Annotated in this window: 104 protein-coding genes and 1 tRNA gene (1 of these 105 cut by a window edge); 59 read left to right on the forward strand and 46 right to left on the reverse strand. The window is 48.5% G+C overall.

The genetic code is table 11. From position 1 onward, the window contains the following. The 5 genes from hda to panB all read left to right on the forward strand — a co-directional run. On the forward strand, positions 1-48 hold the 3' end of the coding sequence (gene hda, locus GEV47_RS15920; protein ID WP_153235773.1) for a DnaA regulatory inactivator Hda. The gene continues 735 nt to the left of window position 1, outside the view; the window shows 48 of its 783 coding nt (coding positions 736-783); the start codon falls outside the window, past its left edge; the stop codon is at positions 46-48. Positions 49-72: 24 nt separating this feature from the next. Beyond that, complete coding sequence (locus GEV47_RS15925) at positions 73-744, forward strand: histidinol-phosphatase (protein ID WP_153235774.1); 672 nt, start codon at positions 73-75, stop codon at positions 742-744. A gap of 23 nt (positions 745-767) precedes the next feature. Then, positions 768-2,162, forward strand: a complete 1,395-nt coding sequence (gene pcnB, locus GEV47_RS15930; protein WP_153235775.1) for a polynucleotide adenylyltransferase PcnB — start codon at positions 768-770, stop codon at positions 2,160-2,162. 5 nt (positions 2,163-2,167) lie between these two features. Beyond that, on the forward strand, positions 2,168-2,662 hold the full coding sequence (gene folK, locus GEV47_RS15935; protein ID WP_322741671.1) for a 2-amino-4-hydroxy-6-hydroxymethyldihydropteridine diphosphokinase: 495 nt from the start codon (positions 2,168-2,170) through the stop codon (positions 2,660-2,662). A gap of 80 nt (positions 2,663-2,742) precedes the next feature. Next, positions 2,743-3,582: a 3-methyl-2-oxobutanoate hydroxymethyltransferase gene (gene panB / locus GEV47_RS15940; protein WP_153235776.1), complete on the forward strand. Its 840-nt coding sequence runs from the start codon at positions 2,743-2,745 to the stop codon at positions 3,580-3,582. A gap of 97 nt (positions 3,583-3,679) precedes the next feature. On the opposite strand, the gene can is transcribed toward panB, so the two are convergent. From can to GEV47_RS15985, 9 genes are all read right to left on the reverse strand, one after another. Then, on the reverse strand, positions 3,680-4,369 hold the full coding sequence (gene can, locus GEV47_RS15945) for a carbonate dehydratase (RefSeq protein ID WP_153235777.1): 690 nt from the start codon (positions 4,367-4,369) through the stop codon (positions 3,680-3,682). 146 nt (positions 4,370-4,515) lie between these two features. Then, a complete protein-coding gene (locus tag GEV47_RS15950) occupies positions 4,516-5,124 on the reverse strand; it encodes a chalcone isomerase family protein (RefSeq protein WP_228124754.1) in 609 nt (202 codons plus the stop codon). Positions 5,125-5,330: 206 nt separating this feature from the next. Continuing rightward, complete coding sequence (gene dnaJ, locus GEV47_RS15955; protein WP_153235778.1) at positions 5,331-6,455, reverse strand: molecular chaperone DnaJ; 1,125 nt, start codon at positions 6,453-6,455, stop codon at positions 5,331-5,333. Positions 6,456-6,684: 229 nt separating this feature from the next. Further along, the gene (dnaK, locus tag GEV47_RS15960) at positions 6,685-8,625 is read right to left on the reverse strand and encodes a molecular chaperone DnaK (RefSeq protein WP_153235779.1); all 1,941 of its coding nucleotides are present in this window, start codon (positions 8,623-8,625) and stop codon (positions 6,685-6,687) included. A 125-nt stretch (positions 8,626-8,750) separates the two neighbouring features. After that, positions 8,751-9,248 carry a nucleotide exchange factor GrpE gene (gene grpE / locus GEV47_RS15965; protein WP_153235926.1) on the reverse strand — a complete coding sequence of 166 codons (498 nt, stop codon included), beginning with the start codon at positions 9,246-9,248 and terminating at the stop codon, positions 8,751-8,753. Between the two features lie 258 nt (positions 9,249-9,506). After that, positions 9,507-11,252, reverse strand: coding sequence for a 30S ribosomal protein S12 methylthiotransferase accessory factor YcaO (gene ycaO / locus GEV47_RS15970; RefSeq protein WP_153235780.1), 1,746 nt, complete (start codon positions 11,250-11,252; stop codon positions 9,507-9,509). A gap of 328 nt (positions 11,253-11,580) precedes the next feature. Further along, on the reverse strand, positions 11,581-12,681 hold the full coding sequence (gene hemH, locus GEV47_RS15975; RefSeq protein WP_153235781.1) for a ferrochelatase: 1,101 nt from the start codon (positions 12,679-12,681) through the stop codon (positions 11,581-11,583). A 60-nt stretch (positions 12,682-12,741) separates the two neighbouring features. Further along, the gene (recN, locus tag GEV47_RS15980) at positions 12,742-14,421 is read right to left on the reverse strand and encodes a DNA repair protein RecN (RefSeq protein ID WP_153235782.1); all 1,680 of its coding nucleotides are present in this window, start codon (positions 14,419-14,421) and stop codon (positions 12,742-12,744) included. A gap of 33 nt (positions 14,422-14,454) precedes the next feature. Further along, positions 14,455-15,390 carry an NAD kinase gene (locus tag GEV47_RS15985; RefSeq protein WP_153235783.1) on the reverse strand — a complete coding sequence of 312 codons (936 nt, stop codon included), beginning with the start codon at positions 15,388-15,390 and terminating at the stop codon, positions 14,455-14,457. 277 nt (positions 15,391-15,667) lie between these two features. Here GEV47_RS15985 and hrcA point away from each other — a divergent pair, with 277 nt between their 5' ends. Then, complete coding sequence (gene hrcA / locus GEV47_RS15990) at positions 15,668-16,720, forward strand: heat-inducible transcriptional repressor HrcA (RefSeq protein WP_153235784.1); 1,053 nt, start codon at positions 15,668-15,670, stop codon at positions 16,718-16,720. Positions 16,721-16,782: 62 nt separating this feature from the next. On the opposite strand, the gene fur is transcribed toward hrcA, so the two are convergent. Next, positions 16,783-17,202 carry a ferric iron uptake transcriptional regulator gene (fur, locus tag GEV47_RS15995; RefSeq protein WP_153235785.1) on the reverse strand — a complete coding sequence of 140 codons (420 nt, stop codon included), beginning with the start codon at positions 17,200-17,202 and terminating at the stop codon, positions 16,783-16,785. Between the two features lie 74 nt (positions 17,203-17,276). Here fur and GEV47_RS16000 point away from each other — a divergent pair, with 74 nt between their 5' ends. From GEV47_RS16000 to bfr, 18 genes are all read left to right on the forward strand, one after another. Then, entirely contained in the window at positions 17,277-17,804 is a 528-nt protein-coding gene (locus GEV47_RS16000; RefSeq protein WP_153235786.1) for an outer membrane protein assembly factor BamE, read from the forward strand. Positions 17,805-17,902: 98 nt separating this feature from the next. Further along, positions 17,903-18,712, forward strand: coding sequence for a 4-hydroxy-tetrahydrodipicolinate reductase (dapB, locus tag GEV47_RS16005; RefSeq protein WP_153235787.1), 810 nt, complete (start codon positions 17,903-17,905; stop codon positions 18,710-18,712). A 17-nt stretch (positions 18,713-18,729) separates the two neighbouring features. Beyond that, positions 18,730-19,437, forward strand: a complete 708-nt coding sequence (locus tag GEV47_RS16010; protein WP_153235788.1) for a MotA/TolQ/ExbB proton channel family protein — start codon at positions 18,730-18,732, stop codon at positions 19,435-19,437. An 18-nt stretch (positions 19,438-19,455) separates the two neighbouring features. Then, positions 19,456-19,896: an ExbD/TolR family protein gene (locus GEV47_RS16015; RefSeq protein WP_153235789.1), complete on the forward strand. Its 441-nt coding sequence runs from the start codon at positions 19,456-19,458 to the stop codon at positions 19,894-19,896. A 224-nt stretch (positions 19,897-20,120) separates the two neighbouring features. Next, positions 20,121-21,131, forward strand: a complete 1,011-nt coding sequence (locus GEV47_RS16020) for a VirK/YbjX family protein (RefSeq protein ID WP_194270687.1) — start codon at positions 20,121-20,123, stop codon at positions 21,129-21,131. 147 nt (positions 21,132-21,278) lie between these two features. Then, positions 21,279-23,924, forward strand: coding sequence for a leucine--tRNA ligase (leuS, locus tag GEV47_RS16025; RefSeq protein WP_153235791.1), 2,646 nt, complete (start codon positions 21,279-21,281; stop codon positions 23,922-23,924). A 93-nt stretch (positions 23,925-24,017) separates the two neighbouring features. Next, on the forward strand, positions 24,018-24,662 hold the full coding sequence (locus GEV47_RS16030; RefSeq protein WP_228124755.1) for an LPS-assembly lipoprotein LptE: 645 nt from the start codon (positions 24,018-24,020) through the stop codon (positions 24,660-24,662). Positions 24,663-24,672: 10 nt separating this feature from the next. Beyond that, complete coding sequence (holA, locus tag GEV47_RS16035; RefSeq protein WP_153235792.1) at positions 24,673-25,692, forward strand: DNA polymerase III subunit delta; 1,020 nt, start codon at positions 24,673-24,675, stop codon at positions 25,690-25,692. Between the two features lie 80 nt (positions 25,693-25,772). Beyond that, entirely contained in the window at positions 25,773-27,044 is a 1,272-nt protein-coding gene (locus tag GEV47_RS16040; RefSeq protein ID WP_153235793.1) for a glutamate-5-semialdehyde dehydrogenase, read from the forward strand. Between the two features lie 61 nt (positions 27,045-27,105). Beyond that, on the forward strand, positions 27,106-27,528 hold the full coding sequence (locus GEV47_RS16045) for a CopD family protein (RefSeq protein WP_153235794.1): 423 nt from the start codon (positions 27,106-27,108) through the stop codon (positions 27,526-27,528). Between the two features lie 14 nt (positions 27,529-27,542). After that, on the forward strand, positions 27,543-28,145 hold the full coding sequence (locus GEV47_RS16050; RefSeq protein WP_153235795.1) for a 2-hydroxychromene-2-carboxylate isomerase: 603 nt from the start codon (positions 27,543-27,545) through the stop codon (positions 28,143-28,145). Between the two features lie 75 nt (positions 28,146-28,220). Beyond that, positions 28,221-29,453 carry a THUMP domain-containing class I SAM-dependent RNA methyltransferase gene (locus tag GEV47_RS16055; RefSeq protein ID WP_228124756.1) on the forward strand — a complete coding sequence of 411 codons (1,233 nt, stop codon included), beginning with the start codon at positions 28,221-28,223 and terminating at the stop codon, positions 29,451-29,453. Positions 29,454-29,455: 2 nt separating this feature from the next. After that, the gene (locus GEV47_RS16060; RefSeq protein WP_153235796.1) at positions 29,456-29,803 is read left to right on the forward strand and encodes a nuclear transport factor 2 family protein; all 348 of its coding nucleotides are present in this window, start codon (positions 29,456-29,458) and stop codon (positions 29,801-29,803) included. 348 nt (positions 29,804-30,151) lie between these two features. Next, entirely contained in the window at positions 30,152-30,358 is a 207-nt protein-coding gene (gene hemP, locus GEV47_RS16065; protein ID WP_228124757.1) for a hemin uptake protein HemP, read from the forward strand. A gap of 39 nt (positions 30,359-30,397) precedes the next feature. Further along, the gene (locus GEV47_RS16070) at positions 30,398-30,742 is read left to right on the forward strand and encodes a hypothetical protein (RefSeq protein WP_153235797.1); all 345 of its coding nucleotides are present in this window, start codon (positions 30,398-30,400) and stop codon (positions 30,740-30,742) included. Between the two features lie 50 nt (positions 30,743-30,792). Next, positions 30,793-31,035 carry a (2Fe-2S)-binding protein gene (locus tag GEV47_RS16075; RefSeq protein ID WP_153235798.1) on the forward strand — a complete coding sequence of 81 codons (243 nt, stop codon included), beginning with the start codon at positions 30,793-30,795 and terminating at the stop codon, positions 31,033-31,035. Positions 31,036-31,055: 20 nt separating this feature from the next. Continuing rightward, positions 31,056-31,799 (forward strand): energy transducer TonB, encoded by a 744-nt coding sequence (locus GEV47_RS16080; protein ID WP_153235799.1) that lies wholly within the window; start codon positions 31,056-31,058, stop codon positions 31,797-31,799. Between the two features lie 204 nt (positions 31,800-32,003). Beyond that, positions 32,004-32,474, forward strand: coding sequence for a bacterioferritin (gene bfr, locus GEV47_RS16085; protein WP_153235800.1), 471 nt, complete (start codon positions 32,004-32,006; stop codon positions 32,472-32,474). Positions 32,475-32,616: 142 nt separating this feature from the next. Here bfr and GEV47_RS16090 read toward each other — a convergent pair whose 3' ends face one another. From GEV47_RS16090 to GEV47_RS16130, 10 genes are all read right to left on the reverse strand, one after another. Beyond that, positions 32,617-33,159 (reverse strand): YggT family protein, encoded by a 543-nt coding sequence (locus tag GEV47_RS16090; RefSeq protein WP_322741672.1) that lies wholly within the window; start codon positions 33,157-33,159, stop codon positions 32,617-32,619. Positions 33,160-33,403: 244 nt separating this feature from the next. Beyond that, on the reverse strand, positions 33,404-34,207 hold the full coding sequence (locus GEV47_RS16095) for a histone H1-like repetitive region-containing protein (RefSeq protein ID WP_153235801.1): 804 nt from the start codon (positions 34,205-34,207) through the stop codon (positions 33,404-33,406). A gap of 164 nt (positions 34,208-34,371) precedes the next feature. Further along, positions 34,372-34,494, reverse strand: coding sequence for a hypothetical protein (locus GEV47_RS19745; protein ID WP_265588516.1), 123 nt, complete (start codon positions 34,492-34,494; stop codon positions 34,372-34,374). 358 nt (positions 34,495-34,852) lie between these two features. Further along, on the reverse strand, positions 34,853-35,998 hold the full coding sequence (locus GEV47_RS16100) for a ribonucleotide-diphosphate reductase subunit beta (RefSeq protein WP_153235802.1): 1,146 nt from the start codon (positions 35,996-35,998) through the stop codon (positions 34,853-34,855). 191 nt (positions 35,999-36,189) lie between these two features. Next, positions 36,190-39,171, reverse strand: coding sequence for a ribonucleoside-diphosphate reductase subunit alpha (locus GEV47_RS16105; RefSeq protein WP_322741673.1), 2,982 nt, complete (start codon positions 39,169-39,171; stop codon positions 36,190-36,192). 453 nt (positions 39,172-39,624) lie between these two features. Then, a complete protein-coding gene (gene ampD, locus GEV47_RS16110) occupies positions 39,625-40,245 on the reverse strand; it encodes a 1,6-anhydro-N-acetylmuramyl-L-alanine amidase AmpD (RefSeq protein WP_153235803.1) in 621 nt (206 codons plus the stop codon). Positions 40,246-40,274: 29 nt separating this feature from the next. After that, entirely contained in the window at positions 40,275-41,894 is a 1,620-nt protein-coding gene (locus GEV47_RS16115) for a sigma-54-dependent transcriptional regulator (protein ID WP_153235804.1), read from the reverse strand. A gap of 77 nt (positions 41,895-41,971) precedes the next feature. Continuing rightward, positions 41,972-43,828 carry a sensor histidine kinase gene (locus tag GEV47_RS16120; protein ID WP_153235805.1) on the reverse strand — a complete coding sequence of 619 codons (1,857 nt, stop codon included), beginning with the start codon at positions 43,826-43,828 and terminating at the stop codon, positions 41,972-41,974. Positions 43,829-43,927: 99 nt separating this feature from the next. Beyond that, positions 43,928-44,260, reverse strand: a complete 333-nt coding sequence (locus tag GEV47_RS16125) for a PP0621 family protein (RefSeq protein WP_153235806.1) — start codon at positions 44,258-44,260, stop codon at positions 43,928-43,930. Next, positions 44,257-45,084, reverse strand: a complete 828-nt coding sequence (locus tag GEV47_RS16130; RefSeq protein ID WP_153235807.1) for a cytochrome C assembly family protein — start codon at positions 45,082-45,084, stop codon at positions 44,257-44,259. The genes GEV47_RS16125 and GEV47_RS16130 overlap by 4 nt, the downstream gene beginning before the upstream one ends. A 317-nt stretch (positions 45,085-45,401) precedes the next feature. Here GEV47_RS16130 and ffh point away from each other — a divergent pair, with 317 nt between their 5' ends. Further along, positions 45,402-46,766, forward strand: a complete 1,365-nt coding sequence (gene ffh, locus GEV47_RS16135) for a signal recognition particle protein (protein ID WP_153235808.1) — start codon at positions 45,402-45,404, stop codon at positions 46,764-46,766. A gap of 350 nt (positions 46,767-47,116) precedes the next feature. After that, on the forward strand, positions 47,117-47,491 hold the full coding sequence (locus tag GEV47_RS16140) for an SWIB/MDM2 domain-containing protein (protein WP_153235931.1): 375 nt from the start codon (positions 47,117-47,119) through the stop codon (positions 47,489-47,491). A gap of 211 nt (positions 47,492-47,702) precedes the next feature. Here GEV47_RS16140 and GEV47_RS16145 read toward each other — a convergent pair whose 3' ends face one another. After that, on the reverse strand, positions 47,703-48,251 hold the full coding sequence (locus GEV47_RS16145; protein ID WP_153235932.1) for a lytic transglycosylase domain-containing protein: 549 nt from the start codon (positions 48,249-48,251) through the stop codon (positions 47,703-47,705). Positions 48,252-48,472: 221 nt separating this feature from the next. Beyond that, the gene (locus GEV47_RS16150; protein WP_153235809.1) at positions 48,473-50,215 is read right to left on the reverse strand and encodes a proline--tRNA ligase; all 1,743 of its coding nucleotides are present in this window, start codon (positions 50,213-50,215) and stop codon (positions 48,473-48,475) included. A gap of 228 nt (positions 50,216-50,443) precedes the next feature. On the opposite strand from GEV47_RS16150, the gene GEV47_RS16155 reads away from it, so the two are divergent. After that, entirely contained in the window at positions 50,444-51,058 is a 615-nt protein-coding gene (locus tag GEV47_RS16155) for an RNA pyrophosphohydrolase (protein ID WP_228124758.1), read from the forward strand. Positions 51,059-51,061: 3 nt separating this feature from the next. Next, positions 51,062-51,613 carry a CNP1-like family protein gene (locus tag GEV47_RS16160; protein WP_153235810.1) on the forward strand — a complete coding sequence of 184 codons (552 nt, stop codon included), beginning with the start codon at positions 51,062-51,064 and terminating at the stop codon, positions 51,611-51,613. Positions 51,614-51,761: 148 nt separating this feature from the next. Here the strand turns inward: GEV47_RS16160 and GEV47_RS16165 are convergent, their stop codons facing one another. Continuing rightward, positions 51,762-52,991 carry an ammonium transporter gene (locus tag GEV47_RS16165; RefSeq protein ID WP_153235811.1) on the reverse strand — a complete coding sequence of 410 codons (1,230 nt, stop codon included), beginning with the start codon at positions 52,989-52,991 and terminating at the stop codon, positions 51,762-51,764. Between GEV47_RS16165 and GEV47_RS16170 the strand changes: the two genes are divergently transcribed. Next, on the forward strand, positions 52,960-53,262 hold the full coding sequence (locus GEV47_RS16170; protein ID WP_153235812.1) for a hypothetical protein: 303 nt from the start codon (positions 52,960-52,962) through the stop codon (positions 53,260-53,262). The two genes, GEV47_RS16165 and GEV47_RS16170, sit on opposite strands and share 32 nt — an antisense overlap. A 117-nt stretch (positions 53,263-53,379) precedes the next feature. Here the strand turns inward: GEV47_RS16170 and proB are convergent, their stop codons facing one another. The 4 genes from proB to rplU form a co-directional block, all read right to left on the reverse strand. Continuing rightward, positions 53,380-54,498: a glutamate 5-kinase gene (gene proB / locus GEV47_RS16175; protein WP_153235813.1), complete on the reverse strand. Its 1,119-nt coding sequence runs from the start codon at positions 54,496-54,498 to the stop codon at positions 53,380-53,382. Positions 54,499-54,670: 172 nt separating this feature from the next. Then, positions 54,671-55,780 (reverse strand): GTPase ObgE, encoded by a 1,110-nt coding sequence (obgE, locus tag GEV47_RS16180; protein ID WP_153235814.1) that lies wholly within the window; start codon positions 55,778-55,780, stop codon positions 54,671-54,673. Between the two features lie 289 nt (positions 55,781-56,069). Continuing rightward, positions 56,070-56,327, reverse strand: coding sequence for a 50S ribosomal protein L27 (gene rpmA / locus GEV47_RS16185; RefSeq protein ID WP_153235815.1), 258 nt, complete (start codon positions 56,325-56,327; stop codon positions 56,070-56,072). A 31-nt stretch (positions 56,328-56,358) separates the two neighbouring features. Further along, positions 56,359-56,670: a 50S ribosomal protein L21 gene (gene rplU, locus GEV47_RS16190; RefSeq protein WP_153235816.1), complete on the reverse strand. Its 312-nt coding sequence runs from the start codon at positions 56,668-56,670 to the stop codon at positions 56,359-56,361. 299 nt (positions 56,671-56,969) lie between these two features. Between rplU and grxD the strand changes: the two genes are divergently transcribed. Then, on the forward strand, positions 56,970-57,287 hold the full coding sequence (grxD, locus tag GEV47_RS16195; RefSeq protein ID WP_153235817.1) for a Grx4 family monothiol glutaredoxin: 318 nt from the start codon (positions 56,970-56,972) through the stop codon (positions 57,285-57,287). Further along, entirely contained in the window at positions 57,287-57,883 is a 597-nt protein-coding gene (locus GEV47_RS16200) for a UbiX family flavin prenyltransferase (RefSeq protein WP_153235818.1), read from the forward strand. Before grxD ends, GEV47_RS16200 begins: the two co-directional genes overlap by 1 nt. A 61-nt stretch (positions 57,884-57,944) precedes the next feature. Here GEV47_RS16200 and GEV47_RS16205 read toward each other — a convergent pair whose 3' ends face one another. The 5 genes from GEV47_RS16205 to GEV47_RS16225 all read right to left on the reverse strand — a co-directional run bounded on the left by GEV47_RS16205 (position 57,945) and on the right by GEV47_RS16225 (position 63,071). Then, positions 57,945-59,768 (reverse strand): M61 family metallopeptidase, encoded by a 1,824-nt coding sequence (locus GEV47_RS16205; RefSeq protein WP_228124767.1) that lies wholly within the window; start codon positions 59,766-59,768, stop codon positions 57,945-57,947. A gap of 61 nt (positions 59,769-59,829) precedes the next feature. Next, on the reverse strand, positions 59,830-60,300 hold the full coding sequence (locus GEV47_RS16210; protein WP_153235820.1) for a DUF3429 domain-containing protein: 471 nt from the start codon (positions 60,298-60,300) through the stop codon (positions 59,830-59,832). Between the two features lie 107 nt (positions 60,301-60,407). Beyond that, a complete protein-coding gene (locus tag GEV47_RS16215) occupies positions 60,408-60,998 on the reverse strand; it encodes a nucleotidyltransferase family protein (RefSeq protein ID WP_322741674.1) in 591 nt (196 codons plus the stop codon). A 13-nt stretch (positions 60,999-61,011) separates the two neighbouring features. Continuing rightward, positions 61,012-61,734, reverse strand: coding sequence for a DsbC family protein (locus tag GEV47_RS16220; protein ID WP_153235821.1), 723 nt, complete (start codon positions 61,732-61,734; stop codon positions 61,012-61,014). A gap of 11 nt (positions 61,735-61,745) precedes the next feature. After that, a complete protein-coding gene (locus GEV47_RS16225) occupies positions 61,746-63,071 on the reverse strand; it encodes an FAD-dependent monooxygenase (protein ID WP_153235822.1) in 1,326 nt (441 codons plus the stop codon). A 160-nt stretch (positions 63,072-63,231) separates the two neighbouring features. On the opposite strand from GEV47_RS16225, the gene GEV47_RS16230 reads away from it, so the two are divergent. Then, a tRNA-Phe gene (locus GEV47_RS16230) sits at positions 63,232-63,307 on the forward strand. A 180-nt stretch (positions 63,308-63,487) separates the two neighbouring features. Here the strand turns inward: GEV47_RS16230 and GEV47_RS16235 are convergent. From GEV47_RS16235 to GEV47_RS16250, 4 genes are all read right to left on the reverse strand, one after another. Further along, entirely contained in the window at positions 63,488-63,820 is a 333-nt protein-coding gene (locus GEV47_RS16235; RefSeq protein WP_153235823.1) for a type II toxin-antitoxin system RelE/ParE family toxin, read from the reverse strand. Beyond that, on the reverse strand, positions 63,817-64,086 hold the full coding sequence (locus GEV47_RS16240; RefSeq protein WP_322741681.1) for a type II toxin-antitoxin system Phd/YefM family antitoxin: 270 nt from the start codon (positions 64,084-64,086) through the stop codon (positions 63,817-63,819). Before GEV47_RS16240 ends, GEV47_RS16235 begins: the two co-directional genes overlap by 4 nt. 351 nt (positions 64,087-64,437) lie before the next feature. Then, positions 64,438-65,598 carry a M20 aminoacylase family protein gene (locus GEV47_RS16245; protein WP_153235825.1) on the reverse strand — a complete coding sequence of 387 codons (1,161 nt, stop codon included), beginning with the start codon at positions 65,596-65,598 and terminating at the stop codon, positions 64,438-64,440. A gap of 63 nt (positions 65,599-65,661) precedes the next feature. Further along, positions 65,662-67,002, reverse strand: a complete 1,341-nt coding sequence (locus tag GEV47_RS16250) for a DUF3100 domain-containing protein (protein WP_153235826.1) — start codon at positions 67,000-67,002, stop codon at positions 65,662-65,664. 135 nt (positions 67,003-67,137) lie between these two features. Here GEV47_RS16250 and GEV47_RS16255 point away from each other — a divergent pair, with 135 nt between their 5' ends. The 3 genes from GEV47_RS16255 (at position 67,138) to GEV47_RS16265 (ending at position 69,030) form a co-directional block, all read left to right on the forward strand. Beyond that, complete coding sequence (locus tag GEV47_RS16255; protein WP_153235827.1) at positions 67,138-68,049, forward strand: LysR family transcriptional regulator; 912 nt, start codon at positions 67,138-67,140, stop codon at positions 68,047-68,049. Between the two features lie 33 nt (positions 68,050-68,082). Further along, positions 68,083-68,505: a hypothetical protein gene (locus GEV47_RS16260; protein WP_153235828.1), complete on the forward strand. Its 423-nt coding sequence runs from the start codon at positions 68,083-68,085 to the stop codon at positions 68,503-68,505. A 72-nt stretch (positions 68,506-68,577) separates the two neighbouring features. Continuing rightward, entirely contained in the window at positions 68,578-69,030 is a 453-nt protein-coding gene (locus GEV47_RS16265) for a cupredoxin domain-containing protein (protein ID WP_153235829.1), read from the forward strand. A 101-nt stretch (positions 69,031-69,131) separates the two neighbouring features. Here the strand turns inward: GEV47_RS16265 and amaB are convergent, their stop codons facing one another. Together amaB and GEV47_RS16275 are read right to left on the reverse strand one after the other, a co-directional pair. Beyond that, a complete protein-coding gene (gene amaB / locus GEV47_RS16270) occupies positions 69,132-70,637 on the reverse strand; it encodes an L-piperidine-6-carboxylate dehydrogenase (RefSeq protein WP_153235830.1) in 1,506 nt (501 codons plus the stop codon). Positions 70,638-70,750: 113 nt separating this feature from the next. Next, positions 70,751-71,842 carry a saccharopine dehydrogenase family protein gene (locus tag GEV47_RS16275; protein WP_153235831.1) on the reverse strand — a complete coding sequence of 364 codons (1,092 nt, stop codon included), beginning with the start codon at positions 71,840-71,842 and terminating at the stop codon, positions 70,751-70,753. Positions 71,843-72,014: 172 nt separating this feature from the next. Between GEV47_RS16275 and GEV47_RS16280 the strand changes: the two genes are divergently transcribed. The 12 genes from GEV47_RS16280 to prmC all read left to right on the forward strand — a co-directional run bounded on the left by GEV47_RS16280 (position 72,015) and on the right by prmC (position 85,540). Then, positions 72,015-72,461 (forward strand): Lrp/AsnC family transcriptional regulator, encoded by a 447-nt coding sequence (locus tag GEV47_RS16280; protein ID WP_153235832.1) that lies wholly within the window; start codon positions 72,015-72,017, stop codon positions 72,459-72,461. Positions 72,462-72,741: 280 nt separating this feature from the next. Further along, positions 72,742-73,800 carry a DUF1338 domain-containing protein gene (locus tag GEV47_RS16285; RefSeq protein WP_153235833.1) on the forward strand — a complete coding sequence of 353 codons (1,059 nt, stop codon included), beginning with the start codon at positions 72,742-72,744 and terminating at the stop codon, positions 73,798-73,800. A gap of 301 nt (positions 73,801-74,101) precedes the next feature. Next, positions 74,102-74,863 carry a septum site-determining protein MinC gene (gene minC, locus GEV47_RS16290; RefSeq protein WP_153235834.1) on the forward strand — a complete coding sequence of 254 codons (762 nt, stop codon included), beginning with the start codon at positions 74,102-74,104 and terminating at the stop codon, positions 74,861-74,863. Positions 74,864-74,960: 97 nt separating this feature from the next. Beyond that, complete coding sequence (gene minD, locus GEV47_RS16295; RefSeq protein ID WP_322741675.1) at positions 74,961-75,776, forward strand: septum site-determining protein MinD; 816 nt, start codon at positions 74,961-74,963, stop codon at positions 75,774-75,776. 1 nt (position 75,777) lies between these two features. Continuing rightward, positions 75,778-76,029, forward strand: a complete 252-nt coding sequence (gene minE / locus GEV47_RS16300; RefSeq protein ID WP_153235835.1) for a cell division topological specificity factor MinE — start codon at positions 75,778-75,780, stop codon at positions 76,027-76,029. 276 nt (positions 76,030-76,305) lie between these two features. Beyond that, positions 76,306-76,995 carry a response regulator transcription factor gene (locus GEV47_RS16305; protein ID WP_153235836.1) on the forward strand — a complete coding sequence of 230 codons (690 nt, stop codon included), beginning with the start codon at positions 76,306-76,308 and terminating at the stop codon, positions 76,993-76,995. 27 nt (positions 76,996-77,022) lie between these two features. After that, positions 77,023-78,744, forward strand: coding sequence for a FecR domain-containing protein (locus GEV47_RS16310; protein WP_153235837.1), 1,722 nt, complete (start codon positions 77,023-77,025; stop codon positions 78,742-78,744). A gap of 25 nt (positions 78,745-78,769) precedes the next feature. Further along, positions 78,770-81,286 carry a CHASE2 domain-containing protein gene (locus GEV47_RS16315; protein ID WP_153235838.1) on the forward strand — a complete coding sequence of 839 codons (2,517 nt, stop codon included), beginning with the start codon at positions 78,770-78,772 and terminating at the stop codon, positions 81,284-81,286. Positions 81,287-81,394: 108 nt separating this feature from the next. Next, positions 81,395-82,699 carry a glutamyl-tRNA reductase gene (gene hemA, locus GEV47_RS16320; protein WP_153235839.1) on the forward strand — a complete coding sequence of 435 codons (1,305 nt, stop codon included), beginning with the start codon at positions 81,395-81,397 and terminating at the stop codon, positions 82,697-82,699. Positions 82,700-82,811: 112 nt separating this feature from the next. Beyond that, positions 82,812-83,894 carry a peptide chain release factor 1 gene (prfA, locus tag GEV47_RS16325; RefSeq protein ID WP_153235840.1) on the forward strand — a complete coding sequence of 361 codons (1,083 nt, stop codon included), beginning with the start codon at positions 82,812-82,814 and terminating at the stop codon, positions 83,892-83,894. A 288-nt stretch (positions 83,895-84,182) separates the two neighbouring features. Further along, positions 84,183-84,680, forward strand: a complete 498-nt coding sequence (locus tag GEV47_RS16330; RefSeq protein WP_153235841.1) for a disulfide bond formation protein B — start codon at positions 84,183-84,185, stop codon at positions 84,678-84,680. Continuing rightward, complete coding sequence (prmC, locus tag GEV47_RS16335; RefSeq protein ID WP_153235842.1) at positions 84,680-85,540, forward strand: peptide chain release factor N(5)-glutamine methyltransferase; 861 nt, start codon at positions 84,680-84,682, stop codon at positions 85,538-85,540. Before GEV47_RS16330 ends, prmC begins: the two co-directional genes overlap by 1 nt. A gap of 17 nt (positions 85,541-85,557) precedes the next feature. On the opposite strand, the gene GEV47_RS16340 is transcribed toward prmC, so the two are convergent. Further along, positions 85,558-86,232, reverse strand: coding sequence for a response regulator (locus GEV47_RS16340; protein WP_153235843.1), 675 nt, complete (start codon positions 86,230-86,232; stop codon positions 85,558-85,560). 373 nt (positions 86,233-86,605) lie between these two features. Then, positions 86,606-91,162 (reverse strand): beta strand repeat-containing protein, encoded by a 4,557-nt coding sequence (locus tag GEV47_RS16345; protein WP_194270688.1) that lies wholly within the window; start codon positions 91,160-91,162, stop codon positions 86,606-86,608. Positions 91,163-91,594: 432 nt separating this feature from the next. Here GEV47_RS16345 and GEV47_RS16350 point away from each other — a divergent pair, with 432 nt between their 5' ends. Beyond that, a complete protein-coding gene (locus GEV47_RS16350) occupies positions 91,595-94,675 on the forward strand; it encodes a hybrid sensor histidine kinase/response regulator (protein WP_153235845.1) in 3,081 nt (1,026 codons plus the stop codon). Positions 94,676-94,743: 68 nt separating this feature from the next. Here the strand turns inward: GEV47_RS16350 and aqpZ are convergent, their stop codons facing one another. Beyond that, positions 94,744-95,439, reverse strand: a complete 696-nt coding sequence (aqpZ, locus tag GEV47_RS16355) for an aquaporin Z (RefSeq protein ID WP_153235846.1) — start codon at positions 95,437-95,439, stop codon at positions 94,744-94,746. 293 nt (positions 95,440-95,732) lie between these two features. Between aqpZ and GEV47_RS16360 the strand changes: the two genes are divergently transcribed. The 10 genes from GEV47_RS16360 to yacG all read left to right on the forward strand — a co-directional run bounded on the left by GEV47_RS16360 (position 95,733) and on the right by yacG (position 107,401). Then, on the forward strand, positions 95,733-98,087 hold the full coding sequence (locus GEV47_RS16360) for a Tex family protein (protein ID WP_153235847.1): 2,355 nt from the start codon (positions 95,733-95,735) through the stop codon (positions 98,085-98,087). A gap of 161 nt (positions 98,088-98,248) precedes the next feature. Beyond that, positions 98,249-99,199, forward strand: coding sequence for an octaprenyl diphosphate synthase (gene ispB / locus GEV47_RS16365; RefSeq protein ID WP_153235848.1), 951 nt, complete (start codon positions 98,249-98,251; stop codon positions 99,197-99,199). A gap of 158 nt (positions 99,200-99,357) precedes the next feature. Continuing rightward, positions 99,358-100,656: an HlyC/CorC family transporter gene (locus GEV47_RS16370; RefSeq protein ID WP_153235849.1), complete on the forward strand. Its 1,299-nt coding sequence runs from the start codon at positions 99,358-99,360 to the stop codon at positions 100,654-100,656. Positions 100,657-100,670: 14 nt separating this feature from the next. Continuing rightward, the gene (locus GEV47_RS16375; protein ID WP_153235850.1) at positions 100,671-101,180 is read left to right on the forward strand and encodes a DUF2127 domain-containing protein; all 510 of its coding nucleotides are present in this window, start codon (positions 100,671-100,673) and stop codon (positions 101,178-101,180) included. A gap of 225 nt (positions 101,181-101,405) precedes the next feature. After that, complete coding sequence (gene pilB, locus GEV47_RS16380; RefSeq protein ID WP_407646267.1) at positions 101,406-103,106, forward strand: type IV-A pilus assembly ATPase PilB; 1,701 nt, start codon at positions 101,406-101,408, stop codon at positions 103,104-103,106. A gap of 100 nt (positions 103,107-103,206) precedes the next feature. Then, positions 103,207-104,439, forward strand: a complete 1,233-nt coding sequence (locus GEV47_RS16385) for a type II secretion system F family protein (RefSeq protein WP_153235852.1) — start codon at positions 103,207-103,209, stop codon at positions 104,437-104,439. Positions 104,440-104,547: 108 nt separating this feature from the next. Continuing rightward, positions 104,548-105,438 carry a prepilin peptidase gene (locus GEV47_RS16390; protein WP_153235853.1) on the forward strand — a complete coding sequence of 297 codons (891 nt, stop codon included), beginning with the start codon at positions 104,548-104,550 and terminating at the stop codon, positions 105,436-105,438. A 100-nt stretch (positions 105,439-105,538) separates the two neighbouring features. Continuing rightward, positions 105,539-106,198, forward strand: coding sequence for a dephospho-CoA kinase (gene coaE / locus GEV47_RS16395; RefSeq protein ID WP_153235854.1), 660 nt, complete (start codon positions 105,539-105,541; stop codon positions 106,196-106,198). A 240-nt stretch (positions 106,199-106,438) separates the two neighbouring features. Next, complete coding sequence (gene zapD, locus GEV47_RS16400; protein WP_153235855.1) at positions 106,439-107,194, forward strand: cell division protein ZapD; 756 nt, start codon at positions 106,439-106,441, stop codon at positions 107,192-107,194. 21 nt (positions 107,195-107,215) lie between these two features. Further along, on the forward strand, positions 107,216-107,401 hold the full coding sequence (gene yacG, locus GEV47_RS16405; RefSeq protein WP_153235856.1) for a DNA gyrase inhibitor YacG: 186 nt from the start codon (positions 107,216-107,218) through the stop codon (positions 107,399-107,401). On the opposite strand, the gene GEV47_RS16410 is transcribed toward yacG, so the two are convergent. From GEV47_RS16410 to GEV47_RS16430, 5 genes are all read right to left on the reverse strand, one after another. Continuing rightward, complete coding sequence (locus GEV47_RS16410) at positions 107,402-107,833, reverse strand: NUDIX domain-containing protein (RefSeq protein WP_153235857.1); 432 nt, start codon at positions 107,831-107,833, stop codon at positions 107,402-107,404. Beyond that, positions 107,833-108,711 (reverse strand): ATP-binding protein, encoded by an 879-nt coding sequence (locus GEV47_RS16415; protein WP_153235934.1) that lies wholly within the window; start codon positions 108,709-108,711, stop codon positions 107,833-107,835. The genes GEV47_RS16410 and GEV47_RS16415 overlap by 1 nt, the downstream gene beginning before the upstream one ends. A gap of 63 nt (positions 108,712-108,774) precedes the next feature. Continuing rightward, entirely contained in the window at positions 108,775-110,022 is a 1,248-nt protein-coding gene (argJ, locus tag GEV47_RS16420) for a bifunctional glutamate N-acetyltransferase/amino-acid acetyltransferase ArgJ (RefSeq protein ID WP_153235858.1), read from the reverse strand. A 442-nt stretch (positions 110,023-110,464) separates the two neighbouring features. Continuing rightward, positions 110,465-113,227, reverse strand: coding sequence for a preprotein translocase subunit SecA (secA, locus tag GEV47_RS16425; RefSeq protein WP_153235859.1), 2,763 nt, complete (start codon positions 113,225-113,227; stop codon positions 110,465-110,467). A gap of 307 nt (positions 113,228-113,534) precedes the next feature. Next, positions 113,535-114,497: a M23 family metallopeptidase gene (locus tag GEV47_RS16430; protein WP_153235860.1), complete on the reverse strand. Its 963-nt coding sequence runs from the start codon at positions 114,495-114,497 to the stop codon at positions 113,535-113,537. Positions 114,498-114,659: 162 nt separating this feature from the next. Here GEV47_RS16430 and GEV47_RS16435 point away from each other — a divergent pair, with 162 nt between their 5' ends. Then, positions 114,660-115,190, forward strand: coding sequence for a DUF721 domain-containing protein (locus GEV47_RS16435; protein ID WP_153235861.1), 531 nt, complete (start codon positions 114,660-114,662; stop codon positions 115,188-115,190). Positions 115,191-115,343 lie beyond the last annotated feature (153 nt).

Here is a 115,343-nt window from a genome sequence, read left to right on the forward strand (position 1 = left end):
CAACAAGAGCAATCTGAACAACCTGAGTCGGCGGATAAACCGCTTTAAAAATATCGCATTAAAAATACCATTATGAATTTAGCCTTATTTGATCTTGACCACACGTTGCTGCCTATCGATTCCGATTATGAGTGGGGCCAATTTTTAGTCCGCATCAAAGCTGTCGATCCGGATGCTTTCGAGAAAAGCAATGCCGAATGGTTTGCCCAATATCAGGCTGGCACGCTGGACCCAGTGAAATACCTGGAATTTACGTTCGGCACATTATCGAAATTCCCACGCAAGCAACTCGACGCCTGGCATGAACAATTCATGAAAGAAGTGATACTGCCGAAAATCACACCGCAAGCACTCGATCTGTTACAACAACATCATGATGCCGGCGATTTGGTTGCCATCGTCACTGCCACCAATAGTTTTGTGACAGAGCCAATTGCCAAAGCACTCGGCGTCGATTTCTTGCTCGCCACCGATCCGGAAACCACCGATGCTGGCGAAATCACTGGTAAGCTAGGCAATGAGCCGACGTATGGTCCGGGCAAAGTCTTCCATACCAAAGCATGGTTAGAAACGATGGACATGACACTGGACAGTTTCGACAAAACTTTTTTTTACAGCGACTCGCACAATGACTTACCGTTAATGATGTTAGTCACTGACCCGATCGCCACCAATCCGAATGCCAAGCTGGAAGCACATGCCGAACAACATGGCTGGGTGATTCTTAATCTGTTCGATAAATAAAACCATAAGAAAAATATCAAGCAATGATCAAAAAGTTCATCCGCTCCATCCTCGGCACAAAAAAGAAAGCGGCCAGTAACGATGCCACTAAGCCGACGGTGCTCAGCGCCAAGCAACACGGAATAGATCCGAAGCTGGTGTCGCCAAACGCGATTCGTGTGACCAGCACCTTACAAGAAGCTGGCTTCAAAGCGTTCATCGTCGGTGGCGCAGTACGCGATTTGCTGTTGGGAGTTAAACCCAAAGATTTCGACGTTGCTACGAATGCCACGCCGGAGCAGGTTCGACGCTTGTTCCGGCGCGCTTTCATCATTGGCAAACGATTTCAAATCGTGCATGTGATGTTCGGGCAAGAACTGATAGAGGTAACCACGTTCCGTGGCGCTTCGTCTGCTGGCGCCGTGAAAGATGAGCATGGCCGCGTGTTGCGCGATAACACTTTCGGCGAACAGCATGAAGACGCGGTACGGCGCGACTTCACCATCAACGCCATGTATTACGATCCTAGCAGCGAAACTGTTTTGGACTATCACGGCGGGATCGCGGATATTCGTGCCAAAACTTTGCGCATCATCGGTGTGCCAGAAGAACGCTATCGCGAAGATCCCGTGCGGATGTTGCGTATTGTGCGTTTTGCTGCCAAGTTGAAATTCGAGATTGAACCGCATACCCGCGAACCGATCCCGGTGATGGCGGCCTTGATTAATAACGTCCCCAGTGCACGTCTGTTCGATGAAATGATCAAGCTGCTCATGAGTGGTCATGCGTTAGCCTGCCTACAGCAGTTACGCAAAGAAGGTTTGCATCACGGTTTGCTACCACTGTTAGATGTGGTGCTGGAACAGCCATTGGGCGAAAAATTCGTCACGCTGGCGCTGTCCAATACCGATCTGCGTGTGCAACAAGGCAAGCCAGTCTCACCCGGATTTTTATTTGCATCACTGTTGTGGCATCAGGTTTTGGAAAAATGGAATGCCTACAAAAAGGCTGGAGAATTTCCTATTCCCGCATTGCATCTGGCTGCTGATGATGTGCTGGACGCACAAACCGATAAGCTGGCATTGCAACGTAAAATCGCTTCCGATATGCGCGATATCTGGGCCATGCAACCGCGCTTTGAGCGCCGTGTCGGAAAATCGCCTTACAAATTATTAGAGCATCTACGCCTGCGTGCCGGTTATGATTTTCTGCTGTTGCGTTGCGCTTCAGGTGAAATCGATAGTGAAATTGGCGAATGGTGGACCGCCTTCATGGAAGGCGATGGCACGCAACGTGAAATCTTGATCGCACAAAAGCCAAAAGTAAAAGACGAAGTTGCAGCGCCGAAAAAACGCGCACGACGTCGTAGCCCACGCAGCAAAGCTGGCACGACAGATGCGGCAAAAAGCAGCAACGATGGCAATCAGGATGGCGCATAGTTGTGGTGAATAAGAATACGCAACACCCAATCACCGCCTACATTGGCATCGGTGCCAATCTGGGCAATGCACCTGCACAAGTCGCCAGTGCGATAATCCAACTGGCCGCCATCCCGCAGACCAGCTTGCATGCGCAATCGTCTTTGTTTCGCAGTGCACCTATAGACTCCAGCGGTGATGATTACATCAACGCAGTCGCTTGCCTGCATACCCACTTAACAGCGCAGGCTTTATTGCAAGCCCTGCAAAACATCGAGCAAGATTTCGGTCGCGAACGCCCCTACTTCAACGCGCCGCGTACGCTTGATTTAGACTTGTTGCTATATGGCTCGACCATCATCAACGATGCCAACTTGATCGTGCCTCACCCGCGCATGTTGCAACGTGCATTTGTGCTGATACCTTTGCTGCAAATTGATCCCTTCATTAGCATACCCGGGCGCGGTGCGGCACATCAGTTTGTGCCGCAAGTTGCTGATCAGGTGATCGCCAAGATATAAAGACGCTCGATTTATCTCTTCTCCCGCAGGCGGGACAAGGGCTTACTTGAGAATGTGGTTTTTCAATCGGAGAATAAAGTATGGCCGCTTATTTACAAGATGCCGATGGCAGCACAACTGCATCACGCACCAAACCCGTAACACTGCCGACACTGCAAAACATGCGTCAAAAGGGTGAAAAAATCACCATGCTAACCAGCTACGACGCCAGCTTTACTGCTTTACTTGATCGCTGCGGTGTCGACACGATATTGATCGGTGATTCGCTCGGCATGGTCTGCCAGGGCCATAACTCCACCTTGCCAGTCACGCTGCAAGACGTCGTTTATCACACCGCCAGCGTGGCGCGTGGGAATCGCACTGCGTTCATTTTGGCTGACCTGCCGTTCGGTACTTACGGCACACCAGAAAGCGCGTTTGCCAACGCCGTACAGTTAATTCAGGCTGGTGCGCAAATGGTCAAACTGGAAGGTGGTGCATGGCTCGCCCCTACCGTACGTTTTCTGACTGAACGCGCGATTCCAGTTTGTGCCCACCTTGGCTTAACGCCGCAATCGGTACATCAAATGGGTGGTTACAAAGTACAAGGGAAAACCAATCAAGCTGCGGAACAATTAAAAGCAGATGCTTTGGCACTACAGAATGCCGGTGCCGAAATGCTGGTCCTGGAAGCGATTCCAGCCACTTTGGCAAAAGAAGTAACCGACATGCTCACGATCACCACAATAGGTATTGGTGCCGGCCCGGATTGCTCAGGACAAGTGTTGGTGCTGCATGATTTACTCGGCGTTTTCCCTGGCCATAAAGCACGCTTCGTGAAAAATTTCATGGAAGGACAAACTAGCATAGACGCGGCGGTTACGGCTTATGTTGCGGCTGTAAAAGATGGTTCATTCCCCGCGCCAGAGCATTGTTTTTGATGGTTTGATCCTACACTGCACTCACTTTTTCATAAAAAAAATCGCCAATCTGAAAATTCAAATTGGCGATTTTTTATGAAACAAATAAAACTATCCGTTATTCGGAAACTGCACCTTCAGACTCTTCATAACGCTTCAAGCCACAAGCCATCGCCTGCATCAACTCATCTGGGCCGCTGACTGTAACGCCCAAATCACGCAACAAGCCATCCTGCACTCCATACACCCAGCTGTGAATTGTCAAAGGCTGGCCGCGCTCCCATGCATCTTGTACGATAGTCGTCATACAAACATTGACGACTTGCTCCATCGAGTTGAGTTCACATAAGCGGTCATGGCGCACTTTTTCCGGCAGCGCTTCGCCCAAATAACGTTCATGCTTTTGCTGCACATCCTGCACATGGCGTAACCAGTTATCGGCCAAACCGACACGACGCTTAGTCAATGCCGCGTGAACACCGGAACAACCGTAATGCCCCACTACAAAAACATGCTTAACTTTCAGTACATCTACTGCAAATTGCAGCACCGACAAACAGTTCAAATCACTGTGCGACACCACATTGGCGATATTGCGATGAACGAACAATTCACCCGGCAACAAGCCCAATAGCTCATTGGCTGGCACACGACTATCAGAGCAACCTATCCAGAAATAATCTGGTGACTGCTGAGCTGCCAGTGTTTTGAAAAACTCAGGGTCGCGCGCGATGTTAGCCGCAGCCCATTTTTGATTGCTCTCAAAGAGTTGTTCTCGGGTTAAAACGTTTTTGTGTTTTTCTAACATGAGGTTCCGTTTAAAATATGCCTACGATTTACATAGTAGCGTTAATGGCGTTTTCGCCAACTATGCTTTTCATTGACCATCATTTTAGCGAAACTTGTAGAGTGGCATGCAGTTTTATCTGAATACCACTCATTACTGAAGTTTTTTTAAGCCGCTCCGCCCAGTAATGACACCTTCAATTTGCTATCCGCAGGTTTGTCGCCCAACCAGATTTTCAACAAAGCATTGTAAAAAGTTATGCCAGTAAGAACGCCTCCCACTTTTTTACCATTCACTTGCATGGTTGTACCAACTGCAGGATCCCAGTCGGCAACAATATTGTCGCCTTTTTTCAATTCGGGGATCGTGGCAAACAATTCACCAAATTTGGTGAGCTGATCTATCATTTTTGCTGCGTCCGCTCTATCGGTATTCTTGCGAATTCCCTCCAGAAAAGCGCGACTAAAATCCTCGCTGTCGATATCGCGCAGCATCACCAGACTAATTCGACGTGGGCCTGCTTCGTTGATGACATCAGTTGTTGTCGTCTTTTTTTCCGGTAGATACAGTGCCGCTGTATACACTTTGAAAATCACTTTATAGCGTATCCCCGCACCGTTCAATTGCAAATCACGATTGCCGACATGCGCGGTTTCATTGATTTTGACACCAGCTACATCCAACGCAAATGCGGTTGATGCAACGGCCATCATTGATAATAAACAGGCAATACTTACTGCACGTTTCACATTGCAATTGCGCTTCATCAATCCCATTTTTTGTCTCCAAGATAGCTATTTTTATAATAAATACACGGTATTTAATGCAATTTCCGTGCTACGTATGAGAATAGGGGTGCAAGAGAAATAATGCAACTAGGGAATTATTTCACCATTGCTACGTTCACCAGATTGGAAAAGAAAAAGCCGCCAACCCTTACGGATTGACGGCTTTCTTAAAGAAGCATTTGAGCATCCACTACTTACTCAAAAAATTCCTTCACTTTATCCATCCAGCCCTTACTTTGCGGACTATGTTTTGCTCCACCTTCGGTCGTCAGCACATCAAAGTCACGCAGCAATGTTTTTTGCTTGTCGCTTAATTTGACTGGCGTTTCGACTACGACATGACAGAACAAATCGCCAGCAAATCCTGAACGCACACCTTTGATACCTTTGCTGCGCAAACGGAATGTTTTTCCTGATTGCGTTCCTTCAGGCACCGTGAACGATACTTTGCCATCAAGAGTCGGTACCTCAATCTCGCCACCCAATGCCGCTTTGGCAAACGAAATTGGCATCTCACAATGTAAGTCATCGCCTTCGCGCTGGAATACTGCATGCGGTTTGATGTGGATTTCCACATACAAATCACCTGGAGGACCGCCGTTCATGCCAGGCTCACCGTTGCCGGATGAACGTATGCGCATGCCATCATCGATCCCCGCAGGAATTTTGACTTCCAATGTCTTGTTGCGTTTGATGCGACCAGCACCCGCGCAAGATGTGCATGGATCGGCAATGATCTTGCCGTTGCCATGACATTTAGGACAGGTTTGTTGAATACTAAAGAAACCTTGCTGCATTCTAACTTGACCATGACCACCGCAAGTCGGGCAAGTTACCGGCTCAGTGCCTGGTTTTGCGCCGCTACCATGACATGGCTCGCAGGCATCCCACGACGGCACGCGTATCGTCGTGTCAAAGCCGTGTGCAGCCTGATTTAAGGTAATCTCAAGGTTGTAACGCAAGTCCGCGCCACGGTACACCTGTGGTCCGCCACGGCTGCCGCCACGTGCGCCACCACCAAAAATGTCGCCGAAGATGTCGCCAAACGCATCGGCAAAACCACCTCCGCCACTACCGCCTCCTCCCATATTGGGATCGACGCCAGCATGACCATAACTGTCATAGGCTTCACGCTTCTGCGGATCGGACAACATCTCATAGGCTTCTTTCGCCTCTTTGAATTTATCCTCAGCGCCTTTGCTATCCGGATTGCGATCCGGATGGTATTTCATTGCGAGCTTGCGATACGACTTCTTAATTTCTTCGTCAGAAGCGTTTTTCGCAACGCCTAAAATCTCATAAAAATCACGTTTCGCCATGTTTTGGCACCCTCTAATTTATTTCATTTTCAGATCATTTGTGAACGCGACGGAGACTCGCAGACATTACTTTAGTAAGGCAAGAGTCGACAACAAAGTGCGCGAATGATATGAAAATGAAATTAAGCGAAAACGCCGGACAGAGCATCCAGGGATGACATCTGTCCGGCGTACATAACGAAGCAAACGTATCAGTTAATAAATACTAGTGCTGCTTCGCCTGATAGTTTTACTTCTTATCGTCTTCGCGTTTCACTTCTTTGAAGTCCGCATCAACAACATCATCTTCTGGCTTGGCTTCGTGTGCACCAGCGCCTTCAGCGCCACCAGCTGCTGCTTGCTGTGCTTGCGCATCAGCGTACATTTTCTCGCCAAGTTTTTGCGATGCTTCACCCAAGGCGGCAGTTTTGTTGTCGATAGCGGCTTTATCGCTACCTTTCAACGCTTCTTCCAATTCCTTGATCGCCGCTTCGATTTTTTCTTTCTCTGCAGCTTCCAGCTTGTCACCGTATTCAGTCAATGACTTCTTAGTCGAATGGACTAATGCATCACCTTGATTACGTGCTTCGGCAGTTTCTTTCAACTTTTTGTCTTCTTCCGCGTTCAACTCGGCATCACGCACCATTTGTTCGATTTCAGCTTCGCTCAGACCTGAGTTGGCTTTGATGGTGATTTTGTTTTCTTTACCGGTTGCTTTATCTTTCGCGCCAACATGCAAAATACCATTGGCATCGATGTCGAAAGTAACTTCAATTTGTGGTGTTCCACGTGATGCTGGTGGAATGCCTTCCAGATTGAATTCGCCCAAACCTTTATTTCCGGCAGCCATTTCGCGCTCACCCTGGAACACTTTGATGGTTACTGCTGGCTGATTGTCGTCCGCTGTCGAAAACACTTGGCTGAACTTGGTTGGGATGGTCGTATTTTTCTTGATCATCTTGGTCATCACGCCGCCCATGGTTTCGATACCTAGAGACAGTGGTGTCACGTCCAACAACAACAAGTCTTTACGATCACCCGACAAGACCGAACCTTGAATCGCGGCACCAACTGCCACCGCTTCATCTGGATTCACATCTTTACGAGCGTCTTTACCAAAAAATTCTTTAACTTTTTCTTGCACTTTAGGCATACGAGTCATACCACCGACCAAAATGATGTCGTCGATGTCAGAAACTTTTACGCCTGCATCTTTGATCGCAATACGGCAAGGCTCGATGGTTTTTTCGATCAGCTCTTCAACCAATGATTCCAATTTCGCACGTGTCATTTTCAAATTCAAATGCACCGGTGCGCCATTAGCCATCGCGATGTAAGGCTCGTTGATTTCGGTTTGCTGCGATGACGACAGTTCAATTTTTGCGCGCTCAGCAGACGCTTTAATGCGTTGCAATGCAATCGCATCTTTGCCCAAGTCGATACCGTTGATTTTCTTGAATTCATCCAAGATGTAATCAATGATGCGTTGGTCAAAATCTTCACCGCCGAGGAATGTATCGCCGTTGGTCGATAACACTTCGAACTGCTTTTCACCGTCAACGTCAGCGATTTCAATGATCGACACGTCAAACGTACCGCCACCCAAGTCATACACCGCAATTTTGCGGTCTGTCTTGTCGGCTTTGTCCATACCGAAAGCCAATGCTGCTGCAGTTGGTTCGTTGATGATGCGCTTGACATCCAAGCCAGCGATACGGCCAGCATCTTTGGTTGCCTGACGTTGTGCATCGTTAAAGTAAGCAGGTACGGTGATAACCGCTTCAGTTACTTCTTCACCGAGGTAATCTTCTGCAGTTTTTTTCATTTTCCGCAGTACTTCTGCAGAAACTTGCTGTGGTGCCAATTTATTTTCACGCACACCAATCCATGCATCGCCGTTCTCGGCGGCAACGATCTGGTATGGCATCAGTTGAATATCTTTTTGTACTTCTTTTTCAGCGAATTTACGGCCGATCAAACGTTTGGCGGCGTAAATTGTGTTTTTCGGATTGGTGACAGCCTGGCGTTTAGCCGGTGCGCCAACCAGAATTTCGCCGTCTTCTTGATAGGCGATGATAGATGGCGTAGTACGCGCACCCTCTGCATTTTCAATGACTTTTGGCTGACCATTTTCAATGACTGATACACAAGAATTGGTGGTACCCAAATCAATACCGATAATTTTACCCATGATAATGTCCTTTATTTATTGAAATAATGAAATTTTGATGTATTCAATATTGGGAGAAAAATGTGACTTTCAAGCGTTTTTTTCGTAAAAAACCATCATTTTTCTGTGTTTTTTGCTGTTTTTGCTTATTTACCCTGTGCCACTGTAACCAAAGCAGGGCGCAATAAACGATCGGAAATCGTGTAGCCCTTTTGCAGTACGTTCACCACGGTATTGGCTTCCTGTTCCGCCGGCACCATCGAAACGGCCTGGTGCTTCATCGGATCCAGTTTTTCGCCAACCGCAGGGGAAACTTCCAACAAACGATGCTTTTCAAACGCTGAAGCCAATTGCTTCAATGTCATTTCTACGCCCTCTTTTAAAGAATCTACAGATGACGTTTCCTGCTTCAGCGCCATTTCCAAATTATCTTTGACTGGCACCAAAACTTCGGCAAAGCTTTCAATCGCAAATTTGCTGGCGCGAGCGATATCTTCTTGCGCGCGACGACGGATATTTTCCGCATCCGCTTTGGCGCGTAAAAATGCATCTTGCATTTCTGCTATTTTTGTCTGTGCTGCGGCCAATTCAATTTCCAGTGGCGATTCAGTCGTCACTTTCTCTTGTTCGGCGAGGATGTCCATTTCCGTTTGCTCGATTTCATCGGCTAGCAGATCGCTGTGTTTTTTCGTGTGTGGCATGCAATATCTCCAAAAATCAATGACTTAACGATGTTTAAATAAGCTATGGAGGGGAAAGTGGGGCTATTCCCCTACATTTTCAAGGGGTATGCAGTGCGATGTTAGTGCTACTCACAAAAAACACAAAAACACAGCCAATAGCAAGAAATCCCTGTTGCCTTTGTTTTCGTGTATTCGTGGATATTACGCTAACTGTGAAACTTAGGCTTTCTCGTGTTTCCACTTCGCAGCTTGCACTTTGGCGTACGCCGCCAACCAACGCTGATGCATATCACAGCCCTCCAGATTCAAACCAGGTGACTTAATGCCGAAAAAGCGTTGTTCGCGGTTCAACAATGCGCGTGCCTCTTGCACTGTAGCGACGCCATATAAATGTTCTAAAGCTGCACGATAAGGCGCATCGTCGCTCAATTTGATCATGCTCTCAATGCAACGATACACCAGCTGACGTGCCGGGCTGATTTGATTGAAATGGCGTATCCAGTCGCAGCCTTCCAAAATCGCATCGCGATCACCGATAGCCAGTGCCAACAGTGTCTTCAGCTCGCCCACGCGCAGTTCTTTCCAGAGTGTATCTACATCCGCTACCAATCCCACCAAAGCCGCAACCGGGCGCTGATCCGATAAACCGAGCTCAATTATTTCGCCCAATAAATCACTGCACTCTTCTTCATCCAGGTCGGATAAATACAAAATCGGTTCGCGAATGCCGTTACCGACGCTGACATTATCCCATTCCAAATCTTCGATCGGATAAATCTCTGACATGCCCGGCACCAAGATGCGGCAGGCATACACGCCCAGATGATCGAAATCGGCGATATAAATATCATGGCCTTCTTTGTGGATCGCCGCTATCGACCAGGCATAATCCTCTGCCGTTGTCGTACCAAAATTCCAATCGTGGAAAGGGAAATCTGCGGTTTTACCATCGCGCAGGAAATTCCAGCTGATGATACCGCTGGAATCGACGAAGTGAATTTCCAGATTTTGTGGATGAGCGATTTCATCCAGATCAAAACCCGGCTCAGGGAAGCCAGCCAGATCATTCAGTGCGCGGCCTTGCAGTAATTCTGTCAATGCGCGTTCTAACGCCACTTCAAAACGTGGATGAGCGCCAAAACTGGCGAAGCAACCTTGATCTTGCGGATGCAGCAAGGTGACGTTCATTACTGGATATTTGCCGCCCAGCGAAGCGTCTTTGACCAAAATGCCGAAACCGGCATCACGTAAGGCTTTGATACCTGCTGCGATTTTCGGGTAACGGGCGATGACTTCTTCCGGCACATCCGGCAAGCACAAGCCGTCTTTGATAATTTTAAATTTGACGTCACGCTCAAAAATTTCCGACAATGCCTGGGTACGTGCTTCAGCTTGCGTATTACCAGCCGACATACCGTTACTGGCGTAAAGATTACCAATAATATTAACTGGGAACCACACCGTTTCACCGTCACGCTGACGGACATAGGGAATCGCGCAAATACCGCGTTCTTCATTGCCAGAATTATAATCAACCAAGGTACTGGCATCGACCGTACCTTCTGGATTGTAAAATTTTTGTAATGCCGGCGTCAGCAAGCCTTCTGGCCAGGTTTCAAATTCTTCATTAAGTTTGAACCATTTTTCGCGTGGGTAATGGACAAACTCACCATTCGCCACTTTTTCTCCCAGATAAAAATGTGTCCAGAAATAATTGCAGGACAAGCGCTCAAAAAACTCACCCAGGGCACTGGCACGCGACGCTTGTTCCGATGCACCTTTACCGTTAGTAAACAGTAATGGACAATCGCGGTCACGAACGTGCACCGACCAGCAACCATCAACCGGATTAAGCCAGGATTTCTCTTCAATATGAAATCCCAGCGCTTCCAATTTTGCTTGCATAGAATTGATAGACGACTCCAGCGAGGCGTCTTTGCCCGGAATGAAATGTTCTGTTGTCATGGCGAGCCCTAGGAAAGTGGAAGGAATGGGTAATACGCGGGGCACAATTTGCATGCAAAAACATTAACAGTCAATGCGCTGTTTTCACGAATGACGTGATGATACCTTGTCGCTGCTTGCTACCTGTGAAAAATAAAGGCACAGGATTTATTCTGTGCCTTTGTTTTTGCGAATAAGTCATACGAAATCATCGATTTAAACAATCCCGCCGTCATCCTCGCGAACGCGGGGATCCATGTTACGTAACTTGGACCCCCGCGTCCGCGGGAATGACGAGCGTATTTGAATAATATGTTGCTCGTCATTTGCCAATGGCACAAAAGCGACTTTACGCTCCCAATCGCGTCGCTTCCGCACGCTGGAAATCGTTAAGCCGTTTCTGCGCGTCGACTTCTGAGCCAGATAAACGTGTAGGCCAGCCGCTTAATTGCTCTTCTGCGATCGTCGCCAAAGCATGTATCCATGCCGGTGCTTCGTTCAGACAAGGGATCAGGTAAAACTCTTTACCACCGCCATGGATAAAATCATTTTTGACTTCGATACCTATCTCTTCCAAGGTTTCCAGACAATCACTGGTAAACCCCGGACAAATCACGTCTACTCGCTTTAATCCTTGCCTGGCTAGCAGTTGTATGGTCGGTGCAGTGTATGGCTGCAACCATTCGGCTTTGCCGAAGCGTGATTGAAATGTCACCACATATTGATCTTGAGACAAACCCAGCTGCTGCGCCAACAAACGCGCAGTCTTATGGCACTCGCAATGATAAGGATCGCCGAGCAGCAAAGTACGCTTGGGTACGCCATGAAAACTCATGACCAGTTTTTCCGACCGGCCATGCGTCGTCCAATGCGTCTGTACCGAGGCTGCCAATGCCGAAATATAGCCTTCATGATCATGATAATGCTTGATCAGCCGTAGCTCCGGCACATTACGCACCTGCTGGTAATGACTGAAAACTGCATCAAAAATGGAAGCGGTTGTCGTTGCTGAGTATTGTGGATAAGCTGGCAAAATCAAGATGCGATCACAACCATCTTTCTTCAATTTATCCAAAATGGTTGGCAACGATGGCGAGCCATAACGCATGGCGTACACCACCTCAAGCTGATGTCCGCGCTCGCCCAAGTAACCACGCAACAACATCGCTTGTTTCTCGGTATGTACTTTCAGTGGAGATCCGTCTTTGCTCCAGATAGAGGCATATTTGTGCGCTGATTTACCAGAACGGAAAGGCAAAATAATGCCATTCAAGATACACCACCAAATTGCGCGAGGAATTTCCACTACGCGTGGATCAGACAAAAATTCTTTCAGATACTGCCGCACTGCGCTGCTGGTAGGCGCATCCGGCGTGCCCAAATTGACAAGTACCACAGCAATTTTTGCTGTGGTACCGTGAGAGAAAGGTGGTTCTTTTTTAAAACGCATGCAACATCCTGAAATATAAAAAAGAAACCCTTCTCACACCCGCGAGAGAAGGGATAATTCCTACGAAGCCAATAATTCTCGCGCATGTTTGCGCGTGGTTGCGGTGATTTCCAAACCGCCTAACATCCGGGCGATTTCCTCAACCCGATTTTTGCTATCCAAGCCATCAATCGCCGATATCGTTTTATTGGCAAGGCTTTGTTTGCTAACCTGAAAATGCTGATTTGCCTGACTCGCCACTTGCGGCAAATGCGTTACGCATAATACTTGACGCGCTTGCCCCAGACGCTTCAGCAAACGGCCAACCACTTCGGCAACGCCGCCGCCAATACCGCTATCGACTTCATCAAAAATCAAGGTCGGCGTCGCCGTTGCGCTGGAGGTAATCACCGAAATGGCCAAAGCAATCCGTGCCAACTCACCGCCGGAAGCCACTTTCGCCAATGGTCGCGGCACCACGCCAGCATGACCAGCAACCAAAAACTCAACCTGTTCGACACCATACGCCGCTGGTTCACACGGATTCAAGGCAATCGCAAAGCTACCACCGCTCATGCTTAAATCCTGCATCGCAGCGGTTACTGCGGTACTCAATTCTTGCGCTGCTTTGCTGCGTGCTTTGGAGAGCTTCTGTGCCAACTGTAAATAGTGCGCTTTGAGCTTTTCTTCTTGCGCACGTAAGGCATCGAGATCGCTGGCGTCGGCCAATTGGCGCAATTGTGCGGCCAGCGTAGTAAATTCATCGGGAAGTGCGTCCGGCTCAACTCTGAATTTACGCGCAGTCGAATGGATTGCTTCCAATCGGCTTTCTACTTCGCTCAAACGTGCGGGATCCAATTCAACCCGACTCAAGTAATCGTTAAGCGCATATACCGCTTCTTGCAATTGAATGCGTGCTGGTTCCAGTGCTTCCAGTACCGGCTTGAGATTATGATCAAGATCCACCAATTTGCCGATTTTAATATTCATTGCCGACAATTGAGAAAGCATAGGATGATCCGCTTCCGAGATCGTATTCAAGGCTTCTTGCGCACCTTCGATCAAGCTGGCCGCGTGCGACAAACGGCTGTGCTCGTTGCTGATGTCGTCCCACTCGCCCGGTTTGACGGCGAGCTTTTCAAGTTCATTGACTTGCCATTCCAGTCGTTCACGCTCTAACAATACGTTCTTGGCATTGATCTCAAATTCTTGCCGTTGTTTGGCCAGCCCTCGCCAGTTTTTATAAGCGGCAGAAACCGCCAGCAGATCGGTTTGCAAACCCGCCTGGCCATCTAGCAACTGACGTTGCGCATCCGCTTTCAGCAACGATTGATGCGCATGCTGACCGTGAATATCCACCAGCATTTCACCCAATTCGCGCAGTTGTGCGGCGGTTGCCGCGATGCCGTTGATATAGGCTTTGGAGCGTCCGGCATTGTCGATCACGCGTCGCAATAACACGCCACCTTCTTCGCTTTCGAATTCATTGGTGGACAGCCAGCTTCGTACTTCCTCGCTGGAATCTTGAGGACTACCTTCGGCGTAACGTGAAACAGAAAATTCAGCGGTAATGTCGGCCTTGGCGGCGCCTTCGCGTACCACGCTGGCATCGCCGCGACCGCCTAACGTCAGCGCTAAAGCATCGATCAAAATAGATTTTCCAGCGCCAGTTTCACCGGTAAAGACGGTAAAGCCGGCGGCAAGATCAAGCTCTATGGCATCAACAATTACAAAGTCGCGAATGGAAAGTGTGCGCAGCATGGGTCAGTCAGGATTAGGAGAAAGAAAACAGAATTATCGCAGTTGTCCATCTACTGATGGATATTCATTCCAGTGCAATTTTTCGCGCAAAGTGGCGTAATAACTCCAGCCGGCAGGATGTAAAAAGGTAATGGTGTGCTCAGAACGTTTAATCACAATCCGGTCACCGCGTTGCAAGTTGGCGAAAGATTGCATATCGAAATTGACACTAATATCGCGACCATTCGTCATGTTAATGATTTCTATCTCAATCTCGCTACTATCCGGTATAACAATCGGCCGATTCGACAAAGCATGCGGCGCAATCGGTACCAGAACAATACCGCCTAATGAAGGGTGTAATAACGGGCCGCCGGCCGATAAAGCATACGCCGTAGAGCCGGTCGGTGTGGCGACGATCAAACCGTCAGAACGCTGGTTATACATAAAACGACCATCAACCTCGACGCTCAGCTCCGCCATGCCCGAGGCCGCACCACGCGATACCACGATATCATTAAATGCAAGGCCGCTAAAAATAAGCTCGTCACCACGTTTGACGTCACCTTGCAACAAAGTGCGATGCTCCGTTTCGAATTGTCCATCCAACATTTCACCCAAGACCGGCAACATGCGGTCGCGCGAAATATCGGTAATAAAACCAAGGCGGCCTTGATTAATCCCGATCAGCGGTACGTCATAAGGCGCTAGTTGACGCGCGATGCCGAGCATGGTGCCGTCGCCTCCGACCACGATGGCTGCATCGGCTTGCTGACCGATTTGCTCCGGCGTCATGGCAGCAAGACCGATTAAAGCTGCATCAGCCAAGTTGCGCGCTGTCTCTGATTCAAGTACGACATTATGTCCGCGCGCCTGCAAAAAATCTGCGACCTCGGTTAACAGCTCCGCAATACCGGCGGCATAATATTTACCGACGATGGCAATGGTTTTGGGCATATTCTGCTGGTGAGTTTGGGTTATCGGGCGCATAGTGGCGATTAGACCATAATTTAGTCGCAGCTTAAAGCTCCACTTTTTTCTTAGAATTTACGCAGAGCGGCGGCGGGTGGCGCATTTTGTGCTCATAGCGGCGAAGTTCTGAAAGAAAGTCGTTAATTTCCACTATGGTCATTCATGCGTAACCCGATTACCACTATCCACGTCAAAAGACCGTGGGCACAAAATACGCTACCCGCCGCCGCTCTGGGAAAATCATACTTCTACAAGACGCTGGCACGCTGGCCTTGCACTCGCTAAAATACACACTATGCAACTTGATAATCGCGCTCAAACTCTCCTTAAGGCCTTGGTCGAACGGTATATCGCTGACGGCCAGCCGGTTGGTTCGCGGGCGTTATCCAAAGTATCAGGATTAGAACTATCGCCTGCAACCATACGCAACATCATGGCCGATCTGGAGGAAATGGGCTTTGTCGCCAGCCCGCACACCTCCGCCGGACGCGTACCGACACCGCGTGGCTATCGCATGTTTGTTGACACTTTATTGACTGTTAATGCGATCGACGAAAGCGTTCTCGAATCCAGAATGCAGTCGCATTTGCCGGCACATGCATCATCGGGAAATAACTCACAAACCAATTCGCAACAAAAAATTATCACTAACGCTGCACAGGTATTGTCATCATTGTCACAGTTTGCCGGCGTCGTATTGACACCGCGACGCGAAGCTATCTTTCAGCAAATTGAATTTTTGCGCCTATCGGAAAAACGCATTTTGCTGGTCATTGTCAGCCCTAATGGTGATGTACAAAATCGTTTATTACTCACCGACGTGGACTACACGCCATCGCAATTGATCCAGGCGGCCAACTACATCAACCAACACTACGGTGGACAAAGCATAGACGCGGTGCGTATCCGCTTACAAAGCGAAATGCGCCAGCTACGCGACGATATGACGCGCTTGATGCAAGCAGCGGTCGAAGCCGGTAGCGACGCCATGACAAACAATACTGATGAGGTAGTGATTTCAGGCGAACGCAATTTATTGAGCGTGACGGATTTATCGTCAAATATGGCCTCATTGCGCAAACTGTTCGATATGTTTGAGCAAAAAACCAGTTTAATGCAATTATTGGATATTTCCGGTAAAGCCTCAGGCGTACAAATTTTTATCGGCGGCGAATCGCAATTGATGCCGATGGAAGAAATGAGTGTAGTTACCGCTCCTTACGAAGTGAACGGCAAGATCGTTGGCACTCTGGGAGTAATCGGACCAACGCGCATGGCTTACGAGCGAGTGATTCCGATTGTAGATATTACGGCAAAGCTACTTTCTAATGCATTGAGCCAAAGCTAAAGATAACGCCAGGCGGAAAGGCCTTGCGCTTTTCCGGCCCGACGAACCATATAGCCTCGGTTTTATTTCTTAATGCAATTTTTGCAATGTCCATACAACGCTAACGCATGATCAGCAATTTCAAAACCGTGCTCTTTAGCAACGACTTTCTGGCGCTTCTCAATCTCGTCGTCAAAAAACTCTTCGACTGAACCGCAAGACAGGCACACCAAATGATCATGGTGGGAGCCTTCGTTGAGTTCAAAAACGGCTTTGCCAGTTTCAAAGTGATTGCGCTGCAACAAACCGGCTTGCTCGAACTGCGTCAACACGCGATAAACTGTTGCCAAACCCACATCGAGATTGTCATTAAGCAGAATCTTATAGACGTCTTCAGCACTGAGATGCCGCACTTCGCTATTCTGGAAGATTTCCAGGATTTTCAGACGTGGCAGGGTAGCTTTCAGACCGCTAGCTTTTAATTCAGAAGGATTGTTAGGCATGTTTTGATCATAAATGAAGGAACTGCTTTATCATATAGCGTTTTAGCACAATAACTCAATCAATTGAGATCCATATGCGCATCTTGTTTTCGTCTCCTGTTCGATCTTCTGCCCTGACATTGGCTGCAATCTGTGTCGCTTTACTTGCTGGTTGTGCCTCAAAACCACCAGTGAACCCAGCATCTGGTGAAACTGCCGCAGCCGATAGCGCGACCGGCTCAGGTGTACAAACTGTCAAAAGTCATCGCTTTTTGGGGATCTTCTCTCCTTATCGCATCAATATCCAGCAAGGTAATTTCATTTCTAAAGAAATGATTTCACAAATTACAGAAGGAATGACAACTGATCAAGTGACCTTTGCGCTCGGTACGCCATTACTGACTGATATGTTCCACGCGAATCGCTGGGATTATGTATTCCGTATGCAAAAAGGCAATGGTGAAGTCACTTCAAGTCGCGTCACGATCTTTTTCCAAGACGGTAAAGTTGCAAAAATTGAAGGTGGCGAGAATCTGCCAACTGAGAGCGAATATCTGGCACGTATTTCTGGCGATTTGAAAGGTGCTCAGCGAGAAGACGAACCAGAAAAGAAAAAGAGGTAACGCGTCAGATGACGCAGTCTCGTTAAACGTTAAGGCTTCGAATTAATTTAGTTATCGAAGCGTCAAGCACGCTCATTTAGTCACATCAAGAAGTCATTATGAATCAAATGAAAATTGCGGTCGCCGGCGCCTCTGGTCGCATGGGGCATATGCTAATAGAAGCAATCGAACAAGCTGATGACGCCAGGCTAGCCGGCGCCTTGGATGTCGCGGCAGCACCTGGAATTGGCACCGACGCCGCAGCTTTTTTAGGCAAAACTTCTGGCGTGTTGATTGAATCCGATTTAGCAACGTCTTTGGCTAATGCCGAATTTTTGATTGATTTCACACGACCAGAAGGCACGCTAAAACATCTGGAATACTGCGCTGCCCATGGCGTCAAAATGATTATCGGCACGACAGGCTTTGATGATGCCGGCAAAGCTGCGATTGCCGCAGCGGCAAAAAAAACGGCGATTATGTTTGCGCCTAATATGAGCGTCGGCGTCAATGTCACCATGAAATTGCTGGAGCTGGCTGCCAGGAATTTCTCGCACGGTTACGATATCGAAATTATCGAAGCCCATCATCGTCATAAAGTCGATGCGCCATCCGGTACGGCATTGCAAATGGGCGAAGTGATTGCCGCGGCTTTAGGTCGCAAGCTTGATGACGTTGCTGTTTATGCACGTGAAGGTGTTACTGGCGCACGCGATCCGTCATCTATCGGCTTCGCAGCGATTCGCGGTGGCGACATCGTCGGCGATCACACTGTATTGTTTGCCGGTGATGGCGAACGCATAGAAATTTCACACAAATCGTCCAGCCGCGTTCATTACGCCCATGGCAGCTTGCGCGCAGCGCGCTTTTTGCGTGACAAAGTCACTGGGTTATACGATATGCAAGATGTATTAGGTCTAAAAAACTAAGACTGAAAATTAAAGCAATGGACACAAATCTCGGGTTAGCGCACTACTGGGCGCAGGGCGATGCCATCTCTCATACCGTTGCTTATGTATTGTTGGCGATGTCCGTCGTTAGCTGGTTTTATATCCTGTCTAAAACCTTGAGTTCATGGCGCATTCGTCGCAGCGCGGCGGCATTGGACGGTTTTTGGCAAGCACCTACTGTTGCCGATGCGATTAATGTCATTGAGCAGGCCGATAGTGAAAACGTATACACGCCGTTAGCTAAACAAGCCGCTCTTGCCGCAGCCATCAAAACCCCGTCCGGCAATAGCTCCGCCGCGTCCTCAGCGACATCGCTAAATGCCGCAAGCGATCTTAGCGAATTAATTACCCGCACCTTACGTCGGGAAATTACGCGCGTATCGTCACGCCTGGAAAATGGACTAACCTTGCTGGCATCAGTCGGCGCGACCTCTCCTTTCGTTGGCTTGTTTGGAACTGTGTGGGGGATCTATCATGCGCTGATGGCAGTCTCCGGCTCAGGCACCGTACAAATTGATAAAATCGCGGGGCCGGTCGGCGAAGCCCTGATCATGACAGCCTTGGGTTTATTGGTCGCCATTCCGGCAGTGCTGGCGTATAACGGCTTCAATCGCGTGAATCGGATTACCTTGGCAGAATTGGATGGATTTGCACATGATTTACACGCACATCTGACAACCGGTAGCCGTGTTGGCCAACCGTAAAATCATCACTTAAAAATCATGGCATTCGGCGGATTCGACGACACAAAGCAGAACGCACCAATGGCGGATATTAATATCACGCCGATGGTCGACGTCATGCTCGTCTTGTTGGTGATTTTTATCATTACCTCGCCATTGTTTGTCCATGCCATCAAAGTCGATTTACCCACCGCACAAGCCGCTCAGGCTTCGGAAAAACCGGAAACCATTGTATTGTCGATTAATCATGATGGTAAATTTTTCTGGGATAATGATGCGGTTGAAGAAGGAGAATTAACGGTTCGGCTGGCCGCTGCCAGCAAAAAGCAGCCGCAACCTGAATTACAACTACGTGCTGATAAAGACACCCGCTATGAAACTTTGGCGCAAATCATGTCTTTAGCGCAAACGAACGGTTTGACCAAAATTGGCTTCGTGACCGAACCCAAAGCAACTAACGCCGCACCCATCACTAAATAGTCGCAATTGTCGCTAAATTAGGCTTTTTAACTCCTTCCGTACCCATCCCATCATCTTTCATCAGTAGCAAACCACACTGCATCCCCACAGTATTTGTCAATTACGTCGCTTTATCACCACACAAAATTAATTTTCCAAAAGCAACAAAATAGGTAAGAGGATCGTCTAGAATGTATCTTTATGTTTCTAAATGTATCTTTATATTTCAATATCATTGCCCACCTATGACCTCGCCTTACACCCCATTCATTGAGTGGTTGCTTCATGCTCCAACTGGATTGCTTCGGTCATTTGCCGTTAACGATGCTATTTCTATTTCGCAACGCCCTGCGCAACGCACCACAAAAATTAATTTGCATGCTGGCCAAAGCGATTCAATAGGATATTTATCTTTTGTTGCCAAACAAGTAAAAAATAGCTTTCGTACATTAGCCAATTATCACCATACAAAACAATGGCTTTGTTATTGGAATACTTCTCCGCAGCACATGCAATTAGCCAGTGCGACGCCGCGGTTAATGCAAAAAATTTATCGCCCTTACCAATCTATTCGTCTATCGATTCAAGACCGGCTCGCCCTGTTAACTTCGCACTATAATTTTGTGCTCCAACATGGACTGGGGTCACTGACACTGCGCGCCGCAAACAGTCCCGTTTTATTAGTCAGCTTCAATGGCAAGTCCGACACCACATATGAAATCTATTTGTCAGCGATGGCAACACTGGATAGAGAAGGTGAATTAGTACTGGAGCTATGCAGCAATCAGCAGCTTTTATTCTCCATCGCGTTTACCTTCTGCAACAAAGAATTACAGCCATGCGTCAGGGTCGGTTGCCTGCAAGGTCCGCGCGGCGATGACAGACAAGAGCGCGTACGCGCAGCCACACGCGACATGTTCGGACTGCGTCCTAAAAATTTGGTATTGCGCCTGGTTCGTGAAATTGCTCAAGAATTTGGCTGCAAGAACGTGATACTGGTCTCCAATGAGCATCGCGTCATGCAGTACACGCGCAAAGATAAGCTATTCGCCAACTATGATGAATTTTGGTTGGAATCTGGAGCGATACGGCGCACTGATGGCGACTTCCAACTTGCTTGCGACCACATTCCTGTGACCAATCTGGAAGAAATTCCATCAAGCAAACGCTCTGAGGCAAGAAAACGTATAACACTGACTGCCAATGCCGCAGCAGCAATACGTGGCTATTTAAGCAACTATTATCACCCCTCCTAAATCAACATCCTGCAATCGCGCATCTCGTAACTTTCGCCTCCCTTCACAGCACTGCCCTACTCGACCGACTGAACCAGTATAATCACTGGTTCAGAAGTATCGGCACGACTATTTGCAATCTCATTCATTTTTTTACTCCCATTCGCCATGCAAGAAAAATACAGCCCCGCCGACGTCGAAAAATCGGCGCAAGACTATTGGCAATCTATTGCCGCTTACAAAGTAGTTGAGCACGCAAAAGACAAAAATGGTCTAGACAAGAAAAAATTCTTCGCCTGCTCAATGTTGCCATATCCATCCGGCAAACTGCACATGGGGCACGTGCGCAATTACACCATCAACGACGTGATGTACCGCTATCTGCGGATGAACAATTACAACGTCTTGATGCCTATGGGTTGGGATGCATTCGGTATGCCTGCGGAAAATGCTGCGATCGCCAACAACGTGCCGCCAGCGCAATGGACTTACAGCAATATTGAACATATGAAATCGCAGCTGCGCTCGATGGGCTTAGCGATTGACTGGTCGCGTGAGATGACAGCTTGTAAGCCAGAGTATTACAAGTGGAATCAATGGATGTTTTTGAAGATGCTGGAAAAAGGCATCATCTACAAAAAAACCGGTACGGTAAATTGGGACCCTATCGATCAAACGGTATTGGCCAACGAACAGGTAGTTGATGGTCGTGGCTGGCGCTCAGGTGCGCTGATTGAAAAACGCGAAATCCCGATGTATTACGCCAAAATTACCGACTACGCCGAAGAGTTGCTGGAGTCAGTCGAAACTAAGTTACCGGGCTGGCCAGAGCGTGTCCGTTTGATGCAAGCCAATTGGATAGGTAAATCAACCGGCGTGCGTTTTGCATTCCCACACACGATTGCAGACGATGGCAAGCTGATTAACGATGGCAAATTGTGGGTGTTTACTACCCGCGCCGACACCATCATGGGCGTCACATTTTGCGCTGTCGCTGCCGAACACCCAATTGCTACTTTCGCCGCAAAAACCAACCCTGCATTAGTAGAATTTATCGCTGAATGCAAAAAAGGTGGGGTCGCTGAAGCAGACATGGCGACCATGGAAAAGAAAGGCATGCCTACTGGTTTATTCGTCACGCATCCTCTCACCGGACAACAGGTTGAAATCTGGGTCGGCAATTACGTATTGATGACCTATGGCGATGGCGCAGTGATGGGCGTACCGGCACATGATGAGCGCGACTTTGGATTTGCCAATAAATACCAGCTTCCGATCAAGCAAGTCATTGCAGTTAAAGACAAGGAATTTTCAACTGCCGCCTGGCAAGAATGGTACGGCGATAAAGAAAATGGTATTTGCATCGCCTCGGGCAAATATGACGGCCTAGGCTTTCAGGCAGCGGTTGATGCGGTGTCGGCCGATGTCGCGGCACTCGGCCTTGGCGAAAAGAAAATAACCTATCGTCTACGCGATTGGGGTATCTCACGCCAACGCTATTGGGGCACACCGATTCCTATCATTCATTGTGCCGATTGCGGCGCAGTACCGGTGCCAGAAAAAGATTTGCCAGTCGTCTTGCCGGAAGATTGCGTGCCAGATGGCAGCGGCAATCCACTCAATAAACACGAAAAATTTCTGCACGTAGATTGCCCAACGTGCGGCAAACCGGCACGACGTGAAACCGACACGATGGATACTTTCGTCGACTCGTCGTGGTATTACATGAAATACACTTCGCCCGGTTCTGAAGCTATGGTCGATGCGCGCAATGATTACTGGATGCCGATGGATCAATACATCGGTGGTATCGAACACGCAGTCATGCATTTGTTATACGCACGTTTCTGGACCAAAGTGATGCGCGATTTCGGTTTGGTCAAATTTGATGAGCCATTCGTCAATTTGCTCACCCAAGGAATGGTACTCAACGAAACCTATTATCGCGAAGAAGCCAGCGGCAAGAAAATCTGGTTCAACCCAGAGGACGTCGATCTGACTTTTGATGATAAAGGCCGGCCGTTAACGGCAATCCTGAAAGCGGATGGACAAGCAGTCATCATCGGCGGCACGGAAAAAATGTCGAAGTCGAAAAACAACGGCATCGATCCACAAGCTCAGATTGAGCAATTTGGAGCCGATACCGCACGCTTGTTTACGATGTTTGCCGCCCCACCGGAACAAACTCTGGAATGGTCGAACACTGGCGTCGAAGGTTCTAATCGATTCTTGCGTCGAGTCTGGAATTTTGGTTACGCGCAAGCTGCCCACATCACGCCTGGTGCAGTCATCAATGCGGCAGAACTGTCCGCAGAACAAAAAACTCTGCGACGTGAAATTTACAAGAATTTGCAACAAGCGGATCACGACTTAAAACGTATTCAATACAACACCGTGGTATCAGCTTGTATGAAAATGCTCAACACATTGGAGGCTGCAAAACTGGAAGATGTACCTGCCAGCAATGCCGTGTTGACTGAATGTTTCTCGATTTTCTTACGCGTGCTCAACCCAGTCGCACCACACATTACGCACGCTTTGTGGCAGGAACTGGGCTATGCAAAAGCGCAAGGCGATATTCTCGACGCCAGCTGGCCGCTTGTGGACGAACAGGCCTTGGTACAGAGCGAAATCGAATTGATGATACAAGTGAATGGCAAATTGCGCGGCAGTATCACAGTTGCCAAAGATGCCGATAAAGCGACCATCGAAACACTCGCGCTGGCCCATGAGAATGTGCAAAAGCATGTAGAAGGCGCAACGCCGAAAAAAATCATCGTCGTGCCCGGGAAATTGATCAATATTGTGGTGTAAAGCTACGCCAGTAAACACCTCGTCATCCTCGCAAATGCAGGGATGATGAAGGTAGCAATAACTGTCCCGCCTGAATTTAAAAAGGAACACTGTATGACATCACTATCCATGCAACGTCCATCACGCAATTTATTCCCTCGCTGGATGCTGATCTTTGCATTGAGTGCACTGTTAGCCGCTTGTGGCTTCCATTTGCGCGGCTCTGCCAATTTGCCATTTAAGTCGATTTATCTTGGTTCCGCTACAGGCACTCCGCTCGGTGTCGAATTAAAGCGCAATATTCAAGCGGGTGGTCAAACGATCGTACTGCCAAAAGCAGATGGTGCTGAAGCGATTATGGACGTGATTTCACAAAAGCAGGAAAAGACAATTCTGACCCTTAACAGTCAAGGTCAGGTGCGTGAATATATGCTGTATTACCGCTTTACCTTCCGATTACTCGATGCGCAGAAAAAAGTATTGATGCCAGAGACTCAGATCACATTAAAACGTGACATTAGCTATAGCCAATCGGAAGAGTTGTCAAAAGTGGCAGAGGAAGCCTTGCTATATCGTGATATGCAAAGCGATTTGGTACAGCAAATTTTACGTCGCTTTGGAGCACTCAAGCCAATCGCAACGACTGACACAGCGCCAGTGGTTAGCCCGGAGACCAACACAGACAGTACTCCAGATACCTCAGGCACGTTAGCGACGCCGAATGTGCCTGGCAATACTCAGCCAACGCCAGCCAAATAACGGATAGCGTATGCAATTGCGAATTGATGCACTCGATGCTCACTTGGCGAAAACGCTAGCGCCGTTATACGTCATCACCAGTGACGAGCATCTGCTGGCGCTGGAGGCTGCCGATAAAATGCGTAAAGCTGCGCGTCAGCATGGCTGCACTGAACGCGATGTTCTGGTTGTAGACCGCAGTTTTAAATGGGGTGAGTTATTGGCGGCGAATCAATCGCAATCGCTGTTTGGCGATAAAAAATTGATAGAACTGCGCATCCCCACTGGCAAACCCGGCAAGGAAGGTGGACAAGCGTTACAACATTACGCGACGACACTGAACCCTGATAACGTGACCATCATCAGCTTGCCCAAACTGGATTGGGCAACACAAAAAGCGGCGTGGGTCAGCAGTTTGCAACAGACTGCGGTATACATAGACATACCATTAGTGGAACGGGCGCAATTACCCAACTGGATTGGTGTTCGAATGGCTGCGCAGCAGCAAAGTGCGGATAGACAGTCCCTGGACTTTGTCGCAGATCGGGTCGAGGGCAATTTATTAGCGGCACATCAGGAAATCCAAAAGCTGGCGTTGTTGCATCCGCCGGGAAAACTCAGCTATGAGCAGATACAAGATGCTGTGCTCAATGTCGCGCGCTACGATGTATTCAAGTTGAACGAAGCCATGCTGGCAGGCGATGTGCCGCGCCTGGTGCGCATGGTAAATGGCTTGAAAGGTGAAGGCGAAGCGCTGCCATTGGTGCTGTGGGCAATTGCCGAAGAATGCCGCACTCTATTGAAATTAAAATCAGGTGTAACACAAGGTCGTCCAATCGGCGCATTGTTAAAGGAATATCGGATCTGGGGTCCACGCGAAAGACTGATGGAGCCAGCCGTGCGTCGCCTTTCCTTGACGACACTGGAAACCGCTTTGCAGCAAGCTGCGCAGATCGACAAAATGGTGAAAGGCCTGCGCGCAAAAGCCTACGCTGGCGATGCCTGGGATGCCTTGTTACAGCTTAGCCTGAAGATCGCGCGACCGTCGTAAACCTCGTCTGCACTTGCCAGGTTATGGTCTAGTTTGCCCTTTGTACGCTACGAAAATTCTTATTCTAATTATTTGACACTATGAACATCCCATCCTATATGACCGAAGTCGGCCAACGTGCCCGCGCAGCATCGCGTGCCATGGCGCGTGCGGATACGGCAACTAAAAATAAAGCACTGAGCCTGATTGCCGCTGCGATTACACGCGATGCAGATCAACTGCGTGCCGCCAATCAAAAGGATTTGGACGCCGCCCGCGCCAACGGCTTAGCCAGTGCCTTACTGGACAGGCTAACCCTATCCGATAAAGCCATCGCCACCATGATTGAAGGCTTGCAGCAGATTGTCGCGCTGCCCGATCCTATCGGTGAAATCTCGAATATGAAATTTCGCCCGACCGGCATACAAGTTGGCCAAATGCGGGTGCCATTGGGGGTCATCGGCATCATTTACGAGGCGCGTCCCAACGTGACGGTTGATGCTGCTGGCCTATGCATTAAAAGCGGTAATGCGACCATCTTGCGCGGTGGTTCAGAGGCGATCCATTGCAATCAGGCGCTGGCCAAATTGGTGCAAGAAGGATTGACCGGTGCAGGCCTGCCAGCCGATGCGGTGCAAGTGATCGCCACCACCGATCGCGCCGCGGTAGGCGCGATGATCACCATGCCAGACTATATCGATGTAATCGTTCCACGGGGCGGCAAAGGCTTGATTGCGCGCTTGATCGAAGAGTCCACAGTGCCGATGATTAAGCATCTGGATGGCATATGTCATGTGTATATCGACGATCAGGCTGATGTTGAAAAAGCACTGAAAATCGCCTTCAACGCCAAATGTCATCGCTATGGCACCTGCAACACGATGGAAACCTTATTGGTCGCGCGCGCCATTGCGCCACAAGTATTACCGGAACTAAGTACGCTCTATCTCAGTCAACAGGTTGAGCTACGTGCCGATGAGGACGCCTACAAAATATTACAGGCTGGCGCCTATCCGCATTTGAGCAGTGCTACAGAAGAAGATTGGAAGACGGAATATCTGGCGCCGATTCTGTCCATTAAAACTGTCGCCGACATGGATGAGGCAATTACCCATATCAATACCTATTCGTCGCATCACACAGATAGCATCGTCACCGAAAATTATTCACGCTCCATGCGCTTCTTGCGTGAAGTTGATTCAGCATCGGTAATGGTGAATGCGTCGACCCGTTTTGCTGACGGTTTTGAATTTGGCTTAGGCGCAGAAATCGGTATTTCCAACGATAAATTGCATGCGCGTGGACCGGTTGGATTAGATGGATTGACGTCTTTAAAGTATGTTGTGCTGGGCCACGGTGAAATACGGGAATAAGCAATTAACATTTAGCCAATATAGTATTAGCCGCAGTTAAACCTCTTTTCTTAGGAACAATATGCTCTGGATCAAAGCGCTGCACATCGTTTTCGTTACCTCATGGTTTGCCGGGTTGTTTTATCTGCCGCGTATTTTCGTCAATCTGGCGCTGGAAACTGAAGCCAATGCAACGCAACGACTATTGCTAATGGCACGAAAACTGTATCGCTTCATGACGCCATTAGCACTGATTGCTATCGTATTGGGTGGCTGGTTGTGGCTAGGCTACGGCATCGGCAAGGGGCCTTACAGCGGCTGGATGCACGCCAAGCTACTATTTGTCATTTTGGCGATTGGTTATCATCACGCCTGTGGCAGCTTGCTGAAAAAATTTGAACTGGGCACCAATAAACGCAGCCACGTCTGGTTCCGCTGGTTTAATGAAGTGCCGGTGATTTTATTGTTAGCGATTGTGATTTTGGTTGTTGTTAAACCTTTTTAAAAAGCCCTGCTATCATGCGCAAAACCTGTGAATATTTTTTTGCACCGCAATCTCCCTGGACTTATCTTGGTCATGCACGTTTGATCGCATTGGCACAACAGTACGATGTAACAATTGCATTAAAGCCTTGTGATTTATCGAAAGTTTTTTCGACTTCCGGTGGCGTGCCATTGAATCAAAGGCCGCCTCAGCGTCAGGCTTATCGTCTGCTAGAGTTGCAACGCTGGAGCGAATATTTACAACAACCGTTGAACCTGCATCCTCGCTATTTTCCTGTGATGCCAAATGATGCCAGCAAATTTATTATTGCTGCACAACTGGCACACGGGACGACTGCGGCATTGCAGTTAACCGGTGCCATCATGCGTGGCGTATGGGCAGAAGATAAAAATATCGCCGATAGCGCTACCCTGATCGCCATCGCAACAGCGCTTGGCCATGATGGTAACGCATTGCAGAAAGCAGCTGAAACAGCCAGCGTCGCCAGTGCGTTTGATCAATTTACCGACGAAGCCATCGCCGCCAATGTTTTTGGCGCACCATGGTATATCGTTGATGGTGAAGGTTTCTGGGGACAAGATCGATTGGATTTTGTCGAACGTGCTTTTGCTAAATAGAATTTCTTGTTTCACAAAAAAGTTTTACCCAGCCAGTAATTATAGAAGTAACACCAACGGATAAAAGGTTCCCCCATGTCACAACTACCCAACTCTCAACACTCTTATTTCTGCCCCTGCCCACGTGGCATGGAAACGGTGTTAGCTGAAGAGCTAAACGAAATCGCGCAACTCACCGCACCGCTAGTCACATTGAAAGTACACACGCAAGTTCCTGGCGGCGTGCATTGTTCTGGCTTGTTGAGCGATGCCTGGCGGATTAACTTGCATTCGCGTATTGCTAGCCGCGTACTGCTGCGCCTGGCCCATCGTTCTTACAAAAATGAGAATGATATTTACGATACTGCACTGGAACAAGAGTGGGAAAACTGGTTCACCGTTGACCATACCATACGGGTTGACGTCACTGCGATCAAATCACCGTTGCGTAGCCTGGAATTTACCACGCTGAAAATCAAGGATGCAATCTGCGACCGTTTCCGTGACATCTGTAACGAGCGGCCATCAGTCAATACCAATATTCCGGATATGCGTATTGTTGGCTTTCTTGATGCGCACACTTTCACTTTGTATCTCGATACTTCTGGCGAAGCGCTCTTCAAGCGCGGCTGGCGCACTGAAACCGGTGATGCACCGTTGCGTGAAAACCTGGCAGCTGGCTTACTGCGTACTTCCGGCTGGAAGCCTGGAACGGTGTTGTTTGACCCGATGTGCGGATCTGGCACTATCCTGGTTGAAGCTGCTCAGATTTTGGCCGGCATCCCTTCTGGTGCTCGCCGTGATTTTGCCTTTGAAAAATTTCATAGCTTTGATGCCGCGCTATGGCAAACCATCAAGAATGACTTCAAACCAAATCCACTTCCTCTTACGCCCACTATTTTCGGCAGCGATATTTCGGGTGATATGGTGCAGATTACAGCAGAGAATTTACGCAATGCTGGTATCCTGTTTGAAGTTCCACTTAAACAAATTGAAGCGCAGGAAGTGCGTCCGCCCAACGATGCCAGCAGCGGCATCATGCTGACTAATCCACCGTACGGTGAACGTATCGGCGTACGCGGCGATAGCACGCTGGCCACGGAAGATTTATTCAACGCTTTCTTCAATGCGTTTGGTAATACTTTGAAACAACGCTTTGCAGGTTGGAGCGTATTCCTGTTTACTGCTGATTTGACAGTTCCCAAACTGCTGCGCCTGAAAGAAGCGCGTAAAACGCCCTTTTTTAATGGCGCGCTTGAATGTCGTTTATTCCGCTTCGATATGGTGTCCGGATTCAATCGAAGAGAAGCCGCCAAACCGAAAGAATAAGCATGCTCACACCCTTAGAAGTCGTTGAACGCCAATTCGAAGCCTACAATGCACGTGATCTTGATCGCTTTGTGAGTAATTTCAGTGAAACCTATCGCGCTTATCGCATGCCGTCTCTGGAGCCATATATCGCAGGAAAAGCACAATTAACGGAGTTCTATGCAACCAAACGTTTCAATGACTCAGGATTAAAACTAAGGGCAGAGCTGATCCAGCGTACCGTGATGGGCGATAAGGTTTGTGATCATGAACTCCTCTGGGGGCTGACTGCAAGTTCTATCGAAATGATGATTATTTGGGAAGTGCGGAACGGTCTTATCGAAACCTCCTGGGCTTTTTCTGCTGCCTGACCCCAAATTTAGTATTGACGGAAACAGAGGGACAATATTTTGCTCCTCCTGTTTTCCGTAATCTGCACTATCAAAACACGTATTTTTTGTAGAGTTTAAGACAACGAATATATTCAGGAAGTTGTCACGGCCAGCAACAACAAGCATCACCCTTCTTTTCTACCTCTCCAGCTCTACGCTCTCCCTCAGCAATTTGTCGCAGCTCCGAGACATTGCCACTCCATTACAATAACAAAAAAACAATATATTCCTAAACAATACAAAGCATTACAGAAAAACGCTTGCAATCCTTCGTCAAATAAAGAATAATCTAAACAAGAACTATTCGTATTTAGATAAAGGATTGACATGACTAACCTGATGCCTGACTTAATACGAACCGCAACAGAAAACGAACACACTGAAGTGCAGCAAAAAAGTGCTCAGACCAAAGCAATTACGCGTATCAAAAGTCACGAATTGTTCCAACAAATGCGTGAATTGGAAATTGATCATGGTGGCAGAATTTATAAACTGCGATTGACGCAATTGAACAAATTGATTCTGACTGCGTAGTGGCGGTGGTTTGTATTTGCATCTTTTTAGGGAATCGTGATGGCAATTGAAAATATCAATTCAGCTTTTATTGAACCGAATAGCGTAAATAGTGCAACGACACAGCCAGAGTTATTAGTCTCTGCAGTTTTACATTTGATGTCGCAATACACCGCGCAGCATCAAAACCACGCAGAAACAAATGGCTGCACCAAACTGGCATCCGTTATTGAGCGACATTTGAAAGCGTTGGCAGCCCTGCCGAATTTGGCTCCTGTGTTACGCACGACTTGCCAGCAGTTATCGGAACAATGGGCAGCAGTAGTAGAGCGCACTATGCCGCGCGCTATAACAGAAGTACAAAAATTTGGTTTATTGACACGTTTAGTCAATGCTAGTCGCTAATTAAGTAAGCAATAAGCAAGAAAAACGAGAACTCGTCCGCAGGATTAAAAATGATTGTATGTGTTTGCAATAACGTCTCTGAGAAAAAAATTCGCCATGCAGTTGATGCAGGTATGGGATCAATGCGCGAGTTGCGTGATAACCTGGGTGTAGCCGCTTGCTGCGGCAAATGCCATGCATGCGCCAAAAATGTTTTGCGTGAGTGTCTTGATAATAACGTTCCTGCAGCACGTAAACACATCCAAGACCAAATCCATGCTCTGATTTTTCAGCCTATGCCGCATGCAGCGTAAGTGTTGATGGATAGCCGTACATGAGTGCAACTTTCCCCTTGCCGCCATCAGGCTCGCCCCATTTCTCGATCACTGCAACGGCAAAAAGCTGGTCTCCCTCCGCACAGAAAAAGAAACGCCTGATATCGCTAGGCATTATCCTTCTTCTACACATTGCACTTTTCCTTGCATTAAAAAATGGCCTGGTGCAGCAAGTAACGCTGGCCATTCCGCAGCAGATCGTCACTGTCTTTATTGCTCCTCAAGCTGCCTCGCAGCCGTCTAAACCAAAAGTCGTAACCCCCAAGGCTGTTCCTGTCGCCAAGAAAAATAGTGCGCCACCGCCTCCAATACCCGTCCCTGCAGCGAGTCGCACTCCAGCGCCCCCTATTGCAGCGCCAGTAGCAGAAACTGAATCACAACACGAAGATGTCTCAGAAGTCGCTACGGAGACCGCCATACCCGCTGCATCCCCTGCCGCGACCGTCGCTGCACCTACTCCCCGCACCATTACTTCTGGTATTGAATATATTCAGGAACCTCGCCCAGAATACCCTTCCTCGTCCAAGCGTATGGGTGAAGAAGGCAAAGTGATCATGCGCGTATTAATTAACGAAAAAGGCCGCGCTGAACGCATAGAAATACAAAAAACCTCAGGCTATTCCCGTCTCGACGATGCCGCCAAACGCGCCATGCTGCGAGCACTATTCAAGCCTTATATGGAAAATGGCAAGGCAATACCGGTATATGCCATCGTGCCGATTAATTTCCAGTTATCAAATTAATTCGTGAATAAGTAAGTCCGCCCAACGCCGCTACAGCGGCGCAGCGCCGGCCCCAAAATAATAGTACGAATGATTCCTGCTAAAGAATGGTGATAAAGCTGGATAGCTGCGCTATCATTGCTGCGTTCTCCCTCGTAGCGGCCACCCCACAGGGTGATTTATTTCATCAACCGCTACAACGCTCCCATTTTTAGAGAGGCTCTTATGCAAGGCGATAAACACATCATCAAACTCCTCAATGCGCAACTGACTAATGAGCTGACTGCGATCAATCAATATTTCCTGCATGCCCGCATGTATAAGCATTGGGGCCTGGAAAAATTAGGCAAAAAAGAATACGAAGAATCGATCGGCGAGATGAAACACGCTGACAAGCTGATTGATCGTATTTTGATGCTAGGCGGCCTGCCTAATCTTCAAGCGTTGCACAAACTGATGATAGGCGAGACCACGCCAGAAATGCTGGAATGTGATTTGAAACTCGAAAAAGGCGCGCAGAAAACCGTGAAAGAAGGTATCGCCGCCGCCGAAGCCGCAGCAGATTACATCTCGCGCGAATTGTTCAAGGAAATTCTGGATGACACAGAAGAACATATCGACTGGCTGGAAACGCAAATCGAACTGATCGAAAAAGTTGGCATCCAAAATTACTTGCAAAGTCAGATGGAAGCGTAAAACAGCTTCTGGCTCTCTGTAAAAATACGAAAGGCACAAAATATCAGACTATTTTGTGCCTTTCGTGCTTTTTCGATATCCTATTTTTATAGTTCAGCAGATGTCAGTTCAACTACAACGTCAATGCCGGCCTTTGCTTCACTCAAGCCAACGATTGAATCAACGTGATAATCAATTGATGTACCAGTCTTAGCAAAATCAATGCGACTAATGGCGATAAATCGACGTTCCCGAGCAAGGGAATAAAACGGCGCAACGGTCGCAACAAAGGGTCATTCAGGGCCCGTACAAAAGGCGCAAGCGGCGCTTGTGGGTTAACCCAACTGAAGATTGCATCAATGATCAATAAGGCGATCAACCCATAAAATACCCATTGAAAGAACAGCAACGCCGACATCGTCAGTAGCAAGGAGATATCCCATGCTCCGGCAATCACCAGATCCAACGCGATACACGCAATCGCCACCAGTACCGCACCCAGAAAACTAGCCCAATCGTAGCCACTAAAACCGGGCAGGACTTTGCGTAACGGGCGTACCATCCAATCCGAAACGCTAAAAATAAACTGCGCCACTTGCTGTGGAGGTCGAACTTTTACCGCCTGTATCCAAAAACGCAGCAACAATACGCCACCAAGCACACTACCAGCAGTTTCAATAATTAAAGAAAAGGTATTCTGTAGCACGGCGTGTTCTCTCTTTTAACCACATGACTAAATATCAGATTAGGACTTACGCAAAACGGTCACGGCAACGCACTGTCCCAACTTTACCAACGTAGACAACAGGTTAGTACGGCCAGCAAGCATAACGTCAAAGGGGCTGCTTTGCGTAAGCCCTAAAAATAAAAACCCGCTGTATGGCATACAGCCATGCAGCGGGTGATGCCCAACATCTGAGGGCTGCTTACCTTGACCAACTGGTGCCAAATTATGGGCGCGAACCAGTTGGAAACGGCCAAGCTGCTGCTGGGTTAAGTACAGTTTTCACTGCAGCTTCAACTGGCTTAACTACTACTTTTTTCACTGCTGGCTTTTTCACTGCAGCTTTAACTACTGGCTTGGCTACAGCTTTAGCTACTGGCTTAGCAGCGACTACTTTTTTCGCTACTGGCTTTTTAGCAGCAACTGCTTTTTTCACTACTGGCTTAGCAGCAGCAACTACTTTTTTAGCTGCAGGCTTAGCCGCTGGCTTTTTAGCAGCAACTACTTTTTTAGCTGCAGGTTTAGCCGCTGGCTTTTTAGCAGCAACTGCTTTTTTAGCTACTGGCTTTTTAGCAGCAACTACTTTTTTAGCCACTGGCTTTTTAGCAGCAACTACTTTTTTAGCTACTGGCTTTTTAGCGGCAACTGCTTTTTTAGCTACTGGCTTTTTAGCAGCAACTACTTTTTTAGCCACTGGCTTTTTAGCAGCAACTACTTTTTTAGCCACTGGCTTTTTAGCAGCAACTGCTTTTTTAGCTACTGGCTTTTTAGCAGCAACTGCTTTTTTAGCTACTGGCTTTTTAGCAGCAACTGCTTTTTTAGCTACTGGCTTTTTAGCAGCAACTGCTTTTTTAGCTGCAGGTTTAGCGGCAGCTTTAGCGACTGGCTTTTTAGCAGCAACTACTTTTTTAGCTGCAGGTTTAGCAGCAGCTTTAGCTACTGGTTTTTTAGCAGCGACTGGCTTTTTAGCCACTACTGCTTTCTTTACAGCGGGTTTCTTCGCTGCTGGTTTTTTTGCGGCTGTTGCCATTTTGTTTCTCCTTCACGTGATGAGAAAAGTAAAACTTCAGTTTGGAAACCCGACGACACCATCGCGATGGTGGCGGCGGATTATTCATCGGCGCAATCAACTCTGCTTGCGCTAATGAATTCGGCACCAGCTGAACTGCTCCATCCCCTCATTGATGCAGCACTTCAGCCATCTTTGACTAGATCGTCTTCATCGCCATGATCTGAATAAGAACCTTCCAGAGGTTCGCAACGTCCGGCGGCAACGACTTTCGTCAATATGCAGGCACCGTCATCTTGTGCCTGCATCGGAATTTTGTATTGCTGGTATAACGTAACGGTTTTAAAACACTGTCTTCAACTGCGTTTTAAACACCTTAAAAAATTAAAGGGCTGCTTGTACTTCTCTTGTGCTTCTCATTTATCCAAAGAAAACGCCGCCATACTCGATCAATTCGAGATAAGCGGCGACGACAGATAAGAGCTTTTCAGTCTTGGGCTGTTCATTAATTTTGGAACTACCTTTCGGTTATACGGTGTGTTTGCATTTCTTCGACCACACACCGCATGCTTCCGTTCACCTCAATCATGTGTTTATCATGTTTACTAAAAAATTGCGAATGATTTATTACAAACTCGAACAAACTAGTCAAAATTCGTTTCGCTATCATTCCCAATTCAGCGCACCGCCAGTTTGATATTCAATGACGCGTGTCTCAAAAAAGTTGCGCTCTTTTTTTAGATCGATCATCTCGCTCATCCAGGGGAAGGGATTTTCTTCCTGAGGGAACATCTGATCTAAACCGATTTGTTGTGCGCGGCGATTTGCGATGAATCTCAAATAGCCTTTAAACATAGTCGCATTCAAACCGAGTACTCCTCGCGGCATTGTATCTTCTGCGTAACGATATTCCAACTCTACTGCACTTAAAAACAACGCTTTAATCTCATCGCGGAATGCCTGCGTCCACAAATGCGGGTTTTCCATCTTGATCGTGTTGATTAAATCGATGCCGAAGTTACAGTGCATCGACTCATCGCGCAAAATATATTGGTACTGTTCAGCTGCACCCATCATCTTGTTTTGACGGCCCAGCGCAAGGATCTGCGTGAAGCCGACATAGAAGAACAGGCCTTCCATGATGCAAGCAAAGACGATCAGCGACTTCAATAATTTCTGATCGTTTTCAGTTGTGCCGGTTTTGAATTCCGGATCGGTCAGCGTATTAATAAAGGGAATCAGGAATTCGTCTTTATCGCGAATTGATTTCACTTCGTGATAGGCATTAAAGATTTCTGCTTCGTCCAAACCCAGCGACTCAACGATATATTGATATGCGTGTGTGTGGATAGCCTCTTCAAAAGCCTGACGTAATAAGTACTGACGGCATTCCGGCGCCGTAATGTGGCGATAGGTTCCCAATACGATATTGTTGGCGGCCAGCGAATCGGCGGTGACGAAAAAGCCCAGGTTACGCTTGACCAGGCGACGCTCGTCATCGGTCAAACCATTCGGGTTTTTCCATAGTTCGATATCACGCTGCATGTTGATTTCTTGCGGCATCCAATGGTTAGCGCAACCGGCCAGATACTTATCCCACGCCCATTTGTATTTAAATGGCACCAATTGATTGACGTCAGTATGGCCATTGATGATGCGTTTGTCCGCAGCACTAACGCGCTGAGTGGTATCGACTGCAGGCGCAGCAGTCGGAGCGGCTGCTTCTGGCGTGTAATCAAACACCGATGCGGATTGTGGCGCCGCTGGCGGTCGCGCTGGCGTTGGACTTGCTGATTCATCCCATGAGAGCATTTTTCTTCCTTCACTTTATCTTTTGATTAACGCGTTATTTAATAGTTCAAACGCGCTAACGAATTCTTGACTGCACCCCTCTTCCGCTTGCGTAAGAAGGGCTGGGAGAAGGCATGCTACTCAACTATCTTGAGTACATTCCCTCTCCCTCGATCTCTCCCCCGCAAACAGACGAAAGGAGCAAAACATTATTACTGGCAAGCCTCACACTCTTCAAAACCAGGATCTCCTGGACGCATAGTGCAAGCTGGGCCGTCCAACACAATCTCCGCGCTCGATGCTGCAACTGCCGCTTGTGCGCCATAAGTCGCCATCGCACCGCCACTAGCGCCGCCATCAACCGACACCGCATTCAACGCACCGGTTTTGGTCGTCGATTTTTCGGTATGCGTAGCGCCGATGGTGCGCAGATAGTAAGTCGTTTTCAAACCACGCAACCACGCCAGCTTGTAAGTCTCGTCCAGCTTCTTACCTGATGCGCCTGCCATATAGATATTCAGCGATTGCGCTTGATCTATCCATTTTTGACGACGCGATGCTGCTTCTACCAACCAGGATGGCTCAACTTCAAAAGCAGTCGCGTAGATGGAACGCAAATCTTGCGGGATGCGATCGATCTTGGCTAAGCTACCGTCAAAGTACTTGAGATCGGAGATCATTACTTCATCCCACAAGCCACGTGCTTTCAAGTCACGTACCAAATATTCATTGATTTCCGTGAATTCGCCAGACAGATTCGACTTCACGTACAGATTTTGATAAGTCGGCTCGATACAAGCTGAAACACCAATGATGTTAGAAATGGTTGCCGTCGGTGCAATCGCCACACAATTGGAGTTACGCATACCGAATTGCTGAATACGGGCACGTAGTTCAGTCCAATCCAGCGATGCCGACAGATCTGTCTCCAGATAGCCGCCGCGCTCTTCTTGCAGTAATTTGAGAGAATCTTGCGGCAAAATACCGCGATCCCACAACGAACCTTGATAAGAACTGTAACGACCACGTTCCTCTGCCAAGTCGGTCGAAGCCCAATAAGCGTTGTAGCAAACCAGTTCCATCGACTTATCGGCAAATTCCACCGCTTCTTGCGAAGCGTAAGGAATGCGCATCATGTGCAAGCAATCCTGGAAACCCATGATGCCCAGACCAACCGGACGATGACGCAAATTGGAGTCACGTGCTTTCTTGACAGCGTAGTAATTAATATCGATCACGTTATCGAGCATACGCATCGCTGTCTTAATAGTTTTTTGCAGCTTAACCGGATCCAGCTGACCGTCTTTCATATGCGCTGGCAAGTTGACCGAACCCAGATTACAGACGGCGATTTCGCTTTCGTTGGTGTTCAAAGTGATCTCTGTACACAAGTTCGAGCTATGCACCATACCAATATGCTGCTGTGGTGAACGAATGTTGCATGGATCTTTGAACGTAATCCAAGGATGGCCAGTTTCAAATAGCATCGACAACATCTTGCGCCACAAATCGAGCGCCTGCAGCTTTTTAAAGACGCGCAATTCGCCACGAGCCGCTTTGGCTTCATAGCCTACATAAGCCTCTTCAAAAGCCTTACCTACTTTGTCATGCAAATCTGGCGTATCGCTTGGTGAGAATAAAGTCCAATCGCCCTTTTCCATCACGCGCTTCATGAACAGATCGGGAATCCAGTTTGCGGTATTCATATCATGCGTACGGCGACGATCATCGCCGGTGTTTTTACGCAGCTCGAGGAATTCCTCGATATCCATATGCCAAGTTTCCAGATAAGCGCACACCGCGCCTTTGCGCTTACCACCTTGATTGACCGCCACAGCCGTGTCGTTAACTACTTTCAAGAACGGCACCACGCCTTGTGACTTGCCGTTAGTGCCTTTGATATGCGCACCCAACGCCCGTACCGGCGTCCAGTCATTACCCAGACCACCAGCGTATTTCGCCAGCAAAGCATTTTCTTTGATAGCGTCGTAAATACCTTCCAGATCATCCGACACCGTGGTCAGATAACAGGATGACAATTGCGAACGCACCGTGCCGGAGTTAAACAGCGTTGGTGTCGAGCTCATGAAATCAAAACTGGACAACAAGTTATAAAACTCGATAGCGCGCGCTTCACGATCAATCTCGTTCAATGCCAGGCCCATCGCTACCCGCATGTAAAACGCTTGCGGCATTTCAATTCGTGTACCGTGGATATGTAAGAAATAACGATCATACAAAGTTTGTAAGCCAATATAAGCAAATTGCAGATCACGCTCCGGTTTCAGCGCCTCAGCCAGCTTCTTCAAATCGAATTGACCAAGTTTGGCGTCCAACAGGTCGGCCTCAATACCCTTTTTGATATATTTCGGGAAATAAGCTATATATTCTGCAGGTGCATCCGCTTGTGCGACCTCTTTAGCGAACACTTCTTTACGGATGGTATGCATCAGCAAGCGTGCGGTGACGGTACTGTAAGCAGGGTCTTTTTCCATCAAAGCGCGCGCTGCCAGAATCGCTGATTTATGCAATTCTTCCACTGGCACACCGTCGTACAGATTTTTGACGGTTTCAGCCAAAATAGCCTCGGCATCGACGTGTTTTTCCAAACCGATACACGCCGCATCAATCAGATCGCGCACTTGCTGCATATCGAGCGCACGACGCTGACCGTCTTCCGTGACAAATAAGGTTGCATGCGCGGCTGTACCAGCCTCTGCGCCAGCATTAGCTTGCTGCTGTGAGCGTTCTCCCATCCGTTTAGCGCGATACAAAACGTAGGCACGCGCCACGTCATGTTCGCCAGAGCGCATCAAGGATAGTTCGACTTGATCCTGAATATCTTCAATATGGAAAGTACCACCGGTCGGTTGACGACGTACTAATGCTTTGACCACGTTGGAGGTGAGTTGCTCGACCAGTTCACGTACGCGTGCCGATGCCGCGCCTTGACCGCCGTTGACGGCCAAAAATGCTTTAGTCACAGCGATCGAGATTTTCGATGGCTCAAACCCGACCACTGCGCCATTGCGGCGGATGATGCGGTAATCTCCGAAACCAACTGTGCCAACTGGGGCGTTAACATTGCTAGCGGCACTGGCAGCTGCACTTGTACTAGCCTGCGATGAAGCAGCGCTTGATGCCTCTCCGTGTTCGGCTGAAGATTTAACGGAGATGTCTTGAGTAGATTGCACTTGGCCTCCCGAGCTGATATGACAGACATAAAATGCCTGTCGTGAATGATAAGTTACTGATTAAATTAAAAACAAATACAAATACAAATACGAATACAAAAGTCACTGAAAAATCAGAACTAATATAGCAAGTCAAATGTGAGGGTCCGCTTCAGGCCCATCCAACATGAATACCAAAAAGATAGAAAACCACCTTACGGGTGTATGCAGACAGTGATGCAGAAAATACGTACCAATAAAACCTGAAACAGCAAAAATGAAGAATAGAACTTAATAACTACAAGCTTCAGCGCCACCATAATTAGTTGCGAATTACACCACAAAACACTATATATAGTTATTTCATCGGCGTTTTTACTAATTGTAGTGCCTAGATGCAGTAGATGCAATGCTTAAAACAGCGCATGCGTAAGAATCTTTTTTACTAATCAAAGTCAAAAAGCATTGACATAGCTAAGCCGACGGTGGGAACGCCAATGGCCGGTTAGTGGCCACTTGCAGGTCAGGCTGATAAGCCCGTTTAAATTTCGTCCAGTCAAAATGCGGTCCCGGATCGAACTTTCGGCCAGGTGCGATATGCTCATGACCGAGTACCGCATTCAACGTTTGGGGATAACGTGCTTTCAACGCATGACTGAGGGCAACCAATGCCGCATATTGATCCTCTTCGAACGGCACCTCTCCGGTTCCTTCCATCTCTATCCCGACCGAAAACTCATTACATTTTTCGCGCCCATCAAATGTAGAGTTGCCTGCATGCCAAGCTCTATCCTCGGTCGACACAAATTGAATGATGCTGCCATTTCGACGTATCAAAAAATGCGAAGATACTTTTAAATCTTCTAAATCTGTAAAGCTCGGATGCGCCTTAATATCGATCGCATTCATGAACAATTTAATAATATGCGTCCCGGAAAAATCACCACTGGGCAAACTTATATAGTGAATCACCAACAAATCAACGCTATTTCCATTTCGGCCCCGATCGCAATTGGGTGATTGCAGGCGACTAATTTGGCCGGCGGCTTCTGTCAGCCAACCTTCTTGGTTAATCTCGACATTGGGTAATGACATGGGCAACCTTTTAAAATGCAAATATTCGCCTACTCATGGATCGCTAATCTCTGCATTCGATAACGTAACTGTCTGAAACTGATTCCCAGCAATTCAGCTGCCTTGGTACGATTAAATTGTGTTCGCCCTAACGCCAGACGAATAATATTACGCTCGATATCATCTAAATGCGTAGGCAATGATGGTGGCAGTACATCAGTCTCCGCGAACAAACCTGTCTCGCCCTCACTCACCAGATTTTCTGCTACCGCCATGATCGTCGCAGCCATTGCAGTCGAATCTGTCATCCCAGCCAGTGGATTTTCTGAAATCATTGTCGACGATGAGAATGGCGAAGATGTCAGTTGTCCGCTCGATACTGATGCGGTTGAAACGGGACTGGAGATAGAATCAACCGCCATGCCGGGCATCAACATTCCCGACGCTTTCAATGCCAGATCAGGCACTTGAATCACGCCATCATTGGCAAAGGCCAAAGCACGCTCGAGAATATTCTCCAGTTCGCGCACATTTCCAGGGAAAGTATACGCTTGCAGCGCTTGTAATGCTGCCGGTGCCAACACCGTCTGAGGTAAGTCAGAAGCCGTCATGGCCGGCGCAAGACGCGCCAAAATAGTCTCGGCCAACAAACCAATGTCAGCGATGCGTTCGCGCAATGGCGGCAAACGTAATTCGATCACATTGAGGCGATAAAACAAATCCTGGCGAAATTTTCCCGTTTCGACTCGCTCGGCTAAATTCTGGTGGGTTGCGCTGACCAGACGGACATCAACAGCTTCCTCAGTAGTAGCACCTACTTTACGTACGCGTCGCTCCTGAATCGCGCGTAATAATTTGACCTGCATGGCCAACGGCAGATCGGCCACTTCATCCAACAGCAAAGTTCCGCCATTTGCAGCTTGAAAAAATCCATCTCTTTCTTCGGTCGCTCCGGTAAATGCGCCTTTGCGATAGCCAAAAAACTCAGCTTCCATCAACTGCTCGGGAATCGCACCACAATTGACAGCAATGAAAGGTTTATCAGCACGCGGGCTAAGCGCGTGCAAATCACGCGCCGCCAACTCCTTACCGCTACCAGATTCACCGCTAATAGCGACAGGAGCCATGCTACGCGCCAGTCGGGCAATTTGTACGCGTAAATCTTGCATCACTGGCGACATACCGATCAGGCGTAATGAAGAAATCGACGCTGCCGAAGTGTTTTTTGCATTCGCCCCAACAGGCGAGTTGAGACTAAGCGCCTTATGTGCGTCGAACGACGGTACGGCTACCACTTCCGGCTTGCCAATCCGCAGAGCCGATTGCACCATTAAACGCAATTGATCCAGTGCGACCGGCTTCGATAAGTAATCAAAAGCACCTGCTTTAAGCGCCACGACGGCATTATCGGCACTACCAAATGCGGTGATCACCGCAATTGGCGTATTTTTACCGCTACCGGCCACTTCCCGCACCAGTTCGATACCGAGCCCATCCGGCAGACGCATATCGGTAAGCACCAAATCATAATCACGCTGGGCTAACAATGCACGCGCAGAACTTAATGTTTCGGCGCTATCCACATCCAAACCCATTTTGATCAGTGCTATTTCCAGCAGTTCGCGTAAATCAGCTTCATCATCAACAACCAGAATGCGGGGCGAGGTCATGGTAACAATCTTTTCTATTATTATAGTTACTTACTTCTCACGCTTGCAGACGTGAAAAGTGGCAAATTTACAGACATTTAGAGCGGGGCATTTGCAGCAAATGTGATCACAAAACGACCACTAAAAGGCTCGCTGTTTTGCTCCAATTGCTCTTTTATTTTTATTTCTTGTGCTTTGGATTCTACTGTCTTTGCTACTTTTGCTTCCATCACTTCCTGGCGATATTCATAATCGAGCATCGCACCGTTATTCAAGCACAATTCGCGCGCCAAAAATAGCCCTAAACCGGTCCCTTTATTAGAAGTAGTGTAAAAAGGCTCAAATAAATGCGCGCGCACTTCCGGTGTGATCGGCTCGCCGTCATCCTGGACGTGCAATTCTAAATGATGGGCGGCGTTGGAGATCACTTGCAACCGAATACTACCAGCGCGCCCACTCGCATAACGTATCGCATTGGACAATAAATTGACTATCACCTCGCGCAAATGCATGGAATCAAACCACACACGATACTGATCGCTCGCAGCCATCTTCACTTGCACCATCTCAGCTTCCAGCGTATGCATCTTCTGAAACTCGTCCACAATATCAATCACCAGTGGCGATAACAATATTGGTGCAGTTTGGCGCTGCGCTTTGCGTGACAGTTTAAGGATATCTTCGATCATACGATCCAAGCGTGCCACATTGTCATTGATTATCTTCAGCATGCGTATTTGAGATGCAGTGCTGGCACTGACAGCTTGCTCACCAATTTTCTCGTTGAATCCCTCACCAAGCAGTGAAGCCGCATAAGAAATCGCTGCCAATGGATTGCGCACTTCATGCGCGACACTAGCCGTCAAACGTCCCATCGCCGCCAACTTAAGCTGCTGCGCCTGATTCTCAATTTCACTGACATCTTGAAAAAAAATCACCGCCCTGTACTCATCCAGCTCACGGGTATTCACTGACACAAAACGCACTTTTAAATGCACGCTCATTGCGCCATTCCATTCTGCGCTGGCACTTTCTGCGCTACGCTCATCACCATGCCTTAACGTGACAAAAATAGGTGCGTCAGCCGTGCTTCTAAATCCACTGCTGCTCCAGGCAGAAAAAATTTCTGCAATCGGCATCAACGTTGGAAAATCGGCTAATTTTTGGGGGAACTGTTGTGACAAATTACGGGATACGGCCTGGTGTGAATTTTCATCTGGAATTGTCAATCCCAACAAGCGCTCAGCAACCGGATTTGCCATCAAAATACTGCCATCACGCCCTACAACCAACAAGCCATCCCCCATGTCGGCAATCGCCATCCGGTTAATCGCCAGTTGCACGCGCAAAGCCTTACTATGCTGCTTAGCCAGCGCTTCTTGTTTCATCGATTTATTGGCCAGACGATTAATCACAAACACGGCAAAAAAGAAGGCGGCACCGGATAGTCCCGCTTGCACAGTGGAAGCCGCCGCCTCATCTTGCAAAACTTGATAAACACTTTGGCCCAATAAGACCAACGTCGTCACCGCCACAAAAAACAAGGCCCACGACAGTGGTGCCAGAATCGCTCCGCCCGCCAATGGCAATAAATAAAGCATGCCAAAACCGACTTTGGCACCGCCGGTTCCAAGATACAAGATGGAAATCGCGATGATATCAATCACAATTTGTACCACAATCTGCAACTGATAATGGCGGCGATAATACGTAGTCAATAATATGAATATCACTGCCAGTACCAGATAAGCGCTGCAGGTCAGCTGATAACTTAAAAACCCCTCGGACCAGCTGTCCTTCGGATCATGCATATTCAGGTACACCAGCAACGCCAACGCCAACGCCACCACGATCCGCGTGGCGTTAAAAATTTGCAAGGTGCGCCAGAAAGTATCGGGCTTATCACCATCAGACAAAATCGTAGCGGCAGGCAATGTTTGCAGGCCTGTTGGCATAGTGCTTTTCCAGAATAGTAGATTTATGTAGATAGCCCCCTCATCCATAGCGAATGAGGGGGCTGATTACGTAAGTTTCGGACCAATTAGTGCGAGATATCAAGGTGCGCGAGTACGCTCCGCCACCTGTAAACGTCGATGTTCTTCGCTGCAAAAAATCGCTCCCGAATGATCAGTGACGGCTTCCGATGCTGGGAAATGCAGTCCGCAATGGGCGCACGCGACCATCGTTTCGACTTGCGGCGACGCTCCGCCGACGGACGCTTGGCCTGTTGCACCGCTGCTGTTAGCTGCCGCTGCAGCCTCAGCATTGCGGCGATATTGCTCGGCTGCTTGCGTAGCTTGCCTGGCTCTCTCAACCAAATTTTTCTTCAAGCGCTGAAACCACACCAATACGGCCAACACAATAATCAGTAAAATAACAAATTTCATGCAATCACCCGATGTAATATAACTTCCAGCACAAAACGACTGCCGACATAAGCCAGTAGCAAAACAGCAAATCCAATCAACGTAAAGCTCAGCGCGGTGCGACCACGCCAGCCTTGCCATTTACGTCCGGCTAGCAACAAACCAAACAAAGCCCATGAAAGCATGGTGAAAATGGTTTTGTGATCCCATTTAAATGCTTTACCAAATAACTCTTCCGAAAACACCACGCCGGATAATACCGTCAAAGTTAGCAAAAAAAAGCCAAAAGCGATCAAGCGGAATAATAATTTTTCCATCGTCAATAACGCCGGCAAACGATTCAAGGTCGCCGCAAGCCAACTTGCCTTTGCCCCTTGATTATGTTGCCGGGAATACGATTTTCCGTGCAAGTGCGACTCCTGCAGCACCATCAACACCGCGTGAAACGCCGCAATCGTCAGCGTGCTATAAGCCAAAATGGAAATGACGATATGCCAGAGAAACACCGGCGACTTGCCGTCCAGAGGCACCATATTACCGGGGAAAAGCAATGGCAGAATCACCGTCACGGCAGCTATCGGCAACACCAACACCCGCAAACCGTCGAGCGTGTAATTGCGATTTTCTAACCAATATGCGGCTACAGATACCCACAAGGTCGCTGACAACATCATCGAAAACCCGACCCGCAACTCTCCAGGCCCGATGACATCGGCCCACAAGCTGCCGCCATGCAGCAACCATGCGATAGCAACAACGACGGCAATGGTCTTGCGATTATTCGCTGGTAAAAAAACACAGCCTAGATATAACAACGCAGCCAGAATGAAGAAATAAGTTTGCATCGGCTAAGTTTACAACATGTGCGCGCTTCCGCTGTAAAAAAAGTAGGTGCACGGCAAGCCATACACAATGCCTCGCCATCAGGGTGGTCCATCGCCGAAATCACGAAATCCGCCCTCCTCGCGGAAACGGCGATCCAAGTTAGGAACGCAACATGGCTTCCCGTGTTTGCGGGAACGACGAATTGCGTTTAATTAACGTATTCGGCGGCCCGGAGAGCATCGCTGCTCTGTCATTGCGCGGTATCGGGTAAAATAGAGGGTTCTGCTGTTACGCATTTTGCACTTATTTAGCATCTACCCTGAAGATAAGATTACCTATGCTCGACAATCTCACCCAACGCCTCGCTAAAGTCGTTAAAACCATGCGCGGCGAAGCGCGTTTGACTGAAGCCAATACCGCTGAAATGCTGCGCGAAGTGCGCTTGGCACTGTTAGAAGCCGACGTCGCTCTGCCCGCTGTGCGTGAATTTATCGCCAACGTCAAACAAAAAGCCCTGGGCGAAGAGGTGATTGCTTCGTTGACACCTGGTCAAGCTTTGGTCGGCGTAGTTCAGCGCGAATTAGCCTCATTAATGGGCGCCGATCTTGGGCCGGAGGCATCGCAGTTAAGTTTTGCTCAGCAACCGCCCGCGATTATTTTGATGGCTGGCTTGCAAGGTGCAGGTAAAACCACCACAGTCGGAAAATTAGCAAAATATCTACGCGAACAAAAAAAGAAAAAGGTACTCACTGTTTCTGCGGACGTCTATCGCCCGGCTGCGATTGCGCAATTGAAGAGCGTTACCGAGCAAGTCGGCGCTGATTTTTTCCCAAGTTTGGCTACTGATAAGCCAGTTGATATCGCTTTAGCCGCACTCGATTATGCCAAACGCCACTTCCACGATGTACTGATTATCGACACCGCGGGCCGTCTTGGTATCGACGAAGCGATGATGCAGGAAATCAGCGCCGTACATGCTGCCGTCAAACCGATTGAAACCTTGTTTGTCGTCGATGCCATGCTGGGGCAGGATGCGATTAACACCGCCAAAGCCTTTAGTGATGCACTGCCATTAACAGGTATTGTGCTGACTAAACTGGACGGCGATGCCCGCGGCGGTGCGGCTTTGTCTGTTCGCCACATCACAGGCAAACCCATTAAGTTTGCCGGTGTTGCCGAAAAACTCGATGGTCTGGAAGCGTTTGATGCCACCCGCATGGCCAGCCGCATCCTTGGTATGGGCGATATTCTGGCATTGGTGGAAGAAGCAAAAAAAGGCGTTGACGTTGCTGCCGCCAAAAATCTGGCAGATAAAATCAAAGTTGGCGGAAAATTTGATTTAAACGACTTTAAAGCGCAACTTGGTCAAATGAAAAAAATGGGCGGTATGTCGGGCCTGATGGACAAGTTGCCGGCACAATTTCAACAAGCTGCTGGCGGTGCCAACATGGATCAAGCGGAAAAATCAGTACGTCGAATGGAAGGCATGATCAATTCCATGACAGCGCAAGAGCGGGCAAAACCAGAGTTGATCAAAGCCTCGCGCAAACGCCGCATCGCTACTGGTGCCGGAGTGCAGGTGCAAGAAGTGAATCGCATGTTGTCGCAATTTGATCAAATGCAAAGCATGATGAAAAAACTCAAAGGCGGCGGCATGATGAAGATGATGCGCAGTATGAAAGGCATGATGCCGGGGATGTAAACGATTTATGCAATTTCAGCATTGAGTGCGATTTGCCGCACTCAATGCCACTCAATGCATTAAACACTTGATTTAGTTGGCTTTTTATCAGTACCCGCATTACATCTCCCTCCTCTGCTGCAAATCCCAATATGGCTAATTTATTAATGAAATTGCCGCCCACATCCCCTCTCTAGCGCAGCATATTTTTGTTAGCGCGATGCTCTATGGGTGTCTTCCGTAAGAAATCCGCTAAAAACACACAAAAAACACTTGCGCCTCTGGGAAAACCCCACCACTATGAGCGGTGCGTAATTGACGCATCTCTTCACACCTTTATTCATCATATTTTTCGTTCAGGAGGCTCAAAGATGGCCACAGCAGCAAAAAAACCAGCGGCAAAGAAAGCAGCCGCACCAGCAAAGACTCCAACTAAATCTGCACCAAAAGCAGCACCTAAAAAAATAACTGCAACTGGCGTTGTAGCACGTAAGCCAAACGCAGCATTCATGAAAGAAATGAAGCCATCAGCTACTCTGGCTGCTGTAGTTGGCGCTGCACCATTGCCACGCACTGAAGTGACTAAAAAAGTGTGGGAATACATCAAAAAGCATGATCTGCAAAATCCAGCAAACAAACGTAACATCCTTGCGGATGAAAAGCTGAAAGCTGTGTTCGACGGCAAAAAAGAAGTAACCATGTTCGAAATGACTAAACTCATTTCTGCACATCTGAGCAACGTTTAATCTAGCAACTTAGCTAGCAATTGCACGATAAATTGCAAGATTAGATAGGCCTAGCTTGGCCTAAAGGCCAAACAAAAACGCCCGCATCGCGCGGGCGTTTTTGTAGGTGCGATTATCGACAGGACTTACCCAAACCTGATCCGGCAACGCGTGCCGTACGCAGACAGTACAACTACAACGCCGCTAGGGCGATTTTGCGTAAATTCTAAGACTAGCGCGAAGAAGAAGTGCGTATCACTCCCCCATCAGTAAACTCCCACCGCTTCCATGCGGCCAACACCGCATTCGGATATTCAGGGCGCCCGCGACTGCCGTTATAACGGCCGAGCGCAAGATACAAATTACCTTTTTCCATATCCACATACATGCGCAAAATCGAGCAGCCATAGCGCAAATTGGTTTGCATGTTAAAAAGTTTGCTGCGATCGGCATCGCCAATCACGTGCGTCCAAAAAGGCATCACTTGCATATAACCCTGGGCGCTGACATTGGACATCGCGTATTTGCGAAAAGCTGACTCGACTTGAATCAAGCCCAGCACCATTGCCGGATCCAGACCAGCGCGCTTTGCTTCATACCAGGTGGTTTCAAGGAATTCAATGCGCATTTGCGAATTCGGCAATTTCTTTTTCAAACGTTCCGACATCTCGCCCAACCAATTAAGATAGGCAATGCGCTGATCCATATCTGCAAATTGTGGCTTGGGTGGGCTGTCGTCATTAATTGCGCGTGACAGCGCCAAACGCACCGAATCGGCCATTGCTTCTTCTTTTTGATTACCAGCCTGAGCAAGACTGGTGACAAAAAGGAAAGTAAGAACTATAAAGACAGAAGGACGGCGAAACAGCAATGCAAACTCCCCGGGAACAAATAAGATTTTTTTTATTTTAGTTTCCGAAGAGTATCAAAAAATGCGCAGTATTTGCGCATTCTTTTTTGCCTTTTAAGGTTTTCGGATAGAAAGCAACGAAACTGGACTGGCTACTGGGCAGCCAGGCGCGCTTTCACAAAACTCGCTATCTCAGCCAAAGGTACTGACGTTGCCTCAGTATCCCGACGACCTTGATACTCCAACTGCCCGTCCTTCAGTCCGCGATCACCAATCACCACACGATGCGGCACGCCGATCAATTCCCAGTCAGCAAACATCGCACCTGGACGTTCACCTCTGTCATCCAGAATCACATCCACGCCAGCCGCCTGCAGCTCCGCATAAAGCTTGTCAGTCTCTGATTTGACTGCTTCGCTACGGTCATAGCCCATCGGGCACAGTACAACTTCAAACGGTGCAATGGCGCTTGGCCAGATGATGCCTTTATCGTCGAAATTCTGCTCAATCGCAGCGCCCAAGATACGGGTGATGCCGATGCCATAACAGCCCATTTGCAAAGGCTGCGGCTTACCATTTTCATCCAGGAAAGTGGCATTCATTGCTTCTGAATAGGCAGTACCAAGCTGGAATACATGGCCAACCTCAATTCCGCGCTGAATCGCCAGCACGCCTTTACCATCCGGCGATGGATCGCCTTCAACCACATTTCGCAGATCAACCACCGTCGGCTCTGGCAAATCACGTCCCCAATTAACACCAGTTAAGTGATAATCCGCTTCGTTCGCGCCAGTGACGAAATCATGCATATTGGCGACAGTACGGTCTGCCACAACATTGATAGGCTTTTTAGTATTGATTGGTCCCAGATAACCTGGAAGCGTGCCAAAGTATTCGACAATCTCTTCTTCAGTCGAGAAACGATATCCGGCTAAACCTGGAATCTTGCTGACTTTGACTTCGTTCAACACGTGATCGCCGCGCAGCATCAATAACCAGACTTGCTTGGACGCTGCTTCTTTTTCTGTCGCAGCTTTTTCTACCGTCAAGACTATCGATTTGATCGTCGTTGATAGCGGAATATTCAGCAATTCAGCCACGGCTTCACATTTAGCTTTGCCTGGCGTCGCCGTTTTGGTCATGGTTTGCGTCGGCGCAGCGCGGGTCGCATCCAATGGCAGTGCTTCGGCCGCTTCCATATTGGCAGCGTAATCAGAGTCTGGGCAATACACGATGGCATCTTCGCCGGTCGAAGCGATCACATGGAATTCATGCGAACCGCTACCGCCGATAGCGCCGTTGTCAGCAGCTACGGCACGAAATTGCAAACCAAAGCGGGCAAAAATACGCACATAAGCGTCATACATTATTTGGTAAGATTTTTTCAAACCATCCACATCTCGGTCGAACGAGTATGCATCTTTCATCGTAAATTCGCGACCGCGCATCAGACCAAAACGTGGCCGGCGCTCATCGCGGAATTTGGTTTGGATGTGATAAAAATTGACGGGCAATTTACGATATGAACGCAATTCCGATCTGGCGATGTCAGTGATCACTTCTTCGGAAGTTGGCTGAATCGCATAGTCGCGTCCATGACGATCTTTGACGCGCATGAGCTCATCGCCCATTTTGTCCCAACGACCAGTTTCTTGCCACAGTTCTGCAGGTTGTACGACTGGCATCAATAATTCAACCGCGCCAGAGCGATTCATTTCTTCTCTGACAATATTTTCGACTTTGCGAATAATTTTCAAACCCATCGGCATGTAAGAATAAATACCAGAACCAAGGCGTTTGATCATCCCTGCACGCATCATCAATTTGTGACTGGCGATTTCGGCATCGGATGGTGCTTCTTTAAGTGTTGAAACAAAAAAACGGGAGGCGCGCATAACTGTGAATTCTTTTTAAAAAGAGAGGGTTATAATCAACTCAATTTTAAAGGATTAGCTGGCTGATGCACCCCCTCTTTGACCATTTGATTGATGTTTGCGTGAGAAATATGCTTGATTTGGACGATTTGTAGGCGATTTGTTAAAAACTTCGCCCACAAGCAGGTAATCAATCAGTGATCAGATGGCATGAGTACTGCTTAGCCGCAGAAAGTTTTGAGGTAAAACATGCTGGACCGTGAAGGCTTTAGGCCTAACGTCGGCATCATCTTGCTCAACACCCAGAATGAAGTCTGGTGGGGCAAGCGTGTGCGCGAACATTCATGGCAATTCCCGCAGGGTGGGATTAAATACGGTGAAACGCCGGAGCAGGCAATGTATCGCGAGCTTGAGGAAGAAATCGGCTTGACTGCGGAGCACGTCAAAATTATTGGTCGCACCCGCGACTGGTTGCGCTATGAAGTGCCAGATCATTTCATCAAACGCGATATTCGTGGCCATTATCGCGGTCAAAAGCAAATCTGGTTTTTGTTGCGCATGACTGGCCGTGATTGCGATGTCAATCTGCGTCTGACTGCGCATCCGGAATTTGATGCCTGGCGTTGGCACGACTATTGGGTACCTTTAGACGTAGTAATCGAATTCAAACGCGATGTGTATCAACGGGCTTTGCAAGAACTGTCACGCTTTTTGGCGCGACCTGCTGCTGCACGTTCAATTCCGCCAGCACAGCATCACGCGAGTGAGCCGCAAAATCTCCCGGGAAAAACTTTAGACATTGCTGCCGGAACGGATGTTCCGCTGGATTCAAGCAACCATATTTCATGCAATAAGAAGGAGTAACTTTTGTCTCTTAGCACGCCCTCTCTTAAATTGATCAAAGTCATTTGCGGTAGTTTGTTATTACTTTGCTCCGCCGCGCATGCTACCGATCCACCTGATTTTCCGGACGATGATGATGCCGACAGCAAAGTCTGGAAAGAACTGACTACACAATTTCCTGTCGCGCCCAAGCCAGAAAATTTAGTCGAATTTGATGCTGGCCCGACTTTTAAAATGAAGCCATACATCGATCCGACATCAATTGTCGTTGGCAGCGATGGCGTAATTCGCTACACCATCAACGTCAAGAGCCCAGGCGGTGTGAACAACATCAAATATCAAGGTATTCGCTGCGAAACCTTTGAAATGAAGACCTATGCAATTGGTCAAGATGATGGAAGCTGGAAACACTCCCGCGACCAATGGAAGCGAATTACGAATGAAATTCAATATTTGCCGCAAAACACCTTGGCCAAAGATTATTTCTGTCAAAACAATAGCATCGTCGGCAAAGCAGCAGACATGGCCCAACGGATACGCAATCATCAGCCGTTCAAACTAGAAAGCGTTTATTGATGACACATTGGGTATAACGAGCGGGTGCGTGAACGCAATCACCTTCTCACTCGCTTCAACATCTCATCAAACAAAAATGCCACAGAGAGAAATCTCTGTGGCATTTTATTTTCAATAGAGCCCCGTTGAACGGGGTTTCATTTACACCTTAAACATACGCCGCCTCATAGGCGTCTTCGCCATGGAACTGCTCGTCCATACGATCTTCGTGATCTGGATTGACACGCACTGGCGTAAACAGATTGATCAGCCACAACATACCGTAGGTAAAAACAAACGCCCAGATACCGGAGATGATGACCGCCAGACATTGATTAAAAAAGAAGGTCGTATTACCTAACAACAGTCCATCAGCGCCACCAGCGTTCCATGCTTTCGATGCAAACACGCCGAGGAAAATAGTACCGATCAAACCACCGACACCATGCACACCCCAGACGTCCAATGCATCATCCCAACCCAGGCGGTTTTTAAGCGCCACTGCGTAAAAGCAAATCAGTCCGGCAAGAATACCAATCAGCGCAGCATCGCCCAGAGAGACGTAGCCAGCCGCTGGCGTAATAGTGGCGAGACCTGCCACACCACCAGTCAACAGGCCGACAAATTTAGGCTTCTTATGATAGAACCACTCAATAAATAGCCAGGTAACCGCACCAAAAGACGCAGCAATGTCGGTATTAAGAAAAGCTGACGCGGTCACCGCATCGACACGGAATTCTGAACCGGCATTGAAGCCGTACCAACCGAACCAGAGCAGCCCCGATCCCAGTGCAATCAATGGCACATTGTGTGGTTTAAGTTCGACTTTTTGGCGACGGCCAACGTACAGCACTGAAGCCAAAGCGGCAAAACCAGCCGTATTGTGCACCACGATACCGCCGGCATAATCCAGTACGCCCATTTTCGCAAACAAGCCGTCTGGGCTCCACACCATGTGGACAAACGGGAAGTAAACAAAAATCAACCAACCGGTCAAAAACAGGAAGTATGATTTAAAGGTCACGCGGTTAGCGAATGCGCCAGTGATCAACGCTGGCGTAATGATGGCAAACATCATCTGGTAGGCAACATGCACGATCTGCGGAATCCCGGCGTCGTTCCCGGTATACATGCTGCTCAAAGTAATCCCACGTAAAAATGCGTAGTAAGTAGGATCTCCAATAATGCCATGCCAACTAGGGCCGAAGCACATCGAATAACCGAAAGCAAACCACAGTACCGTAGTCCACCCTAATGAAATAAAGCTCTGCATCATGATGGCTAGCACATTCTTGCGCCCCACCAATCCGCCATAAAAGAATGCCAACCCGGGGGTCATCAGCATCACCAGGCTCGAGCAGAGCAGCATGAAAGCTGTATTGCCAATATTAATAGTCATGAATGTCTCAGTATGTAGTTTTGGAGAAAAAGCGACCGCCATCTTTACGAAGGCTGCAAGGAATGCGCACGCCGACGCGATGTTTCCACTAGGAAATGGCTGTGTCAATTTAGCTGCAGCAATACTCGGTATGGGGCTAGAGATAATATGGCTAAAAAATCAGCACTTAAATGAAGTGATTGTGAAGCCGATTTCGGAGTTACTTGAAGATACGAGCTCAGGTCATTTCCCGGCCGTTGGACGTAATAAGAGATTTACCAGACAGGTATAAGACAAAAAAATCACACGCTAAAAAAATCGAAAAAAAAATGCAGTGAGGCGTGATTTTCGCCCACTGCATTCTTGTTTCCCGTATTTCAGTCACATGCGAATCTTGTGAAGCTAAATATCACAACAAAACCATATTGTCGCGATGAATCAATTCTGATTTTTCTAGAAAACCCAGAATAGCTTGAATCTCACTCGATGGATGACGCATGATCAAACGCGTTTCTGCGCTGGTGTAATTGCTGATGCCGCGAGCGATAGCATGACCATCACTATCGACACAAGTGACGACATCACCGCGACCAAACTCGCCGGACACGGCAGTTACACCGATCGGCAACAGTGACTTGCCTTCTTGCCGCAATTTTTGCACAGCGCCCGCATCCAGTACCACCTTGCCTGCCGTTTTCAAGTGATCTGCCATCCATTGCTTACGCGCGGTCAACTGCCCTGTTTGCGCGGTAAGTTGCGTACCAATCGCTTCACCATCAGCCAGACGCAACAACACATTTTCTTCACGCCCCCAGGCAATCACCGTGTGCGCGCCTGAAGTTGCTGCGCGTTTGGCTGCGAGAATTTTGGTGTACATACCGCCACGACCTATACCAGTCCCAGCGTCACCCGCCATCACTTCCAAAGTCGGATCACCCGCTTGTGCCTGATGCACAAATTTTGCATCAGGGTCTTTGCGCGGATCAGCGGTAAATAAACCTTTTTGATCCGTCAAAATAATCAACGCCTGTGCATCAATCAAATTGGCAACCAATGCACCCAAGGTATCGTTGTCACCGAATTTGATTTCATCGGTGACCACGGTGTCGTTTTCATTGATGATAGGGATCACACCAAAACGCAATAACGTGAACAGAGTAGAACGCGCATTCAGATAGCGCTCCCTATCGGCCAAATCCGCATGCGTAAGTAATACCTGCGCAGTATGCACGTCATGCTGACGAAAACTGGTTTCGTAAATTTGTGCCAGACCCATCTGCCCTACTGCAGCGCAGGCTTGCAGTTCATCGATGCTGGTCGGGCGCTTGTCAAAACCAAGACGTTGCATTCCTTCGGCGACTGCGCCTGAACTGACCAGCACGACCTCTTTACCCATAGCCCGCAATGCGGCGATCTGTGTCGCCCATTTGCTGATGGCGTCATTATCCAAGCCTTTGCCATCGTTGGTCACCAGCGATGAGCCAACTTTAATAATGATACGTTTTGCTTTTTGAATGACGGATTGCATATTTTAATTTCAATGGATGGCACATTAAAAAACCGATGTAGTCAGAGTGGTTAATTTACTCTGACTACATCGGTCGATGCGTCTTTTTACGACTTTTTTAAACGTATAAACACGCTACACAAATATTTTAATCGATAACGCCTCAATCAATAACGCATTAATCAATATCGCATTAATCAATAATCTTAAAACGTGGGTCATCCGGATCAATCGACAAGATACCTTGTGCTTCCTCTGTCATCTGTGTTTCTTCAGCGCGATGTTCTTGTTGACGTTTTGATTCTATATATTTGTAAATCTCATTCACGAGTTCTGGGCAGCCAACGTGATTGAGCGCCGATATTTCAAATACCGGGCCTTTCCAGCCAAAGCCTTTTACAAAAGCTTTGACGCGCTTCGCACGCTCATCTTCAGGAATGACGTCGATCTTATTCAACACCAACCACCGCGGTTTATCGAATAACGATTGATCGTATTTTTGTAATTCTTTGACAATAGCCTTCGCTTCCTTGACCGGATCGGCGCTGTCTTCAAACGGTGCCAAATCAACGATATGTAACAACAAACCGGTACGCTGGAGATGCTTAAGAAACTGCACGCCCAAACCAACACCGTCCGCCGCGCCTTCGATCAAACCCGGGATATCGGCGATGACGAAGCTTTTTTCATGACTAACACGCACCACACCCAGATTAGGATGCAAAGTGGTAAACGGATAATCCGCAATTTTCGGTCTGGCGTTAGAAACTGCCGTGATAAAGGTCGATTTGCCGGCATTGGGCATACCCAACAAGCCAACATCTGCCAACACTTTTAGCTCTAGACGCAATTCGCGACGTTCGCCTTCTTTACCGTCAGATTTTTGACGTGGAGCGCGATTGGTTGACGTTTTAAAGTGAATATTGCCCCAGCCGCCTTCGCCGCCTTTAGCCAACAACACTTCTTGACCATGTTCGGTTAAATCGGCAATCGATTCACCAGTGTTGATATCAACAATCAGCGTGCCAACCGGCATGCGCAATTTGATATCGTCAGCACCTTTGCCATAACAATCCGAACCGCGACCGTTTTCACCGCGGCCAGCGCGATGCATTTTTGAAAAGCGAAAGTCGACCAAGGTGTTGATATTGCGATCAGCGACAGCCCAAATGCTACCGCCTTTACCGCCATCACCACCGTCAGGGCCACCAAATGGGCGGAATTTTTCACGCAAAAAACTCGCAACCCCATTACCACCGTCACCGGCAATGACTTCGATTTTTGCTTCATCTATAAACTTCATTCGAAGATCCTTTGAGGTTGGAGATTAGATTCTGTACTGCATATTTTTGGGTACTCTACCGAATTTGGCGATTTTCTGCATCATCTCGGTATTTCAGACGCCTTGAGAAACCGTAGCCTCAGCTAACGCTGAACATGCGCACTTATCGTTTCAAAAAGCGCAACCGTACGAAAGTACGATGAGCATCACAGAAGTGATAGTGCGTTGCGTCGTAACTTTATCAAGGCGTCCAGCAGAAACTAAAAAGGCTCTACCTATGGCAGAGCCTTTTTATCAGCGAAAGTAAAACTTAAGCCGCTACAACTGTAACGTAGCTACGGTTTAACGCGCCTTTTGTAACGAATTGCACTTTACCGTCGATCAACGCGAACAAAGTGTGATCTTTGCCCATGCCGACGTTAACGCCTGGATGTGTCTTAGTACCACGTTGGCGAATGATGATGCCGCCAGCATTGATAACTTGACCGCCGTAAACTTTAACGCCGAGTCGTTTTGACTCTGAGTCACGGCCGTTGCGCGTGGTGCCGCCGCCTTTTTTGTGTGCCATTTTATTAGCTCCTGGTTAAGTCGAAACGGAATTAACCGTTGATCGAAACGATTTGAATTTCGGTGTAATTTTGACGATGGCCTTGATGCTTCTGATAATGCTTACGACGACGCATTTTGAAGATCTTGACTTTATCGTGGCGACCTTGCGCCAATACCTTAACCGACACCGTAGCACCTTCGACCAATGGTGCACCAAATTTAATGGTGTCACCAGCGCCCACTGCGAGCACTTGATCAATTGTGAGTTCGGTGCCAATGTCTGCAGGTATCTGTTCTATTTTAAGTTTTTCGCCGGCTACAACTTTATATTGTTTGCCACCGGTTTTTATGACCGCGTACATATGAAACCTCATCGAAATGATTGAATAAATTTTTCTTGCCAAATCAACACTTGAATTAACAGCTTATATCTAGCCAAGTTAATAAAAACTTAAGCGGAAATCTGGGGAACCTGTGATTGTACATGAACTTCGCCTGATCGTCAAAAGCGCTATAATGGCGATATTCCAAATCAGGACTTATGCAGGTGTCCCGGCAACGAGTTTGCAACCCGTCGTACGCAGGCCGTACGGCAAGTAGGCATAACGCTGCTGGGGCAGTTTTCGTAAGTCCACTAAATCATTAAGGCAAAGGTAAAGCTATGAGTGACGTACAAACGTGGATCAAAGAGACAGTGACAAATAATTCTGTTGTTTTATTCATGAAAGGCACTGCCCAATTCCCACAATGTGGCTTTTCTAGCAAGGCAATTCAGTTGCTAAAAGCCAATGGTGCGCAAAATATTGCCACCATTAATGTGCTGGACGACCCGGAAGTACGCCAAGGGATTAAAGATTACTCCAACTGGCCGACCATTCCACAACTGTATGTCAACGGTGAATTTATCGGCGGCTCCGACATCATGGATGAGATGGATAAATCGGGCGAATTAAAAGCTGTTTTGACGCCACAATCTTAATGTCTCTATTAAGTCATCACCCTCGTCGCTTAATCATCGCGATCACTGGCGCGACGGGTGTTGCTTATGGTGTGCGCTTATTACAGATTTTGCGTGACTTGCCGGAGATTGAATCGCACTTGATGATTTCCGATGCTGGCGTACTGAATTTGCATCAAGAACTGGATATGCGGCGCAAAGATGTGGAAGCGCTAGCCGATGTTGTGCATAACGTACGCGATGTTGGCGCATCTATTGCGAGCGGATCGTTTCAATCGGACGGCATGATAGTTGCGCCGTGTTCAATGAAAACATTGGCATCGGTGGCGAACGGCTTATCCGATAATTTGATTGCGCGTGCTGCTGATGTGGTTCTCAAAGAACGTCGTCGATTGGTGCTTATGGTGCGCGAAACGCCGTTCAATCTGGCGCATTTGCGCAACATGACTAGTGTGACCGAAATGGGCGGGATTATTTTCCCACCGCTGCCCGGCTTTTATCATCGCCCGCAAAGCATAGAAGAAATGATAGATCACACCATCGGTCGCGTACTTGATCTGTATGCGGTCCCACATACGCTGACGCCACGCTGGTCTGGCCTAAAGTCAGAAACCTAACCTGCAACCATAATCATCATCCTCACTTTCGCGAGGACGATGAAATTCTTAACGGCGCAGATCAGCGATTACCACGACCATCCAACCATGCTGTACGTTGTGAAACTGCAGCAGCAGGTTTTGCCTCTGCTTCCAGCTTCAATTGTGGCGTTGTATCAGCCAACAATTTCACGCTAAAAGTCAGCAACTCATCACGGCGGAAGGCATGAATGGTGACGCTATCACCCACACGATAGCGCTTCAAAATAACGTCCAGATTATTGGTCACGCGAATGCCGTCGAGTGCCGCCAAGACATCGCCTGCCGATAGTCCGGCACGATGCGCAGCACCGCCTTCATACACGTTGGTTACTTTACAGTCGCCACCAGCCATACTGGTGCGCGCGCCTAGACTTGGCTTGGCTTCTTTGCGTTGATCTGCCAGCGTAACGCCCAACGGCGTTAGCAGACGTGCTAGTGGCAAGTCTTCTGTGCCACGCACATATCGATCAAAGAAGCGCTTCAATTTAAGTCCTGTGACACTGTCAAACAGTGCCTCGACCGCTGCTTCGCTGATACCGCGACCACTGACTGCAGTGCCTGCATAAAAATCACGGCCATATTCGCGCCATAAAGCACGCATCACGTCATCCAGCGATTTTTTATTTTTGGTTTCCGACCGTATCGTCAAGTCGAGCGCCAATGCGATCAGCGAACCTTTGGTGTAATAGCTGATGATGGAATTCGGTGCATTTTCATCTTGACGATAATACTTAGTCCAAGCGTCAAAACTCGATTCTGCGACGCTTTGTTTGCGGCGGCCGCTACCCAGCAATACGCCATTAACAACTTGCGTCACCAATGCCAAATAATCATCCTGGCTGATCAAGCCACTACGGAACAACATCAAATCATCGTAATAGCTGGTGAAGCCTTCAAACAACCACAGCAACGGTGTGTAATTTTCGACCTGCAAATCGTACGGTGCGAAGTTCGCTGGCTTAATCCGCTTAACATTCCAGGTATGGAAATATTCATGACTACAAAGACCGAGGAATTTGCGATAGCCATCAGTGATTTCTTTCTGCCCTTTTACCGGCAAATCAGCGCGGGCGCAAATCAATGCAGTTGAGGCACGATGCTCCAGGCCACCATAACCATCACCGACGGCCAGTGTCATAAATAAATAACCTTGCATCGGCGCTTGCTTGGCAAACTTACTGCCTGCTGGCTCAAAAAATGCAATCTGCGTTTCACAAATTTTCTTCAGATCTTCGCATAGTCGCGGCAAATCCAGATTCGGCACATTGCCAGTGATGGCGACTTCATGCGGTACGCCATGCGCCTTAAAGCTGGCTAACTGGAAGGTGCCGATCTCAACCGGATGATCAATCAACTCGTCATAGTTGCTGGCGACGTAAGTACCAAAACCGGCGCGCTTTGCCTTCAATGTTGGCAATGCCGTAGCAATACGCCATGCATCATAGGCCTCGCCTTGCGGACGCTGAATATCAACAACATGCGGCACATTTTCTTGTCCTACTACGCGCAAAAAGACACTGGTGCCATTAAAGAACGCATGCGTCTGATCCAAATGGGCGGCACGCACCGACAGATCCCATGCATACACTTGATAATGCAATGTCAAAGGGCCGTCGCATGGTGCGGCTTGCCAGGAATGCTTGTCGAGTTTTTTTAATGCAATCGCATGACCATTGCACACTGCCCGGATTTGCACGATATTCCGCGCAAATTCTCGAATCATGTAACTGCCGGGTATCCAGGCCGGCAAGGCGACGATTTGTCCTACTGCGGCTGGCGCGTCTATCACCAGGGTGACCGCAAATAAATGCGCAGCTGGATCAGCTGCAATGATGCTGTAGTGATGGCTTTCTTCTTTAGGCATGCTCATGGGTGCAATGCGAGTAGATGGGATGCGTTTGGCAAGCGCTTTTTTAGATATAGATTTAGGCATTGAAATTTCCTCTCACAACAGCAGCAATCATGGACAAGACCATTGCACCAACAGAAATGCAGGTTAAACGGTAGCGCAATTCGGTAAACCATGTAGGTAAGCCGTACCAGACAAACAAGCGCTTATCGACTTGGTACGCGGCGACAAAACCAAGCATCAACAATGGGAATCCATAAGCAAAAAACAATGTTGAACACCAGGCAATAACGGTAGGCATCACACCCCAGATCAGCGCCTTTCTCGTGCGCTCAGCAGACAAGTCAGAGCGCAAGACCATCGCGCCCCAATGAATCCCACCCAAAAACGACAAGGCGGCTACACCATACGCCATCTCGCCATGAATAAACTCGCTGACCCAATCAGGGCTGCCCAGCCAACAGGCCATCGTCAATAAAACGAAGGGAATCAGACCGACATAGCCCAAAATACGGATGAGACGTTGATTCAAAAAATGTGGATTCATGAGTATGGATGGCGGCGTAAAAGGCGATAGTGTAACCAGATCGTCACAAACTGCTAGCGTTGTGGTGAATTGTCGTGATGTGGATTACTCAAAAAACAAGCTAAAGGCTAGGACTGTGGTAAATCAGAGACGGTATCGATATCCAGCAAGATGCCAATATCATTTACCCTCACTTCCACTACAGGAAATTCACGCAACAAACTGCGCGCACCTTGATCCCCTTGAAGTTGTAATAACCGCGCCAGATGGTGGCGACTGAACCCGACTGGATTGCCGCGCCGCCCGTTGTAAGTTGGCACCGCAATGTCTGCTCCCTGTTGCAAGGCTGTGATCAATGATTGTACGGTAGTCTCTTTGACAAAAGGCATGTCAGCCAATGCAATCACCCAGCCTGCAGCAGTGGCAGCATGTTGTAATCCGCACACCAACGACGCTGCCATGCCTTGATCCGCAGCGATGCATTGCACTATCTCGCAAGCTACACATTCGGAGATAAATTCTGGCACCACTTCCCGGGCAACCACACACACTGGCAATGCTGACGACAAAATTGCCGCAGATTTCGCGAGGACGCTTACGCCATCCGGCAAAATCTGCAGCAATTTATTTTGGGTGCCACTCGCATCAAAACGTCGACCACGCCCTGCCGACAATAAAATGCCGACGATTTGATGCGAACGATTAATTTGTGGAGTCACACTAAGCACTTTTTTACTTGATGGTGGCCAGTTTTTCTTCGAGTGTATTTACATCGACATAGCCAGGAATACGTGAACCGTCAGCGAAGATGATCGTAGGTGTTCCGGTGACATTCAGCTTTTTGCCTAGCGCATAAACTTTGTCATTAGGCGAGACACAACTAGCAGCCGAAGATGGAGGCAGTTTACCGTTCGCCATCCAGTCATTCCAGGCTTTGTTTTTGTCTGCACTACACCAGATATCTTTGGACTTGGTCGCTGAGTCAGGTGCCAGAATGTTGTACATGAAAACGTAAACAGTAATGTTATCCATGTCTTCGACGGTCTTACGGAATTTTTTGCAATAGCCGCAATTTGGGTCTTCAAACACAGCAATCACACGCTTGCCATTGCCTTTAACTGTCTTCATTGCCAAATCCAGCGGCAAATCTGTAAATTTCACTTTATTCACTTCATCGAGACGCTCTCTGGTGAAATCGCGCGCGCTTTTCGAATCCAGAATACGTCCGACAAATATGTATTTCGCCTTCTCATCGGTGTACACAATATCGTTGCCGATACGCACTTCGTACAAACCGGAATAAGGCGTCTTAGTCACCTGATCCACTTTAGCACCGTCACCCAAGCGCGGCTCTATCAGCTTTTTTACGGCAGTTTCTTGTGGCGTCTCCGCCATCACAGCGGTGGAGAACAATCCCAGCACCGCCGCTAGTAATACGACTTTTAATTTTGACATTCCTATTCCCATTAGTTTTTTTCGTTTATTTGCTCGTATGATCGTCCCAAAGCGTGGCTAATCATCCTCCGCTTTAAGACCGGCAACTTATCCAGCAAGTTCAATCCAAAGTTCCGTGCTGCCCTCAACCCCGGGATTGGCGGAAGATCGGCGTCAAACAAGCGCGCCAAGCCATCGGTCGCAATTTGCATTGTGGCAATTTCTTCTTTCCGTGCCCGCGCATAACGCGCCAACACTTTGACATCGCCACAATCACGTTGCCGTTCGCGCATTGCATCGCTTAACACTTTAATCAAAACGGCTACATCTCCAAAGCCGAGGTTCATCCCATGTCCTGCCAAAGGGTGAACCACATGCGCAGCGTCACCAATTAAAGCAACCCGAGGCGCAACCAAGGCATGACTGCGAATAAAGGATAAGGGGAAACTTTGTACAGCCTCTGGTTGCAATGGTAGTAACTGGCCTAAAACGCCACCAGCCAACGCGGTCAGCCGCTCTGCACATTGCGTCAAAGACTCGCTTAATAACGTGTCAGCGAGCGCATTAGGCGCAGACCAGACCAGCGATACGCGCTGCCCTGCCAATGGCAGCAAAGCGACGATACCTTCATTTTCTGTAAACCATTGATGCGCAATACCGTGATGCGGGCGCTCAGTAGAAAAATTCGCCACGATCGCACGTTGATAGTAAGAACGATAATCTATGCCGATATCGCACTGATTACGTACCCAAGATTGCGCTCCGTCTGCACCAATCAGCAGTGTTGACTTCAACACAGTGCCATCCTCTAAATGCAGAGTTGCCATATCGGCAGAAATGTCCATTTGCCGTGCACGACCATTGATCACGCGCACATTCTGCGCAAATTTCAAGGCAGCATCCAGCGCCTGGTTAAGATTGCGATCTTCAATTATCCATGCCAACGCATCGGTACGTGCACTAAATGCATCAAAACCCACACTACCGGCATTCTCTGCGACGCCGCCTTTGACCTGCATACTGTCCACCGCCGTCACGCGCGCGTCATCCAACGCATCCCAGACTTTGAGCGACGACAACAACGCACGCGCAACATGGTTCAAAGCATAAACCCGCGTATCCCAGGCAGACTGATCCACAGCGCTGCGATTGCTCCTATCAGATAAGGGCGGCGCTCCCAACAACACAACCCGTAATCCAGCTTGCGCCAGTCCCAATGCCGCCGTTTTACCGACAGCACCATTCCCAACGATACAAATATCGTAATGAATAATATTATTTTGCGTATTTTGCGCAGCCGCAGAATCAGCATTGCTGCCGCCTGACAGCGGTTTTTGAGGTGATTTGATATCGTTCATGGCAACATTATAACGACTACAGGAGACTTCTTCGAATCTGTCGCGAGCCGGCCAATATTGCCCAGCAGACCAAGAAATAAACTAATAAATAAACTTAATTTAAAAAAATTTGCGTAAGGGGGTTGCGAACTAAAAATATCTTGCTATAATCTCGCTCCTTGGCCTGGTAGCTCAGTCGGTAGAGCAGAGGATTGAAAATCCTTGTGTCGGTGGTTCGATTCCGCCCCGGGCCACCAAATTAGATGTACTTGATGAAGCAGCCCTACCTTTTGGTAGCGCTGCTTTTTTCATTTCAGCCTGCTATTTCCGTTGGCCTCCACGCATTTGTCGCAAACTCGCATAGCACTGAGTAGTGTCCTAATTTTTTAATTGCTGGTTTTGGTGAAAATGATGATGTTGCCTATTTGCGATTCTTTTTAATTGATTCGCAATAATCTCCGCGTCAGCAGCGCACTCATATCGCGCCGTGCGTCGACAACGATATGAATATAAATGACGTCTTGCCGGACTTCATAAATGATGCGATTCATTCCAGACAAAATCTGTCTGTATTGGGTGAGATTCAATTTCTCAACCTCTTCTGGAATGAAAGCTGTTTGTGGTAAATTTTGCAGATTCCGGATCGCTTCTTTTATATTGGCGTAGCTAATGCGCCAGGTGTCTATAGAAAAGTTTTTGAGTATGTAGGTCCTGAGTTCTTTCAGGCCCTGCTCTGCCGAATCTAGTACGACGACACTGAAACCCTTCAATGATCTGCCGTGTCCAAATCGGCAAACACCTCCTCAGCATCACGATACTTGCCTTGTTCAATTTCACGATTACCGAGCGCCAGTATTTTTAGTAGTGCCAGCGTTTCTTCTTGTTCTTCAAAGCTCTTCACGTCCATGACGACTAGCTTGGCTTCACCATTTTGTGTAATCAGCATAGGCTCACGATTTTCCGTGACGTCTTTGATAATTTCGGCAGCGTGACTTTTGAGATAGCTGATGGGCTTTACCTGAGTGGAAAATTTAATGATCAGGCCTCGGTTGAATTTGAGCGAGGACTAATTTTAGACCGAATTAAGTCTCAAGCGCAGATTGTGAATGGGTTGGTATTTGTACTACTTTCGATAAAATAACAATTAAGTATTAAATTATCAAATACGCTACCACAATGCCTGTTAGTAGAAAAATTCCCAGATACACCTATGTAAATCAATTATTTAGGTGTTTCGGCAGTTAACGTGCCCTGCCCGAACCACCAAAACAAAAATGGGTTAGCGCCGTAATTGGCACTAACCCATTTTTGTTTCGCAGCTTTGATAGACGCTTGGCAGGAATAAGCGGACAGAATTCCGACGCAGCGATTAAGGTATGGCTGACATTTACGCTGCAGATCCGCGCATCGTAGTGCGCACCAGTTCGACCCAGTATGCGGCGCCGATCGCCAACGCATCGTCATTGAAATCATAATGCGGGTTGTGTAAAGGCACCGATGTATCGCGGTCCACACCCATCCAGATATACGCTCCGGGTTTGGCATTCAACATGAAAGCAAAATCTTCCGATGCCATTGACGGAACGCAGTCCCAGTTAACTTTATCTTCGCCCACGGTTGCGGTTGCCGCGAGAATCGCGATATCTGTTTCGGCAGCGGTGTTGATGGTCGCCGGATACGCGTAATTGTATGCAACAGTTGCCGTTGCGCCGTGCGTCTTGGCGGTGCCTTCACTGAGTTCGACCAGCAGTTCATGGATACGGCGTTGTGTCACCATTGAAAAGCAACGCACCGTACCTCTGATTATCGCGTTATCGGGCAAGACATTCCAGGCTTCTCCACCGTGTATTTGCGTGACACTGACCACTGCAGTTTCTTGCGGCGGCAGGCGGCGGCTGACGATGGTTTGCAACGCTAGCACCAGATGACTGGCGCAGACGAGAGAGTCGATGGATTTCTCTGGCATCGCCGCATGACCGCCTTGACCCTGAATCTGAATTTCGAAGGTGTCAAAGGACGCCATCATCGGGCCATGGTTGATCGCAAAGCGCCCTAACGGCAGTCCTGGCCAGTTGTGCAGACCGAATACCATGTCGCACGGGAATCGCTCAAACAGGCCATCTTCAACCATTGCGCGACCACCGCCAGCGGCCTCTTCTGCTGGTTGAAAGATGAAATTGATCGTACCCTGCCACTCCTTATTCTGACTCAATGCGACCGCAGCGCCGAGTAGCATCGCGGTGTGTCCGTCATGTCCACACGCATGCATCTTGCCGTCATGTTGGGACTTATGCGCGAACGCATTTTTTTCCAGTAATGGCAGCGCATCCATATCGGCGCGCAAACCAATCTTAGGCCCATCTCCTCTTGTCAATGTACCGACGACGCCAGTACGGCCAACGCCTTCCTGCACCGTAATGCCGTTTGCGCGCATTACCGTTGCGACTAACCTGGCGGTCGACACTTCCTCGAATGCCATCTCCGGGCATGCATGTAACGTATGGCGCCATTTAGTCATTTCGGCGACCAGGTTTTTATCAATAGACATCACTTACCTTTCTAACGTGTAACTGTGCGGACCATGTCCGCAAAATTTTGCTTTCTTGCGTTTTTAATGTTTGAAAAACTGCGCAATTAAGGTTGCGCCGAGGAACGTTCCCGCGTTCGCGGCGAACGAAACGACGACGATTCTCCATCCCAGTCGGCGGAATGCCGGAATATCCTTGGCGATCGACAAGCCAGCGAAGGTGAGCATTGGCGTGATAAGGGCCAGGAAATTGATCTTCCCGGTCAGTACATTGATCTGATCCGCCCATGGGCATATTGGGGAAGTCAAAGCCATCGCTATCAACGATACCCAACATACTGCAGGGATTTTCTTGCCCGTAGCGTGGTTCAGCAACACGCCGACCAGTACCGCGATCAAGACGATCACCATCCCGGGAATCGAATCAATTGGATTGCTGCCGCGCGCGATCCAGTCGCCAATCATTGCCAGACCAGCCGACAATACCCAGGCGCAGATTATCCCTGTCGGACCTAAAGCAGCGTTGTGATTTACGACATGTTCCACTTTCGCTTCTTCCGGCTGCGTCGTTGAAGAAGATCTTCTGCCCAGAATCGGCTCCATGATGCGATAACCCCAGACCGCCATCGGCAACGAGATAAACAGCGTGAAGTAGGTGCCGATAGTGGTTGTAATGAGATTGCTGGCCGCTGCGAACGTCATGACTTGTTTAGCGATTTCCGGCGTCTGTTGCGCAGCGATCGCGCCAGAGGCGGCGGCCATCATGCTGCCAGAGCCAACGCCGGATCCCATCGCCAAAGCGATCGGATCGAAGATATTTAGACTGGCAATAAAACCTGCAAAAATGGCAATGAACACCGCGCCGAATACCGTGCCGGTCAGATATTCAGCCAGCACGCCGCGTCCCTCAGGAGAGTCCATGCCGTACTTTTCGCCAATGATGGCAAGGCTAGGTTCGCGCCCCACGGAAAATGTCGCACCGATGGCTTCACGCTTGATTCCCAATAGCAACGCTAACGGCAAGCCAAACAGGATCGTACCGACGAAATGCCCGAATTCCTGAAACACCAGTGCCCATCCCGTTGCGACAATCTGCGGTAACGACGACCCCACTAACAGGCCAAGTTTTGCAACGAAAAGTAGTAGTGCCGGCTGCAGTATCATTGCCGCATTAAATTGCATGCTGGTTTCGATACGCAATGGTGCCGGCAGGCGATTTTTTGCCAAGCCAAGCGCAGCGCCTATCAATAGCGCCCAAATCATCGGCAACAACACAATCTTGCCGGGCCCGATGTTGAAGGTGAAGGAACCAATCAATTCGGCAATAACAATGATTATCGCTGCGAAAATATACAGCTTCACAAAGCCAAAACTGTCATTGGTGCTCGTCGTTTTATAGTTGCTTATTGTTTTATAGTTGTTCATCTTGTCTCCTTTTTTACCGCAAAAGAATGCATCAGCCTGGCTGTGCGAAGGCGATCATGCATCCATTCCGATCTATAATCAACATCACTGGATAACAATATCCGTTCTGATTTTTAGAACACGAAAGTCGACAATATGTATGAAACAGTCAACGAAGCGCGCATCATTTATCTGTTCGAATCGATACAGCGCGGCACCATGCGGGCGGCCGCAGACGCGTTGAGTATCGCGCCTTCGGCAGTAAGCCGGCAAATCGCGTTGCTGGAACAGGAGCTGGCCATTCCGCTCATTGAGCGTCATACACGTGGCGTCAAACCGACTGAAGCAGGAAGGCTCTTGCTTGCGTATTTTCGCGAACAGCGCGCTCATCAAGATGATCTTCTGTCCCAGTTGCAGGAACTGAGAGGCCTGCGCAGAGGCACTGTTCGAATTGCGTTGGGCGAAGGATTTGTTTCGGATTTAATGGCCGGACCGCTGGCCAAACTGGGTTCGAATTACAGTGATATTTCCATCGTCCTTGATGTGGCGGGAACCAACGAGGTGATGCAGAGAGTCTGCGAAGATGAGGCAGAAATTGGCCTGATAATGAATCCTCCGCCGGACACCAAGATTGTGTCGCGCAAGATTAGCAAGCAACCGATACTTGCGATTGTTGGGCCAGACTTCCCCTTGCTAGGAAGAAAGGAGCCGGTCAAGATCACCGAATTTCTGGATTATCCGCTGGCACTCAATCATCCTACGTTTGGAATGCGGCAAATACTTCAACTAGTTGAACAAACCGAAAAAATCAGACTGACACCGCATCTGACAACAAACTCGTTCTATATACTGCGGCAATATGTGAAGCTGCAACTGGGCGTGACTTTCCTTCCAGCCTTCGTTGTCAGAAGCGAGCTTGAAGCGGGTGAGCTGTTTGCGATTCCGATCGAGCAACCGATTCTGGAAAATGCTGAAGCGCATCTGATCACGCGCACCGGCCGCAAACTGTCAATTGGTGCAAATAAGATGTTGCAATACATGGCATCTGGCATGTCATCGTTACGATAACGGTCTATACACTGCATCATTTATAATGCGTCCATGCTTCGTTACCTCAACATCATACTGATATGGCTTTTGGCATTTGCATTGCCGGTGCAAGGCTTTGCTGCGGCCAGCATGTTGGGTTGCGAAAGTAGCCATCATCGCTACACGACGACCGTGCAATGTGGTGACAATGTGACTGGCGCTCAGGGAAATCACGCGCAACCAGCCGCAGTTCAAAACGAAAGCAAACATTCCCATCAGTCTTTGGAAAAAAATCCGCTAAACAGTTCTCACCATGCCGACGCGCAATGCCAACTCTGTGCGGCGTTCTGTTTGAGCGCCGCAATGGCACCACCTTCGGCGCCAGATGCGCTTGCTCGCGCCGCAGATTCAATTCCATCCTCAACGTTAGAAGTCCATTTCACTACGCACTTCCCTGATGGGATCGAACGCCCTCCACACACTTTCTTCATTTAAATTTCGCATCTCTAGATACTATGTTCGCGCATAGCTTGTATCTGTAATATGTTTTTTAATTGAAAGATAAGCATGAAATCGATTCTCTTTGCATCAACCTTAATACTGTCCACTGTTACCGGTTACGCCATCGCGGACGGCAATATGTCGCATAAAATGGGACAGCATACCGACAACACGCCTGTCGCAACACGCACCATCACAATCGATATGACCGACACCATGCGTTTTACCCCCTCAACCATTTCGGTCAAACGCGGTGAAACGATCAAATTTATCGTCAAGAACTCTGGTCAGATCAAACATGAATTAGTCTTTGGTGATATCAAAGAACTGAAAGAGCATGCAGCGATGATGATGCAAACGCCACACATGCAACATAACGAGCCGAATCAGGTTTCAGTTTCACCTGGCCAATCCGGTGAATTGGTTCGCACGTTCGATCAGGCCGGCACATTTGATTTCGCTTGCCTGGAACCAGGGCATTTTGAAGCGAAGATGCGCGGTACCGTAGTCGTTAAATAAACTGTATTGCAAACTACGCTGCAATAAAAAAAGCGCCACCTCGAAAAACGAGGCGGCGCTTTAAATAATGTCTGCGGGAGCTGACATTGCATGACACACCATCAAATCGTAAAACTAATTCCCTGCGCTAATGGTAAGGATGCGCTGTAATTAATCGTATTGGTCGCACGTCGCATATAGCCCTTCCATGCATCAGAACCTGACTCTCGTCCGCCGCCAGTTTCTTTTTCACCGCCGAATGCACCACCAATCTCTGCACCGCTAGGGCCGATGTTGACGTTGGCAATACCACAATCGCTGCCGCTGGCTGAAAGGAAAGTTTCTGCTTCACGTAAATCGGTGGTGAAGATGCTGGACGATAAACCTTGCGGTACCGCGTTATTGAGATTAATCGCTTGTTCCAGCGTTTGATAACGTACGATATACAAAATCGGAGCAAAAGTTTCGTGATGCATGATCTGGCTTTGCGTCGGCATTTCCACCAATGCCGGATGCACGTAATACGCATCTGAGCAATCTGTCATTTGCTGACGCTCACCGCCAAATACTTTACCGCCCTCGTCTCGCGCCGATGTCAACGACTGCTGCATCGCTGCAAACGCTTGCGCATCAATCAATGGCCCAACCAAGGTATTTTTTTCGAGCGGATTACCGATAGCTAAAGTGCCGTAGATTTTTTTCAATCGCGGCACCAATGCGTCATACACACTGTCATGTACAAACAAACGACGTAAGCTGGTGCAGCGCTGTCCGGCAGTGCCTACCGCTGAGAAAACAATCGCACGCACGGCCATCTCCAGATCCGCACTTGGTGCGACGATCATCGCATTGTTACCGCCCAGTTCCAAAATAGTGCGGGCTAAGCGCTGCGCGCAACGGCTGGCAACAGCACGTCCCATTTTGGTACTGCCAGTGGCACTGATCAAAGCAACCCGGGCGTCATCGACCATTGCGGCGCCACATGCGCTATCGCCTATCACTAATTGGGCCAGACCTTCAGGTGCATCACTACCGAAACGTGTCAACGCTTTCACAAATAAAGCGTGAACCGCAATCGCGGTCAGTGGCGTTTTTTCTGACGGCTTCCACATAACGCTGTTACCGCAAACGAAAGCCAACGCAGCATTCCATGCCCATACAGCAACCGGAAAATTAAATGCAGAGATCACGCCAACCACGCCCAGCGGATGCCATGATTCCATCATGCGATGACCAGGACGCTCGGATGCAATCGTCAAGCCATATAACTGACGCGACAAACCAACTGCGAAATCACAGATGTCGATCATCTCTTGGACTTCGCCCAAACCTTCTTGCAGAATTTTTCCGCTCTCCATTGTGACCAATTGGCCTAGCGCGTCCTTATTGGCGCGTAATTCTTCACCGAACAAGCGAACTAACTCACCACGTCGTGGCGCGGGAACATTGCGCCATTGCGCAAAAGCGCTCTGAGCACGAGCGACTTTTTCTGCCACCTGTGCTGGTTGTTCTGCGCGTAAATTGGCCAAAACCGTACCCGTGATTGGTGTGTGGCTGATGATCCCGTCACCTTTGTAAGGTGTCAGATCAACGCCTAATTTATTTAGTACATCTGCAATGTTGTGCATGCTTTTGTCTCACTCAATTTTTTCAAAAATAAGGCTTACATAAAACAGAATGAAGTAAGTCGTAAAAGCGTAGCGTCTTCCGACCTACGCTACCGACATCCTACAACATGCCCTTAAGCTGCGTAATAACGACCAAAACGATTTGCCAGGAAATCTGCCAGCTTCGCCTCTTCCTGCCGCACCAAACCACGCTGCGGCAACTTCCCTTGCACCACTAAATCTACCATGGTGCAAATACCTGACGCTGTGGTCAGTTGAATGGCCGATAGCAGTTGACCGTTCACCTTTTGACTGTAAATTTTCTTGGCGTAGGTTTCTTGTTCCAGGCGACCATCGCGTATCCCGCTGACCGTGACAAACACCAGTACGACATCTTGCTTGGTGATCGGAATTGCCGTTTCCATCACTTCTTTGAGAATGTGACGACGCTCTAATTGTCCCAGTTGCAAATCGCGCACCAACACTTTAACGATATCGCGATGACCAGGATAGCGCACGGTTTTGTAATTCAGATTATGTACTTTTCCTGCCAGACTTTCGCACAAAGTACCTAACCCGCCTGACGTATTAAACGCTTCATAATTAATACCATCGAGCGAAAAATGCTCTATCTCTTCCAGCGCTGAAGTTTCACGCAAAGTGCCGTCAACAATGGCTTCGCAAGGGTTGCAATACTCATTGATCAAACCATCGGTACTCCACGTCAGATTGTATTTGAGCGCATTGCTAGGATAGGTTGGCAACGCGCCGACGCGCATTTGAATATCGCGCAATTGTTCGAAACGACTGGCAACATCGTTGGCGACGATAGAAATAAACCCTGGCGCCAAACCACATTGCGGCACAAATGCAGTGCTTGCATCTTCGGCTAATTGCTTGACTACACGCGTGCTGGCGACATCTTCCGTTAAATCAAAATAATGTGATTTCGCTTTTTTCGCAGCGGTGGCTATCACGTGTGTGAGGAAGTAAGGACAAGCCGACAATGTCACCTGATGACCTTCAATCAAATGCGTGACGGTAGCTGCATCGGAAATATCCGCGGCAACCACTTTGACATGCGGAAAGGCGGCTTGTCTAACGTATTGCAGGCGCTCAGGATCGCGGTCAGCAACGGTAATCTCGTAATCGCCAGTATGAGAGAGCAAATTGAGGATGGCGTCGCCGATTTTTCCAGCGCCTAGCAGAATTAGTTTGGTTTTCATTTTGTTACTTGTCTCGTGTGATGTTTGATGTGATTCGTGTATTTTCAAAATAGCTAATAAAGCCGCTAATAAATATTGTAAAAGTAAGTGTTGTCAGTTGATAGATAGCAAGTTATCGTCATACTGTGTAGTAACAATACATATCGACCAACATAAAATACAAAACGACATCATGAAACAAGAACTTGATGAAATTGACAATAAAATCCTGGCGCTGTTAATGGACGATGCGCGCTTGCCAATGGCCACTATTGCCAAGCAAGTCGGCATCGCCCGCACCACCGCGATTGCACGCATTGCCAATCTGGAAAAAATGGGCGTGATTGCGGGTTACGGCGTGCGTCTCAATCACACTTTGTATCAGCCCGCAGTACGGGCATATGTGGGTATTTCCATGAATCCGGGAAACGCCGCCACGTTGATCAAAATGCTGCAAAAAATGCCGGAAGTGGAAACCCTGTGCGCGGTCAGTGGGATGGTGGACTATATGTTAACTTTGCGATGTCAATCGACCGGCACGCTAGATCGCTTGCTGGATCAAATTGGTGCAATTGAAGGTGTGCGGCAAACATCAACCTCGATCATTTTGAGCAATCGGATTGATCGCAGCGCGATTTGATTTTTGATATGCGTTATTAGCGGATCGACAGCACTATTAAAACAATTCACTTGCAAATGTGTGGCTGATCTCTGAATAATTTACTTTTTACTGTGTAAGTAATACCAAATAATCGATTTGAAAAATAACGCCGTCACTCTCCCGAATGCGGGGATCCAAGTTACATAAGATGGATTCCCGCGTTCGCGGGAACGACGAAAGCATTTTCAAAATGATGGCTTGATCTTACTTAATCTCACTTAATCTCGTTATTCAAATAAATCTAACCGATCACCTATCCATGAACTCTCTTGAATCACTTTTGGTAGCCTGCCTGGGTCGTATTGAAACTTTCAGAATGCTACGACTCATGCATATTCCAGTGCAACTCAGCACGAAGAAAGATGATGTAAACAATCATCAAGTCACCCGTGCTGAAATTGCCTACGCGCTCAATGTGATGCTGTTCCGCGACTTGCTCGAACGGGTGCCCGAAGGAAAAGCGTATACCGAAGATGCTATGCATAGCGGACGAAAAGTTTTTTTCGATCACGGTGCGGTTCGCACGGTGCATATACCGCAGTCCGGACAGCTTCCCATCGGAGAAACGGCCATCACACGCTTCCTCGCACCGTTGGGTTATCAATTGAATGAAGTGTATCCACTGCCGCGTTTAAAAATGACTGGGCGCGCTTACTTTCATGCCGATTTTCCAGAACAAATGCCGCAATTTTTCGTGAGCGAATTGCATGTCGACCAGTTTTCTCCTGCATTCCAGCAAGCAGCTTCCCGCGTGGTCGCCACATCGCATGATCCCTTGGATATAACTGCTTTGGCGCTGCTACAGCAGTTACAAGAAGCGCAAACATTGGAATTTGATGCTGCCGTATTTTTGTTGCAATCGTTAGTACGTTCCTTCGATCGCCAGCATGCGATTCCGACTTTAGATGATTACGAAATTTTACTTAAAGAATCGCAAGAAATGGCGTGGATATCCACCGAAGGTAATGCGTTTAATCATGTTACTGATCGCGTCCCGGATTTATCTGCGTTAGCTGAAGAGCAAAAGGCGCTTGGCCGTTCAATCAAACCCAATATCGAAGTGGCAGCCCGGGGCACCATGCGTCAAACGGCTTATCGTGCGGCGGAAGTCGAGCGTGTATTTCGAACAGAAAAAGGCTGCGTAGTGCGACGTGTGCCGGGTTCATTTTATGAATTTATTTCGCGTGATGCGATTATTAACCCTAATAATCCTCTCGGTGAGAAAGTCCTTGATCTGAAATTCGACAGCGGTAATGCCACGGCGATTTTCAAAATGACATCCACGGAAAAACCGGAAAAAATCAGCTCAGCAAATTAATCAACCTTTTTTCGAAACCTTGTGCGCATCAGGTTCCGAAAAAGTCTGATAAAGCAGGTCGGAACAGCGTACTACGTTTCGACCTGCATACGCGCCACTCTCCCTCACCTTCCACCCGCAAATCGCCCCATCGCAGATCACTTTTCTTGCGATCTCGCCAGGATTTGGTAAGATCACCCCTAATATTAGATTTCACATTTGCCTATCTGCTCGCTTTTTGACGTTTTTTGCACTTTTTGTACCCGTTTCGCATTCTTTCGTGCTTTTTGTGTTCTTTCGTGCTTTTTCGTTTACCTCATTCATGTCAAAAAATAAAATTCGCAAGGCTATCGAAATTAAAATTGCAACAGTGGTGGCAGTATCCGCAATACTCCACGATGCAAACCTCACTGCTTTGGATACGGCATTAAAAGAAATGACCGGTGGTGTCGCCGATTTTTTCGATAATGAATTTGCCGTCATCGATGTCGGCGCTTTAAGTGCGACAGATGTGGATCTTGGCAGCATAGTCTGGCCTGAGCTCATCGCATTACTTCGCAATTACCACCTGAATGCCGTAGCCGTCCGCAACGCTCCCGAATCTATCCATTCTGCCATCGTTACAAGTGGGCTGAGTATTGATAACGTCGTCGCACCGCGCGCCGATATCGCCGCACCGACTGCGGCTGCTGCTGAAGCAAAAGCTGCCATCGCTACTGCTGCAGAAATCCCGTCGCCACCATCCGCACCACTTAGCGCGATGATCATTGATACCCCGGTACGTGCCGGCCAGCGCATTTATGCACGTGGGACGGATTTAATTATTACAGCGATGGTCAATAACGGTGCCGAGATTATTGCTGACGGCAGTATTCATGTGTACGCGCCATTGCGCGGCCGCGCCCTGGCCGGCGCCAGCGGCAATACCGATGCGCGTATTTTCGCGGCCAGCATGGAGCCAGAATTAGTTTCAATTGCTGGTGTATATCGTACTTTTGAAAATGGCTTACCTACAGAAATGAAGGGACAAGCTGTACAAATTCGTTTAAATGGCGACAAGATAGACGTACTATCGCTCAAATAACGGCCATAATCGGGGCATTGCGCTATATATCAGTTCGATCAATTTATTTTCAAAATTTTAGCTTTCTCATTTAAAGCTTTCTCAATTAGGAGTTTTTGTGGCAAAAATCATTGTTGTGACATCCGGTAAAGGCGGAGTTGGCAAAACAACTTCCAGCGCAAGTTTCGCATCAGGCCTGGCACTGCGTGGCCATAAAACAGCAGTATTGGATTTTGACGTAGGCCTGCGTAATCTGGATTTGATCATGGGTTGCGAGCGCCGTGTAGTGTATGACTTGATCAATGTCGTCAATGGTGAAGCTACCTTGAATCAAGCACTGATCAAGGACAAGCATTGCGACAATCTCTTCATCTTGCCAGCTTCACAAACCCGCGACAAAGACGCCTTGACCGAAGAAGGTGTAGAGCGCGTGTTGAAAGATTTGGCCGCGATGGATTTTGAATACATTATTTGCGATTCCCCTGCCGGTATTGAGCGCGGTGCCGTGATGGCGTTAACGTTTGCCGACGAAGCGATCATCGTTACCAATCCGGAAGTGTCTTCAGTGCGCGATTCTGACCGTATTCTTGGCATCATCCAGTCTAAATCACGTCGTGCAAAAGATGGCGGCGAACCAGTCAAGGAACATCTGCTCATCACGCGCTATTCAGCCAAACGGGTGGATGCCGGTGAGATGTTGTCTCACACCGATGTTCAAGATATTTTACGCATCCCGCTGGTTGGCATTATTCCAGAATCGGAAACAGTGCTGCATGCATCAAATCAAGGTAATCCAGCAATTCACGTTTCCGGCAGCGATGTTTCGCAAGCTTATACCGATTTAGTTTCTCGCTTCCTTGGCGAAGAAGTACCTTTGCGTTTCACTACTTACGAAAAGCCGGGCTTCATTGCGCGCATTTTTGGAGGGAAGTAATATGGCTTTGCTCTCGTTTTTGTTTCCCACTAAACCGAAAAGTGCTTCTGCTGCAAAAGAGCGTTTGCAAATCATCATCGCACGCGAACGTAATGGTCGCCAAGGCCATGATTTTTTGCCAGCGCTACATAAAGAATTGATCGAGGTTATTTCAAAATATACCAAGGTCAATGCGGAGGACATCAAAATTTCTTTAGATCGTCAAGGCAACCTCGAAGTGCTGGATGTTAACGTAGTGTTACCTGATGCATAGATGGCACTTTTGCATGCTTAAACTCGGGTCTCGTTTCCCAATCCAGGGCTGCATACGAAGTGATGTGCCGCCTAAAAAAGATTGGGATAAGTAAATATGCAAAACTGGTGAAAATTTTGAGGGTCGTCGGATTTCCGATATATAATTATTATAAAATTGCATTTTTAATAATTTCGCAGCCTCCAAACCGATGCATCGGCAAACAGATGAAAATTTCGTGTAAGCGTTATCGCACAGGCTGCAATACTTAACAGTACGCCAACGAAGATATCTACTATGAGAATTGCAGTCCTTGACGATGATCAAAGCCAAACCGATTTGGTTTGCCAGGTACTCACTTCCAGCGGTCATATATGCCATGCGTTCCAAAGCGGCAAAGAAATCCTGAATCAATTACGTAGAGAAAACTACGATATGCTGATTCTGGATTGGCAAGTACCGGATCTTAGCGGAGCAGAAGTATTGCATTGGGTGCGTTTTAAACTGCCTCCGACCGTCCCGGTGCTTTTTATGACTAGCCGCTCTGGCGAAGATGATATTGTTGCCGGCCTCGCTGCCGGTGCCGATGACTATATGATCAAGCCAATTCGTCGAGGAGAGCTGGTGGCAAGGGTACAAGCGCTGTTACGCCGTGCTTACCCAATACAAAATGCCAGCGAGCAAATTTCTTTTGGCGACTATGTCTTTGAAACCCGCTCTAGTCGCTTGACGTTGTCAGGTGCACAGATAGAAGTAACGCAAAAAGAATTTGATTTGGCATTGTTGTTTTTCCGCAATCTCGGGCGTCCACTGTCGCGTGCTTATATCCTTGAAGCGGTCTGGTCACGTGATGTTGATATCCCATCGCGCACCATGGATACCCACGTCTCACGCGTACGAAGTAAGTTACAATTACGACCAGAAAATGGGTTTAGGCTTGCGCCGGTATATAGCTATGGGTATCGCTTGGAACAACTAACTGGATAAGGCGCAAAGACTTGCGCAGGAGAAAAAATGCGCAGCTCTTCAGGCTCAAAAACATTTCGAATATCACCATTAAAAATCGCAGCGTTTTATACGCTGTTGTTTGCCGTCACATCCTTCGCCAAGGCTGCAGAACCAGTTGTCGTCAACGCCAACACTATCGACACTACGGCATTACTAGTTACCCCGTCCACGATTAGCTATCGCGCTAAGTCCGGCGATACATTAATGGCCATTGCAGAACGACTAACCCCAAATCGCAGCAACTGGGTTGCACTTGCCAAACTCAATCACATCCGTAATGATCGTACCATTCCGATTGGCACGGCGATTGTGATCCCGGTGTCGTTATTACACGAAGACCCCAGCAACGCTAAAATCGTCACCCTGTCTGGAACCGTTAACATCAATGCCGCAAATGGCCCCGCGTTACCAGCAGCCGTCGGTACAACACTGGAAGAAGGAGCGCGGATCGAAACGGGCAATAACAGTTTTGTTACCTTGGCTCTATCCGATGCATCACGCATTGCATTACCGTCTAATAGCCAAATCAAACTGACCGTGCTGCGTGTTGCTCGCTATACCAACACGCCTTTGACAGAAGTGACATTGATGCAGGGGCGGATAGAGTCGCAAGTGTCGTCGCTCAAAAAAAATAAAGGGCGCTTCGAGGTTCGTTCGCCACTAGCCGTGGCAGGTGTTCGAGGCACTGATTTTCGGGTAGATTTCCACAATGGAGAAATGGCGACGGAAGTCCTGAGTGGTGGCGTAGCAGTTGCACTTCCACAACGCCCTGCCGCGCTGACGCTGCAACCGGGGCAAGGAAATATTAGTGACGCACATGCTGTCGGCAAAGCGGTAAAATTGCTGCCAGCCCCAAATTTCGCCGACTACCAAGCTGTGCAAGAGCGTCCAACGTTACACTTCAAACTCGTACCAAACAACGATGCGCGGAGTTTCCGCGCACAAGTCGCCACTGATCCGCAGATGCAAAACATCCTGACAGAGATCAGCAGCAACAGTGAAAATCTCAATATACCCGGCCTCGCGGATGGCAGTTACTTTATGCGTGTCACCGCCGTTGATAAGCTAGGCTTACAAGGCATTCCAAGAGTCGATGGCTTTACCCTGCATGCGCGACCAGAACCTCCTTATCCCCTGCAACCAAAGGGAAAATCACGTGGCACGCCGGTCGCCTTCACTTGGGCAGAAGTGGCAGATGCGCAGGCTTATCATCTGCAGGTGGCGAGCGATGAGCATTTCTCGCAACCTATCATTGATGAACCGGCAATCCCGTCGACACAGTTCTCTACCGAGAAATTGGCCCTGGGCCATTACTTCTGGCGCGTCGCTACGATTGCGGATAAAGATGGCAAGCCAAACCATGGTCCCTTTGGCGATCCGCAATCCTTGCAACTCATGTCTGCGCTGCAATTACCCAAACTGCCAGATGCTACGGATGGACCGTTATCGCTGAGTTGGCCAAGTGAACCAGGGCAGAAATTTGTACTCGACATTGCTCGCGACGCGGCGTTTTCCACTTTGTATCTGACGCAAGAATTGGACACTCCCGAAATCACCGTTCCGCGACCACCTAACGGCACTTATTTCATCCGTATAAAAGCCATCGATCCTGATGGTTATGTCAGCCCATATTCAACAACACAAAAAATTTATTTCGGCAGCCGCTGGGTAACCAGTGATGGCTCACCGTTACTCAATAGTGGCGGCATCACGCCAGCGGGTTACTAAATTTTAGTTTTAACTTGCCAAACAAATGACCTCGCCGAAGCGCCCCTTCATCAAAATCGCCAAACGCGTGGCGCTTCGACAATGGCTGATACTGACAGCAATTTTATTACTGTTGGCAGGCTGTCTTGGTTATCAAAATGGCTTGGCGCAATTAGATCAACCGCTATATGACCAGTTTATGCGACTTGATCAGCGCCCTGCCCGCAACGACATCATCATTGTCGGAATTGATGACTACAGTATTTCGCAGCTAGGTCGCTGGCCTTGGCCACGTGACTATCATGCCAAGGTGATCAATAACATTATGCAAGCGCATCCTCTGGCAATCGGGCTTGATGTCATCATGCCGGAGCCGGAGACGATCGACAACCATGGCCTGCGTGACGGCGATATTAATTTAGCCAAGGCGCTTGCGGCCAGCAATAAGACAGTACTGCCAATAGTCACGACAGCGGCAGGAACCGGTGTCACCAGTTTGCTGCCTATTCCAGAATTTCAGCATGCTGCGCGCGCGCTGGGCCATATCAGCTTAGAACTGGATCGTGACGGCATCATGCGTGGCATCTTTTTAAAAGAAGGCCAAAATGGCATCTGGTGGCCGCATTTTGCTGTCGCATTAGCAGACATCGCCGGACAAAAAATTACTAATCAGGATGGTCAACTTCCCGGTGAACATCGCGACCAACACGGATCTCTCCCTATCGTTGAAGGTGCAAAAAATCAAGTCAATGCCTTTGCTGGTGCAACCTCAACTGAAGTAACTTTGCCACAAACTGAATCATCGTCCGATCAATGGCAGCGCGACTATCATGTGAACATTCGCTTCTCTGGAGATCGCGGGAGTTTTCGTTCGGTTCCCTACATCTCTGTCCTGCGAGGTGAAGTTCCTCGGAGCTTTTTCAACAATAAATACGTGCTGATAGGCGCAACTGCCATCGGCATGGCGGATGCGTTCCCCACTCCAGTATCGGGTAGCTCCGGCATCATGCCCGGCGTAGAAATTAATGCCAATATTCTGTCCTCTCTGTTGGATCACACCACCATCAGCATTGCATCGGCACAGTACACCGTGTTGTTTAGCGTCTTGCCGCTGTTGATTGCTTTAATCAGTTATCTCTTTTTAACACCGCGCCTTGCTTTAATATTGACCGGGTTGCTGATGTTGCTCGTCACGGCTATCAGTTATATCGCCCTGAAATACGGCCTATGGATAGCCCCCAGTGCGGCACTGATCTCATTGGGACTAGCTTATCCACTATGGAGTTGGTGTCGTCTGGAAGCTGCCATCACGTATCTGGGACATGAATTCATGTTGCTTGATCAAGAACCACATCTGCTCCCCGAAGTGCATAGGATTGCATCGTCACAATTACAAGGCGAGGATCTGCTGGAACAGCGAATTAACGCAATGCGCAACGCGGCGCGCCGGGTGCGCGATTTACGTCATTTCGTTTCTGATAGTCTCGACAGTTTGCCCGATGCCACTCTGATTACGACAACTGACGGTCACGTGCTGATCGCCAATCAAGTGGCCAAAGATTATTTTCATGCAGTCGATTTACCCGACATAGCGAACGCCTTGCCACCCTATTTGTTTTCCAAAATGTCGCAACCACAACCACTGGAAGCAATGGCGCAGCAGACATTCGACTGGTTCGATTTACTCGATACCCGCCATCAGTCAGCACTCTCGAGCGGACTCGCGGTGCAAGATCAACATGGTCACGATTTACTGATAAAAAGCGCGCCATGCTATTCAGCACACCACGTTCTAAGCGGCTGGATTGTGAGTATTATCGACATCACCAGCATTCGTGCCGCCGAACGCAGCCGTGATGAAACATTGCGTTTTTTATCGCACGACATGCGTGCTCCACAAGCGTCGATTCTGGCTTTGCTGGAACTACAAGGAGATGCGTCTTCTGCATTACCACAACAAGAATTTTTCTCTCGTATCGAGCATGCATCACGCAAAACATTAGGCTTGGCTGACAATTTTGTGCAATTGGCGCGTGCCGAATCAGAGGAATATCGGCTGGAGGAAGTTGATTTTCAGGACGTGATCATTGATGCCACTGACGAAATGTGGATACTTGCACAAAACAAAGGCATCAAACTACTTGTTGATATTGCCACTACTGAGCCAAATGGCGATGACACTGCAGAGTTCATCACCCATATCGATCGCGGATTGATGGCACGCGCCTTGTGTAATCTGATTGCTAACGCCATCAACTATAGCCCGGTGCACACGACTATAACTTGCAGCTTGCGGCATGAATTGATCAATACGCAGCCGCATATTGTTTGCTGTATCAGCGATCAAGGTTATGGCATCAGCGCTGCAGATCAAGCCAAATTATTTCAACGTTTCCAACGTATTCAGGCTCCTGGCCAGCCTAAATCAGAGGGTATTGGCCTTGGCCTGGTTTTTGTCAAAACCGTCGTTGAACGGCATTTTGGAGAAATTTCCTTTACTAGCGAAGCAGGTAAAGGGACAAAATTCGTCATTTCACTGCCTGAATTATTAAAAAAACCATAAATACCTGCTATATGCAGGCTTGAATTACCTGTTGCGCTGCTAGAGTATAATTGTGCGTTATCAAGAAGCGTTGTTGTCACTTATTGCTTCATTTTTAAGTACTCTTAAATGCATTTACTCGCCGTCGGACTCAACCACACCACCGCGCCTGTTTCATTGCGCGAAAAGGTGGCCTTCCCTGCCGATCAGATTGGTCAGGCAGTGGCGGCGGCGCGTGCATGGTTTGGCAATAACGATCGTGGTCCTAATCCAGGACATACTGACGAAGCAGCGATACTCTCGACGTGCAACCGCACCGAACTCTACGCTGCCAGCGATATTGCGCACGGGACCGGCGTGGAAGCAGCGATTGATTCCACTGCACAGTTTCTGGCGCACTATCACCAGCTTTCCTACACTGACCTACGCCCGCATTTATACACACTGCCGCACGATAACGCCGTGCGTCATGCATTCCGCGTTGCTTCGGGCCTCGATTCCATGGTGTTGGGCGAACCGCAAATTCTCGGACAAATGAAAGATGCGGTGCGTCATGCAGAAGCAGCCGGCGGCCTTGGCACCTATTTGCATCAATTATTTCAACGCTCTTTTGCGGTCGCCAAAGAAGTTCGTACTACCACGCAAATCGGTGCGCATAGCGTCTCGATGGCAGCGGCGGCAGTGCGCATGTCAGAACGGATTTTTGACACGGTCGCACAGCAAAACGTCCTGTTTATTGGCGCGGGCGAAATGATTGAATTGTGCGCCACGCATTTCGCTGCTCAAAACCCTAAGAGCCTTACGGTTGCGAATCGTACTTTAGAACGCGCCGAAATATTGGCGCATCGTTTCAATGGTCATGCGCTACGCCTTGCAGATTTACCTGATCAGCTCGGCAATTACGACATCATCGTTTCATGCACGGCATCGTCGTTACCAATTATCGGCTTGGGTATGGTCGAACGCGCTGTCAAAGCGCGTCGCCACAAACCTATGTTCATGCTCGATATCGCCGTACCGCGTGATATCGAATCCGAAGTCGGTCGCCTCGATGACGTGTTTTTATATACGGTCGATGATCTCGCATCAGTAGTCCAAACCGGCATGGAAAATCGCCAGGCCGCCGTCGCCCAAGCAGAAACGATAATCGAAACCCGGGTGCAGTCTTTCATGCACTGGGTTGATAACCGCACTGTCGTGCCGGTGATTCAAGACTTGCACGAAAGTGGCGAACTGATGCGTACCATCGAGTTGGAGCGCGCCCGCAAAATGCTGGCCAAAGGTGAGGACATCGAATTGGTTCTTGAAGCTCTCTCCAAAGGGCTCACCGCTAAATTTCTGCATGGTCCCCAACAAGCTTTACACCACGCGCAAGGCGACGAACGCGCACGTTTAGCGGCGCTATTGCCACAACTTTTCCGCACCAAGCGTTAGCGAACTCCCTCTTCTACTGCTGTCAGCGACGCATGATCATATGATCCATCATCGCTAGATAGCCGTCATGCTTTGCCCCCCATTTTCACCCAATTTTTACATTAAAGACGCCATGAAACCATCCATGCTTGCCAAGCTTGACCAACTGTCGCAGCGCTTAGTTGAAGTCAGCGATTTACTCAATCAGCCAGAAGCCACCGAGAACATGGATAGTTATCGCAAACTATCGCGTGAACATGCGGAATTAGGTCCACTGGTCGAGCTGTATCAAAGCTTTACCCAGGCAAACGATGACATCGCCGCTGCGCAGGAAATGCAATCCGATCCTGAGATGAAAGAATTTGCGCAAGAAGAAATCAATAACGCAAAAAGTCGCATGGAAAAGCTGGAACTGGATCTGCAGAAAATGCTATTACCAAAAGACCCCAATGACGAGCGCAATATTTTTCTGGAGATCAGGGCTGGCACCGGTGGTGACGAATCGGCTTTATTTGCTGGCGATTTACTGCGCATGTACACCCGCTTCGCCGAACGCAATCGCTGGCAAATTGAAATGGTATCGGAATCAGCATCCGAAATCGGCGGATATAAAGAAGTGATCGTGCGTCTGGTCGGTTTTGGTGTGTATTCGAGGCTTAAATTTGAATCCGGTGGTCATCGTGTCCAGCGCGTTCCCGCCACCGAAACCCAGGGTCGGATTCACACGTCAGCCTGCACAGTCGCGGTCATGCCTGAAGCAGACGAGGTCGAAGACGTCGACATCAATCCTGCCGATATCCGTATCGACACCTACCGAGCATCTGGCGCCGGCGGACAACACATCAACAAAACCGATTCGGCCGTCCGCATCACCCACATCCCGACCGGCATTGTGGTCGAATGCCAGGATGATCGCAGTCAACACAAAAACAAAGCATCAGCATTAAAAGTATTGGCGGCACGCATAAAAGACGGCCAATTACGCGAGCAGCAATTGAAAGAAGCAGCCACTCGCAAATCATTGATCGGCTCCGGTGATCGCAGCGAACGCATTCGTACTTATAATTTCCCACAAGGTCGCATGACCGATCACCGGATTAACCTGACCTTATACAAACTCGATTACATCATGGATGGCGATCTGGAAGAATTGACCAATGCCCTGGCCACTGAACATCAGGCTGAATTGTTGGCGGCGCTGGGAGATAGTCTATAAATGGCCGCAAGGGGTTTTAATAATGCTATGTATAGCAAGGCTGTTCAACGCTGATACTTCCCGATCATTTTTGAAAAAAACATCGTCATCCTCCCGAACGCGGGGATACACCTTACGGTTAAAATGGGTTCGCGCATTCGCGGAAACGACGAATGGGGTGTTGCCAGCAGTATTGAACAGCCTTGCCAAGCATACCCTTGGCGTTTTGAACCAAAGAAAGCTACGCATATCTTATACTTGCGCTATATTTCGGCAGAAGCCAATTAACCTCCATCTACGCATAAAACTATGAAAACAACCAAATCCATTTTGCTCAGCGTTGCCTTTATCGCTTTCGCCATTTTGGGCGCTGCACTCTATCTGCAGCATGTCGTCGGTTTGCAGCCATGTCCGCTATGCGTGCTTCAGCGTTACGCTTTTGCTAGCGTTGCTCTGATTTGTTTGATTTGTGCCGGCATGCCGAACGCCGTACGCAAAGCCGGTGCTGGCCTGGGAATTTTGGCTGCCATTGCTGGTGCCGCCACGGCTGGCTGGCATTTATGGATCATCGCTCATCCAGCGGTTTCATGCGGACGTGATGCACTGGAAGCTCCGATGAATGCCTTGCCAATGGCATCATTATTACCATCAGTGTTTAAAGTCGATGCCTGGGCATTGTGCTCTACCGTTTACGCTCCCATCCTTGGTTTATCGATCCCGCAATGGTCATTAGTCTGGTTTGTGGTAATCGCCGTGATATTGGTCATGGCATTGTTTAAACGAGAAAATAAACGCCGTTTTTCATAATGACGCAGATCTTCGCGCAATACGCCGTTGAGTCCGGCAGCACTATCGCCAAAGTGCTGCAAACCGCCCCTCTGCCGCCGCTGGAAAATCGTATCCTGCTGATGCATGCGCTGCAATTGACGCGCACGCAATTGATCACACAAGATCAGCGCACCCTAGATGCGCAACAAGCACAGCAATTATCAGCATTGTTCCAGCGCCGCCAGCAGGGCGAACCGATTGCCTATATCGTCGGCAAACGGGAGTTTTTCGGTTTGAAATTCATCGTCACGCCGGACGTATTAATCCCCCGCCCCGACACTGAACTGCTAGTCGAGCTGGCCTTAGATCGGTTGCCAGACGACGCAACACAATTATCGGTATTAGATCTCGGCACCGGCTCTGGCGCGATTGCCATTGCGATTGCGCACAGTCGTCCTGATGTTGCTGTGACAGCGGTTGATGTCAGCGCTGCAGCATTGGCTGTTACCCAGCGCAATGCAGAGACTCACCTCGCACCAACGGCGTTATTTCGCACGGTGCAAAGCGACTGGTATGCTGCGCTCAGTGAACAACGCTTCGACGTCATTGTTTCGAATCCACCCTACATCGTCGACGGCGATCAACATTTATCGCAAGGCGATCTGCGCTTTGAACCGACTGATGCATTGACCGATCATGCTGATGGGTTATCGGCATTACGTCGCATCATTGCCGATGCAAAGAATCATTTAAAACCTGATGGCTGGTTGTTGATGGAGCATGGTTATGACCAAGCTTCAGCAGTGCGCGCACTGTTGCAGGAGCAGCACTTTAATGAAGTGCAAAGCTGGCAGGATTTGGCCGGGATAGAACGGGTGAGCGGCGGTAAGATCAAATGATCGCCCCATCAATCAACTCACTCCATAGTGATAGTCGACGACAGCGCCAACCCTGTCTCCATCACGTATTTGTAAATATCAATATCTCGTGTTATCCCTAGCTTTTTCATTGCGCTGATCTTCTGCCCGCTAATGGTTTTTTTGCTGCGATTGAGACGCTCGCTGATCTGGTTGACCGTCAAACCGTCACCTAATAAACGAATAACTTCGGTTTCACGACGCGTCAACATCACCGGCACAATACCGGCAATCTTGTCGCCAGTTCTGACACCAATCATTTCCTCTATCGCTGGCGACAGATAACGGCCATTGGAATAAGCGGCGTGAATCGCGGGTATCAAATGCGAAACATCGTCCGATTTACTCACCACGCCATTCACATGTTGCGCCAACAAAACGTTGAGCATGGCAGGGTTATCCATCATCGTCAGCACAACAATTTTCAATGAGGGATAAGATCGCCGAAGAAACGATAGCATCGCCAGACCATCGCCATAATCACCACCAGGCATGCCGTAATCGGTCACCAAAACATCACACTCGGTGCAATTAAGTTTGTCGACCAACTCTGTTGAATTGCTCGCATCGCCGACATAAGCAATGGTTTGTACTTCTTTCAGCGCTTGTCGAATGCCCAACAACATAACAGGATGATCATCCGCAAACATCACGCGTATGTTAAACCTACTCATAAAAACCCTATAAATTAGAATAATTCCATTCGTTTGATCAGGCATAAACGCGACCCAAATTCGCAAACATTCTGGAATAATGAATAACAAAAACGGCACTGATAACAAAGTTCACGAATGATTTGATAATGGAGTAAGTACGTAGCGCGGATTAGTGAATACTCATCCATAAATCATATTGTGCGCTTTCTATTTTTCATTTACAAACAACAACATAATGACATTTACGCAATTCAAAATTTATTATTTCGTCATTATTTAATATTTCTAAACTCAATTAAATATCGATGCGATAAACATAAAAGGCTGCCACATCAATTCGCTCAAGCGATGTGACAGCCTTTTCACTGTTACTTAACAGTTTCGGCGTCGATTAATCACCAAATACCACACCTACACCCGCACGGATGATCGTGCTATTGCCACCGGCTGAGGAGACGCCAGCGTTCACGTTGAGATTACCGCGACGATTCCAGTGCGAAACCCCGACACCCAGACCAACCTCACCACGATAACCAGCAACACCAGCATTTAGCGTCGTTTTACCCGGCAAGTACGGTGTGACCATATTCAACGCCGCCGACGCCGCAATACCCTGACGCGCATACCTATCAACATTGTTGATATCTTGTTCAACTTGATTAAAGCGTTGATCAGTGTAGCTATTCGCGCTCTGCAAGGTTTGACTTGCGGAGTTGCTAATAGCTGTATTCATCTGGCCGACGTTGGCAGCATCAGTATCATTTACACCAGCTTGTACGTTAGTGATAGCACGTTCGTTACCAGCAGATCCAACCGAAACCGAGTTGTCTTGCGTAGTGACCGACCCAGCACCCAACGCGACGCTGTTGTTGTTACTGGCAGTCGCACCAGCGCCGACTGCCACAGCGCTGGTTCCATTAACCGTAGCTGCATGGATAGTGCCAGTCGCATCATCCGTCGTTGCTACATGTGGATTAGCCTCTACCGAAGATGCTGGCGGATTAGCCTCTGCCGGAGGAGCTGGCGGATTAACCACAGCAGGATTTGCCTCTACCGTAGTCAAACGATTATCGATATTGGTTACCTGCTGCTGCAAACCGAACAACTGGCTACCATTGACGGCATCAGTGCTGGTTGCGGTGATACGACCTGCTGCCACGTTGGTTAATATAACGTTGGTAGTCGCACCCAGACCGCCTAACGTCACCTGACCACGGTTGCTTCCCGGGTCATACACCACAGCGTCCAGGGCATTACCGTCTGCATCAGCCAAACCACTTTTCGCCAACGAATCAGTAAGCTGTTTTACGTTGACAGCATCAGTATCGTCTACACCTGCCGCAACGTTATGAATTGCGACCGGGCCAGTCGACTTACCATTACCCATGGTCACGCTGTTGTAGTTGATCGAACCGTCAGCGTTTTGATCGTAAGTCACCGCTGCCAACGCATTGCCATTCGTATCGATCAGGCCAGACGCCTTCAGTTGCGACACATTGACTGCATCGTTGTTATCCACACCATTCGCAACGTTCTTGATTTGTGTTCCAGCAGCACCGTCCAATGTGATCGACGCTTTCGACGGATCGTCGTAAGTCACAGCCAGGTCGCTCAAATTACCAACTTGATTTTTGACCGCGGTCAACTGATCAAGATTGACCGCATCCGTACCAACGGTGCCTTCTGCAACATTGACGATTTGACGCTCACTACCAACATCACCGACAGAAACACTGTTACTACGGTTAGCAACCGAGTTGGCGCCAATCGCTACCGAATTCGAACCGGCAGTCACTTGTGCCTCTGTATCAGCCTCTAAACCATCAGCCTTAAAGAAGCGCGTCGCCGCTGTCAGGTTAGTCGTAACATCACCAATCTGCGTACTCAGATTGTTCGATACTGTCGTGATCTGCGCGCCTAAGTCAGTTTTCGCAGCATCCAATTGACCTACGTTCACTGCATCAGTCGCATCGGTTCCAGCCATGACGTTCTTGATTTGCGTACCCGCAGCACCGCTCAATGTGATCGACGCTTTCGACGGATCGTCGTAAGTCACAGCCAGGTCGCTCAAATTACCAACTTGATTTTTGACCGCGGTCAACTGATCAAGATTGACCGCATCCGTACCAACGGTACCTTCTGCAACATTGACGATTTGACGCTCGCTACCGACATCACCGACAGAAACACTGTTACTACGGTTAGCAACCGAGTTGGCGCCAATCGCTACCGAATTCGAACCGGCAGTCACTTGTGCATCTGCGTCTGAAGCTAAACCATCAGCTTTAAAGAAGCGCGTCGCCGCTGTCAGGTTAGTCGTAACATCACCAATCTGCGTACTCAGATTGTTCGATACTGTCGTGATCTGCGCGCCTAAGTCAGTTTTTGCAGCATCCAATTGACCTACGTTCACTGCATCGTGTGCATCGACACCATCAGCAATATTTTTCAATTGCGTACCAGTCGCTGGATCTCCAGCCAAAGTCACGCTGCCATAATTGATCGAACCATCTGGATTTGCATCGTACTTCACCACCTGATTAGCCAACTGCCCGACATCGCCCGAGACCGCACTCAATTGACCAACATTGACTGCATCAGTAGTGTTCACACCAGCAGCGACGTTAACAATCTTACGTTCGCTACCAACCGCACCTACCGAGACCGTATTGGCTTCGCTCGCAACAGAGTTCGCACCAATGGCAACCGAATTCGAACCCACTGTTACCTGAGCATCGGCATCGGCAGTCAAACCATCGGCTTTAAAGAAGCGCGTCGCCGCTGTCAGATTAGTCGTAACATCACCAATCTGCGTACTCAGATTGTTCGACACTGTCGTGATCTGTGCGCCTAAGTCAGTTTTTGCAGCATCCAATTGACCTACATTCACTGCATCAGTCGCATCGGTTCCAGCCATGACGTTCTTGATTTGCGTACCCGCAGCACCGCTCAATGTGATCGACGCTTTCGACGGATCGTCGTAAGTTACAGCCAGGTCGCTCAAATTACCAACTTGATTTTTGACCGCATTCAACTGATCAAGATTGACCGCATCCGTACCGGCAGTACCTGCTGTCACATTAGTCAATGTACGCGTGTTGCCATCCTTATCCGCAAAACTGACGTTAACACCGTCCGTATCTTTACCAACCGTCAGATCGGCACCAGCTGCAGCTTGCTGCACTAAACCTATTGTGCCGTTATTCAGGTTATTGGTCAGATTGCTGATGTCACCTTCATTGATAATCACACGGCCATCCAGGTTACTGATGTCGCCAGTGTTCTTTGCAATATTGACGGTGTTCTGACCAACTTGTGTATTCGTTGCGAACAACTGCGAACCATTCACCGCATCTGTGCTGGTTGCGGAGAGATTGCCCGCTGTCACATTAGTCAATGTACGTGTGTTGCCATCCTTATCCGCAAAACTGACGTTAACACCGTCAGTATCTTTACCAACCGTCAGATCGGCACCGGCTGCAGCTTGCTGCACCAGGCCGACGGTGCCATTGTTGATGTTGTTGGTCAAAGTCGTAAGGTCACCGGCAACGTTAGTAACGTTAGTGTTGGTCGTGTTCAAACCAGTGTTAAGACCGTCCAGCGCAGCACCCACATCATTGTAAGTTGTGCCTTGCACGGTATAACTTGGGAGGGTGATTGCGCCAGTAGAGGAGTCGTAGGCTGCGGTACCGCCCAGCGCTGTAGCGACGCTATTGCCGAGCGTGTTCGATTTCGCAGCTTCCGATGTCAATTGACTGACGTTCACAGCATCGGTCGCAGCAGAACCAGCGGCGACATTGGTCATGCGGCGTTCGTTTCCGACCGACCCCACTGACACCTCGCCCACAGGCACAATACCGGCCAGTGTCGAAGCGCCGGGATTGTATGCGCTAGCAGACAGAATGGCGTTGGTCGTCGAGCCAGCGCCCAGCGCTACCGAATTGTCTGCCGATGCGAATGCTTGCGAACCCAGCGCCACGGACGCTTGGCCATTGGCCTTTGCAGACGAGCCAATGGCGGTCGCTGAAGCTCCCAATACTCTCGTGTTAGAGCCCAATGCAACGGAATAATCACTATTTGTATATGCTCCCGAACCCAGCGCAATGGACGCCTGGCCACCGGCGGTTGCAGACGAGCCAATGGCGGTCGCTGAAATACCCGACGAGCTCGCGTCAGCGCCCAAGGCAACGCCATAATCTCTCAATGCATAAGCATTTGCACCCACGGCCACCGATGAATCACCATTAGTCAGTGCAGCGGTCCCCACCGAAACGGTATTGTCGCCCGATGAAAGAGCCGAGCTTCCTAAGGCAATGGCGCCCTGACCTACAACGCCAGCAGAACTACCAATAGCAAGGCTGTCCTGCCCGTCTGCTATGGCGGAATAACCGATGGCACTGGAGCCCGAACCGAATGCAGATGCGAACGCGCCAATGGCGACCGTCTGGTCGTTGGACGCAGAGGAATTCGAACCGATAGCAGTGGCCCCGCTGCCATTTGCTTTGGCACCAGCACCAATCGCTGACGAATCACTACCCGCCGCATTTGCCCACGAGCCAATAGCAACTGACTGATTACCTGTCGTAGTAGCATAATCGCCCACAACAACGGTAGCAGAGCCTGTAGAAGAAGCACCGTTACCGATTATCACCGCACATGCTTTAGCACCGCCATTGTCGTCTTCGTCGACACAATCGGCCTGGCTGCCAACCGCATAGTCACCAACGACGGTGTTGCCAGGGTTACCTTGTACGGCACCATCACCCGCAACATACGCCTCTGCCCGACGTGGCACAGAAACACCGACAGCAGCCGAAGCGATCAATGCCAACGCCAATGACCTCACCGCTATCGATGATGTACTCTTGGTATGGCCTTTAGCAGTTTCAGCCGCTGCGGTCCATGTGCCTGCTGTTGCATTCCAGATTACGCGATAAACTTGATTCATTGTAGAACTCCAGGAAATTAAAAAAATACTTAACAAAGGAGATCTCGAAAACCTACTGCTTGTGCAAAACTGATTTAGTACGCCAGCAATAGGCATAACGATGTTTGCTATGGTTTTTCGAGATTTCCTCTACATCGGAGATACGTCGCGATCAAAATAATGAACAACCTGACGACCTCTGTGTAACGTCATTAAATCTTTGTGAGCAGCTCTTTATTTGCTTTAGAATTTAGTGATGTAGCGAGTATATTTTTCACACCCTGTCATCGATACAGGGATAGTCCCAAGTGAATTTCCTGAACCGCAAGACTAGTCTCAAATATGTGTTTCCTAGGGCTACAGCGTGTTTTTCACATTCCGTTCTAATTAATAAAAAGTAATAATATCGGGCGCAAATACAACGCATTGTTAAAACAAGACACAATTTATCTTATGGCTGCTGAGCAAAAAAATAGGGTACTGAAATTACTTGGGCGTTATCAGCGCACGTTGCTGTTTGGAGGCGGAGCAGTGCTGTCACTAGTGATCGTGCTGCTCGGCGCGCTGGATGCGTGGATGCAAGTGAAAGACAACATTGCGGATAGCCGCACTGTTGTGCAGCAGCCGGCCGAAGCCATCCGCAGGATCGTGCTGATTCGGCAAACCTATTTGCGCGGTGTGGCTTATAGCGCTGAAGTACGCTGGAAAGAAACGCCTAAGTCGTATAAGAAATTCATTAGTACTCTCGCAGCGCAAGGTGGACGAGGAATTTTGCCAATCAGCGAACCTGGCGAGAGAGTTTTTATCATGACCACCGGCGCAGGCCAATCAACACAAGCAGCAAGCCAATCGTTAAATCGATATCTGGCAATCACAGAAGTCTTTTGTAATTTCTCTAATGACAGCTTGCTACTACGCAAGGCAAATACCATCGAATCTAACAGCGCTTATATCTATGCTCCAGATAATAGTTTCGTCGCGATTTACCCGTACTCAAAAATCAGAAATATCCCCGAGAAGCAGGCAGAACAAGTGACTGCTGCGCAGATACAACGTATTACAGCGCGGTTTGGGAATTTCAAAGATGCTGACGTCAACCAGCGCTTGCTGGCAAGCCGTGCCACGATTTGGCTACCGCCGATGCCCGGTCCGGCAGATGGGGAAAATATCATTGCGATGGTGCAACCGGCTTTCGCCAATGGCGTTCCATTTTTGATTTTCAGTAGCAATATCTCGACCAGTGTCATGCAAAACATTTTGAATCAGGCGCCTCCGAATAGCGAACTTGCCATCCTGGATCAAAAGCACCACATTCTGCTAGAAACCGAACAAACAAAAGAGGCAGGAGCCAGTCTGGCCACGCAGCTCGTGAATTCACCTGCATGGCACAGTAATGTGCCGTTATCGACGCCATTTTCCTATCAATATACCCATGGCATTTTCTCGACTACGCGTGAATTATCGGATCTGGGCTGGACTTTGATGTATGCCTATTCATGGCGCACCATTTTTTCAGAGTTAAAAACCGAACTCATCAGCATCATGGCTGCAGTACTGCTGACGCTGGCGTTGTTGTGGACTTTTTTGCTGTTGTTTAATCGCAAGGTGCTCACACCTTTGTATCACAGTTCGCAACGCGTGTTTGAGAGTGAAAATCTGAACCGCACTATCATCAACACAGCCCCCGTCGGACTAGCTTTGTTGACAGCGGCGGATGGCACAATATTGCTGCAAAATGACGTGATGAGTGCCTACGCCAGCCGCTTACACGATGTGTCTTTATCGCAAAAACTGATGCAAACTTATCGTCAGAAAGTCTCATCTTCTGGCAGCATTAATGCAGCAGAAAAAGACAGCGCGCTGAACATTCAAGAAGTACCAATTGCATTCGCCACAGAACATGGCAACACCACCCATTTATTGGCCAACATCGTCGAAACTAGATATCAGGGAATCGACACACTACTGTGCGCATTCACCGATATCACCGCAGGAAAACAGATAGAGCAGAAATTGGAAGAAGCACGTCAGGCCGCCAACGATGCCAACAGTGCAAAATCGACATTTTTGGCAACGATGAGCCATGAAATCCGCACACCTCTGAATGCCATTCTCGGCAATCTGGAATTGCTAGGTCACGCGCCGCTGTCCATTGAACAAGATGAACGCCTTGGTATCATCACCGCATCATCTAATTCTTTGCTGAGCATTATTAATGATATTCTTGATTTGTCCAAGGTCGAATCGCGTCAAATGATACTCGAACAAGTGCCTTTCGCATTGACGACCATCTTCCAGGATGTGGTGGCGATCTTCACCACGATCGCCACATCCAAAGGCATTCGCCTGTCTTGCATTGTGGAACCTGAGATTGCGCCATTGTATCGCGGTGATCCCACGCGTTTGCGTCAAATCGTCACCAACCTGGTGAGTAACGCAATCAAATTTACTAGTGCTGGCGGCGTGATCATCAATGTGTATTCTGGCACTGCGGTCAATGCTGAGACGGGGGTCGCCATGATTGTCATTCGTGTCAGCGACACCGGCATTGGCATAGCCCAAACAAGTGTGTCGACATTATTCGATGCGTATATGCAGGCAGATAATTCCATCAACCGACGCTTCGGCGGTACCGGCTTAGGACTGGCACTGTGCCAGCGATTGACGCAATTAATGGGTGGCACCATTACTGTTGAAAGCACACTGAATGTCGGCAGCACCTTTACTGTGACTCTGCCATTGCATATCGCGCAGGCTGGCGATGAAATCGCCACGGTTGACCATGTGTCGGCAATCAGTGACGGTAACGAGGAGGAGGATGAGTATGCCGCCATCACCGTCTTGGTAGCAGAGGATCATCCTTTCAATCGCACCTTGTTACGGGATCAACTGACACTGCTAGGTTGTGAGGCAGACATTGTTGAAAATGGACTGGAAGCATTGCGTGCGTTTGGCGAAGAAGACTACGATATCGTGTTGACCGATCTGAACATGCCAGTGATGAGTGGCTATGCTCTGGCTACTTGTTTACGTGATCAACGCAATACGATACCGATCATCGCCATTTCTGCCCACACCACACCGGAAGAAAGACAGCGTTGTATTGAAGTGGGAATCACTGATATCGTGATCAAACCAATATCGTTAATGGCACTCGATAAAGTGCTGCATAAGTATATCCCGCGATACAGCAACAAAAAAATCCATCAAGGTGTAACGCTCGCACCTGCAGCGATATCACAGAAACACACGCCCTTCACGCAAGACATGATTACGCTGCTTCACAACACAACAGCGAAATCATTAGTCGCCATCCGGCACGCGATCACTCAGCAAGATAGCGCGTTGGCGAAAAGTGAATTTCACTCCATAAAAGGAGCATTTGCTATGGCAAAAATGCCAGAGGTGGCGCAACTATGTCAGCGCATGGAAGGTTTTTCACGCAGCGATGATTGGGCACAAATCTTATCTGCCATGCCTGAGCTTGAAACAGCAATACATAGCGCATTGGCAGCGTTGGCAGAGAACATTTGATCGTCATTCTCTAAACGCAAAAAAGCGCGGCATGCCGCGCTTTTTTTAACACTGAGTATCTATTTTCCTTACTTCTTTTCGCCGAAAATCGCCGGATAAACAATCCCCGCCAACAACGCGCCCGCCAACGGTGCAACCCAGAATAGCCACAATTGTTGCAGCGCCCAGCCACCAACAAAAATCGCCTGACTGGTGCTACGTGCTGGATTAACCGAAGTATTGGTGACAGGAATACTGATCAAGTGAATCAAGGTCAGGCAAAGACCGATGGCGATCGGTGCAAACCCTGCTGGTGCGCGGGCATCGGTTGCCCCCAGAATCACCATCAAGAACATGAAAGTCATCACGACTTCACAAATCAGCGCGGCATTCATCGAGAAGCCGCCTGGAGAATGCTCACCAAAACCATTCGCTGCGAAACCGCCGATATCTGCACCGGCTTTACCCGTAGCGATCAGATATAAAATTCCCGCAGCGATGATGCCACCAACGACTTGGGCGATCCAGTATGGAATTATTTCGGCTTTAGGAAAACGACCGGCTGTTGCCAAACCCAATGTGACCGCTGGATTCAAATGACAACCTGAAATGTGGCCAAGCGCATAAGCCATCGTCAATACGGTCAAGCCGAAAGCCAATGCAACGCCAGCAAAGCCAATGCCAAGGCCAGGGAAACCTGCAGCCAGTACAGCACTGCCACAACCGCCAAGGACTAACCAGAATGTACCGAGTGCCTCGGCACCCAAACGCTTTGAAAGATGCATATAAATCCCTAAAATAAAGTTATTAACGTTAATAAAATAAAAACAACATCAAAACGTAGTCTATTTATCAATGTGGTCAGTAGCTTATTTCTTAGACTGCGATGGCACAATCAAAAAGTATTTATTTCACAATCGTTTGCATTTGAATCATAAATGCTCCTAGCAAAATTTCCAACAAGATATTTATTATCCCGAACACTTTGCGCTAATGCGCTTGTCAAGACTGGCGAAATTCTCCCAATTGCGTATCATCGCCGTCTTGTCCAACGCTTGAATATGATTCTTTAGCCCACATGCTGCCTTCCATTGAACAACGTCTCGCCCTCGAAATTGCTGCTAAACCTGTGCAGATTGCTGCCGCCGTCGCCTTGCTGGATGAAGGTGCGACTGTGCCGTTTATCGCCCGCTATCGCAAAGAAGTGACCGGTGGTCTCGACGATATCCAGTTGCGCCTGTTAGAAGAACGTTTGCGCTATTTGCGCGAACTGGAAGCACGTCGTGCGTCTATCATTGCCTCCATCGAAGAACAAGGGAAAATGACACCGGCGTTGCTCGCCGATATTAGTCTGGCGGAAGACAAAACCCGTTTAGAAGATTTGTATTTGCCTTACAAACTCAAACGCCGCACTAAAGCGCAAATCGCCGCTGAAGCTGGCTTAACTGAGTTGGCTGACGCCTTGATGGCTAACCCAGCATTAAATCCAGAGGAAGAAGCTGCCAAATATCTGAAGCCGGCTTTCAGTACCGCTAGCGGCGACAATCCCGGCGTGGCTGATACAAAAGCGGCACTGGATGGCGCACGACAAATTTTGATGGAGCGCTTTTCGGAGGACGCTACACTACTGCAATCGTTGCGTGAATACTTGCTGGAGCATGGCGTAGTCGAATCCAAAGTAATCGAAGGCAAGCAAGATGCCGGTGAAAAATTCGCTGATTATTTCGACTATTCCGAAACGCTAGGCACGATTCCATCGCACCGTGCGCTGGCGTTATTCCGTGGTCGCCGTGAAGAAATGCTGAGTGTCATTTTGCGTTTGGATACCGAAGAAGAAAAACCGAAATGGGATGCGCCGCATAATCCTTGCGAAGGCCGGATTGCCAAACAATTTGGCATCGCCAATCAAAATCGTCCCGCTGACAAATGGTTATCGGATACCGTTCGTTGGGCATGGCGCGTCAAAGTATTCATGCATCTGGAAACTGAATTGATGACCAATTTGCGTGAGCAGGCGGAAGTCGAAGCCATCAACGTGTTTGCCCGCAATCTGAAAGCATTGTTACTGGCCGCACCGGCCGGACAGCGTGCCACCATGGGCTTGGATCCGGGCTTGCGCACCGGCGTGAAAGTTGCCGTGATTGACGCCACCGGGAAAGTGGTCGCTACACACACCATTTATCCACATCAGCCGCGCAACGATTGGGATGGTTCCTTGCACACCTTGGCGCAATTGGCAGAACAGCATAAGGTCTCGCTGATTTCCATCGGTAACGGTACTGCGTCACGCGAAACTGACAAACTTGCGCAAGACTTAATTAAGCTGCGCCCAGAATTACAGATGACCAAAATCGTCGTGTCAGAAGCCGGCGCATCCGTGTATTCGGCATCGGAGTTTGCGTCGAAAGAATTACCGGATATGGACGTATCGCTACGTGGCGCAGTGTCAATTGCACGACGCTTGCAAGACCCGTTGGCAGAGCTGGTGAAAATTGATCCGAAATCGATAGGCGTCGGTCAGTATCAGCATGATGTCGGACAAACCCAATTGGCACGTTCGCTCGACGCAGTGGTGGAAGATTGCGTGAATGCGGTCGGTGTGGATGTGAATACGGCGTCAGCCCCATTGTTAGCTCGCGTGTCGGGATTGAGCAGCAGCGTGGCGCAAAGCATTGTGACCTATCGCGATATGCAAGGTGGATTTGCATCTCGTGCAGCGTTACGCAAAGTGCCGCGTCTTGGCGATAAAACCTTTGAACAGGCAGCAGGCTTCTTGCGTGTGATGGGCGGTGAAAATCCATTGGATAGTTCAGCGGTGCATCCTGAATCCTATCCATTGGTAGAAAAAATTCTGGCCGACATCAAGAAAGATGTGAAGAGTGTAATCGGCGATGGCGGCTTGCTGAAGTCGCTTAATCCTGCCAAATACGCAGATGAAAAATTCGGCGTGCCGACCATCAGCGACATCTTGAAAGAGCTGGAAAAACCCGGACGTGATCCTCGCCCGGAATTCACCACAGCGACTTTCAAAGAAGGCGTAGAAGAAATCCGTGATCTGCGCCCTGACATGATACTGGAAGGCGTGGTCACCAACGTCGCCGCCTTCGGCGCGTTTGTCGATATCGGCGTCCATCAAGATGGCTTGGTGCATATTTCTGCGCTCTCCAACACCTTTGTCAAAGACCCGCATACGGTGGTTAAGGCCGGACAAGTCGTGAAGGTAAAAGTGCTAGAGGTCGATGAAAAACGCAAACGTATCGCGCTGACCATGCGTTTAACGGATGCAGCACCGGTTCCCGGCGCCAAACCCGAACAACGTGCTGATCGCAATGATGCCAAACGATTATCACAACATCAACAACGCTCGAATGCACCGGCGCCAGAATCGGCCAATGGTGCGATGGCAGCGGCATTTGCCAAGTTAAAACGATAAGTTTTTGCCCTTCCTCCACCCTCGGAGGAAGGGCAAACATATGAAATTAATACATACACGCAAGACTATTCCAGCCAACATCGTATAATCACGGCACTTACCATTTACTAACAGGTTTTATTGTGTCTGCCGCTTTGCATCCCCCTTCACAGCAATCCATCATGGATCCCATCGCCACCGATATGGAGGCGACCAATGTGGTTATCCGTCAGCAATTGCATTCTGATGTGCCATTGGTGAATCAAATTGCCGAATACATCATCAGCGCTGGCGGTAAACGTTTGCGCCCGGTGTTGGTATTGTTGATCGCACAAGCTTGTGGCTATCAAGGCAACAAACACCACGATCTGGCCGCAGTGATTGAATTCATTCACACTGCCACGTTGCTGCATGATGATGTTGTCGATGAATCATCATTACGGCGTGGCCGACAAACCGCTAATGCGCTGTTTGGTAATGCCGCGTCAGTTTTAGTGGGTGACTTTCTTTACTCACGCGCATTCCAGATGATGGTCACGGTGAATCATCCGCGCGTCATGCACATCGTGGCCGATGCCACCAACGTCATCGCTGAAGGCGAAGTGCTGCAATTGCTTAATATGCACGACCCGGATATCACTGAAGAACGCTATCTGCAGGTGATACGCTCCAAAACTGCGAAATTATTTGAAGCAGCTGCACAGCTTGGCGCATTGATCGCGGGTAGTGATGAAGCCGTGATCGATGCCGTGGGTGAATATGGCCGTTCGCTCGGCACCGCATTTCAGTTGATTGATGATGTACTCGATTATTCTGGCAACGCTGCCGATATCGGCAAAAATGTTGGTGATGATCTGCGCGAAGGCAAGGCAACTTTGCCGCTCATTTATCTGATGCAGAACGGTACAGCGGCCCAACGAGAATTGGTACGCAGCTGTATCGAGAACGGCGATGAGCAACATTTCGACGAAATTCTCGCAGCTATTACGCAATCAGGTGCGCTAGCTTATACTCGCCAGGAAGCTGAAAAATCATCACAACGCGCCAGCAACGCTATAGCGACATTGCCTGATAGTCGATTTAAAGACTCATTGCTGCAGTTGTCGACGTTTGCAGTTGATCGCAATCACTAATCGAATTGCTCCTCTCGCCCGCTGATGGGAGAGAGGAGTTGAACATCTAACATTACTATAAAGGCCGCAAAAAATTTCGTCATCCTTCTGCATACGACGAACCAATTTATAAATGAATACACACTCAATCCATCCTCTTCTTTCTTTACGGTGACCCTTTGGATACCGTTCCCATATGGGTGCAATTTCTTGCACTGTCTATCTTAATTCTGTTATCTGCTGTATTCGCCATGTCCGAAACCGCCCTGATGGCGGCCAATCGACACCGTCTGCGCCATCTTGCTAAACGCGGCAGCAAAGCGGCGACTACCACTTTGTGGCTACTCGAGCGCACGGATAAATTGTTATCACTGATTCTGATTGTCAATACCCTGGTCAATGCGCTGGCAACCGCGCTAGTCACTGCGATTGCCATCAATGCCTTCGGCAATCATCAGGATGTCATTACCATCGCCACCGCCGGCGTGGCTTTTTTATTGATTATTTTTGGCGAAATCACCCCGAAAGTGATCGGCGCGACTTTCCCCGAACGCATCTCACTGGCGGCCAGTTTCGTACTCAGACCCTTGATGACCATTGCCAGACCGGCACTATGGTTCGTGAATATTTTTGTTTCTACCTTGCTCAAAATTCTACGTTTGGACACTGAAAAAAATAGTCATGACCTACGTGTATCGCCTGAAGAAATGCGCTCTATCGTGCTCGAAGGTGGCAATTTCATCCCGCAAAAACATAAAAGCATTTTGCTCAATTTATTCGATCTGGAAAAAATCTCAGTCGAAGATGTGATGACGCCGCGGGCACAAGTGGAAGCGCTGAATCTCTCGGTATCGGTCGAAGAAATCAAACATCAGCTAACCACTTGTTATCACAACAAATTGCCGGTGTACGAAGGTGAAATCAATCACATCGTTGGTATTTTGCATGTACGCAAAGCGATGGCTTTACTGAATCAGGAAAATGAACTCAGCATCGATCATTTCCGTGCGCTGCTAACACCACCGTACTTCGTGCCGGAAGACACGGACGTTTTCACGCAACTCCAATATTTCCAGGAAAATCATGAACGTATCGGCGTTGTCATTGACGAATATGGCGAAGTGCAAGGCTTAGTGACGCTGGAAGATATTATCGAAGAAATGATAGGGGAATTTACCACCTCGGTTCCCGGTGCAGCGCGCGCCGACAGTTTCAAATGGGATGAGCACGGAGTTTGCCGGCTGGAAGGCGCCACCACACTGCGGGACATCAACAAACGCCTGGGATTGGATTTTCCGTTAGATGGTCCGAAAACCCTGAACGGCTTGTTATTGGAATGGCTACAGGATATTCCTGAAAATAACGTCAGCATAAAAATTGCCGGCTGCGTGATCGAGATCACCCAAGTGCAAAACCAGGCGATCAAAGTCGCCAAATTAATACGCCCGAAAAATCATCAGAAAGCACAACCACATTAAGCTGTAATCCTCACATGTCATCAACCACTCACGTCACGTCATCTGCCTCTGAACGCCGCGCAATGCGGCTGATTGCCATGTTTGAAGGGCTCAAGGGCTGTGCAGCCATATTGGTTACTTTCGGCTTGTTGACCTTGCTGCATCACGACATTCGCCATCTGGCTATTGCTCTGATCGGCCACTTTGGGCTTAATCCCGATTCTCGCTATTCTTCGATTTTTTTGCACTACGCAGATATTTTGAATGATGAAAATCGGCGCACCATCGCATTGATAGCTGCGGCCTATATCACACTACGTTTTGCCGAGGCCTATGGCTTATGGCACAACCGTATATGGGCGACCTGGTTAGGGGCGATTGCTGGCGGGATTTACATCCCGGTTGAAATACTTCACCTCTGGCATCATCTCAATCTCATCAACGCCGCCGTCTTGCTGGGAAATTTGCTGGTAGTGGCGTATCTGGTACGGCAGATTTGGGTGGAACATCAAAGACGACGAGCGCAATCTGCAGTTGATGCGTAATTAATTTGACGGCCACTCCAAGCATGACGTACCGCCTCACCGTGTTACGAGCAAGTTTATAAGTATTGTCGTAATAAGCAGCAAACTAGGCCAGCAAAACCTTTACAGATGAGTTGTTTATAGGGCATCATCGCACAATCGAATTGCCCTAATGCATCTTTTACTGATTCTGTATTGGTTTCCCCTATGGCTGCGGTTCTCCCTAATACCTCCACGAACAGCACGATGTCTGGACTAGCACGTGCGCTGTTACAGGCTGGGCGCTTGTCATCTGCGCAAATCGAAGGAATAAATAAAACTATCAGCGGTGAAAGTGGTGAGAAAACCCCTTTCATTGATGTTTTGCTCAGTTCCGGGCATCTGAATTCCTATGATTTGGCCATGTTTTGCGCAGAAACCTTTGGCTACCCATTACTTGATCTGAACGCACTAAACCTCGCGTCACTGCCAGAAAAAGCGATCGACTCCAAATTGATGCTAGAGCAAAGCGTCATCGCTTTGGCCAAGCGCGGTAATAAAATTTACGTAGCCATTTCCGACCCTACCAATACGCAGGTGTTAGCTCAAATCAAGTTTCACACCGAGCTGACGGTTGAACCCATTATTGTTGAGCGGCCGTTGCTGCTCAAGCTAATACAAAAAAATGCTAAAAGCGCCGAGCAAAGTCTCCAGGAAATGGTCGGAGATGATGACGAAATCAATTTCGCAGAAGAAGATACAGCTCTCTCCGCCGCTGACGCAACCAATGCGAATGATGTTGAGGATGCGCCTGTCGTACGCTTTTTACAAAAATTATTAACAGATGCGATCAATCAAGGCGCATCAGATTTACATTTCGAACCATTTGAAAAATTCTATCGTGTCCGTTTCCGCGTCGATGGCGTGTTACGTGATATGGCGCAACCACCATTGTCGATCAAAGAAAAACTAGCTTCGCGCATCAAAGTGCTGTCGCGACTAGATATTTCCGAGAAGCGTGTGCCGCAAGATGGACGCATGCGTTTGGTGGTTTCCAAAACCCGCGCAATTGATTTCCGGGTCAGTACCTTACCGACTTTATTTGGCGAAAAAATCGTCATGCGTATTCTCGATCCTAGTCAGGCGCAAATGGGGATTGATGCGCTGGGCTACGATCCGGATCAAAAAGCGATTCTGATGGATGCGATTCAACGCCCTTACGGCATGGTACTGGTGACTGGCCCTACCGGGTCGGGCAAAACCGTATCGCTGTACACCTGTTTAAATATCCTGAATCAACCCGGCATCAATATTTCAACGGCGGAAGATCCGGCCGAGATTAACCTTCCAGGCGTCAATCAAGTCAATATCAATGACCGTGCCGGCCTGACTTTCCCGGTCGCGCTAAAGGCTTTTCTCCGTCAAGATCCTGACATCATTATGGTGGGGGAAATCCGTGATCTGGAAACCGCCGACATCTCAATCAAAGCAGCGCAAACCGGACATATGGTGTTTTCCACACTACATACCAACGATGCGCCGTCGACCTTGACGCGTTTGATGAATATGGGTGTGCCAGCGTTCAATATCGCCTCATCGGTGATTTTGATTACAGCACAGCGGCTGGCACGACGTTTGTGTACTTGCAAACAACCTTTATTGGTGCCAGAGGAAGCGCTCATAGAAGCAGGGTTTACCGAAGACGATTGCGATGGCACCTGGATGCCCTATAAGCCGGTTGGCTGCGATCGTTGCAGCGGTAGCGGCTACAAAGGCAGGGTCGGCATTTATCAGATCATGCCGATTTCAGAAGACATCGAACGCATCATTCTCTCGCATGGCACTGCACTGGAAATTGAAGCACAAGCAAAACTGGATGGCGTCAAAACTTTACGTCAATCAGGACTGGTTAAAGTAAAACTTGGATTGACGAGTTTAGAAGAAGTCGTAGGCTGCACCAACGTATAAGCAGTGGCACACGTTTTGCTCCTCTTCGACATGCGAGTAAGAATGACAAAATTCGTCACATTAGCTACTAAATAACAAAGCATCGTAAGGAATACAGTCCATGGCAACTGCAGCAAATGCACGCGGCACCGCACTTCAGGTTAAAGAACGGGTTTACGCTTGGGAAGGCAAGGACAAAAAAGGTCGTACCGTGCGCGGCGAAGTCCGAGCCAGCGGCGAAGCCGTGGTCAATGTTAACTTGCGTCGACAAGGCATTAAAGTCATCAAAATCAAGAAAAAAACCATGCGTAGCGGTAAGAAAATTACCGAGAAAGATATCGCACTATTTACCCGCCAGCTAGCGACCATGATGAAGGCCGGTGTGCCATTATTGCAATCATTTGATATTGTCGCCAAAGGACATGCCAATCCATCGGTATCCAAACTGATCAATGAGATCCGTGCCGATGTTGAAACCGGTACCAGTATGAATCAGGCATTCCGCAAATTCCCTCTGTATTTTGATCCACTGTTCTGCAATCTGGTTGGCGCAGGTGAGCAAGCAGGTATTTTGGAAGATTTGTTAAGCCGTTTAGCAACCTATAAAGAAAAAACCATTGCGATTAAAGCCAAGATTAAATCGGCACTATTTTATCCGGTGGCTATTTTGGCGGTCGCATTTATCGTCACGGCAGTCATCATGATTTGGGTAGTCCCCGCTTTCAAGACAGTCTTTTCCAGTTTTGGCGCCGACTTACCAGGTCCAACTTTAATCGTCATGGGCATCTCTGACTTTTTCGTGGCAAACTGGATGTTCATTTTTGGCGGCATGTTTATTAGTTTTTATCTGTTTTTCCAATCATGGAAACGTTCCCTCAAAATGCAGCGCTTCATGGATAGCGCGCTATTAAAATTCCCTATATTCGGTGAAGTAATACGAAAAGCGACTATTGCCCGCTGGACCCGAACATTGGCAACCATGTTTGCCGCCGGCGTACCTTTGGTCGAATCGCTCGATTCGGTTGGCGGCGCTTCTGGCAATATGGTGTATCTGGATGCAACCAAAAAAATTCAGGGTGAGGTCAGTACCGGAACCAGCTTGACAGTTGCCATGCAAAATGCCGAAATTTTCCCGAATATGGTGACGCAAATGGTCTCCATCGGCGAAGAGTCCGGTGCGCTAGATCAAATGTTAGGCAAAGTCGCCGATTTCTTTGAGGCAGAAGTCGATGAGGCCGTGGCATCAATATCGAGTTTGATGGAGCCCTTCATTATGGTGATTTTGGGTGTAATCATCGGTGGTTTGGTTATCGCAATGTACTTGCCTATCTTTAAATTGGGCTCAGTGGTTTAATTTCCTCCTGTGTTACATCAGCTCTTTCACAAGCCCTCAGTATCTGTGCAGATAATCGCTGCACCTCCCTTCTCCCGCAAACAGGAGAAGGGTTTTTAAAGCCCTATCATGTTGAACGAATTACTCAGTAACACCACCGATGGCATTTTTTTCGCAGCAGCAGGTAGTCTGATTCCAGCCATTTTCGCTGGTATTTTCGGTCTGTTAGTTGGCAGTTTTTTGAATGTCGTGATCCATCGCCTGCCCATCATGATGCAGCGCGAATCGGACAATTATGTCGCACATGAAAGCGGTCAGGCGCTTCCGCACACAGATCGCTACAATCTGACGTTACCACGTTCAGCTTGCCCAAAATGCCATCATCAAATTGGCGCGCTAGAAAATATTCCGGTGGTAAGCTACCTGGTTTTGCGCGGCAAATGCTCGGCCTGCAAAACTCCCATCTCGGCACGCTACCCGATGGTCGAATTATTTACTGGCGCACTATCGGCATTTCTGATCTGGCATTTTGGCAGCGGCTGGATGGGGCTGGCGACGCTACTGTTTGGCTATCTGCTAATCGCCATGACATTTATTGACGCAGACACGCAATTATTGCCAGATGATTTGACATTGGCATTATTGTGGTGCGGTTTGCTAATTAACCTCAATGGCACGTTCGTCCCATTGAGTGACGCTGTAATCGGCGCAGCTATCGGTTATCTGGCATTGTGGTCAATTTACTGGATATTCAAACTCGCGACTGGCAAAGAAGGCATGGGTTATGGTGACTTCAAGTTACTGGCAGCACTAGGTGCATGGCTGGGCTGGAAAATGCTCCCGGTGATTATCTTGTTTTCGTCGGTAGTCGGCGCGCTTGTCGGCATCGCGCTTATACTCTTTAGCAAACGTGGACGCGATAACCCCATCCCCTTTGGCCCTTATTTAGCTGCTGCCGGTTTATTGGCATTGCTATATGGGAAGCCAATTTTGGAGACTTTTTTTAATTTTGTGGTTTAGTATTGTCTCAGCATGATGTGCCATACGCAGACAGTACGGCAAGTAGAGACAACACCGATGGGACAGTTTTGCGTATGCCCTATTTATGGTTTAATCACGCATGCCATCCCAAACATCTCACACCAAACCAAGTCGCTTTACCGTCGGTCTGACCGGCGGCATAGGTAGCGGTAAAACCACGGTAGCAAATTTATTTGCTACTCATGGTGCGGCGATTATTGATACCGATGTAATCGCTCATCAACTTACTACCCCTGATGGCAAAGCTATAGCCGCCATTCGCGACACTTTTGGCAATGACTTCATCGCCGCCAACGGCGCGATGAATCGCGTCAAAATGCGCGAACATGTATTCTCTGATCACAGTGCCAAGCTACGCCTTGAAGCAATACTACACCCACTGATTCGCGCTGAAACGGCACTAGCCGCTGAACAGGCTGTTGGCGCATATGTCATATTGGTAGTGCCATTGTTGGTCGAATCTGGCAATTGGCGACGACGTGCTAACCGCATTTTGGTTGTTGATTGCGATGAGGCGACGCAAATTGAGCGAGTATTACACAGAGATAAGCAGAAAGACGCGCACAATACATCGCGCAGTACGCTGAACGAAGCGCAAGTACGCGCTATCATGGCAACACAAGCATCGCGCCAACAGCGCTTGGCCGTTGCCGATGATGTGATTACGAATAATGTCGATACCGCCTCTTTGGAACAACAGGTAACGCAATTACATGTGTTTTATTCAAGTTTGCGTTAACTTAAGATTAAGTTATATCCAAGCTTCGTAAAAGATCACTGTTTTTTGTATAAAAAATGGTTGAACATTTGTAATTTTCGTACGCATCGTTCAAAATCACTACTTACTAGGACTTACGCAAAATTGTTCCAGTCGGACGTGCCGGACGCAGACAGTACACTAGTACGGCAAGTAGGCACAGCGCCGCTGTAGCAGTTTTGCGTAAGGCCTACTTATCTGGTTCACTTAAGGGATGCCACTTTGATCGTCTACGAATACCCTTTCAACGAACGCATTCGTACCTTGCTACGATTAGAAGATTTGCACGAAAAATTTACCTTTTTTGTGCAACAAGAAAGTCCTTGGGAACACCACATTGCACTTTCTACCATCTTCGAAATGTTGGAAGTGGCTGGTCGTGCCGATTTAAAGACTGATCTGCTGCAAGAACTGGAGCGTCAGCGCCAGACTTTGCTGGGTTTCAAATCCAATCCCAACGTCCAGTCAGACATGCTCGACTCAGTGCTGCAAGAAATAGATCAAACCATGGTCGCTTTGCGCGCCATGGTAGGGAAAACTGGCCAGCATATCCGCGAAAATGAATGGTTGATGAGCATACGTGGCCGCACCATTATCCCGGGTGGCGCTTGTGAATTCGACTTGCCATCTTATTACGCCTGGCAGCACCATACAGCGCAACAACGTTACGACGATATCATTGGCTGGTTCACACCATTGGCACCATTATTTGATGCCATTGGCATCGTGTTACGGCTCTTACGTGAAACGGGTAATCCGGCGCACATGGAGGCGAAAAATGGCAGCTATCAGCAAATGTTACAAGGCAAATCCTATCAGATGCTGCGTTTGGTATTGGACGAAACGTTGGCGGCGATCCCCGAAATATCTGCGAATAAATACATGCTTTGGATACGCTTCACATCGCAAGGTGGTGATCTGAAGCCAAAAGCATTTGAAGGCGAAGTTCCGTTTGAACTGACGCTTTGTAATTTTTAAATCTTATTTTGAATTGTTTTTATGGCTATTGTTGATTGCCCGACTTGCGGCACTAAAGTTGAATGGACGGAAAAAAATAAATTCCGTCCATTTTGTTCTGAACGCTGCAAACAAATTGATCTGGGTGCCTGGGCCGAAGAGAAATATACGATTCCGGCAGTGAATCCGCCGGATGATATTGATGACGATAGTAAGCTGCCGCAGTGATTAATTGCTTGTAAACCTAAGCTCATCTCGCAACTGATCCAACCACGCTATAAGCGGAATCGTCGCTTCCAGCAACGGCTCCACACGCACACTGCCCTGCCACGCGAAAGCCTGCCCTTCTAAACTTTGCGGCTCACCGTGCCATTCACGACTGATGAAAAAATGCAGGCGCACATTCGCGTGAGGATATTGGTGCTGGACGCCGCACCATGGTTCTGCTGAGAGAATTTCTATCCCTAGCTCTTCCACAAATTCGCGCTTGAGCGCATCGAAAATGGATTCACCCAGCTCGACTTTTCCTCCCGGGAACTCCCAATAGCCAGCATACGGTTTGCCTGTTGGCCGCTGGCCCAGCAAGACATCGCCATTAGGCTGCATCAAAATACCAACGGCGACATCAATGGCAGCATGATTCGGTGAGGCTTGAGTCATTATTTTGCCATCCGGCCGGCGTGATCTTTAGCAAACTGCCAGGCAACCCGACCAGAACGCGAACCGCGCTGCAAAGCCCAACGCAAAGCATCGCCTTGTGCTGCGGTTATTTGTTCGGCGTCACATCCAAAATGGGTTAACCAGTGACCGACGATATCCAGATAATCGTCTTGCTTGAATGGATAGAACGATACCCATAAACCAAAGCGCTCAGACAGGGAGATTTTTTCTTCCACTGTTTCCCCCGGATGCAGATCGCCATCTTCAGAGGTTCTGTACGAAGTGTTATCGGATACTTTTTCCGGCAGCAAATGACGACGATTCGAGGTGGCATAAATCAGCACATTATCGGATTGCGCAGCGATACTGCCATCAAGCGCCACTTTCAGCGCCTTATAGCCGCCCTCACCCTCTTCAAACGATAAGTCATCGCAGAAGATGATGAAGCGCTCAGGACGACCAGCGACCAAATCAACAATATCAGGCAAATCGGCCAAATCATCTTTATCCACTTCAATCAAGCGCAAACCTTGTGCCGCGTATTGATTCAGACAAGCTTTAATTAAGGATGATTTCCCCGTGCCGCGCGCGCCCGTCAACAAAACATTGTTGGCCGGTTTTCCTGCGACAAATTGCTGCGTATTTTGGTTAATCTGGTTTTTCTGCGGCTCGATATTATGTAAGTCAGATAAGGCGATATCCGACATGTGACCAACGGCTTGCAGGTACCCATTTTGGTTACTGCCATGATGGCGCCGACGCCAGCGAAAAGCTGTCGCGGCTTGCCAGTCTGGCGCAGCATTCGCGTTCGGCAAAATCGATTCGAGGCGTGCCAGCATGGCTTCGGCACGGATGAGGAATTGGTCTAGTTGGGTCATCATAATTCTTTTTTACGTCGTCATCCCCGCGAAAACGGCGATGACGAATGGCTGCGCAAATTATTACGAACGATAATCTGCATTAATCGTCACGTACTCATGCGACAAATCACAAGTCCAGATAGTTGCCGCGGCGTTGCCACGACCTAGCTTAACTCGCACTGTAATTTCACTTTGCTTCATCACGCGCTGACCGTCTGCTTCTTGATACGCAGGATTGCGACCGCCGCTTTTGGCGACTAACACATCGTCAAGATACAAATCCAATTTGCTGACATCAAGATCATTGACGCCCGCATAACCAATTGCCGCCAAAATTCGACCCAGGTTAGGGTCAGAAGCAAAAAATGCAGTTTTTACTAATGGCGAATGGCCAATCGAATAAGCGATCTTACGGCACTCTTCCACGTCTTTCCCATCTTCCACCGTGACGGTGATGAACTTGGTTGCACCTTCACCATCGCGAATAATCGCTTGCGCCAAATGCTGCGACAAAGCGGTGACGGCGGCAGCCAACTCAGCATATTCCGGTGTGTCTATGCTGTTCACTTCCAACGTGCCGGCACCAGTGGCAATCAACATGAAGGAGTCATTGGTCGACGTATCACCATCGATCGTGATGCAATTAAATGATTTATCGGCTGTTTGTTTAACCATATGCTCTAGCACCGGCTGCGCAACTTTGGCATCAAAAGCAAGAAAGCCCAACATGGTCGCCATATTTGGCTTGATCATGCCAGCGCCTTTGCTGATACCGGAAAGCGTGACGGTTTTTCCGGCTATCGTCACTACACGCGATGCCGCTTTCGGCTGCGTATCAGTAGTCATGATGGCTTCCGCAGCATTAAACCAATTGTCGGCTTGCAGATTTTTTAGCGCTTGCGGCAATCCTGCAGTTATGCGATCAACCGGCAATGGTTCTAGAATCACGCCAGTCGAAAACGGCAAAATCTGTGCGGCGTCACAGCCCATCAACTCAGCCAATGCCTCACAAGTTGCATTCGCAGCAGCCAATCCCGCATCGCCAGTGCCCGCATTAGCATTGCCGGTATTAATCACCAGTGCGCGGATAGCACCTGCAGACTCATCGGAAATCCGTGCCGCCTCCAAGTGCGCTTTGCTAACTTGTACTGGAGCCGCACAAAAGCGGTTTAACGTAAATACACCTGCAACTGTCGCCGTCGATGCCAATTTCATCACGAGCAAATCCTTGCGATTTGCTTTACGCACACCAGCTTCTGCATGGCCAAGTTCGATGCCGGCGACCGGTTTTAAATCAGCGGCGACGGGGATAGGGGAATTGACGGCCATGAATTGTCCTTTACAGAGGTGTTGGAGTAACTGGTTTAAGTATGATCAAACAATCACCTTGAAATTACCATCGTCATTCCCGCGAACACGGGAATCCATGTTGCGCAATGTGGATCCTCGCGTTCGCGAGGATGACGGCTATATTTTTCAAAACAATTATTTGGTATTACTTAAGCGAATTTGCTATTTTAAAACGGATCGAAAAACAAGTCGTCAGTTCAGTCAAATTGGGGGGAAATAAATCGATGGATTTTTTCGTCTGACAAGACGAGAGGATGAGTCATAACTGGCTATGGCGACGACGAACAACGCAGTCAGGCGGAAAAAGTGCGATATATGCCCGTCAATTTGACTGAACTGACGACTAAGGGCGACACAAAAAAATATTTCTGCGTCGCCCTTAAATTTGCTACTGACTATCTGCTACCGCGTTGCGATATTTTTATGCCAACTGACCGTGACACTGCTTGTACTTTTTACCGCTACCACAAGGACAAGGATCATTGCGACCAACTTTTGGCACTTCACTCTGCGCTGAAGTTTTATGATCATCAGGATGCGCAGTCGGTGCCAACAACTCTTCCGGAGCCGCATTTGGATCAAATTCCGCATGTTGATAATGTACATTTTCAACATGCGATTGCGACATTTCCTGTTCGACAGCGGCGATTTCGTCACGATTTTCGACACGAACGGTCATGATTACGCGTACCACTTCATTCTTAATCAATTCGAGCATCTGACTAAATAATTCAAACGCTTCGCGCTTATATTCTTGTTTAGGATTTTTCTGTGCGTAACCGCGCAAATGAATACCCTGACGCAAATGATCCAGCGCTGCCAAATGTTCGCGCCAATGACTATCAACGCTCTGCAGCATGACATTTCGTTCGAAGCCAGCAAAAGAGGCTTTGCCAACCACTTCAGTTTTGGCGTGATATTCGCCATCTGCAGTTGCGATGATGCGCTCGAGCAAGTCTTCATCAGACAAGTTAGGCTCGTCTTCCAGCATCTTCACCAGCGGTATATCCAGCTGCACCTCATTGTTCAGCGCAACTTCCAATCCTGGCACATCCCATTGCTCATCAATCGATCCCTCTGGGACGTAAGTACGGAATGTATCTTCCAGCACGGCATGGCGCAACGAATCTATCATTTCAGAAACATCGCCCGATTCCAGCAATTCATTTCGCTGCTGATAAATGACCTTACGCTGATCGTTGGCGACATCATCATATTCCAGCAATTGCTTACGAATATCAAAGTTACGCGCTTCGACTTTGCGTTGGGCTGACTCAATCGAACGAGACACGATGCCCGCCTCGATCGGTTCGCCTTCCGGCATTTTCAATCTATCCATGATGGCGCGTACGCGATCGCCAGCAAAAATGCGCAGCAAGGCATCATCTAACGACAGGTAAAAACGCGATGATCCAGGATCACCTTGACGTGCAGCGCGACCACGCAATTGATTATCGACGCGACGCGATTCGTGGCGTTCTGTACCAATAATATGCAAACCACCAGCACCGGTAACGTGGTTATGCAGCGATTCCCACTCGTCCACCAGTTTTTGCGATTGCGCTTGCTTTTCCGCGTCGCTCAATTTTTCATCGGCCTCGATGAACTGAATTTGCTTTTCAACGTTTCCGCCCAACACGATATCGGTACCGCGACCAGCCATGTTGGTGGCAATGGTGATAGCTTTCGGACGGCCTGCTTGCGCAATAATTTCCGCTTCACGCGCATGTTGCTTGGCGTTCAGCACATTGTGCGGCAACTTGGCAGCGCCCAGAATGCCAGACAATAATTCCGAGTTTTCAATCGAAGTCGTACCAACCAGCACCGGTTGCCCGCGCTCGTAGCAATCCTGAATATCTTTCAGCATTGCGTTGTACTTTTCCATATTGGTTTTATAAACCTGATCCTGTCGGTCGATCCGCTGATTTGGGCGATTTTGTGGAATCACTACGGTTTCCAGATTGTAGATTTCCTGGAATTCGTACGCTTCAGTATCGGCGGTTCCCGTCATACCAGCCAGCTTGCCGTACATACGGAAATAGTTCTGGAATGTGATCGAAGCCAGTGTCTGGTTTTCGTTTTGGATTTTGACTTTTTCTTTGGCTTCGACAGCTTGATGCAAGCCATCAGACCAACGTCGCCCTTGCATCATACGGCCAGTAAATTCGTCAACGATGACAATTTCATTGTCCAGCACGACATAATGCTGATCTTTGTGATACAGCGTATGTGCACGTAAGGCAGCGTACAAATGATGAATCAAACTGATATTGGCGGCGTCATATAACGATGCACCTGGTGCTAACAAGCCCATGTGCGTCAAAATTTCCTCCGCTTTTTCGTGACCGGCTTCCGTTAACAAGACCTGATGTGCTTTTTCATCTTTGGTGTAGTCGCCCGGTACTTCAACCAAACCTTTACCGTCTGGCGTTTCTTCACCGATTTGCAATGTCAGTAACGGTGGTACTTCATTGATCTTGTGATAAAGATCAGTATGATTTTCTGCCTGGCCCGAAATGATCAACGGCGTACGCGCTTCATCGATCAGAATCGAGTCGACTTCATCGACGATAGCGAAGTTGAGCGCGCGTTGCACCCGATCTTTGCTCTCATACACCATGTTATCGCGCAGATAATCAAAACCAAATTCGTTGTTGGTACCGTAAGTAATATCAGCAGCGTAAGCGACTTGCTTGGCATCGTGTTCCACCGCCGAGATATTCACACCTGTGGAAAGTCCAAGCCAACTGTACAAACGTCCCATCCATTGCGCATCGCGCTGTGCCAGATAGTCGTTGACCGTGATGACGTGTACGCCCTTACCAGATAAGGCGTTGAGGTAGGTCGGCAACGTTGCCATCAGCGTTTTACCTTCACCAGTGCCCATTTCAGCAATTTTGCCGTAATGCAGCACCATACCGCCAATCAATTGCACGTCGAAATGGCGCATTTTAAGCACCCGTTTACCCGCTTCACGACAAACAGCAAACGCTTCCGGCAACAAATCGTCAAGTTTTTCACCTTTCTCGATGCGTTGCTTGAACTCCGGCGTTTTCGCCTGCAACTCCGCGTCCGACAATGCTTCCATTGCGGGTTCCATGGCGTTAATTTGGCGTACCGTTTTTTGGTATTGCTTGAGCAGGCGCTGATTGCGGCTACCGAAAATCTGGGTCAGTAATGACATGCTTGGATTCTAAAAAGAGTGCCGGAAGTTATTGATTAACTAGAAATTATGTAGAAATTAGCTAGAAAAACAAAATCAACACGGACTGTGGCTAAAATAATCGGAGGATTTTATCATGCGACCAGCAGCAGATTGGGCTTATGTATCGGGAAACAATGGTTGCACTAAAATTTATCTCTCTTTTGTTGCTTTAAAACCTACTATTAAAAACTGAAGCAAATTCGTCTGAACAGGTACAACGACTAAAACATTACAAGGCTGAGGCAAACAGGCGCTAAACCTCCTGGGCGATTTTGCATCAGCGCGGTTACTTTGTCACCAACGCAGCCAACTTCGCCTGATCCTGTCCCGCAGCCAGGAATTTTCGCGGGTCTTGTGCTATGCCTTTGATACGAACTTCAAAATGCAAATGCGGCCCGGTCGAGCGCCCCGTACTACCGGACTCGGATATCTCTTGCCCGCGCTTCACAATATCACCGACCTTGACCAACAACTTTGAATTATGCGCGTAACGCGTCATGATGTCGTTACCATGATCGATATCGACCATGTTGCCGTAGTCGGGACGATACTCGGCAGCAATCACCACGCCAGCGGCGGCAGCCACAACGGGTGTACCCGTCAAGATGGGAAAGTCTAAACCTTCATGAAAGGCGCTGCGACCAGTAAATGGGTCAACCCGCCAGCCGAAACTGGATGAGTTGTAATTCGATGCCACCGGTTGATTGGTCGGCAATAATTTAGATTTAATCTTGTCGCTCATCAATGTGGTTTCCACCACATTCATATAATCGGCGCGATAACCAATGTCACGCGACAATGCAGCCAAAGCCTGCTGAAAGTCGGTCATGCTTAAATCATGTGGCTGGCGCTCTTTCAGATTGCTTGGTTCGGCGCCACCGCGTCCTGGCAACTCTTTAAAGTTAAATTCTTCCGGTTTAATACCAGCCAAACCTTGCACCCGTTCACCCAAGGCATCCAGGCGCATCAGTTGCGCCTGCATTTGGCCGAGTTTAATCGCCATGGCAGATAAATTTTCTTTTAAGTATTTTTCTTTATTCGGCGCGCTATCAGGGCTATTGGCATTGAATCGATTCTGGATAAACGGAATCGGTACACTTGCTGCATATTGAAATGTTACAAAATACAATAAGCTACTGACCAACAACACAGCAAGAAGAAAAGCTGCGATTAACAGCAGCAGATGCCGCCGTCCTAGCGTAATGGATTTGGCGCGCGTAAAGCGCGGATGCAGTAAAATTACTTGCATTGCCACAGTCTTAAGTTATTGATTTGACGAGAAATTATGGCATCTGAGCTTATTGATGAATGCAATACCGAGCTACGGCTAGACGATTGAGTGCAGCCGAGGCAGTTCTGCGTTAGCCCTACTCTATTGGCTGTTGCTTCTGTATGATATTGTTCCATGATCATGCGCAAACTCACATTTCCTTCTTCTTTTGTGCAAGCCAGCGGCCAGAAAGGCAGCTTCAAGCCATCAAATTTACCGCCGCGGGATGCAGCAACTTTTTTACGTGGTAGCGACAAAATTGGTGCAATGCTACCAGCGTTGACGCGCATGGCCGCGTTACAAAAACAATGTCTTGCCGGATTACCAAGCATGTTTGAAACTTGCGAAGTCTTGAACTTCGAAGCAGGACAATTGGTACTGTCTGCTCCGAATGCGGCACTGGCCACCAAATTAAAACAGCAATTGCCTAAATTGCAAAATTACTTACTTTTGGGCAACTGGCAGGTTAATGCAATCCGTATCAAAGTGCAAGTTGGTACAAGTTTGCATAATTTGACACCAAAGCCTCTGCCTCCCAAACAAGCTCACCTGACGCCACAAGCGCTTTCAGCTTTCGCATCGTTGGCAAACTCCCTTGAGCCGACCGTGCACAACGATGCGTTAATAACAGCGCTCACCTCAATGGTCAAACGACATAGAAGCGCAACATAGAATGCATCGCCATACGGCCTAGTGGCAGACAACCCAAACTGATAGGAACTTATGGCAAGTCGCTCCATCATTGGTTCCCCAAAAATCGGGATTTCAGACAAGCCCGATTTTTGATCAGGCATAAAAAAAGACATGCATAATTTCACATGTCTT

It is taken from the genome of Glaciimonas soli (assembly GCF_009497155.1).
Taxonomy (GTDB): domain Bacteria; phylum Pseudomonadota; class Gammaproteobacteria; order Burkholderiales; family Burkholderiaceae_D; genus Glaciimonas; species Glaciimonas soli.

Coding starts and splice junctions, on each gene's coding strand:
- GEV47_RS15925 (WP_153235774.1), top strand. CDS start 73: ATGAATTTAGCCTTATTTGATCTTGACCACACGTTGCTGCCTATCGAT.
- pcnB (WP_153235775.1), top strand. CDS start 768: ATGATCAAAAAGTTCATCCGCTCCATCCTCGGCACAAAAAAGAAAGCG.
- panB (WP_153235776.1), top strand. CDS start 2,743: ATGGCCGCTTATTTACAAGATGCCGATGGCAGCACAACTGCATCACGC.
- can (WP_153235777.1), bottom strand. CDS start 4,369: ATGTTAGAAAAACACAAAAACGTTTTAACCCGAGAACAACTCTTTGAG.
- GEV47_RS15950 (WP_228124754.1), bottom strand. CDS start 5,124: ATGGGATTGATGAAGCGCAATTGCAATGTGAAACGTGCAGTAAGTATT.
- dnaJ (WP_153235778.1), bottom strand. CDS start 6,455: ATGGCGAAACGTGATTTTTATGAGATTTTAGGCGTTGCGAAAAACGCT.
- dnaK (WP_153235779.1), bottom strand. CDS start 8,625: ATGGGTAAAATTATCGGTATTGATTTGGGTACCACCAATTCTTGTGTA.
- grpE (WP_153235926.1), bottom strand. CDS start 9,248: ATGGACATCCTCGCCGAACAAGAGAAAGTGACGACTGAATCGCCACTG.
- ycaO (WP_153235780.1), bottom strand. CDS start 11,252: ATGACAACAGAACATTTCATTCCGGGCAAAGACGCCTCGCTGGAGTCG.
- hemH (WP_153235781.1), bottom strand. CDS start 12,681: ATGCGTTTTAAAAAAGAACCACCTTTCTCTCACGGTACCACAGCAAAA.
- recN (WP_153235782.1), bottom strand. CDS start 14,421: ATGCTGCGCACACTTTCCATTCGCGACTTTGTAATTGTTGATGCCATA.
- GEV47_RS15985 (WP_153235783.1), bottom strand. CDS start 15,390: ATGCGCCCGATAACCCAAACTCACCAGCAGAATATGCCCAAAACCATT.
- hrcA (WP_153235784.1), top strand. CDS start 15,668: ATGCAACTTGATAATCGCGCTCAAACTCTCCTTAAGGCCTTGGTCGAA.
- fur (WP_153235785.1), bottom strand. CDS start 17,202: ATGCCTAACAATCCTTCTGAATTAAAAGCTAGCGGTCTGAAAGCTACC.
- GEV47_RS16000 (WP_153235786.1), top strand. CDS start 17,277: ATGCGCATCTTGTTTTCGTCTCCTGTTCGATCTTCTGCCCTGACATTG.
- dapB (WP_153235787.1), top strand. CDS start 17,903: ATGAATCAAATGAAAATTGCGGTCGCCGGCGCCTCTGGTCGCATGGGG.
- GEV47_RS16010 (WP_153235788.1), top strand. CDS start 18,730: ATGGACACAAATCTCGGGTTAGCGCACTACTGGGCGCAGGGCGATGCC.
- GEV47_RS16015 (WP_153235789.1), top strand. CDS start 19,456: ATGGCATTCGGCGGATTCGACGACACAAAGCAGAACGCACCAATGGCG.
- GEV47_RS16020 (WP_194270687.1), top strand. CDS start 20,121: ATGACCTCGCCTTACACCCCATTCATTGAGTGGTTGCTTCATGCTCCA.
- leuS (WP_153235791.1), top strand. CDS start 21,279: ATGCAAGAAAAATACAGCCCCGCCGACGTCGAAAAATCGGCGCAAGAC.
- GEV47_RS16030 (WP_228124755.1), top strand. CDS start 24,018: ATGACATCACTATCCATGCAACGTCCATCACGCAATTTATTCCCTCGC.
- holA (WP_153235792.1), top strand. CDS start 24,673: ATGCAATTGCGAATTGATGCACTCGATGCTCACTTGGCGAAAACGCTA.
- GEV47_RS16040 (WP_153235793.1), top strand. CDS start 25,773: ATGAACATCCCATCCTATATGACCGAAGTCGGCCAACGTGCCCGCGCA.
- GEV47_RS16045 (WP_153235794.1), top strand. CDS start 27,106: ATGCTCTGGATCAAAGCGCTGCACATCGTTTTCGTTACCTCATGGTTT.
- GEV47_RS16050 (WP_153235795.1), top strand. CDS start 27,543: ATGCGCAAAACCTGTGAATATTTTTTTGCACCGCAATCTCCCTGGACT.
- GEV47_RS16055 (WP_228124756.1), top strand. CDS start 28,221: ATGTCACAACTACCCAACTCTCAACACTCTTATTTCTGCCCCTGCCCA.
- GEV47_RS16060 (WP_153235796.1), top strand. CDS start 29,456: ATGCTCACACCCTTAGAAGTCGTTGAACGCCAATTCGAAGCCTACAAT.
- hemP (WP_228124757.1), top strand. CDS start 30,152: ATGACTAACCTGATGCCTGACTTAATACGAACCGCAACAGAAAACGAA.
- GEV47_RS16070 (WP_153235797.1), top strand. CDS start 30,398: ATGGCAATTGAAAATATCAATTCAGCTTTTATTGAACCGAATAGCGTA.
- GEV47_RS16075 (WP_153235798.1), top strand. CDS start 30,793: ATGATTGTATGTGTTTGCAATAACGTCTCTGAGAAAAAAATTCGCCAT.
- GEV47_RS16080 (WP_153235799.1), top strand. CDS start 31,056: ATGAGTGCAACTTTCCCCTTGCCGCCATCAGGCTCGCCCCATTTCTCG.
- bfr (WP_153235800.1), top strand. CDS start 32,004: ATGCAAGGCGATAAACACATCATCAAACTCCTCAATGCGCAACTGACT.
- GEV47_RS16095 (WP_153235801.1), bottom strand. CDS start 34,207: ATGGCAACAGCCGCAAAAAAACCAGCAGCGAAGAAACCCGCTGTAAAG.
- GEV47_RS19745 (WP_265588516.1), bottom strand. CDS start 34,494: ATGCAGGCACAAGATGACGGTGCCTGCATATTGACGAAAGTCGTTGCC.
- GEV47_RS16100 (WP_153235802.1), bottom strand. CDS start 35,998: ATGCTCTCATGGGATGAATCAGCAAGTCCAACGCCAGCGCGACCGCCA.
- ampD (WP_153235803.1), bottom strand. CDS start 40,245: ATGTCATTACCCAATGTCGAGATTAACCAAGAAGGTTGGCTGACAGAA.
- GEV47_RS16115 (WP_153235804.1), bottom strand. CDS start 41,894: ATGACCTCGCCCCGCATTCTGGTTGTTGATGATGAAGCTGATTTACGC.
- GEV47_RS16120 (WP_153235805.1), bottom strand. CDS start 43,828: ATGCCAACAGGCCTGCAAACATTGCCTGCCGCTACGATTTTGTCTGAT.
- GEV47_RS16125 (WP_153235806.1), bottom strand. CDS start 44,260: ATGAAATTTGTTATTTTACTGATTATTGTGTTGGCCGTATTGGTGTGG.
- GEV47_RS16130 (WP_153235807.1), bottom strand. CDS start 45,084: ATGCAAACTTATTTCTTCATTCTGGCTGCGTTGTTATATCTAGGCTGT.
- ffh (WP_153235808.1), top strand. CDS start 45,402: ATGCTCGACAATCTCACCCAACGCCTCGCTAAAGTCGTTAAAACCATG.
- GEV47_RS16140 (WP_153235931.1), top strand. CDS start 47,117: ATGGCCACAGCAGCAAAAAAACCAGCGGCAAAGAAAGCAGCCGCACCA.
- GEV47_RS16145 (WP_153235932.1), bottom strand. CDS start 48,251: ATGGCCGATTCGGTGCGTTTGGCGCTGTCACGCGCAATTAATGACGAC.
- GEV47_RS16150 (WP_153235809.1), bottom strand. CDS start 50,215: ATGCGCGCCTCCCGTTTTTTTGTTTCAACACTTAAAGAAGCACCATCC.
- GEV47_RS16155 (WP_228124758.1), top strand. CDS start 50,444: ATGCTGGACCGTGAAGGCTTTAGGCCTAACGTCGGCATCATCTTGCTC.
- GEV47_RS16170 (WP_153235812.1), top strand. CDS start 52,960: ATGAAAGCTGTATTGCCAATATTAATAGTCATGAATGTCTCAGTATGT.
- GEV47_RS16165 (WP_153235811.1), bottom strand. CDS start 52,991: ATGACTATTAATATTGGCAATACAGCTTTCATGCTGCTCTGCTCGAGC.
- proB (WP_153235813.1), bottom strand. CDS start 54,498: ATGCAATCCGTCATTCAAAAAGCAAAACGTATCATTATTAAAGTTGGC.
- obgE (WP_153235814.1), bottom strand. CDS start 55,780: ATGAAGTTTATAGATGAAGCAAAAATCGAAGTCATTGCCGGTGACGGT.
- rpmA (WP_153235815.1), bottom strand. CDS start 56,327: ATGGCACACAAAAAAGGCGGCGGCACCACGCGCAACGGCCGTGACTCA.
- rplU (WP_153235816.1), bottom strand. CDS start 56,670: ATGTACGCGGTCATAAAAACCGGTGGCAAACAATATAAAGTTGTAGCC.
- grxD (WP_153235817.1), top strand. CDS start 56,970: ATGAGTGACGTACAAACGTGGATCAAAGAGACAGTGACAAATAATTCT.
- GEV47_RS16200 (WP_153235818.1), top strand. CDS start 57,287: ATGTCTCTATTAAGTCATCACCCTCGTCGCTTAATCATCGCGATCACT.
- GEV47_RS16205 (WP_228124767.1), bottom strand. CDS start 59,768: ATGCCTAAAGAAGAAAGCCATCACTACAGCATCATTGCAGCTGATCCA.
- GEV47_RS16210 (WP_153235820.1), bottom strand. CDS start 60,300: ATGAATCCACATTTTTTGAATCAACGTCTCATCCGTATTTTGGGCTAT.
- GEV47_RS16220 (WP_153235821.1), bottom strand. CDS start 61,734: ATGTCAAAATTAAAAGTCGTATTACTAGCGGCGGTGCTGGGATTGTTC.
- GEV47_RS16225 (WP_153235822.1), bottom strand. CDS start 63,071: ATGAACGATATCAAATCACCTCAAAAACCGCTGTCAGGCGGCAGCAAT.
- GEV47_RS16245 (WP_153235825.1), bottom strand. CDS start 65,598: ATGTCTATTGATAAAAACCTGGTCGCCGAAATGACTAAATGGCGCCAT.
- GEV47_RS16250 (WP_153235826.1), bottom strand. CDS start 67,002: ATGAACAACTATAAAACAATAAGCAACTATAAAACGACGAGCACCAAT.
- GEV47_RS16255 (WP_153235827.1), top strand. CDS start 67,138: ATGTATGAAACAGTCAACGAAGCGCGCATCATTTATCTGTTCGAATCG.
- GEV47_RS16260 (WP_153235828.1), top strand. CDS start 68,083: ATGCTTCGTTACCTCAACATCATACTGATATGGCTTTTGGCATTTGCA.
- GEV47_RS16265 (WP_153235829.1), top strand. CDS start 68,578: ATGAAATCGATTCTCTTTGCATCAACCTTAATACTGTCCACTGTTACC.
- amaB (WP_153235830.1), bottom strand. CDS start 70,637: ATGCACAACATTGCAGATGTACTAAATAAATTAGGCGTTGATCTGACA.
- GEV47_RS16275 (WP_153235831.1), bottom strand. CDS start 71,842: ATGAAAACCAAACTAATTCTGCTAGGCGCTGGAAAAATCGGCGACGCC.
- GEV47_RS16280 (WP_153235832.1), top strand. CDS start 72,015: ATGAAACAAGAACTTGATGAAATTGACAATAAAATCCTGGCGCTGTTA.
- GEV47_RS16285 (WP_153235833.1), top strand. CDS start 72,742: ATGAACTCTCTTGAATCACTTTTGGTAGCCTGCCTGGGTCGTATTGAA.
- minC (WP_153235834.1), top strand. CDS start 74,102: ATGTCAAAAAATAAAATTCGCAAGGCTATCGAAATTAAAATTGCAACA.
- minE (WP_153235835.1), top strand. CDS start 75,778: ATGGCTTTGCTCTCGTTTTTGTTTCCCACTAAACCGAAAAGTGCTTCT.
- GEV47_RS16305 (WP_153235836.1), top strand. CDS start 76,306: ATGAGAATTGCAGTCCTTGACGATGATCAAAGCCAAACCGATTTGGTT.
- GEV47_RS16310 (WP_153235837.1), top strand. CDS start 77,023: ATGCGCAGCTCTTCAGGCTCAAAAACATTTCGAATATCACCATTAAAA.
- GEV47_RS16315 (WP_153235838.1), top strand. CDS start 78,770: ATGACCTCGCCGAAGCGCCCCTTCATCAAAATCGCCAAACGCGTGGCG.
- hemA (WP_153235839.1), top strand. CDS start 81,395: ATGCATTTACTCGCCGTCGGACTCAACCACACCACCGCGCCTGTTTCA.
- prfA (WP_153235840.1), top strand. CDS start 82,812: ATGAAACCATCCATGCTTGCCAAGCTTGACCAACTGTCGCAGCGCTTA.
- GEV47_RS16330 (WP_153235841.1), top strand. CDS start 84,183: ATGAAAACAACCAAATCCATTTTGCTCAGCGTTGCCTTTATCGCTTTC.
- prmC (WP_153235842.1), top strand. CDS start 84,680: ATGACGCAGATCTTCGCGCAATACGCCGTTGAGTCCGGCAGCACTATC.
- GEV47_RS16340 (WP_153235843.1), bottom strand. CDS start 86,232: ATGAGTAGGTTTAACATACGCGTGATGTTTGCGGATGATCATCCTGTT.
- GEV47_RS16345 (WP_194270688.1), bottom strand. CDS start 91,162: ATGAATCAAGTTTATCGCGTAATCTGGAATGCAACAGCAGGCACATGG.
- GEV47_RS16350 (WP_153235845.1), top strand. CDS start 91,595: ATGGCTGCTGAGCAAAAAAATAGGGTACTGAAATTACTTGGGCGTTAT.
- aqpZ (WP_153235846.1), bottom strand. CDS start 95,439: ATGCATCTTTCAAAGCGTTTGGGTGCCGAGGCACTCGGTACATTCTGG.
- GEV47_RS16360 (WP_153235847.1), top strand. CDS start 95,733: ATGCTGCCTTCCATTGAACAACGTCTCGCCCTCGAAATTGCTGCTAAA.
- ispB (WP_153235848.1), top strand. CDS start 98,249: ATGGATCCCATCGCCACCGATATGGAGGCGACCAATGTGGTTATCCGT.
- GEV47_RS16375 (WP_153235850.1), top strand. CDS start 100,671: ATGTCATCAACCACTCACGTCACGTCATCTGCCTCTGAACGCCGCGCA.
- pilB (WP_407646267.1), top strand. CDS start 101,406: ATGTCTGGACTAGCACGTGCGCTGTTACAGGCTGGGCGCTTGTCATCT.
- GEV47_RS16385 (WP_153235852.1), top strand. CDS start 103,207: ATGGCAACTGCAGCAAATGCACGCGGCACCGCACTTCAGGTTAAAGAA.
- GEV47_RS16390 (WP_153235853.1), top strand. CDS start 104,548: ATGTTGAACGAATTACTCAGTAACACCACCGATGGCATTTTTTTCGCA.
- coaE (WP_153235854.1), top strand. CDS start 105,539: ATGCCATCCCAAACATCTCACACCAAACCAAGTCGCTTTACCGTCGGT.
- yacG (WP_153235856.1), top strand. CDS start 107,216: ATGGCTATTGTTGATTGCCCGACTTGCGGCACTAAAGTTGAATGGACG.
- GEV47_RS16410 (WP_153235857.1), bottom strand. CDS start 107,833: ATGACTCAAGCCTCACCGAATCATGCTGCCATTGATGTCGCCGTTGGT.
- GEV47_RS16415 (WP_153235934.1), bottom strand. CDS start 108,711: ATGACCCAACTAGACCAATTCCTCATCCGTGCCGAAGCCATGCTGGCA.
- argJ (WP_153235858.1), bottom strand. CDS start 110,022: ATGGCCGTCAATTCCCCTATCCCCGTCGCCGCTGATTTAAAACCGGTC.
- secA (WP_153235859.1), bottom strand. CDS start 113,227: ATGTCATTACTGACCCAGATTTTCGGTAGCCGCAATCAGCGCCTGCTC.
- GEV47_RS16430 (WP_153235860.1), bottom strand. CDS start 114,497: ATGCAAGTAATTTTACTGCATCCGCGCTTTACGCGCGCCAAATCCATT.
- GEV47_RS16435 (WP_153235861.1), top strand. CDS start 114,660: ATGCGCAAACTCACATTTCCTTCTTCTTTTGTGCAAGCCAGCGGCCAG.